Source organism: Mesorhizobium sp. M1334, assembly GCF_040317995.1.
In the GTDB taxonomy this organism is placed as follows: Bacteria; Pseudomonadota; Alphaproteobacteria; order Rhizobiales; family Rhizobiaceae; genus Mesorhizobium.
In genome coordinates, this window is the sequence record NZ_JAMYLM010000002.1 from 172,437 (window position 1) to 283,542 (window position 111,106).

Below are 111,106 nucleotides of genomic sequence, written 5' to 3' on the forward strand. Positions count from 1 at the left end.
GCCAAATCAGGATTGTGCGCCCAACGTTCACTTGATGTTTACCGTCACCTCCTCATATACAGCATGGTTAACGGGCTTGCCGCACGGCATTGTCGGTTGGGTGATTCGGACGGGACAAGATGGCACGCATTCTGCTGGCGGAAGACGACGACGACATGCGCCGGTTCCTCGTCAAGGCGCTGGAGCGCGCCGGTTATCAGGTCAGCGATTTCGACAATGGCGCCAGTGCCTATGAGCGGCTGCGCGAGGAGCCTTTTTCGCTGCTTTTGACCGACATCGTCATGCCCGAGATGGATGGCATCGAGCTCGCCCGCCGCGCCACCGAGATCGATCCTGACCTCAAGGTGATGTTCATCACCGGCTTCGCCGCCGTCGCCCTGAACCCTGATTCCAAGGCGCCGAAAGACGCCAAGGTGCTATCGAAGCCGTTCCACCTGCGCGACCTCGTCAACGAAGTCGAAAAGATGCTGCAGGCCGCCTGACGCGCTTTTTGTCGCGTCTTGACCGACGCCGCAAGCCAGCCATTCTTTCCCCTTTCCCGCTATTGACGTGCAGAACCAAAAATGGTGTATGCGCGGCTTCGGATGGGCGTGTAGCTCAGCGGGAGAGCACTGCATTGACATTGCAGGGGTCACAGGTTCAATCCCTGTCACGCCCACCATCCAGACAATCCCTCAATTGGCCGCCGGTATTCTCATCGGCTGTCGTTCTCGGCCTCATCCAATCCTGATGCCGAGCTCGCCAATTCAGCCTCAGGCCGCGCCGAGGCGGAGATCACCGGTCTCGACGTGCTGGAGAAACCACGTATAGGTCTGTTCCAATCCGCTGCGCAGCGAGTAGCGCGGGCGCCAGCCGGTGGCGAACAGGCGCGATACGTCCATCAGCTTGCGCGGCGTGCCGTCCGGCTTCGTCGCATCGAATGTTATTGCGGCATCGGCGCCGGCAACCGACACGATGGTGCGGGCAAGGTCGGCAATGGTGATGTCTTCCCCCGAGCCGACATTGATGTGGCTGTCGCCAGAATAATTCTTCAGCAACCAGACCAGCGCGTCGGCGGCGTCGTCGACATGCAGGAATTCACGCATCGGCGTGCCTGACCCCCACACCTCCAGGCTCTTGCGGCCGGCGCGCTTGGCCTCGTGCGCCTTGCGCATCAGAGCGGGCACGACATGGCTGGAATTGAGGTCGAAATTGTCGCCCGGACCGTAGAGATTGGTCGGCATCGCCGAGATGTAGTCGACGCCGTGCTGGCGCCGATAGGCCTGACACAGTTTCAGCCCGGCGATCTTGGCGATCGCATACCATTCGTTGGTGGGCTCGAGCGGCCCGGTCAGCAAGGCGTCCTCGGAGATCGGCTGCGCCGCGAATTTGGGATAGATGCAGGATGAACCGAGAAACATCAGCTTCTGCACCTCGTTGCGGAAGGCGCTGTCGATGACATTGTTCTGCATGACGAGATTGTCCTGCAGAAAATCGACCGGAAGCCTGTTGTTGGCCAGGATACCGCCAACCTTGGCCGCCGCCATCACCACTGCATCCGGCTTGCAGTCGGCCATCCAGCGCCGCACGCAGGCCTGGTCGAGAAGATCGAGGTCGGCGCGCGAGGCGGTCAGGATCTCGCAATCCTCGTCGGCCAATCGGCGCAGGATGGCCGAGCCGACCATGCCGCGATGTCCGGCCACGAAAACACGCTTGCCCTGAAGGTCGAAGGTCATCAGCTTACCCCAATGCAGAACGGCAGCTATGCCAGTTGGCCGGCGGAGCGCCGGATCGGCTTCTCTGTTGCCGGACGCATACCGCATACAGATTTGCCCAGACAAGGCAAATCGCAAAGCCACCCGATGCAACCTTTGGATCGGACGCTGTAGCGCTCGCGATCAGACGCCCGCTACCGCGCAGAGGCTTGTCATTCTGGCAATGGCAAGCTCGGGGTCGGCCAGCAACCCTGCCTGGTCGGCAAGGCGAAAGACATCGGAATAGTGGCGGATGCCGCGCGCCGATTGCATGCCGCCGATCATCGAAAAATGCTCCTGGTGGCCGTTCAGCCATGCCATGAAGACGATGCCGGCCTTGTAATATTCGGTCGGCGCCTCGAAGATTTTGCGCGACAGCGGCACTGTCGGCGCCATCAGCGTGTCATAGCCGGCGCGGTCGCCGTCGGCCAGCTTTGCCAGCGCTGCATTGGCGACCGGCGCGATCGCATCGAAAATGCCGAGCAGCGCGTGCGAATGTCTGTCGCCGTCGCCGGCGATCAGCTCGGGGTAATTGAAGTCGTCGCCGGTGAACATCACCACGCCCTCGGGCAGCCGGTCCCTGAGCGCGATCTCCTTGCCGGCATCGAGCATCGATATCTTTATGCCCTCGACGGTGCCGGCGTGACGTTCGATGATCGCGATCACCGTCTCGAGCGCAGTTTCGAAATCGCTGCTGCCCCAATAGCCTTTCAGCGCCGGGTCGAACATGTCGCCCAGCCAGTGCAGGATGACCTTGCCGGATGCCTGGGACAGGATGCGGTCGTAGACGCTGGCATAATCGTCGGGGCCTTTGGCGATCGCCGCAAGCGGGCGGCTGGCCATCATGATCACCTTGCCGCCAAGCCCTTCGATGAACCCGAACTGCTCCTCGTAGGCCGCGATGACATCGTCGAGCGTGCTCGCCGCCCCCGCCGTCAGATGGTCGGTGCCTGCGCCTGACGCGAGAGCGGCGCCCTCGACGCTCCGCGCCTCGGCGATCGAGCGGCGGATCAATTCCCTGGCATTTACCCAGTCGAAGCCCATGCCGCGCTGCGCGGTATCCATCGCTTCGGCGACACGGAAGCCGAGCCGCCAGAGGTGATGGCGAAACGCCATCGTCTTGTCCCAGTCGACCGCCGGCCTCGACCATGGATTGGTCATGGCGAAAGGATCGGCGACGACGTGGGCCGCGGCGTAGGCGATACGCGAGAACCGCGCGCCGGCCACAGGCTGCACCGGCTGGCCGATAAGCCGGTAGAGGATGCGGCCGCCGCCTTCCCCGGGCAAGGTGATGTCCATGGCTTTCTCCTTCCCAGCGCCTATTAAGTGGAACGTTCCAATAAATCAAGAGACTTTGCCGCCCTGCCTCGCGCAACTCAAATTGCTGCATCGCAGCAGGTGAAAGCCGTGCTTACCGGACGATTGTGCCCACTGAGCCGCATTTTTCTCGGGTTCGCAAAAACACGATTGACTCAAATGCCTCGCAGAGATTAGATCGTTCCAATAAAAATCGCATAAGAAACCTCCGGGAGGACAGATCTGGATGGCCAGCCGGGCCAAGGCAACGATACTCGACATCGCCCGTGAGGCGGGCGTGTCCAAATCGACGGTATCGCTGGTGTTGCAAGGCAGCCGGCTGATCCGGCCTGAGACCGCGCTCAAGGTGCGCAAGGCGATCGAGGATGTCGGCTATGTCTACAACCGCGGCGCCGCCAATCTGCGCAAGGCCCATTCCAACGTCATCGGCATGGTCATCAACGATCTTACCAATCCGTTTTTCGCCGAGATGGCGGTCGGCATGGAGCGCGTCTTCCAGTCGGCCGGGATCGTGCCTTTCATCGCCAACACGGCGGAGAGCCCGGTGCGCCAGGAAGAGGTTCTGAAATCGCTGATGGAGCAGGGTGTCGCCGGGCTCGTCGTGTCGCCGGCGCGCGGCACCACGCCGGGCGCGTTCCGCCGCCTTGAGACCGCAGGCGTTCCGGTCGTTTTCGTCATGCGCCGCCTCCCCGAAAGCCGCATCCCGGTGATCACGCCCGACAATCATCGCGGCGCCTATCTTGCCACCGCCCATCTGATCGGCAAGGGCCACTGCCGGCTGGCCTTCTTCGGCGGCTCGTCCGACCTTGTCGTCTACCACGAGCGGCTGGGCGGCTTTCGCGCGGCCTGTGAAGCGCTCGGCATCGCACCAGCCGACAGGCTGGTCTTTGAGGGCGAAACCAGCCGCAAGGGCGGCATAGCCTGCCTGGAAACCGCGCTCGCCATGGCCGCGCCGCCGACCGCGGCCCTTTGCTTCAACGATGCGGTCGCCTTCGGCGTCTTGCTGGCGCTGCGCAAGCGCGGCCTGGAACCCGGCGCGGACTTTGCCGTCGTCGGCTTCGACGACGTCGCCGAGGCCGAGCACTACATGCCGGCGCTGACCAGCGTCGCGGTGAACACCGCCGGCCTCGGCGAGCGCGCCGCCCATGTCGTGCTGAAGATGATCCAATCGCGCACCACGCGCGCCGAGGATCATATCGGCGCCGTCAACCTCGTGGTCAGGGAAAGCTGCGGCCCCGATCGCAAGGAGCATGGCTGCGCAGGAATGGGAGACGCGGCATGACCGTCAGTTGGGGGCTGATCGGCGCCAGCACGATCGCAAGACAGTTCATGATCGGCGCCATCCGCGCGCGGCCGGACGGCGAGATCGCCGCAGTGATGAGCTCCAGCCCGGAGCGCGCCGCCACCTACGCTCGGGAAAACCGCATTCCGGCGGCGGTCTCGACGCTTGATGAATTGCTCGGCTCCGACATCGACGCCGTCTACATCTCGACCACCAACGAATTGCATCTCGAACAGGCACTCGCCGCCATTGAGGCGGGAAAGCATGTGCTTTGCGAAAAGCCGCTGGCGCTGACCAGCGCCGACGCCCGCAAGATGGTCGCGGCGGCCAGGGCCGCCGGCGTCGTGCTCGGCACCAATCACCATCTGCGCAATGCGGGCTCGCATCGGGCGATGCGCGAAGCGATCGCTGCCGGCCGCATCGGCAGACCGATCGCCGCGCGCGTCTTCCACTCCGTCTATCTGCCGGAAAACCTGCAGGGCTGGCGCATCACCAGGCCGGACGCCGGCGGCGGCGTGGTGCTCGACATCACCGTCCACGATGCCGACACGCTGCGCTTCGTGCTCGGCGACGATCCCGTCGAGATCTCGGCGTTCACGCAATCGGCCGGCATGGCCGCCTGCGGGCTGGAAGACGGCGCCATGTGCCTCTGGCGCTTCGCATCGGGCGTCATCGCCCAGTCGCATGAGGGCTTCACCACCAGATTCGCCGGCACCGGCTTCGAGGTGCATGGCAGCGAAGGCTCGCTGATCGCCAGGGATGTGATGACGCAGAAGCCGGTCGGCTCGGTGTTGCTGCGCACGGCACAGGGCGAGGAGGAATTGAGCTTCGACCGCGAAGATCTCTATGCCCGTTCGCTGCGCCAATTCCACGCGGCGATCCGTGGCGAGGGCCAGCCTTCCGCCACCGGCGAAGACGGCGTCTGGTCGCTGACATCAGCCGAAGCGGCATTGCAATCGGCCAGGTCCGGCAAGGCCGTTGCCATCGACCCGAAGCTCGGGAGTGCTGGATGAGCAAGCTCGTGTCCGCGGCTGAGGCTGCCGGCCTGATCAGGGATGGCGTGGTCGTTTCCGTGTCGTCGTCGAGCGGCCTCGGCTGCCCGGATGCGGTGCTTGCCGCGATCGGCGAGCGCTTCGACGCCGAAGGCCATCCCAAGGACATCACGACGCTGCACCCGATCGCCGCCGGTGACATGTACGGCATCAAGGGCATCGATCACTTAGCCAAGCCCGGCCTGTTGAAGCGCACTTTGTGCGGTTCCTATCCTTCCGGGCCGTCATCTTCCGAACCACCGCAGATCTGGAAGATGATCGGCGACAATTCGGTCGCTGCTTACAACGTGCCGTCCGGCATCCTGTTCGACATGCATCGCGAAGCCGCCGCCAAGCGTCCCGGCGTGCTGACCAAGGTCGGGCTCGACACCTTCGCCGACCCGCGCCACCAGGGCTGCGCCATGAATGCTGCCGCCAGCGAGCCGATCGTTTCGGTGCAGCAGTTCGATGGCGAGGAGTGGCTCTATTTCCGCGCGATCGTGCCGCAGGTCGCGGTCATTCGCGCCACCACCGCCGACGAGCGCGGCAACCTCACCTATGAGCATGAAGGTGCCTATCTCGGCGGCCTCGAACAGGCGCTGGCCGCCCGCAACAATGGCGGTATCGTCATCGCGCAGGTCAAGCGCGTCGTCGAGAACGGCACGCTGAAGCCACACGATGTGCGCGTGCCCGGCGTGCTGGTCGATCATATTGTCGTGGCGCCCGACCAGTTGCAGACGACGCTGACGCCCTACGATCCGGCCATCTCCGGCGAGATTTTCCGGCCGCTGTCGAGCTTTCGCAACGCCGAGATGAACGTCCAGAAGGTCATCGCCCGCCGCGTCGCCATGGAGCTTGCCGACGGCATGGCGGTCAATATCGGCTTCGGCATCTCGGCCAATGTGCCGCGTATCCTGATCGAGGAAGGCCAGCACGGCAAGGTCACCTGGGTCATCGAACAGGGGGCGGTCGGCGGCGTGCCGCTGCTCGACTTCAAGTTCGGCTGCTCGTCCAATGCCGACGCCTTCATGCCCTCTCCGCACCAGTTCATCTATTTCCAGGCCGGTGGCTTTGACGCCTCGCTGCTGTCCTTCCTGCAGATCGACCGCCACGGCTCTGTCAACGTCTCGAAGCTTTCGGCGCGGCCCCACGTCACCGCCGGCGCCGGCGGCTTCGTCGACATCACCGCGCGAGCGAAGAAGATCGTCTTTTCCGGTTTCTTCAACGCCGGTGCCAAGCTGTCGCTTGCTGATGGCGGCATCCGCATCGACCAGGAGGGCAAGGTCAAGAAAGTCGTCGGCGAAGTCGAGCATATCTCCTTCTCGGGCAAGCGTGCCGTCGCGCAGGGGCAGGACATCACCTATGTCACCGAGCGCTGCGTGATGAAGCTGACGCCGGCGGGGCTGATGGTGACGGAGCTGGCGCCGGGCATCGACCTCGAGCGCGATGTGCTGGCGCAGGCCGAGATCCCGCTCGCCGTCGCCAACGACCTGAAAATCACACCGGATGCGCTCTACCGGGACCGGCCGATCGGCCTGTCGCTCAATGGCGGCGCCTCGCTTGGAGGCGCCCATGGCTGAGCGCCTCGTCACCTTTGAAACCGACGGCGCCATCGGCACAATCACGCTGCGCCGGCCGGAGAAATTCAACGCCCTCGACATCCCGATGCTGCGAGCGTTGGAAGCAGCACTCGACGAAGCCGAGGCGGCGGACGGCATCCGCGTCGTGCTGATCTGCGGCGAAGGCAAGGGCTTTTGCGCCGGCGGCGACGTCGAGGCATGGGCAGAAATGAGCGCCGCCGATTTCCAGGTGCAATGGGTGCGCTACGGCCACCGCGTCTTTGATCGGCTGGCGCGGCTGCGGCAGCCGACGATCGCCGTGCTTGCCGGCCATGCGCTGGGCGGCGGGCTGGAACTGGCGGCGGCTGCAGACTTCCGCGTGGCGGAAACACAGGTGAAGCTGGGGTTCCCCGAAACCTCGATCGGCGTCGTTCCCGGCTGGTCCGGCACCCAGCGCGCCGTGCGCCGCTTCGGCGCGCAGGCAGTGCGGCGGATGGCGCTCGGCGGCGAAGTGTTTCTGGCTACCGAGGCTCTTGCTCTGGGGATTGTCGACCGGGTGGTCGAGACCGGTAAGGCGTTCGCCGAAGCCAAGGCCTGGGCCGGCAAGATCGCCGAGCGCGGCCCGCTCGCGACCGAAGCCGCCAAGCTGATGATTGCCATCGCGGAGGGCGAAGAGAGTGCTGCCGCGACCGAAGCGCTGGCCAGCGGCTTCATCGCGCTGACAAGCGATCTCAGGACCGGCGTCGAGGCTTTCAGCGCCAAGCAGAAACCGGCGTTCTCAAGATCTTAGGAACCTGAAACTCACATGAACGCACCTCTCAACATCGCCATGCCCGCCGAGGCAGCCGCAGCGCCGAAAAGCTACCGGCTGCTGATCGGCGGCAAGTTCGTCGATGCCCAGGACGGCCGCACGCTGGAGCGCCGCAGCCCCGGCCACGGCTTCACCGTCTCGCGCTATGCACAGGCCGGCGCGGCGGACGTCGAGACGGCGGTACAGGTTGCCCACAAGGCCTTCGAGACCGGCCCCTGGCCGCGCATGAAGGCCGCCGAACGCGCCGCGATCCTGCTCAAGGCTGCTGACCTGATCGAGGCGCGGCTGGACGAGATTGCCCGGCTCGACGTGCTGGAATCCGGCAAGCCGATTGCCCAAGCGCGCGGCGAGATCGGCGGCGCCGTCGACATCTGGCGCTATGCCGCGGCACTTGCCCGCACGCTTCACGGCGAAAGCTACGCCAATCTCGGCGACGCCATGCTCGGCGTCGTGCTGCGCGAACCGATCGGCGTCGTCTCCATCATCACGCCGTGGAATTTCCCGTTCCTTATCGTCAGCCAGAAACTGCCCTTCGCGCTCGCCGCCGGCTGCACGGCGGTGATCAAGCCGAGCGAGATGACCTCGGCCTCGACTTTCGTGCTCGGCGAGATCCTGATGCAGGCCGGCCTGCCGGATGGCGTCGTCAACATCCTTGCCGGTCTGGGCGCCGATGTCGGCGCACCGATGGTCAGCCACCCGCTGGTCGAGATGGTGTCGTTCACCGGCTCCACCCGGGTCGGTAGGATGACCATGGCCTCTGCTGCCAACTCGCTGAAGAAAGTCTCGATGGAACTCGGCGGCAAGAACGGCCAGCTTGTCTTTCCCGATGCCGACCTCGAAGCCGCTGCTGACGCGGCGGTATTCGGCGGCTTCTTCAACGCCGGCGAATGCTGCAATGCCGGCAGCCGGCTAATCGTCCATGAGGCGATCGCCGACGACTTCCTCGGCGCCGTCAAAGCACTTACTGCCAAGATGGTTGTCGGCGACCCGCTCGACGACCGCACCAAGGTCGGCGCGATGATCTCCGCCGACCATGTGGCCAAGGTCACCGGCTACGTGACGGCAGCGGAAAACGACGGTTGCCGGATCTATTGCGGCGGCAAGCAGCGTGCTTCAAGCGCCGGCCAGTACCTTGATCCGACAATCGTTCGCGACGTCACCGAAGACATGGCCATTGCGCGCGAGGAAGTGTTCGGGCCGGTGCTCTCGGTGCTGACTTTTGAATCGATTGAAAGGGCGTTGCGCATCGCCAACAACACGCCCTATGGTCTGTCGGCCGGCGTGTGGAGCGCCAGCATCGATACCTGCATGTCGGTGGCGCGGAATGTGCGTTCGGGAACCGTTTGGGTGAACACGTTCATGGAAGGTTATCCCGAACTGCCTTTCGGCGGCTACAAGCAGTCCGGTCTGGGACGCGAACTCGGCAAGCGCGCCGTCGAGGATTATACCGAGGAAAAGACAATCCAGTTTCATCGCGGCCAGCGCACCGGATGGTGGGTCGGCTGAGTTGGGAAGAACCCGGTGGCCATCCGCCGGTCGTTGTAAGTTCAACAAGGGAGGAAGTACATGTTGCGCAAACTGCTTATCGGGACGGCTCTCGCAGCGGGCGTTGCGTTCGCGGCCCATGCCGAGGACGTCAAGGAAGTCCAGATGCTGCATTGGTGGACGTCGGGCGGCGAAGCTGCCGCTCTGAACGTGCTCAAGCAGGATCTGGCCAAGGAAGGCTTTGCCTGGAAGGACGTGCCGGTGGCCGGCGGTGGCGGCGACGCCGCCATGACCGCGCTGAAGGCGATGGTGGCGGCCGGCAACTACCCGACCGCCTCGCAGATGCTTGGCTATACCGTGCTCGACTACGCCGCGGCCGGCGTCATGGGCGACCTGACCGAGACGGCGATAAAGGAAGGCTGGGACAAGTCCGTTCCCGCCGCCCTGCAGAAATTCTCCGTCTATGACGGCAAGTGGGTCGCGGCTCCGGTCAACGTCCACTCGGTCAACTGGCTGTGGATCAACAAGGCGGTGATGGACAAGATCGGCGGGACCGAGCCCAAGACCTTCGACGACTTCATCGCGCTGCTCGACAAAGCCAAGGCGGCGGGCGTCATCCCGCTCGCGCTGGGCGGCCAGAACTGGCAGGAAGCGACCATGTTCGACTCGGTCGTGCTGTCGACCGGCGGACCTGAGTTCTACAAGAAGGCCTTCAACGACCTCGACGAGGAATCCCTGAAGTCCGACACGATGAAGAAGTCGTTCGACAATCTCGCCAAGCTCGTCACCTATGTCGACCCGAACTTCTCGGGCCGCGACTGGAACCTCGCCACCGCCATGGTCATCAAGGGCGACGCCTTGGTACAGGTGATGGGCGACTGGGCCAAGGGCGAATTCAACGCCGCCAAGAAGGTCCCGGGCACCGACTTTCTCTGCTATCGCTTCCCGGGCACCGACGGCAGCGTGATCTACAACTCCGACATGTTCGGCATGTTCAAGGTTCCGGAAGACCGCAAGGCCGCCCAGATCGCTCTGGCCACCGCAACTCTGTCGAAGAGCTTCCAGTCGGCCTTCAACGTGGTCAAGGGCTCGGTCCCGGCCCGCACCGACGTGCCGGACACCGACTTCGACGCATGCGGCAAGAAGGGCATGGCCGATTTGAAGGCCGCCAACGAAGGCGGCACCCTGTTCGGCTCGCTGGCGCAAGGCTACGGCGCCCCTCCGGCGGTTGCCAACGCCTACAAGGATGTCGTCTCGAAGTTCGTCCACGGCCAGATCAAGACCTCGGACGAGGCGGTGACCCAACTGGTCAGCGCGATCGAAGACGCCAAGTAAGCACCCGCCCATGTGAACGATCTCCCCGGCGCAAGCCGGGGAGATCCCCTGCGGAGGGGTTTTGCGGTTGCGCTGACCGGCACGCTTCGTGCCGCAGAGGCCGCGACGACAGAATTCCGGACCCGCGATACGGAATGGATCGATGAGCATAGTTGCTGAAACCAGTATCACGCTGACGCCGGAGCACGACGCCCGTCCGGGCGCTTCGGTGCGCTCGCGCCTGCAGGATGCGCTGCCGAAGCTCGTGCTGGCGCCGAGCTTCGCCGCCACCATCGTCTTCGTCTACGGCTTCATCCTGTGGACGATCTATCTGTCCTTCACCAATTCCAAGACCTTTCCCTCCTATGCGATCACCGGGCCACGCGCCTATCAGCGGCTGTGGCGCTGGACTTTCGAAAGCGATCCGCCGTCCTCCTGGTACACCTCGATCACCAATATGGGGATTTTTGGCTTCCTCTATATTTCCATCTGCCTGGCGCTCGGGCTGTTCCTGGCGATCCTGCTTGACCAGAAGATCCGCGGCGAAGGCATGTTGCGGCCGATCTATCTCTACCCGATGGCACTGTCCTTCATCGTCACCGGCGTTGCCTGGAAATGGTTTCTCGACCCCGGCCTCGGCCTCGAGCAGACGCTGCACCAATGGGGCTGGACGAGCTTCCATTTCGACTGGATCAAGAACAAGGACTTCGTCATCTACACTGTGGTCATCGCCGGTGTCTGGCAGGCGTCAGGCTTCATCATGGCGATGTTCCTGGCCGGCCTGCGCGGCATCGACGGCGAGATCCTGAAGGCGGCGCAGATCGACGGCGCCACCACCTTCCAGCTCTACCGTCGCATCGTCATCCCGCTGCTGCGGCCGATCTTCCTGTCCGCCTTGATCGTCCTCGCGCATCTCGCCATCAAGTCCTACGATCTGGTCGTCGCGCTGACCAGCGGCGGGCCGGGCGGCTCGGCCTGGCTGCCGTCGAACTTCATGTATGAGTACACCTTCAAGCGCAACGAAATGGCCGTCGGCTCGGCCAGCGCCGTGATCATGCTGATGACTATCACCGCGATCATCGTTCCCTATCTCTATTCCGAGCTTCGGGAGAAGCCGCGATGAGCGCCATAGCCACTCCTGCTCGCCAGAGCACTGGCGGTATCAGCGCCAGGACGGTCAACCGTATCGTCATCTACGGGCTGCTGGCGCTGTTTGCGCTGTTCTATCTGATGCCGCTGCTCGTCATGCTGGTGACCTCGTTCAAGACCATGGACGAGATCCAGAACGGCAACATGCTGGCGCTGCCGCAGGCGCCGACCTTCGCACCCTGGATAAGGGCATGGAGCGAAGTCTGCTCGGGTCTCACCTGCGTCGGCATGAAGGGTTATTTCTGGAACTCGATCAAGATGGTGGTTCCGGCGGTCATCATCTCGACCCTGCTCGGCGCGCTCAACGGCTATGTGCTGACGAAGTGGCGCTTTCGCGGGGCGACGCTGGTGTTCGGGCTGATGCTGTTTGCCTGCTTCATCCCGTTCCAGTCCGTGCTCTTGCCGATGGCAACGATCCTCGGCAGCCTCGGCCGGTTCGGCGTCAAGCTGCAGAACGCGACCGGCTTCACCTTCGGCTTCGGCAATCCAACCGTGAACCTGGTGTTCGTTCACGTCGTCTACGGCATCGGCTTCACCACCCTGTTCTTCCGCAATTATTACGAAGCGTTTCCGAACGAGCTGGTGAAGGCGGCGCAGATCGACGGCGCCAGCTTCTTCCAGATCTTCCGGCGCATCATGCTTCCCAACTCGCTGCCGATCATCGTGGTGACGGTGATCTACCAGTTCACCAACATCTGGAACGACTTCCTCTTCGCCTCCGCTTATGCCGGCTCAGGCGACGTGATGCCGATGACGGTGGCGCTGAACAACGTCGTCAACACCTCGACCGGCGTCGTCGAATACAACGTCAATATGGCGGCGGCGATGATCGCCGCGCTGCCGACGCTCCTCGTCTATGTGCTCGCTGGCCGCTATTTCGTGCGCGGCCTTATGGCCGGCGCCGTCAAAGGATAATCGCATGGCTTTTCTGGAAATTGACGGGCTGAAGAAGCGGTTCGGAGCGGTCGAGATCCTGAAAGGCATCGACCTCGACCTGGAAAAGGGCGGCTTCCTCGTGCTGGTCGGGCCTTCCGGTTGCGGCAAGTCCACGCTGCTCAACACCATTGCCGGCCTGGAAACCATCACCGAAGGCGAAATCCGCGTCGACGGACGCACGATCAACGATCTCCACCCCTCCAAGCGCGACATCGCCATGGTGTTCCAGAGCTACGCGCTCTATCCGAACATGACGGTGGCCGGGAATATTGCCTTCGGCATGGAGATGCGCGGCGTGCCGGCCGATGAGCGCCAGAAAGCGATCGACAAGGTGGCAAAGGTCCTGCAGATCGGCCATTTGCTGAAGCGCAAGCCAAGCCAGCTTTCCGGCGGCCAGCGCCAGCGGGTCGCCATGGGTCGGGCGCTGGTGCGCGATCCAAAGCTGTTCCTGTTCGACGAGCCTTTGTCCAATCTCGACGCCAAGCTGCGCGTCGACATGCGCATCGAGATCAAGCGCCTGCACGCCACCACCGGCACCACCATCGTCTACGTCACGCACGACCAGATCGAGGCGATGACGCTGGCCACCAAGATCGCGGTGATGCGCGACGGCGAGGTGCAGCAGTTCGGCACACCTGCTGAAATCTATAACAATCCGGTCAACCTGTTTGTTGCCGACTTCATGGGCTCGCCGGCGATGAACCTGATCCCGGCGACGATCGGCAGCAACGGATCCGGCTTCTCCGTCGTCATGGAGCGCGAGGCGCGCCAGCCGATCTCGCTGCCGCTGGCCAATGCGCCGGCCGGCCTGTCGGCATTCCACGGAAAACCAATCATCTTCGGCGTCCGCCCGGAAGCACTGACCGATCCCGAAGGCGCCGAACGCAACGCCTCGAACATCGCCCGCGCCGACTGTCACATCGAGGTCATCGAGCCGGCCGGCTCGGATACGTTCGCGGTTACCAATCTCGGCGGCAAGGCGGTGGTGGCGCGGCTGCGCGCCGATGCCAACATCCAGCCCGGCACGGTCACGCCGCTCGCCTTCAACCTGACCAAGGCGGTGTTCTTCGATCCGGCGACCGAGAAACGCATCGTCTGACGGCCATGACAAATCCAGACATCGTCATCATCGGCTCCGGCATCGGCGGCGCCACGATCGCCTCCGGCCTTGCCGGCAGTGGCGCCTCGATCCTGATGCTGGAACGCGGCGAAGCCCTGCCGGCAACCCCGCACGCACGCGACACCCGCGCAATCTTCGTCGATGGCCACTATAGGCCGAAGGAGATGTGGCTCGAGGCCGGCGGAGCGCCTTTCAACCCGGGCAATTACTACTATGTCGGCGGCAATTCGAAATTCTACGGCGCGGTGCTGATCCGCTACCGCAGGGAAGACTTTTCGGAGATGGAGCACTATGGCGGCATCTCGCCGGCCTGGCCGTTTTCCTACGAGGAATTCGAACCCTGGTATTCCAGGGCCGAGCAGCTGTACCGCGTGCGCGGTGCACTCGGCGAAGACCCGACCGAGCCGTTCCACTCGATGCCCTACCCTTTCGGGCCGGTGCCGGACGAGCCGCCGATCGCGCGTGCCCGCGCCGAGCTCAGGAGCCTGGGCCTGCACCCGGCATCGCTGCCGCTCGGCGTCGACCTCGAAGCCTGGCTGAAAGACGGCAGCACGCCGTGGGACGCTTTTCCCAACACCGGCGTCGGCAAGGTCGACGCCCAAACGGGGCCGCTGACCGCCGCCCTTGCCGACCAGAACATCAAGCTCGAGACCGGCGCCCACGTCGAACATCTCGAGGCATCGCCGGATGCGAGGACAATCGCCGCCGTCCATTATCGACAGAACGGTACGCTGAAGAAAGTCGCGCCGAAGTTGGTCATCCTATCGGCCGGCGCAGTCAATTCCGCCGCCATCTTGCTGCGCTCGCCCACCCCTCAGGGCAGAGGCGGTGGCAAAGGCCTGGCCAACCGCTCCGACCAGGTCGGCCGCAACTTCATGAACCACAATTCGAGCGCCATGCTGGCGATCGATCCACGCCGCCGGAACAAATCCGTCTACCAGAAGACGCTGATGCTGAACGATTATTATCTGTCCGACGGCAGGGGCGGCAAGCCGCTCGGCAATGTCCAGCTCCTCGGCAAGATCGACGGCAATATCCTCAAGGCCAATGTCAGGCGCGCGCCCAAATTCGCGCTCGATTTCATGGCCGGCCACGCCGTCGACTGGTATCTGATGTGTGAAGACCTGCCCGATCCCGAGAGCCGCATCATGGTCGACGGCAAGGACATCGTCATGCAGTGGCGGCGCTCCAACATGCAGTCGCTCGACGGACTGACCAAGGTGATGCGCGAGAATTTCCGCGCCTGCGGCTATCCGATCGTCCTGTCGCGGCCGTTTGACAAGCGCACGCCCTCGCATCAGTGCGGCACGGTGAAGATGGGCAACGATCCAGCGACCTCGCCGCTGGATCCGTTCTGCCGCTCCTTCGACCACAGCAATTTGTTTGTCGTCGATGCCGGCTTCCTGCCGAATTCGGCCGCCGTCAATCCGGCGCTGTCGATCGCCGCACAGGCGCTGCGCGTCGCCGACCACATCCGCAAGACGGAGCTTGCAACATGAGCCGCCCGGCAGCCATCGTCACCGGCGGCGCGCGCGGCATCGGCCTTGCTTGCGCCGAGGCGCTGGCCGATGCAGGCTTCGACATCCTCGTTGCCGACCTTGCCGGCGAAGCCGCCGACGAACTCGCCGCCGACATCACCGGGCGCGGCGCGAAATTTGCCTATGCCAGCAGCGACATCGCCGACCTCGACGGCCATGCAGCGCTGATCGATGTCGCGACAAGCGCCTTCGGCCGCATCGACTGCCTGGTCAACAATGCTGGCATCGGCACTGTCCTGCGCGGCGATCTGCTCGAGCTCAAGCCGGAAAATTTCGACCGGGTGCTCGGCATCAATCTGCGCGGCACGGTGTTCCTCAGCCAGGCCGTCGCCAAAGCGATGCTAGGCCTGCCGGGCGATGGTGCGAGATCGATCATCACCGTCACCTCGGTCAGTGCCGCTATGGCCTCGCCGGAACGTTGCGACTACTGCATTTCCAAGGCCGGGCTTTCGATGTGGGTGAAGAACCTGGCGCTGCGGCTTGCCACCGAAAACATCGCCGTGTTCGAGGTGCGGCCGGGCATCATCCGCACCGAGATGACCGCGGGTGTCACCGCCAAATATGACGCGCTGATCGAGAGCGGGCTGGTGCCGGCGATGCGCTGGGGCGAGGGCCAGGATATCGGTGCCGCCGTGGCGGCGCTCGCCGGCGGCAAGCTCGGCTTTTCGACCGGCTCGGTCATCAATGTCGACGGCGCGCTGTCGGTGCCGAGGCTATGAACAGGTGATGCCATGACCGACTTCATAATCGTCGGCGCCGGCCCGGCCGGCTGCGTACTCGCCAACCGGCTGAGCGAAGATCCGTCGCATCAGGTGCTGCTGCTCGAAGCCGGCGGCAAGGACTGGCATCCGCTGATCCACATGCCGGCCGGTTTTGCCAAGATGACCAAGGGCATCGCCGCCTGGGGCTGGTCGACTGTGCCGCAAAAGCACATGAACGACCGCGTCTTCCGATACACGCAGGCCAAGGTGATCGGTGGCGGCTCGTCGATCAACGCCCAGATCTACACGCGCGGCAATGCCCGCGACTACGACGCCTGGGAGAAGGAAGAAGGTCTTGCCGGCTGGGGCTATCGCGACGTGCTGCCCTATTTCAAACGCGCCGAGAACAATCAACGTTATGCCAACGATTTTCACGGCGACCAGGGCCCGCTCGGCGTGTCGAACCCGATCGCGCCGCTGCCGATCTGCGAGGCCTATTTCCGCGCCGGGCAGGAGATGGGCATCCCCTTCAATCCCGACTTCAACGGCGCCAGCCAGGAGGGCGTCGGCTATTACCAATTGACGCAGAAGGACGCCAAGCGCTCCTCCGCCTCGGTCGCCTATCTCAGGCCGATCCGCGAGCGCAAGAATCTTACCATCAGGACCGGCGTTCTGGTGACGCGCATCGTCGTCGACAAGGGCCGCGCCATCGGCGTCGAAATCGTCGACAGGCCGGGCGGCCAGCCAGCGATCCTGCGCGCCGAACGCGAGGTGATCGTCTCGTCCGGCGCAATCGGCTCGCCGAAGCTTTTGATGCAGTCGGGCATCGGCCCTGCCGACCATTTGAAGGCGGCCGGCGTGACGCCTGTGCACGACCTGCCAGGTGTCGGCTCCAATCTGCAGGATCATCTCGACCTGTTCGTCATCGCCGAATGCACCGGCGAGCACACTTACGACAACTACGCCAAGCTGCACTGGATGGCGTGGGCCGGCCTTCAGTACCTGCTCCTGAAGAAGGGCCCGGTGGCCTCCAGCCTGTTCGAGACCGGCGGCTTCTGGTACGCCGATCCGACCGCCGCCTCTCCCGATATCCAGCTGCATCTCGGCCTCGGCTCCGGCATCGAGGCCGGCGTCGAGAAGCTGAACAATCCGGGCGTGACACTGAACTCGGCCTTCCTGCGCCCGCGCTCGCGCGGCACGGTGCGGCTGAACAGTGCCGACCCGGCTGACCGCCCGCTGATCGATCCGAACTATTGGTCCGATCCCTATGACCGCGACATGTCGATCAAGGGGCTGAGGCTGGCGCGCGAGATCATGCGGCAGAAGGCGCTGGCCCCCTATGTGCTGCGCGAGGTACTGCCGGGACCCGACCTGCAGAGCGGCGACGAGCTGTTCGACTACGCCTGCCGCAGTTCCAAGACCGACCACCACCCGGTCGGCACCTGCCGCATGGGTTACGATGCGATGAGCGTGGTGACGCCGGAGCTCAGGTTACGTGGCATCGATGGCCTGCGTGTCTGCGACGCCTCGGTGATGCCGCTCATCCCCTCCTCGAACACTAATGCCCCGACGGTCATGGTTGGTGAAAAGGGCGCCGATCTGATCCTTGGCCGCGAGCCGCTGCCGCCGGCGGTGTTTTCCACCAACCGAGCGGCATGAGGGACAAGGAATGATCCGGCACTGTGTTTTCGTCAGAGTCCGCAACGATGTCGCTAACGCCGAGCGGGCGGCGATCCATGCCGATCTCGAAGCGTTGCGGTCGATGATCGACGGCATGGGCAAGGTCGAATTCGGCGCCAACACCAGCCCCGAACCCTTCGCCCGCGGCTTCACATACGGCTTCACCATCGACTTTCGCGATGCCGCCGCACGCGATGCCTATCTCGAGCATGAAGCGCATCAGCGAGCCGGCGCAAGACTGGTCGCGGCGCTCGAAGGCGGCACGGACGGCCTGATGGTGTTCGACCTGGAGATCGCGTGACTATCCCATTCTCAGCGCAACCACGCCGGCAACGATGCTGAGCACCGCGGCACCCCGCCATGCCGTCATCTTCTCGCCGAGAGCGAACACCGAGATCATCATGGCGAACAGGATCGATGTTTCGCGCAGCGACGCCACCGAGGCGATCGGCGCCTTGGTCATCGCCCACATCACGATCCAGTAGGCGCCGCCGCTGAGCACGCCGGTATAGATTCCTGCCTTCCAGTCGCGGGCCAGCACCGGCAGCGCCTGTGGGCCGCGAAAGACGACGCAAAGCACCAGCGCCCACAGCGCATCGCAGACGAACAACCAGGCCGCATAGCTCGATGCGGTGGCGGCCAGCCGCGCGCCGCTGCCGTCCGACAGCGTATAGCTGGCGATGAAGATGGATGTGCCCAACGCGAAACCGACAGCGCGCAGGTTCAATTTCTCCAGATGCGCGCCGCCGCGAAACGACAGCACCAGCGTGCCCGCCGACAACAAGAGAATGCCGAGAATGGCGAGCGGCGCCGGCATCTCGGCAACCACCACAACGCCCCCCAAAGCGGCCAGCAAGGGCGCGGTGCCGCGCGCCAGCGGATAGGTCTGGGCGAAATCGCCGGCCTTGTAGGCGCCGATCAGGAACGTCCTGTAGCCCATGTGGAAGACAACCGAGGCGAGGATGTATGGCCACACTTCCGGCTTCGGCACCTCGACGAAGGGCAACGTCACCAGTGCGGCGGCGCCCATGCCGAGCGTCATCAGCGTTATCGACAGGAAACGGTCGAGATGGACCTTGACCAGCGCATTCCAGATCGCATGCATGGAAGCGGCGGCGAGCACCGCGAAAAAGACAAACAGGCTCATCGGCGGTTCATCCGCCGCCCGTCCCTATGGCGATAGGCGTCTCCAGGTCGATATCGACCCAGAGCGGAAAATGATCGGAGGCGACTTGGCCGATATCGGCGCTGACCGATCGCACGCGCCCGGCAAACATGCCGCCGACGAAGCAATGGTCGAGCCGGCGCTTTGCGATCCTGCCGTCGATGGTCTTCACATGGGTGTGGAAGTCCGACGTCGGTTCGCGGGCGACGGCGGCGGCGTCGACAAAACCGTCGAGATAGGCGGCACCGCGATGATAGGGCGCGCTGCCGACGATGCGGCGGTACTCGGCGCTACCCGGCTCCATATTGAAGTCGCCCAACCAGATCGCCGCTACGGGGTTTTCTGGCTCCTGTTCGCCATTGCTCCAGTTGCGCGCCGGCTCGTCGTCGGCGCCGCTCCATGGGCCGCCCTCGGACCGCGCGCGGCGATGCTCGGCCAGCAAATAGTCGATCTGCTCCAGCCGCTCCTCGGCCGCGATATGCGCCAGATGCAGCGAAAAGAACCGCACCGGGCCGGCAGGGGTGCGGATCATGCATTCAAGTGCGGCGTTGCGGGTGTTGAGCGGCCGCAGCGTGCGCCTGAGCGGCAGCGTGTGCAGCCGCGACCAGACAATCGGCAGCTTAGACAGAACTATGGTGCCGAATTGCCGCCGCCGGTTGACGATGCGGCCGTCACGCCGCTGGCTGGCATCCATGTCGAAGGCCGGGCCGTAGACCCAATGGTAGTCGGGCAGCAATCGCGAAAGAAGTTCCGGCTGGTCGTCCTCGTTGCTGCGTAACCAGTGCCGCTCGACTTCCTGCAAGGCGATGACGTCGGCGCCGGCGACGACCTTGGCGCAACGCGCCAGATCGTAGCGGCCATCGCCGCCGAAGCCGTACTGGATGTTATAGCTGACCAGCTTCATTGCTTATCCGGCTCAGTTTCCTGCTGGCAGTAGCCGTTCGGTGGATTGGTTGCAATGTGCAGCCGAACGGAGGGAGCTTGGGCCAGATGCTAAGTCGTCAGTGGCTGGAACCGCCCGGGCGGGGATGCAGCCAGTTCCGACCAGTCGATCTCTTCCTCGAGGCGGTGGTAGGCCTCGTCGCCGATCGTTCCGTCGATGCGCAGGCGCTCCAGTGCATCGCGCTGGCTTTTGATGGCATAAAGACGCAACCTGTCATACTCGGTCGCCGCCTGGGCATCCTCCGGGTTCTCGGCGATGGCGCGCTGGGCGGCATATTGCTCGCGCACCGCCCCCGCGGCGCTCGACGTCTTGCCGCTGAGCACGTCGAGCGCAGCCTGCATGATGGCGACGCGCGCCCGCGCCACCTCCCGGTCGACCGTCTGGTCGGGCTTGAGATTGAGCACACTCAGCAACGGCTTCAGGCTGACGCCTTGCAGCACCAGCGTGCCGAGCACGACCGTGAAAGCGGCGAGCACGATCGGATCACGGCCCGGAAAGTCGGCCGGCAAGGCGAAGGCTGCCGCAAGCGTCACCAGGCCGCGCATGCCGCACCAGCCGATAAGCACGCCGCCGCGAAATGTCGGCGCGTCCTTCCGCCTGTCCTCGTCGCCCAGACGTGCCAGCGCTCTGAGGATCGCGCCGCAGCCCAGCACCCAGACGAGCCGCGATACGATGACAATGGCCAGCACCGCCAGGGCAAAGACGAACGCCTCGCTTTGTCCTTGCTCGGCAAGTCGACCGACAATCGATCGCGCTTGCAGGCCCATCAGGACGAAGGCCAGGACGTTGAGCACGAACACCGCCGTCTCCCAGACCGAGTAGGAGCTGACACGATTCCTTGCCGGCATGCGGCGCGGCGATGTACGGGCGATCGTCATGGCATAGACGACGATCGTGATGATGGCGGACAGCCCTATCCTGTCGGCCAGGATCCAGACGCCAAAGGTTGAGGCGAATTGCACCACGGTGCCGCTCGCCGGATCGTCGATACGGCCGAGTATGGCGAGAGACAACCGGCCTAGCACATAGCCTGCGGCAAGGCTGCCGACCGTCGACAGCAGGATCATTGGTATGGCACTGCTCAATAGGATGGAGCCGGCGGCTGCGGAAACCGACATTCGGTAGATCAGCAGTGCCGTCGCGTCATTGAGAAGGCTCTCGCCTTCCAGGATGGCGGTGATGCGGTGCGGTACCTTGAACTGCCCGAGCACGGCCGCCGCTGCCACCGCATCGGGCGGCGCCACAATCGCGCCAAGCGCTATGGCGGCGGCGACGGGCAGGCCTGCCATCGTCCAGCCCACCAGAGCGACCGCCACCGTGGTGAAGATGACGGCGCCAAGCGCCAGCAGGATGAGCGAAACCTTGTAGCGGTTGAGATCGCGCAGCGACGTGTCGTAGGCCGCGTCGAGCAGAACCGGCGCGATGAACAGAGCGAGCGCCAGCTCCGGGTCGATCTCGATGGTCGGGGCAAACGGCAGGAAGGCGATGCCAGCGCCGGCCAGCGCCAACAATGAAGGATAGGGAATCTGCAGACGCCGCGACAGCGCGGTCAGGACGACCGCGATGAGAAGCAGGACAAGGGTGAGTTCAAAAAGCGCCATGCCTTATCGTAGCGGTGAAGCCGGGCGATTGGCACTGCAAAAACGGCAACGGCTTTGGCTGCTCGTGAATGGTGAATGGCTGCGTGCAGAGGAATTTCGGCGCGTAAAGCGCTTGCTCACCATTCACTATTCCCTCTTCCTCTAATGCAGCACCAGCATGTCGCCCGACGAGAACGAAATCTCGGCCTTTTCGCCGACGGCTGGCGGCGGCGTGGCCGGGCTGTTGAACGTGTCGAGCGAGACCGTGCTGCCGCCGATACCGACGCGCACCCGGATGACCGAGCCGAGGAAATGCACCTCGGCGATTTCGCCCGAAAGGCTGGAGTCGCGGCCGGGGTGGCGGCCGAGCGAAATCGCTTCCGGACGCAGTGCCAACGACAGCGTGTCGCCGGGTTTCGAGCCGTTGAGCTTGCCCTTGAGCGAAACCTCTTGCGAATTGACGCGCACCTTGCCCGAAGCCGCGTCGGTGACCGTGCCTTCAAGCACGTTCAGCGTGCCGACGAAATTGGCAACGAATTTGGTTGCCGGCCGGTTGTAGATCTCGAACGGCGTGCCTACTTGCTCGGCCTTGCCGCCATACATGACGGCAATGCGGTCGGAGATCGACAGCGCCTCTTCTTGGTCGTGGGTGACGAAGATGGTGGTGATGCCGAGCTTCTTCTGGATCGAGCGGATTTCCTCGCGCAGCGACACGCGCACCTTCGCGTCGAGCGCCGATAGCGGCTCATCGAGCAGCAACAGCTTCGGCTTCGGCGCAATTGCCCGCGCCAGCGCGATGCGCTGCTGCTGGCCGCCGGAAAGCTGGTAGGGATAGCGGTCGCCCATCTGCGGCAGCTTGATGATATCGAGCATTTCGGCAATGCGCCTGTCGGCATCGGCCTTTGGCATGCCGGCGACCTTCAGCCCGAAGCCGATATTCTGCGCCACGGTGAGGTTCGGAAACAGCGCATAGGCCTGGAACACCATGCCGACATTGCGCTGATTGGGCTTCAGCCGGGTGATGTCCTTGCCGGCCACGACGATCTTGCCGGCGGACGGCTCTTCGAAACCAGCGACCATGCGCAGCACCGTCGTCTTGCCGCAGCCCGATGGCCCAAGGAAAGAGACGAATTCGCCCGGCTCGACGTCGAGGTTGAAATCCTGCACCACGGTGATGGGGCCGAAGGATTTTCGCACATGCTGGATTGAGAGGAATGGCTCGGCCATGGCTTTCTTCTTTCGGGTCAGTTCGGCCGGTTCGCCGATCGCGGCGCGAAACGCGACAGGATCTGGATCAGCGACATGCAGCCCCAGGTGATGGCGAAGGCGATGATGGCAAGCGCCGCCGGCTCGTAGGCCCGGTTGGCGCCGACGTTCTGCAGATAGGGTCCGAAGGCAGGCCGGTTGAGCAGGCTGGCCATGGTGAATTCGCCTATCACGATGGCGAAGGTCAGGAAGGCGCCCGACAGCACCGCGATCAGCACATTGGGCAGGATGACCCGGGTGATGATCGTGCCCCAGCCGGCGCCGAGAATCTGCGCCGCCTCGGTCAGTGTCCGCACGTCGATCGTGCGAAGTCCGGTGTCGACGGCGCGATACATATAGGGCAGCGCCAGCGTCGCATACCCGATGACCAGCAAGGCATTGGCTCCTGTCTCGCTGCCCAGGAACGGCAGCGGTGAGTTCGACCCGTACATTCTAATGTAGCCGAAGACGATGACGATGGCGGGAATGACCAGCGGCAGCAGCGTGATGAACTCGACGACGGGCCTGAGCTGCGGCATCCGCAGACGGATCCAATAAGCGGTAGGCACCACGATCAGCACGCCGAGAATGATGGTGAAAACAGCAGCGAGTACGGAATAGCCGAAGGTCGCCTGGAAACGGGGGTCGCCAAACACGACTTTGTACGCATCGAAGGAATAGGCGCCGCGCCGCATGCGCATGGAAAATTCCACGGTCGCGATAAGCGGAATGAAGAAGTAGGCAGCGCCCAGCGCGAAGACGACCCAGGCCCAGAAACGTCCGCTCTTCATTTAAGCCACCTTTCCGAGCGCGTCCGGAACCAGATGTAGAAGACATTGGCAAGCCCGGTGATGACGATCATACCGAAGGCAATGGCATAGCCGAGATGGGCATTGTGCAGCACGTCCCCGCGGATCTGCGCGTAGAGCAGGATAGGGACGATGTTAAGCGAGGAGCCGGTCAGAGCGTAAGCGGTGGCGATGGCACCGAAGGCGTTGGCGAACAAGAGGATGACGGTGCCGAGGAAGCTTGGCCAGATCACCGGAATGACGACCATACGCCAGAACTGCGCCTGGGTCGCGCCAAGCGTTGCCGCCGCTTCGCCCCATTCCTTCTTCAGCCCGTCGATCGCTGGCACGATGATCACCACCATCAGCGGGATCTGGAAATAGACATAGGTCAGTGTCAGGCCCCAGAACGACAGAATGTTGAAACCATGGGCATAAATGTTGAAGCCGACCAATACGTTGAGCAGCACCGTGGCGAGCCCGAGCCGGCCGAGCGTCGCGAGAAAGGCGAAGGCCAGCGGCACGCCGGCAAAATTGGAGGCCACGCCGGAGAATGTCAGTGTCGCCGAGCGTATCCACTCCGGCAGCCCGCCGCGCACGATGGCGATGGCAATGGCAAGCCCCGCGAAAGCACCGATCAGCGACGAGGCGAGGCTGACCTTGATTGAGATCCAGTAGGCGGCAACGATCGACGGCTGCGCCAAGGCCGCTATGTTCTCGAAAGTGAATTCGCCGGCATCGTTCCGGAATGCGCCCAGCATCAGATAGAGCGTGGGCAGGATCAGGAACATGATGGCGAAGATGAAGAAAGGCGCAACGCCAAGCCATTGTGTCGGCAGCCTCATGCTGCGGGCGTCGGCAGGAGGCGCGGTCTTCCCGGCAACAGCGTGATCGGACAACGAGATATCGGTCATGCGCCGGCTACCGTCCTGGAGGTATGCCGGGCGGCGATCTAAGCCGCCCGGCTGATCTCAAGTCTTACTTGACGTTGGCGCCGACGACGGCATCCCAGTTCTTGGTGATGGCTTCCTTGGCCTTGCCCTGCTCGTCGAGTGTCGGGAACACCGCGGCTGCATAGGACTCGGCCGGCGGCAGCTTGGCCATCACGTCAGCCGGGAGCTTGCCATTCTTGGCGAGGTCGTTGAAGCGGATCGGGTGACAATAGCCCTTCAGCCAGCCGATCTGGCCTTCGTCGGAATAGAGATATTCCAGCCATAGCTTGGCAGCATTCGGGTGTGGCGCATAGGCGCTGATCGCCTGAACATAGACGCCGGCGACGACACCGGTCTTCGGCACGACGACGTCGACCGGCGGATTGCCCTTCAGCGTATCGCGGCCGGCAAGCGCGTTATAATCCCAGGTCACCAGGATTGGCGTCTGGCCTTGGGCAAGCGTCGCGGGCTTGCCGATGACCGGCACGAAATTGCCGGCGGCGTTGAGCTTCTTGAAGAAGTCGAGACCAGCCGTGCCGGCGGCTTCGCCGGCGGCCGCACCGCTGGAAAGGCCGGCGGCATAGACGGCCTGGATGGCCTGGTTCGAAGCACGCGGGTCACCGGCGAGCGCCACGGTATTGGCAAATTCCGGCTTCAGCAGGTCGGCCCAGTCGGCCGGCGCTTCCTTGACCAGGTCCTTGTTCACCAGAAACGAAAGCACGCCGTAGTAGTCGCCGGTCCAAAAGCCTTCGGCATCCTTGGCGCTGTCCGGGATCGAGTCCCAGGTTGATACTTTATAAGCCTGGATCAGGCCATCCTTCTTTGCGGTCGGGCCGAAGGACAGGCCGACGTCGATAACGTCGGGCGCCTGCGGGCCCTTGTTGTCCTTGTTGGCCTTGATCGCCTCGACCTCGTCGCCGGAGCCGGCATCGGGGTTGAGTTCGTTGATGGTGATTTCCGGGTACTTCGCCTTGAAGCCGTCGATGACGGCGCCATAGCCGCACCAGTCATGCGGCAGCGCGATGGTCGTGAGCTGGCCTTCAGCCTTGGCTGCGGCGACCAGTTCATCCATGGACTGGGCCGACGAGATGGCAGAGGTCGCCATCAGGGCGACGGCCGTAAGGGAAAGCAGTTTTCCCGTGAATTTGAACATGTGTTCTCTCCGTTGAACTGACGCCGTTGGACGCCTGCGATGCGGTATCGTTTTCGTGTGACAGCCAGATGAAAGCTCTGTGAAAGCGATGCCCTGCAGTACGAAAAAGTAAACTCTTTTTAACCGGCTGTAGCAATCGCTACGCGGCTATTTTTCCGGCTAACTAGTTTCGGCCTTGCCGTTCATCCTTTCCCCCTTTCTTCGCCTCTTTTCCAAAGTGGATTTCCAATGCGGAAGTTGTCTCAGACGGCGCCGGCGATGGCGTTTTCGAGCAGCGTCAGCGCCGCCTTCTTGGTCAGCTTGACCGGGTTGCCGCCGGCGGTCGGGTCGACCACCGCCATGTCGGCGATCAGGCCCTTGCGCTTCTTGTCCATGTCGAGCCCCTTGATCAGGCCGGGCAGCGCATGCGGCACCTTGAGCTCTTTGCGCAGCTTGATGATCGCCTTCGCAAAACCGTCGAAGCCGCCCTTAATGCCGCAATAGGCGGCAAGCCGGGCTATGCGCGGCTCAATCGCCTCGCGGTTGAAGGCCAGCACATAAGGCATGAACACGGCGTTGGTCATGCCGTGGTGGGTGTCGTAGAGCGCGCCGATCGGATGCGACAGCGAATGAATCGCGCCAAGCCCTTTCTGGAAGGCGGCGGCCCCCATGGCGGCCGCGCTCATCATGTTGGCGCGGGCGACTAGATCCTTGCCGTTGGCATAGGCTTTCGGCAGGTTTTCGAAGACCAGCCTGATGCCTTCCACCGCGATGCCGTCGGCCATCGGGTGATAGCCCGGCGCACAGTAGGCTTCGAGGCAATGGGCAAGCGCATCCATGCCGGTGCCGGCGGTGATGAAGCCGGGCATGCCCACCGACAGCTCCGGATCGGCAATGACGATCGCCGGCAAGAGTTTCGGATGGAAGATGACCTTTTTGGTGTGGGTCGCCTCATTGGTGATGACGCCGGCGCGACCGACCTCCGAGCCGGTGCCGGCGGTGGTCGGCACCGCGATGATCGGCGCGATCGCATCGGCATCGGCGCGCGTCCACCAGTCGCCGACATCCTCGAAATCCCAGACCGGGCGTGTCTGCCCGGCCTGGAAGGCGATCAGCTTGCCGAGGTCGAGCGCCGAGCCGCCGCCAAAGGCGATGACGCCGTCATGCTTGCCCTGCTTGAACACGGCGATGCCGGCGGTCAGGTTGGAATCGACCGGGTTCGGCTTGACCTCGGAAAACACGCCATGCGGCACCTTGGCATCGTCCAGTATTTTCAGCGTCGAAGCCACCACCGGCAGTTTGGCCAGTCCCGGGTCGGTAACGAACAGCGGCCGCTTGATGCCGGTCGCCGCCAGCACCTCCGGCAGCTCCTTGATGCGTCCGGCGCCGAAGCGGACGGTCGTCGGGTAATTCCATTTGGAAACGAGTTTTGTCATTTTTGTCTTTCGAAAAGTCAGATGGCTTCGCGCAGATGGTATGATTTCGGCCTGGTCAGATTGTCGTAGCCGATGGCCGACAGTGCCGCGCCCTTGCCGGTGTCCTTGACGCCGGTCCAGACCAGCGCCGGGTCAAGATAGTCGCAGCGGTTCATGAACACGGTGCCGGTCTCGACGCGGTCGCCGATCGCCGCCGCGTGGTCGGTGTCGCGCGTCCAGATCGAAGCCGTCAGCCCATAGGGGCTGTCGTTCATCAGCGCGATCGCCTCCTCGTCGTTGCGCACCTTCATGATGCCGACGATCGGGCCAAAGCTTTCCTCGCGCATGACGCTCATCTGGTGGTTGACCTGGGTCAGGACTTCCGGCGCCAGATAGGGCGAACCTTGCCTGTCGTTGGCCACCTTCATATTGATGTGCGCCCTGGCGCCCTTGCGCAACGCCTCGGCTTTCTGCTCGCGGATCAGGTCGGCGAAGCGCGCCTGCGCCATCGGTCCCATGGTGGTCGCCTGGTCGAGCGGATTGCCGACGACGTAGTTGCTGGTCTCGGCAATGAAGCCCTCGACGAATTCATCGTAGACCTTCTCGTGAACATAGACGCGTTCGATGCCGCAGCAGCACTGGCCGGAATTGTAGAAGGCGCCGTCGACCAGATTGGCAACGGCATGGTCCATCTTGGCGTCCGGCAGCACATAGGCCGGATCCTTGCCGCCGAGTTCGAGGCCGAGCGTCATGAAGGTGCCCGCGGCCGCCGTTTCGATGGCGCGGCCGCCGGCGACCGAGCCGGTGAAGTTGACATGGTCGATCTTGCCGGAGCCGAGCAGCCTTTCGGTCTGCGCGTGGTTCATGACAAGGTTCTGGAACAGGCCCTTGGGCAGGCCTGCTGTGTCGAACGCCTGCTGAAAACGTTCGCCGACCAACAATGTCTGCGCCGCGTGCTTGAGGATGACGGCGCTGCCCGCCATCAGCGCCGGGACGATGGTGTTGATGGCGGTGAGATAGGGATAGTTCCATGGCGCGATCACCATGACCACGCCGAGTGGCACCTTCTTCACATAACGGCGAAAGCCGTCCTTCGGGTTGGAGGCCATGACCGGCTTCAAGGCCGCCTCGGCGATCTCGACCATGTAGCTAACGCGTTCCCTGACGCCGCCGAACTCGCCGCCATAGCGCACCGGCCTGCCCATCTGCCAGGCGATCTCCGGCACGATCTCGCCGGTCATGGCGACCAGCGCTTCAAGCATGGCAAGCATGTATTTGCCGCGCTCGACGACTGGCGTCTGCGCCCACTTCTCCTGCGCCGCCTTGGCGCGCTCAACTGCGGCACCGATCGCCTGGTCCGTCGCCAGAGGCCGTTCGGCATAGATCGAACCGTCGACAGGGGATTTTATCTTGACCGTTTCGGTCATGCCTTGGGTCCTCGCATTCTACAATAATTATCGTTGGTCACGCCGCCCTCATCCGCCTGCCGGCACCTTTCCGCCTATAGTGACGGAGAAGGGACAAGCTCCAGCGCTGGCGACCCCCTCTCCCCGTTCTTCACGAGAGGGTAAAGGTGAGGGGCGGGCGGCGCCGACATTGCCAGCCATTCAATACCGCTCGAAACCCCTGTGCAGTTCCCAGTCCGTAATCCGGCGGTCGTACTCGAACTGTTCCCAGTGTGCCGTGTGGATGTAATGCTCCAGCACATCATCGCCGAGCGCGTGCCTCAGCATCTTCGATTCCGCCAGCGTTGCGGTGGCGTCGCGCAGTGTCTTTGGAATTTCAGGCAGCTGCGAGGCCTGGTAGGCGTCGCCGACGAAGGGCTTCTGCAGTTCAAGCTTTTCATCGATGCCGGCAAGCCCGGCCGCGATCAGTGCCGCGAAGGCGAGATAAGGATTGAGGTCGGCGCCGCCGATGCGGCATTCCATGCGGATGCCCTTGGTGCCCTCGCCGCAAAGACGGAAGCCGGCGGTGCGGTTGTCCTCGCTCCACATGATCTTGGTCGGCGCAAAGGTGCCGGCCTGGAAGCGCTTGTAGGAATTGATGTAGGGCGCCAGGAACCAGGTGAATTCCTTGGCATATTTGAGCTGGCCGGCCGCCCATTGCTGGCCGAGTGTCGACAGCGTCCACTCGGCATTTTTGTCGTAGAATAATGGCGTCTTGCCGTCGGCGCTCCACAGCGAATTATGGACGTGGCTGGAATTGCCGGCGAGCCCGTAATTGTACTTGGCCATGAACGAGATCGCCTTGCCTTCGGACTCGGCGATTTCCTTGGCGCCGTTCTTCAGGATGACGTGGCGGTCGGCCATGTCGAGCGCCTCGGCGTAGCGGACATTGATCTCTTCCTGGCCTGGCCCCCACTCGCCCTTCGAATTCTCGATCGGGATGCCGGCCGCCTCCATCTCGTTGCGCAGCCGGCGCATGACGCCTTCTTCCTTGGTGGTGATGCCGATCTGGTAGTCGCCGATGTAGGGTGATGCCGTCTCGAGGCCCTGCCAGTGCTTCTTGCGGGCGGAATCATAGGTTTCGCTGAACAGATAGAATTCGAGCTCGGATGCGAAATAGCCGATATAGCCACGTTCCTGCAGCCGCTTGACCTGCTTCTTCAGCATAGCGCGCGGCGAATGCGCCAGGTCGTCATGGGTATGGTGGTCGAGCACGTCGCAGATCACCAGCGCTGTCTTCTCCAGCCAGGGGATCCGCCGCAGCGTCGCAAGGTCCGGCTTCATGACGAAATCGCCATAGCCCTTCGACCAGCTCGCCGCCTTGTAGCCGGGCACCGGTTCCATATCGATGTCGGCAGCCAGCAGGTAGTTGCAGCCATGCGTCTCGTCATGCGCGGAATCGACGAAATACCGGGCCAGGAACCGCTTTCCCGCAAGCCGTCCCTGCATGTCGACGATGCAGGCCAGCACGGTGTCGACCTCTCCGCTGGAGACCGCTTGCTTCAACTGATCGAAGGAGAAATTTCCGGCCATTCCTTTGGCACTCCAGCGCTTGTCGTTTCGGGCCTGTAAAAAAGACCACTTTGAAGATGTGGGAAGCTATGGCCGGTAAAGCGCCGGCCATAGCTGGAGGACTTGCCTCAGTGGCCGGTTTCGCCGACGGCCTGTTCCGCAGCCTTGATCGCTGCCTGGCGCGCCGCGATGATGTCGCCTAGCGGCGGGCCCTGGAAGCGGTTGCGCTCGAAGGCAAACCAGACGATCGCCGTCAGGATGAAGAAGCCGACGGTGATGTAGAGCGCCCAGTCGTTCGGCGGCTGGATGCCGATGACGAAGATCAGGAGCATCGACAGGATCGAAAGCACGCCGAACAGCATGAAAATGGCGCGCCCCATATTCCACGGCCCCATCTTGTCCCATTTCGGCGTTCCCCAGGCCAGCATGCCGAGCACGATCGGCACGGTGAAGGAGAGGAACAGGAAGATGACGGTGCACGATACGACGATGGTGTAGGCCGAGGTGCCTGCGACTGAAACCAGCGTCGAGCCCCAGACGAACAGGACGGACAGGATCGACGCCGTCCAGATCGCCGCCACCGGCGTGCGGTAGGTCGGGCTGACCTTGGCCAGTGCCGAGGAACCCGGCAGGCCGCCGTCCCGCGAGAAGGCGAAGATCATACGCGAAGCGGAGGTGACGGTGGCGAGGCCGCAAAGCAGCTGTGCCAGGAAGACGACGAGGTAGACGAACTCCTTGACGCCCGGGCTGACGCGCTGGTCGAAGGCCCAGAAGAACACGTTCCAGCCCTGCTTGGCCGCATCGTCCATGTTCGGGATCATCAGCACGAAGGCTGCGAGGAACAGATAACCGAAGACGGCCGACCAGATCACCGACATGACCATGGCGCGCGGCACGGAGCTCGCCGCCTTGATGGTCTCCTCGGAAGTATGCGCCGACGCATCGTAGCCGGTGATCGTATAGATCGGCAGCAGCAGGCCAAGCGCGAACACCCAGGCATTGGATACCGACGGCCACACACCGGCGCCGGCATCGCCGGAATAATTGTGGAAGGTGAACAGCCGGCTGAAATCCCAGGTTTCGGCCGAGATCAGGCAGACGACGGCGATGAGGATCGAGCCGAAGAAGATCAGATAGCCCGAGAAGTCGGTCAGCTTGGCCGTCAGCTTGATGCCGAGGTGGTTGATCAGTGCCTGGGCGCCCGTGATGATGACCAGGAAGATCATCTGGTTGGTCAGCGTACCCTCGATGCCGAGCGCCGGTCCGAAGGCGCCGAGGAAAAACGTCCAGGTGCCGACATTGATGGCGCCGAGCACGGTGATCAGCCCGAGCAGGTTGAGCCAGGCCGTCACCCAGCCGGTGCCGCGATTGCCGAGGATCGAGCCCCAATGATAGAGGCCGCCGGCGGTCGGATAGGCCGAGCTGATCTGCGACATCGCTACAGCGAAGGTCAGCGAAACGAAACAGCCGACCAGCCAGCCAATGCCGATGCCGATGCCGCCGGAGCCGGAGGTTGCCTGCGCCAGCGAGTTGATGCCGCCGGACAGGATGCAGATGATCGAAAAGGAGACCGCGAAATTTGAAAAGCGACTGAGGCGCCGCTCCAGTTCCTGGGCATAGCCCATATTGTGGAGGACCTTTACGTCCTCCGCCTTGTCAACTTCAGTGTAGCCCGATGCTGCCATTTTTAGTCCCCTTTTGGTTTCTTAGCTGGCCGATTGAACTGACTTTCCGACTGCGCTTGGTCTGGAGGCCTTGGCCGCCTCGGGCTCCAGATTGAGAAAAATACTCGCGAGCAGATCCGCCCATTTCCGCTGCCCGGCTGCGCCGGCGATCTCGTCGTTGCGGACTTCGATCATCGCGCAAGGCAGACCGCGGGAGCGCGCATGGCGCTCCAGCGTGAAATAGACCCGGTCGGCCGGCGAATAGGGTTCGTTGACGCCGACGGTGACGCCGGCAAGCTGCTGTAGCGCCGCGATCAGCGGCGCCGCCAGCCGGCGGTCCTCGTCATGGATGATGCCGATGTGCCACGGCCGGCTTTTGCCTTTGTAGAGCGGCGTGAAGGAATGGATCGAGACCAGCCTGGTCTCCCGCCCGGACGCCAGGCGCTCGTCGATGATCGTTGCGATCCGCTCGTGAAACGGTCGCCAAGCCAGCGCGATGCGCGCCTCCCGCTGGTCGGCCGAAAGTCCCTGGTTGGCCGGGACCACGGTTTTTTCGCTGGCGCTGACCGTCACTATCAGGTCCGGCGCGTCGAGCGGCCGGTTGCAGTCGATAACGAGCCGCGAGATGCAGGTCTCGACCAGCGTCGCATCCAGTGCCTCGGCCATGCGGCGCGCCACCGGCAAGGCGCCGGGATCCCAGGCGATGTGGCGGGAAAGATCCTCGGCGGCAAGGCCGAGCGTTCCGAATTCCGGTGGCAGGAAGTTTGAGGCGTGGTCGCAGGTCAGCACGAAAGGGCTCGATCCGCCAGGGTTCGTCACCCTTACGGTTTCAGGCGATGCAAGGCTGGCGGGCCGTGCTGTCTCCATTGTCTGCTGTCCCCGGGGAGCGCTGTATCGTATGTTACGTATTTTGCCTCATTGCGTCCCTGCGGATGATTTCATACAGTTTGGCCGGCTTTGTCAAACGCGATTTCGATAATGCGGTAACGGCACGGCCAGGGTGGGGAAAAACATGGTTTCCAGCATTGCCGAACTGATCTCCGACCGCATCGGCGCCATGCCGGCCGGCGAGCGGCGCGCTGCACAAACACTGATCGCCAGCTATCCGCTAATCGGGCTGAAGACGGTCGCCGAATTCTCGGCTGCCGCCGGCGTGTCGTCGCCGACGATCCTGCGTTTCGTCGCCCGGCTCGGCTTCCAGAACTATCCGGAATTCCAGTCGACGCTGCAAGACGAGCTGGCGGCGCAATTGCAGTCGCCGGCCTCGCGCGCGCTCAATCCGCCATCGCAGGGCGCCAGCGCCGTCTCGCCGATGCTGGAGGCAACGCTCGACAATATGCGCGAGACATTCCGGCATCTCTCGGACAAGCAGCTTGCCGACATCGTCGCCAAGCTGGCCGACCGGCGCGGCAAGACATTCCTGATCGGCGGCCGCTTCACCGATCCGCTGGCGCGCTATATGGCGGCCCACCTTGCTATCATCAAACCCAACGTCTTCCATCTCGCCGGCCAGGAAAGCGTCTGGCGCGACCGGCTGATCGACATGGGCAAGCGCGACGTGCTGGTGATCTTCGACATCCGGCGCTATCAGGACAGCCTCGTCCGCTTTGCCGAGACCGCCAACCAGCGCGGCGTGCAGATCGTGCTGTTTACCGACCAGTGGCTGTCGCCGATCGCCCGCTTTGCCCGCCATGTCATCGCCGGGCGCACCGCCGTGCCTTCGGCCTGGGACTCATCCGCCGCCCTTTTCGTCGTTGCCGAAGCGCTGATCGGCGCCGTCACAAGGCAGCTCGAGGCCGACGGCGCCAAACGCATCCGCGAGCTGGAAAGCCTGCGGTAGCGCAGGCTTTTGGAAAGCACGCTCCTGGCCGTGCCTAGTCAACCAAAAAACTGACCATCTGCAGGATCAGGATCAGCAACAAAACGCCAAAGGCAGACGCCAAAACAGCTGCCAGCAGGACGATGCGTTGTTTCTTACCCACAGTTCCCCCGGGGAAGCATAGCTCCCGTCCACGACGACGAATGTCAGTCCTGCCCTATCGCTCAACCACCGTCCCACGTCATCAAGACCCGCCTGCGGCTTGGCGGAGGAGTAATGACGACTTGCTTCACGCGCGAAATGAACCGCTGGGGCCAAGGTGCTCGCTTAGAGGGACGGCTGCATCATTCATCCGACCCATGTCACGGCCGAATGACCGCCTTGCCGTTCGGGCTTAACCATTTCAGCCGCAAACCGTGCCATCGCCGCAGTCCGGATACTTTTGGCGTGGCAAGGATAATCGTAGTTCGGCTAGCCTTGTCGATGCGAAGCCGCTCCTTGAACCATCAGTCAAACAGCGGTGAACTGCGCGGAGGAAATCGATGAGCTATCTGGACGAGCTGTTCTCAGTCGCCGGCAAGACGGCGCTGGTCACCGGCGCCGCGACCGGCATCGGGCGCATGGCGGCGACCGCTCTGGTCAAGGCCGGCGCCACCGTGATGATCGCCTCGCGCAAGGGCGAGGATTGCGTCGGGGTAGCCGGCGAGTTGAACGGCCTTGGCGCGCCCGGCAGGGCGGAAGGTTTTGCCGGCGACGTCTCCAGCGAGGCCGGCATTGCGGCGCTTGTGGCCGAGGTCAGGGCGCGGACCGAGCGGCTGCATATCCTGGTCAACAATGCCGGCATCTCCTGGGGGGCGCCGCTGGAAAGCTTTCCCTACCATGCCTGGGCCAAGGTGTTCGGCGTCAATGTGACCGCGGTCTTCCACCTGACGCGCGAGTTGCTGCCACTGCTCGAGGCCGCCGCCAGCGATGCCGACCCGGCCCGGGTGATCAACCTCGGATCGGTGATGGGCACGCAGCCTTTGGCCGAAGATGCCTACTCCTACTCGGCCTCGAAGGCCGCGGTTCACCACCTGACGCGCATCCTGGCGATCGAATTCGCCGCCCGCCGCATCACCGTCAACGCCTTTGCGCCTGGCCCTTTCCGGAGCCGGATGACGGCCTTCGCCACCGGCACCGAAGACCAGGCAAGACATGTCGGCAATCATGTTCCGATCGGCCGCATCGGCGCACCGGATGACATTGCCGGCGCAACGCTCTATTTGTGCAGCCGTGCCGGCAGCTATGTCACCGGCGCCATCCTGTCGATCGATGGCGGGCAGTCGGTGCAACACGGGCTGACATTATTCAAGGAATGAGACGCACGCCATCCGGCGAGTGAAATGCCGGGGGTGAAGATGGAGGACATCAGCGTGGAACCGATCAGTCTCGATGTGCTTCTGGCCAACGTCGGCAAGGAGGTCGGCGTGTCGCCATGGCGGGTCGTCACCCAGCGCATGATCGACCAGTTCGCCGATGCCACCGACGACCATCAGTTCATCCATTGCGATCCGGAACGCGCCAGCCGCGAAACGCCGTTCGGCGGCACCATCGCGCATGGCTTCCTGTCGCTTTCGCTGTTGTCGGCGATGACCTTCGAAACCATGCCGCCGCTGGAAAACAGCAAGATGGGCGTCAATCATGGCTTCGATTCGCTGCGCTTCCTGGCGCCGGTGAAGACCGGCTCGCGCATCCGCACCCGTTTCGTGCTGGCTGACGTCAAGGTCAGGCCGTCCGGCTGGGTGCAGACGGCGCACGACGTGACGATCGAGATCGAGGGCTCGAAAAAACCGGCGCTGACCGCGCGCTGGCTGACGCTGACGCTGATCGAACGCCAACCGGAAGCGGTTTGAGGCATCCAACGCCCGGGGACCTAAATCTGTTTGGCTTCGGCCGCGACATACTTCATATGGCGGCTGACCTGCAGCGCAATGTAGACGACCAGTGAGCAACCGATTGGAAACACGATCTCGTTGAGGCCGGTTGCGATCGCCTGTGGCAATGCGAGAGCAGCGTCATTTGCCGCGGCCGTCTCGATGGTCAGCACCGTGATGCCGCCGCCGAATACCGCGCCTATCAGGGCGCCTGCCAGCGCGAAATGGAGCGGACGGGGTTCTTCCTTCGATGCCAGCGACGCCAGTATCCAGCCGAGCAGCCCGTATTCGATCGCCCGCAGCACACCCAGGGTCGTGAGCGACAGGATGGCCGGCTTTGCCGCCGCGTCCAGCGCGCTGACCATAACCTTTTGCGTCCCTTTGGCGATGCCCATCGCCAGTGGCGCTGAAATCGCGCTGATCAAGCCGCCGAGCGAGGCTCGCACCTTGGTGAGTGCCGTGCCGAGGCTGACGCCGGCGCAGACGAAGAACGACCAGGTCACGCCTTGCGCCAGTTCGATCAGAACCTGCGTCGTCGCGGGGTAGGCACCTGCCGCAAATCTGACGGTCAGAATGAGAGCTTCCATGGCGAAGCCGAGCGCGATCGCCAGCCATGCGACCATGACGACGCGCCTGAGCGCCATCCTGGCGCGATGGGAAAGCGGGTCCACGTCCGGCACGCCGGACGAAAGCTCAGTTCCGGTCATAACGGCCTCCCGAAACGAAATTCTTGCAGAGCCGCGAATTAGTCTTGGTCTGTAACAGTCCGATGTTGCCGGCCTTATTGCCGGGTTACATGGGCAGTCAAGCTTCTGCTTCGTGCCACCCTTGCCCGACGCCGTACAGCGTATATATGCTGCATCCAGCCATCAGTCATAAGGCAGTAGAAAGTTGCAGCTAAGCGTCCAGGAGCGCCGCGAAAAACAAAAGGCCGAACTGCGTTCCGAACTTGTCGACGCCGCGCACAAGCTTGTCCAGGAAGAAGGCTATGACGGCCTCACCATCCGCAAGCTCGCAGAGCGCGTTGGCTATGCGCCGATGTCGGTCTATTCCTATTTCGCCGACAAGCAGGACATCCTGTTCGCGCTGGCCGAGGATGCCTTCGAGACCTTGGCCAGGCGCATCGCAAATCATACGGCCGACGACCCGATCGAGGCGCTCAAGGCGGTGCTTGTCGAATACGCCGCCTTTGGGCTGGAAAATCCCAACGAATACCGCACCGTCTTCATGACCGAAAAAGTCAGGCCGCCAGCCGGAAAGACCTTCGCCGAAATGGAGAGCGGCAACCCGGCGATGAAAGTGCTGATCGCGAGGGTCGAAGCCTGCGTTGCCGCCGGCAGGCTCAAAGGCGATCCACGCGCCATCGCCACCATGCTGTGGGCGGTCGGCCACGGCGCCATCTCGTTGCTGATCACCTTCCCGTTCTACCCGTTCGGCGACCAGACGACGTTCATCACACGGATCGGCGACATCATGCTCGAAGCCATCGCCGCGCACGAGATTGCGCCGCTGACGCCGTCGGTCAACTGCTGAAGAGCGACGCTCCTCCCGATCTGCAGGATCTTCTCCGAACGATCTGCGCTGCGGCGCCGAGCGTTCGGCAATTCTCCGTACGCGTATGATTTTGCTTGAACACCGGGAGTCCAGAGCGTATCTGTACGCAGTTCCGTACATGTACGAGAAATTCAATAGCTGAACCGGAGACCGACGATGAAGAAGGCAATCCTCATGCTCGCCGCCCTGCTGGCGCTCTCTGGCGCCGCATTTGCCGGCAGCAGTCAGCCAGCCAAGCAAGAAGCGGCCTGCATCGACACCAAGGCCGATGTGAAGCTCGATTGCGCGCCGACCGGATCGCTTGAAAACGCCGATGCCCCGACACACAAGGGCGGCAGCAAGGGCCCGAGGCTCGGCATCGGCATCGACCCGTGGATCGTGCCAAGCAGCTTCTGAGCCGGCCCGGCGACAATACGCGGTGATGAACCGAAAGGGCGGCAGGAATTTCCGGCCGCCGATCTTGTCTGCTTCAGCCCTGCTTTATCGCGGCGTGCAGATCACTTCTTACGCTTCTGTCCCGCCACGTTCTTACGCTTGCCGGGTCTGGCCGGTGCGCCGGGAATGGCCGTTCCGGTGATCGACACCGGATCGCTGGCCGGGAATGTATCCTCGAGGCCTTCCTCGAGTTCCTCTTCGATATCCGTCCCAGTGCGCTGCTCGTCTTCAAAAGAGCGCACGGCCGGCGTCTTGACCGGCGACTTCGGCGCGGAGTTCGGCGGCATTTGCATTCTCCCTCGGCTCGCTGTCGCAGAACGGTCAGGCGCGGCGAACATGCCTATGCTGCCGCGTCGCGCGCTGCCTCGGACAGAAAAGTAAAGACATAATCGGAAAAGGAACGCCAGCATTCGACGCGGAACGCGTCGGCCGCCGTGCGCAACAGCACAATTTCGACCTTGCCGAGAATGCTACGCGACGCCGCCCCGACCGGAAAGGCGTCGAGCGACAGATCCTGCGGGCAGCCGGCATTGATCGTCGCCGCGGCAGCCGGACCGATAACCGATATGGCGACGTTGCGGTGCGAGATGCCGACCGCCGAACGCAGTACGGAAATGCTGGCGCAGTCGGCGAGCGGATCTTTTCCGTTCTCGTCGATGACCAGCCATTCGTCCGGCCCGAGCCACAAGGCCGTGCGTCCGGCCTTTGCCGCCGAGGTCTTCGGCCTTTGCGGCAGGACGACACCGAGCGCTTTCGAAAGTGCCGCAATCGAGCCTTCCGGCGCGCGCAGCGATATGCGCTCGGCCGGCGGCAGCACGGCAAGTATAACGCCGGCGGCGGAAAGCGACTGGCCGGCGAGAGCCGGACGGCGTTCGACTGAGGGTCCGGCGGTGGTGGTTTTCACGGCGGCCTTAGCCATTGAGGCGCTCCCCCTTCTCGTCGAAGAACACCATGCCGGTGACCTCCACCTCGATCACCCCGTTCGGCATCGGCACATAGAGCGTCTCGCCCGTGCGATCGCGGCCGCCGGCAACCAGCCCCAGCGCGATCGAGCGGCCGCAATTTTGCGACCAGTAGCTCGACGTGACATGGCCAATCATCTTCATCGGGATTGCCTGCTTCGGGTCCGCGACGATCTGCGCGCCCTCCTCCAGCACCACCTTGGGATCCCTGGTCTTCAGGCCGACAAGCTGCTTGCGGCCCTTGGCGACCAGATCCGGCCGCGCCATGCCGCGAATGCCGACGAAGTCGGTCTTCTTCTTGCCAACCGCCCAGTCGAGCCCGGCGTCGTTCGGCGTCACCGTGCCGTCGGTATCCTGGCCGACGATGATGTAGCCCTTTTCGGCGCGCAGCACATGCATAGACTCTGTGCCATAGGCACAGGCGCCATGCTTCTGGCCCTGGGCCCACAACGCTTCCCAGACCGCTTCGCCGTAGTCGGCCGGCACGTTGACCTCGAAGCCGCGCTCACCGCTGAACGACATGCGAAACAGCCTGGTCGGCACGCCGCAAATCCGGCCTTCGCGCACCGACATATGCGGCAGCGCCTCATCCGACATGTCGATGCCCTCGACCAGCGGCGCAATGATGTCGCGAGACTTCGGTCCCTGCACGGCAATCACCGCCCATTGCTCGGTAATCGAGGTCAGCCAGACGTTGAGATGCGGGAACTCGGTCTGGAGATAGTCTTCCATATGGTTCATGACCCGCGGCGCGCCGCCGGTCGTCGTTGTCACATGGAAACGGTCGGGTGCAAGCCTGCCGACGACACCGTCGTCATAGATGAAGCCGTCCTCGCGCAGCATGATGCCGTAACGGCAGCGGCCGGGCTCGAGCTTCTCCCATGGATTGGTGTAGAGCAGTTCCATGAATTTGGCCGCATCCGGCCCGACCACCTCGATCTTGCCTAGCGTCGAGGCGTCGAACAGGCCGGCCGTCTTGCGCACCGTGACACATTCGCGGTCGACGGCGGCATGTATGTCCTCGCCCGGCTTCGGGAAATACCAGGCGCGCTTCCACTGACCGACATCCTCGAATACAGCGCCCTGGCGCTCGGCCCAGGGATGGATCGCCGTCTTGCGGGTCGGGTCGAACAGGGGACCCCGCGCGTGCCCGACGATCGAGCCGAATGTCACCGGCGTATACGGCGCGCGGAACGTCGTCAGCCCGACCTGCGGGATCGGCTTGCCCAACGTCTCGGCGGCAATCGCCAGGCCGTGCATGTTGGAGGTCTTGCCCTGGTCGGTCGCCATGCCATTGGTGGTGAAGCGCTTGACGTGCTCGATCGAGCGCATGCCCTCATGCACTGCCTGGCGGATGTCCTTGGCGGTGACGTCGTTCTGGAAGTCGACGAACGCCTTCACCGTCGTGTCGGCGCCGGCACCGGGTGCTGCACCCAGCATGCCGCGCGACCAGCTTTCGCCGGCGTCGACCTTCGGCTTGGTGCCCTTGGCCGGCTTGCCGCCGGCATCTTTGGCCGCCTTGGCGCCGGCGGCGTAAGCTTCGTCGATGGTGGCCGACAGCCCGTCGGTGCCGTTGCAGGCGCCGACCGAGACGCAGTCCTGCGCATAAATTCCGGGCACAAAGCGCTTGGTCTCGTCGTTGAAGGCGACCTTGCCGCGTGATTGCGAGAACAGGTGCACCGACGGCGTCCAGCCGGCCGACATCAGGATCGCGTCCACCGGAATGGTGCGCTCGCCGCCGCCGTTCTTCGGCTGCACGGTCATCGACGACACCCGCAATTTGCCGCCGGCCCGGATCACCGCGCGACCGAAATTGACCTCGATGCCGAGCGCCCTCGCCTCGTCGATCACCGGCCCGGTCGGGTTGTCGCGCAGATCGACGATCGCCGCCACGTTGATGCCGGCCTTTTTCAGGTCGATCGCCGCCGCGTAGGCGGAATCGTTCGCCGTATAGACGCCGACATTCCTGCCGACGGCGACGCCGTAATGGTTGAGATAGGTGCGCGCCGCCGACGCCAGCATGATGCCGGGGCGGTCGTTGTCGGCAAACACCATGTGGCGCTCGATGGCGCCGGTCGCCAGCACCACGCGTTTGGCGCGAACCTGCCACAGCCGCTCGCGCGGCACGTCGCGGCCGGGGTTCTGCAGATGGTCGCTGACGCGCTCGACCAGCCCGACGAAATTCTGCGCGTAATAGCCGAACGCCGTGGTGCGCGGCAGCACGCGCACATTGTCCATCGACTTCAACTTGGCGACGGCGGACTGCGCCCAGGCAAAACCATCCTGGCCATCGATCCTGGCGCCGCTCTCGAAATGAAGGCTGCCGCCGAATTCCGCCTGCTCGTCGGCAAGGATGACAAGCGCCCCGGTTTCAGCCGCGGCCAATGCCGCGGCGATACCCGCGGCACCGCCGCCCAGCACCAGCACATCGCAGTGGGCGAAGCGCGCCGAATAATGGTCGGGGTCCGGCTGGTCGGGAGCGACGCCAAGGCCGGCGGCGGCCCTAATCTTTGGTTCGTAGAGGTTTTTCCACGCAGTCTTCGGCCACATGAACGTCTTGTAGTAGAAGCCGGCCGAAAGCATCGGCGAGGCAATACTGCTGACCGCGCCGATGTCGAAGGCGAGCGACGGCCAGCGGTTCTGTGACTGCGCGGTCAGCCCGTCATAGAGCTCCTGCACCGTAGCTCGGACGTTCGGCGTCTTGCGTGCCGCGTCGCGTTTGATCTCGACCAGCGCGTTCGGCTCTTCGGCGCCGGCCGACAGAAAGCCGCGCGGCCGGTGGTACTTGAACGACCGGCCGACAAGATGGACGCCATTGGCAAGCAGCGCCGAGGCCAGCGTGTCGCCCTCGATACCGGTATAGGGACGGCCATCGAAGCTGAAGCCAGCTATCTTTGCCTGTTTGAGCCGTCCGGCGCCGGCAATGCGGAATGTCGCGCTCATTTGGTGCCTCCCGGCAGCTTTACGGGCTTCGGCTCGCCGGCCTTGTAGGTCATCAGGAACCTGTCGCTGACGGTGTCGCGCACGGCGTTGAAGAACCGCGCGCAGCCGTGCATGTGCCGCCAGCGCTCATAGATGATGCCCTTGGGATTTGAGCGGATGAAGAAGAACTTTTCGAAATCGTCGTCGCTCTCGCCGGCGATGTTTGGGGAACGCGCAATATGCGCCTCGCCGGCGTTGCGGAATTCGAGCTCCGGACGCTCTTCCTCGCAATAGGGGCAGCGGATGAGAAGCATGGTTGGTCCTACAATTCGCCGTGGCCGACGCGGGCGCCGGCCGGTTGGTCGCAAAGCCTCTGGCCCAAGGTCACGAAGGGCGCGACCAGCCGGATGCGCTCCTCGATGCTTGCCGCAGGGCTGAAGAGGTCGCGGTTGGCCATGTTGCCGATCGTCAGCAGGACCGGATCGACCGTGACGATGACGACGCGCGGCTCGAACGGCTCGTCGTTGTCCAGATCCGCCGGCCGGCCTTCAAGAAACGAGACGACCCTTTGTCCGCCGCTCCAGACGCAGGCCAGAATGCCGTCGTCGACCGAAAACGGCCATTCGGTCTCGTTTTCGGCGCGGCTGATCGGCTGCGTGCGCACCTCGTCCGGCGACGGAAAATGGAACAGGCCTTGCTCGCCGGCGAGCATCAGCGGCATGGCGACGGCCATCTCGGTCATCATCAGTGCGCCACCGCTGCCGCCGCCGCCTCGTCGATGAGGCGGCCGGTGCGGAAGCGCTCGATGGTGAAGGGCGCGTTGATCGGGTGCGGATCGTCCCTGGCGATGGTATGGGCAAAGACATGGCCCGAACCCGGCGTCGCCTTGAAACCGCCCGTGCCCCAGCCGCAATTGACATAGAGGCCGGGCACCGGCGTCTTGGCCAGGATCGGCGAACGGTCCGGCGTCACGTCGACGATGCCGCCCCATGAGCGCAGCATCTTCATCCGGGTGAAGATCGGGAACATCTCGCAGATCGCATCGAGCGTATGTTGCAAAATGTGCAGCCCGCCGGTCTGCGAATAGGAGACATACTGGTCGGTGCCGGCGCCGATTACCAGTTCGCCCTTGTCGGATTGCGAGATATAGGCATGCACCGTGTTCGACATCACCACACAAGGCACCACCGGCTTGACCGGCTCCGACACCAGCGCCTGCAGCGGATAGCTTTCCAGCGGCATACGCACGCCGGCCATGTTCATGATCACCGAGGAGTGGCCGGCGGCGACCACGCCGACCTTGCTGGCGCCGATGAAGCCGTGCGTCGTCTCGACGCCTGTGACCGCACCGTTCGGCGCCCGCTTGACGCCGGTGACCTCGCAATTCTGGATGATGTGGACGCCGCGCGCCGAGGCGCCGCGCGCATAGCCCCAGGCGACCGCATCGTGACGCGCCGTGCCGCCACGGCGCTGCAGGGAGGCGCCCATCACCGGATAGCGCGCATTGCGTGAAATGTTGAGCGGCGGGCAGAATTCCTTGGCCTGCTCCGGCGTCAGCCATTCATTGTCGATGCCGTTCAGCCGGTTGGCATGGACGTGGCGCTTCAGCACCTGGATGTCGTGGACGTTATGGGCGAGCATCATGACGCCGCGCGGCGAATACATGACGTTGTAGTTGAGCTCCTGGCTGAGCCCGTCCCACAGCTTCAGCGCGTGATCGTAGATTCCGGCGCTCTCGTCGTAGAGATAGTTCGAGCGGATAATGGTGGTGTTGCGGCCGGTATTGCCGCCGCCGAGCCAGCCTTTTTCCAATACCGCGACGTTGGTGATGCCGTGCACGGTGGCGAGATAATAGGCGGTGGCCAGGCCGTGGCCGCCGGCGCCGACGATGATGACGTCGTACTCCTTCTTCGGCTCCGGCGAGGACCACTGTTCCTCCCAACCCTTGTGGCCGCGCATGGCCTCGCGGGCGATGGCGAATACCGAGTATTTCTTCAACGTCGCAGGCCTCGCAAATGACGGCCGGGCAGATCAGCCAACCCCGGCGCGCGAGCTTGTATCACTAGCGAAACGGCGCTGCCAGCCTTGCACTGTTTGCGACGGGGCTTGCCGTTTTGCGCCATGGTGGAGAAGAGGCATGCGGGCAGGTTGATGCAATTGCCTTCGAGCGCTATCCGTTGACTGACGATCGGAGGATTATGGCGGTGGGTAACGTCTGGTGGAATCTGACATTGCGCTTCCTGCTGGAGCTCGCCGCTTTGCTCGGCCTCGGCATGGCGGGCTGGAGCCTCTCAGCGGGCATGTGGCGTTGGATCCTTGCCGTGGCATTGCCGTTCGGCGCCGCCGCGCTCTGGGGAATCTTCGCGGTGCCGAACGATCCGAGCCGCTCGGGGCGGGCGCCGGTTCCGGTGCCGGGCGGTTTGCGGCTGGTGCTCGAACTCGTCATCCTGTTCGGCGGCGCTGCCGGATTCCACCTGGCCGGTTGCACGACAGCCGGCATAGCCGTCGCACTGCTGATCGCCGTCAGCTACGCATTTTCGCTCGATCGGCTCGGCTGGCTGCTTAGGCAATAGTCCAGGCCGACACGACCTCGCAGGTATCGGGTGGCTCGCGCCGCCTCGATTTGCGACCAAGCATCCCGATTGCCGGCAAGGGCCGGCGCGAAAAGGATGCAGGAAAATGCTCACACTTGCCAACAAAGTTGCCCTCGTCACAGGCGCCAGTTCCGAGATCGGCCGCGCCACGGCCAAGCTGTTTGCGGAGGAAGGCGCCAAGGTGGTCGTCGCTGCCCGCCGCAAGGCGGAGCTTGACGCGCTGGTTGCCGAAATCGAAGACGCCGACGGCACCGCCATCGCCCTTGCCGGCGATGTCCGCGACGAAGCCTACGCGAAGGCCCTGGTCGACCTCGCGGTCGAGAAATTCGGCGGGCTGGACATCGCCTTCAACAATGCCGGTTCGGTCGGCAAGACCGGGCCGGTTTCGGAGCTGTCGCTGGAGGGCTGGCGCGAGACGCTCGACACCAACCTGACCAGCGCCTTTCTCGGCGCAAAATATCAGGTGCCGGCGATGGTCGACCGCGGCGGCGGATCGCTGATCTTCACCTCCACCTTTGTCGGCCACACGGTCGGCATGCCCGGCATGACCAGCTATGCCGCGAGCAAGGCCGGACTGATCGGATTGACGCAGGTGCTGGCCGCCGAATATGGCGCCAAAGGCGTGCGGGTCAACGCGCTGCTGCCGGGCGGCACCGACACGCCTTCGGCAACGTTCAAGACCCCTGAATCGCGAGCCTTCGTTGAAAACCTGCATGCCTTGAAGCGCGTCGCCGAGCCTGACGAGATCGCCCGCTCGGCGCTCTATCTGGCTTCCGATGCATCGAGCTTCACCACCGGCGCGGCCCTGTTCGCCGACGGCGGCGTCTCGATCACCCGCACGTGAAGCGTTTCGCGGTCGGTGAGGCCCGCCAGCCGCAATGCCTGAAAACCGGTCTTGCTTTTCCCGGCGATTTGACGATTCCGTCTTCTCCTCGAAGATGGGTTGGAAACATGCTGCTGATCAGGACCTATATCGCCGCAAGCGCAATCGAAGGCGTCGGCGTGTTCGCCGCCGAGCCGATCCGGAAAGGGGCGCAGATCTGGCGGCTCGATCCGGACTTCGACCGGCTGATCCAGGTGGAAAGATACGAGACGGCGCCGCCGCACCTCAAGGAATTGCTCGACAGATATGCCTATCCCAGTCCGGACCGGCCGGGCTTCATGGTCTATGAGGTCGACAATGGCCGCTTCATGAACCACGCCGACAAACCGAACACCGACTTTTCGCAATATGGCGGGGCCACTGCGACCCGCGACATCGCCGCCGGCGAGGAGATAACCTGCGACTACGGCGAGTTCTTCGAGGGTTTCGAGCAGCTCCACCTGGCCACGGCGTAGCGTCGCCTATCTGGCCCAAGGCGAATTTTGTTCTTGCTTTGTGCCGGCAGCTATGCTAGTAAACTCGGTATGGTGCTGATTCAGACCAACGACCCGCCGCTGAGGCGGGTTTTTCGTTTCGGGGTCGGCACCACCTCTCAATCGGCAGTGGACAGAGCGCCTTGATTCTGCTATCAGCCGCCCCAATTCGTGGTGTAACGCGCCGCGGAGGCTTGTGGCTATGGCCGCTTGCCTGTTGATTTCAAACCCGAAAGACAGGATTGCCCGTGCAGGTACTCGTCCGCGACAACAATGTTGATCAGGCGCTTCGCGCGCTCAAGAAAAAGATGCAGCGCGAAGGCATCTTCCGCGAAATGAAGATGCGCGGACATTACGAGAAGCCCTCCGAGAAGCGCGCCCGTGAAAAGGCGGAAGCCGTGCGCCGTGCCCGCAAGCTGGCCCGCAAGCGTGCCCAGCGCGAAGGCCTGCTGCCGATGACGCCGCGTCCGGTCGCGGCCGGTGCTGCCGGTGCCGGTGCCCCGCGTCCGCCGCGGTTCTGACGCCAATTTTTCGTCCTTTTCCAAGGATATCCAGGGTGGCGCGATGCGGAATCGCCGCCACCTTTTTTGTTGTGATGTAGACCCGGTCCGAAAGGACCGGTTGGGAGAGATGCCGGTTCGGAGGGGGAACGGACCAGACGGCGCAGTAAGGACAGGGCAGACATGGACGCAATTACCGTAGAGCGCAGAACCGCGTGGCGCGGCCTCGCCCTGACGGCAGCCCTGCTTTCCGGGATGGCGCTTGCCAGCTGCCAGAGCGTTCCGACCGGCGAGTTCAACAACATCGACAAGGCGCAAGCCTCGAGCGAGAACATCTCCTCGCTATCGGCGGTGATCCAGCGCAACCCCCAGGATCCGGAAGCCTACAATGTGCGCGGCTCGGCCTATGGCCGCGGCGGCCAGTACCAGGCGGCGCTGAAGGACTTCAACACCGCCATCCAGCTCAATCCGAATTTTTACCAGGCCTATTCGAATCGCGCGCTCATCCAGCGCTTCCTCGGCGACCAGGCGAGCGCGCTTGCCGACTACAACCGCTCGATCCAGATCAATCCCAACTATGACGCCGCCTATATCGGCCGCGGCAATCTCTACCGCAGGGCGGGCCGGGTGCAGGAAGCCTTCAACGATTTCCAGAAGGCCATCCAGCTCGACACGACCGACGCGCGCGCCTATCACAATCGCGGCCTGATCTACCAGAGCCAGGGCCAGCACGCCTTTGCCATCGAGGATTTCTCGACTGCCATTTCGTTGGCGCCGGACGCCTCCGAGCCCTACAACGGGCGCGGCCTCTCCTACCTGGCCATGAACGACGAGGACAATGCATTCGCCGACTTCAACATGGCCATCAAGCTCGACGGCAAGAATGCCGAGGCCTGGTCCAACCAGGCGTTGATCTACGAGCGGCGCGGCGACAAGGTCAGGGCCGCGAAATCCTACCGCGAGGCCGTGCACCTCAATCCGACCTACCAGCCGGCCAAGGACGGCCTGGCCCGCACCAGCACCGGCTGAGCGGCCGGTTAATCGGGCGGCCCTTTCCGCGCCCCGACAACCCTGCGTTTACCCTTGCGTTGCTGGCGCCAAGTTTTCGGCGGAACGCTCGGCGTGCTCAGCCGTTTGTACAAGGCAATTTCGAAAGGACCCTGCCATGATCAAGAAACTCGCTTGTGCCGCCGCTCTCGCGACGACCGTCGTTGCCGCTCCCGCCAGCGCCAGCAAGCTCCAGCTCGGCGTGCTCGACTGCACCATCGACGGCGGCACGGCCTATCTCGTCACCTCCAACAAGGGTGTTTCCTGTGTCTTTCGTCCACATCGTGGCGGCCCCTCCGAAGTCTATACCGGGGTGATTTCCAAGCTCGGCGTCGATGTCGGCCGGACGCATCAGGGCCAGCTGGTATGGGCGGTTCTGGCGGCGACCCGCAACCACGATGAAGGCGACCTTGCCGGCAGCTACTATGGCGTGAACGCCGAGGCCAGCGTGGTCACCGGTGGCGGCGCCAATCTCCTGGTCGGCGGCCTCGACAGCGCCTTTTCGCTGCAGCCGCTCAGTGTCCAGGCACAGACCGGCGTCAACCTGGCGGTCGCCGTCACCTCGCTGGATCTGATCCACTCGTTGAAATAGCGGCGTAGCATGGCTCCCGAGCGGCGGGGAGCGTAGGTGTCGGCCTGCGAATAGCTGCCGAAGGCTCATAGTTTCCGGCAGGCCCACTCCGCGGAGAATGGGCCGCCCTGATGTTCAAAGTTGCGGCGCTCGAAGATCACGGCATGGCAACTGTGTTCATGCCGTTATCGTGACCGAAGATTGCGGCGATCCAATATTGCTTGTCTTCGGTCTGGCCAGAATCTCAACGCTTCGTGATCGTCCCCCATCGCACAATTTGAAATCCGCCACGCCAACGGCGATCAAAGCCGCTTGATCTCAACTGCGGTTGAGGTTCTAGAAGTCCTCCCATACTGCGGCATGTACTCATTTGGACGTGAAGAACGCTCCAATACTTTAGACCAGCGTCTAAGAAAGCCTGGGGGGCCGGATGACCAAGACAAGCACAAACAGGGTCGACTGGCGCGCGCTGTGGGCGAGCGGCGATCTGGCGCGCTTCTGCTTCATCAGCCTCGGCATCCTGCTGCACGCCACCAACGAAACGATGGTGGCAACGGTCATGCCGGCCATGGTCGGCGAGCTCGCCGGCGTGCAACTGGTGGGCTGGTCGCTGGCGATCTACGAGCTCGGCGCCATCGTTGCCGGTGCGGCCGCCGGACGGCTGGTGAGCTATGTCGCACTGCGCACCAACATGATGGTCGCCGCGATGCTCTATGCCGGCGGCGCGCTGGTTTGCGCCGCCGCGCCTTTGATGCCGCTGTTCCTCTGCGGCCGCCTGATCGAGGGGCTCGGTGGCGGCGCGCTGGTGTCGCTGGCCTTCGTCTCGGTCGAGCGGCTGTTTGCCCGCGCGATCTGGCCGCAGCTTTTCGGCGTCATGTCGGCGGTCTGGGGTGTCGCCGCCTTCAGCGGGCCGGTGCTCGGCGCGGTCATGACCGAATTGCTGTCCTGGCGCTGGGCCTTCGGCGTCTTCACCCTCGGCGGCACGGCCATGGCGCTGGCAAGCTTCCTCGTGCTCGATACACCTGAAGCAACAAGGCCGCAGGCGACCGGCGGCTCGGCGCCGCCCTTCCCCTTGGCGGCTCTTGGCTGCCTCGCCGTCAGCGTCGTGCTGATAGCCACCGCCGGCGTCGACATCGCCCTGCTGCGCTCGTCGCTGCTGCTCAGCCTCGGCCTGATCGGCCTGGCGCTGTTTATCTATATCGACGCACTGAAGCCGCGCTCGCGCCTGTTCCCGTCGCGGCTGTTCTCATGGCGCTCGCCGGTCGGCGCGGGCATGACCATGGTCGCGGCGTTCTCGGTGGCGACCTGCTCCTTTACCGTCTACGGACCGCTGCTGCTGACCAGCCTGCACGGCATCCCGATCCTGACCACCGGCTACATCATCGCCGGCGAATCGATCGCCTGGTCGATCCTGTCGATCCTCGTCGCCAATGCGCCGCCGGAACGCGAGCGGCTGATCATTGTCGGCGGTGCGCTGATGATCGCCACGGGCGTTGCCGGTTTCGCCTATACTGTGCCGGCGGGCTCGATCCCGCTGATCCTGCTTTGTGCCTTGTTGCAAGGCGGCGGCTTCGGCATCGCCTGGCCGTTCGTCACGCGCGTAATCGTGGCATCGGCGCGGGAGGGCGAGCAGACGATCGCCTCGGCCGCCGTGCCGACCATGCAGCGCATCGGCTATGCCGTGGGTGCGGCATTGACCGGCATCGTAGCCTACGCCAGCGGCTTTTCAGAGGGCCTGAACCGCGAGGCCGCGGCAAACGTCGCTGCCTGGCTGTTCCTGGCGTTTATCCCGCTCGGGATCCTGGGATGCCTTGCCGCCTTGCGGATTTCGGGGGCGCCGCCAGCGAAGCTGCCGATCTCCCCCCTCGCAGGGGAGATTGACTAGACGACGACCGTCTTCAGCCGCTCGGCGATCAGTGCCGCGAGCCGCGTCGCCACCTCATCCTTGCTCATCTCTGGCCATTCCTCGACGCCGGCCTTTGAGACGATCCGTACCTTGTTGCGGTCGCCGCCCATCACGCCCGGAGCACCATCTTCATGCGAGACATCATTGGCGACGATAAGATCGGCCCCCTTTTTTGCAAGCTTGGCCTCGGCGTTCCTGACCAGATCCTGCGTCTCCGCAGCGAAACCGACCACCAGCATCGGCCGCTTTTTGTGATGCCCGACACCGGCAAGAATATCGGGATTTTCCACCATCCGCAGCGCCGGCGGCCCCTCGCCCGCCACCTTCTTGATCTTTTCCCCGGCCGAACTTTGAGTGCGCCAGTCGGCGACAGCCGCGACGAACACTGCCGCGTCGGCCGGCAGCAGCTGCTCGACCGCGTCCTTCATCTCGACGGCCGTTTCGACGTGCAGCGTGGCGACGCCGGCCGGATCGGCAATGCCGACCGGACCGGAGACGAGACGCACATCGGCGCCGAGCCTGGCTAGCGCCGCCGCAATGGCGTGGCCCTGCTTGCCCGACGACCGGTTGGCGATGTAGCGGACCGGGTCGATCGGCTCATGCGTCGGCCCGGAGGTGACAATGATCTTCCTGCCTGCCAGCGGCTTTGGCCGGCCGTCGAGCAGCGCCTCGATCGCGGCGACGATCTCCAGCGGCTCGGCCATGCGGCCCTCGCCCACCTCGTTGCTCTCGGCCATCTCGCCCTTCGCCGGGCCGACGAATGCGACGCCGTCCTTGCTCAGCGCCGCACGGTTGCGGCGGACCGCCGGATGCGCCCACATTTTCGGGTTCATCGCCGGCGCCATCAAAACTCGCTTGTCGGTGGCGATGAGCACGGTCGAGGCAAGGTCGTTGGCATGGCCATTGGCGAGCTTTGCCATCAGGTCGGCGGTGGCCGGCGCCACGACCACAAGGTCGGCCTCGCGCGACAGCCTGATATGGCCGATATCGTGCTCGTCCTGCCGGTCGAACAGTTCGGTGAAAACATGGTCGGCGGACAGCGCCCCGGCCGACAGCGTGGTGACGAATTCCTGCGCCGCGGCGGTCATCACCACCCGCACTGCCGCACCGCGCTCGCGCAGCCGACGGATCAGGTCGAGCGCCTTGTAGGCAGCAATGCCTCCGCCGATGATGAGCAGGATGCGCTTGCTGGAGAGGGTCATGCCCGAGGCCAGTTCTTGTCCAATGTCATGCCGGCTTCAGCGCCGATTCGATGTCGGTATGGATGAAATCGTCACCCTTGAAAAGTAGCGGCAGGTTTCGGGTCTTGGCCAGGGCATAGGCGAAACAGTCGCCCATGTTGAGGTCAGCACGATGGCGGGATCCGCGACCGTACCGAGAGTAGGCAAGTCGTGCGACCTCGAGCTGAGCCAGATCAAAAGGAACGACCGTCAGTTCGAGGCGATCGATGAGCACCTGAAGTTCGGCGGGGTTGATGCCACCGCCGGACCGGTTCGCCACACAATGTGCCTCCAGAAGTGTTGCAGTGCTTATCAGTACAGCAGATGAGGTGCCGAAAACATCGACGAATGCAGCCGCATCCGGCTCTGCGCCGATGATTGCGATTAACGCAGACGTATCAACTGCAACGGTCACAGAAGTCCCTCATCCCACATGTGATCAGTAAGCGCCTTGAGGTCAATGGGGTGTTCTGATTTCCGTCCGAGCGCCAAGATCTCGTCACGTGACGCTTTCAGCCGCCACTCCCCGTTCTGGAGCTTGCTCTCGGGGATCGTCACTTTGCGCAAGGCATCCCGCGCTTCCTGCTCCATCGAAACGCCGCGCGCGGCAGCGCGTTCGCGCAGCACCTGCTTCACTTCGTCATCAAGATTACGGATTGTGATAGTGCTCATAGCGTAGCTGCTCGCCGTTAACATAAGCGACAAGCGGCGTGATTGCAATGACAGCACTGCTGTCATTGCAATCAGAGCAGCTTCCAGGCGATATACACCAGCGTCAGCGCGATCACCCACAGCGCCAGCCGGCCGGAGCGGGTGTGGCGCGCCTCGGCTTTGCCGATCGCGTCCGCCGTCCCCTCGTCGAAGCGCAGGCCGTTTTCGGCCATCAGGTCGATCTCACGCGACAGCCGCTCGGTACGGGCTGCGAGGTCCGGCGCCTGACGGGCCAGCGCCAGCAGCGCGTTGGCGCCGTCGCGCGCATCGGCCAGCAGCGCGCGCGGGCCGAGATTGCGCGCAATCCAGCGGCTGACCACCGGCTCCGACGTCTTCCACATGTTGAAGGCCGGATCGAGTGTGCGGGCGACGCCTTCGACAACGACCATGGTCTTCTGCAGCAGCACCAGTTCGGATCGCGTCGCCATGTCGAACAGGTCGGTCACCTCGAACAGCAGCGTCAACAGCTTGGCCATCGAGATGGTCTCGGCCGGCTGGCCGTGGATGGGTTCGCCGATCGCCCGGATCGCCTGGGCGAAAGCTGCGACGTTGTGCTGGCGCGGCACGTAGCCGGCCTCGAAATGCACTTCGGCGACGCGCTGGTAATCGCGCGTGATGAAGCCGTAGAGGATTTCGGCGAGGAACCGGCGCTCCTTCCTGCCGAGCCGGCCGGCAATGCCGAGATCGACGGCGACGATGGTGCCGTCGGCTTCTATAAACAGGTTGCCCGGGTGCATGTCGGCATGGAAGAAACCGTCGCGCAGCGTATGGCGCAGAAACGACTGAACGAGGTTGGCGGCAATCGCCTTCAGGTCGTGGCCGGCGGCGGCTAGGCCGGCAATATCGTTCATCTTGATGCCGTCGACCCATTCCATGGTCAGCACGTCACGACCGGTGCGCTCCCAGTCGACCGACGGCACACGGAAGCCGGGATCGTCCTTGGTATTCTCGCCGAGCTCCGAAAAAGCCGCCGCCTCCAGCCTCAGGTCCATTTCGATTTTGGTCGTCTGGGCCAGTGTCTCGGTCACCTCGACGGGCCGCAGCCGGCGCGACGACGGGATGTATTTTTCCTGCAGCCGGGCGGCGAGAAAATAGCTCTCGAGATCGCGAAAGAAGCGGCGGCGCACGCCCGGCCGGATGACCTTCACCGCCACCCGGGTAACGACGCCGTTCTGCAGGATTTCGGCGGTATGGACCTGGGCGATCGAGGCGGCGGCGACGGCCTCGCCAAAACTGACATAGAGCTCGTCGACCCTGCGTCCGAGCGAGGCCTCTATCGCGGCGACAGCCTCGGCCTTCGGAAACGTCTGCATCTTGTCCTGCAGCATGGCAAGATCAAGCGCGATATCGTTTCCGACGACATCCGGCCGTGTCGCCAGGAACTGGCCGAGCTTGACGTAAGACGGGCCGAGCCGCACGACCGCCTTGGCCAGCCTGTCGCCACGCTCATAGGCAAGCGCGCGACGGCGGGTGAACAGCCGGGCCATGCGCCAGCCGAATTTCGGCAAGCCGAAGAGCTCGTCACCGGGCAAAGCCGCGATGACACCCTCGCGGACCAGCACCCAGCCGGCCCGCACGAGCCTGAAACCAGCGCCGATGCTGCTCATGGCTGGCTTTGCCCCGCCGATTTCCTAGACCGGCGAAGAGCACATTGAGTACGAAAGATACGGGCCAGCTTCAAAGCTTCCAGCCCGAGTGGAGCGCGGCGATGCCGCCGGAGTAGTTGCGGAATGAGACGCGCTCGAAGCCCGCGCGCGAAATCATCGTCGCGAAATTCTGCTGATTGGGAAATTTGCGGATCGATTCGACCAGATAGGAATATGGCTCGCCATCGCCGGTCACCATCTTGCCGATCCGCGGGATGGCGTTGAACGACCATGCTTCGTAGACCTTGTCGAGCAGCGGCATCTCGACCTCGGAGAATTCAAGGCAGAGAAAGCGCCCGCCGGGCTTCAGCACGCGATAGGCTTCGGCAAGCGCCACATCGATGCGGGGCACGTTGCGGATGCCGAAAGCGATGGTGTAGGCGTCGAAAGTAGCATCGGCAAAAGGCAGTTCCTCGGCATTGGCTTCGACGAAATCGGTATTTGCCGACAGGCCCTTTTTCTCGGCCCGGTCGCGGCCGACGGCGAGCATCGAGCCGTTGATATCGAGAACCGTTGCATGAGCGTGCTTGCCGCTCGCCTCGACGATGCGGAAGGCGACATCGCCGGTGCCGCCGGCAACGTCGAGAACGCTCCAGCCCGGCCGCTTCGGTGGATTGAGCCAGGCAACCATGGCGTCCTTCCACAACCGATGCAACCCGGCCGACATCAGGTCGTTCATCAGGTCGTAGCGGTTCGCCACCTTGTGGAAAACATCATTGACCAGGGACTGCTTGTCGCCTGGTCCTACCCGCTTGAAACCATAGGAGGTTTCCATGCCGCCCGCAGCAGTGGTTCTTTCAACCGACATCGTTTTGATCCGCCATAAAATCGGCGGGACCATAGCCGATCGATGGTGCGGGCGCTATTGTTTAAGGCGCGGTGTTCGGCCGCGCTTCGAAGCAGGTTCCGGAAAAGTGTCACACGGTTCCGACAGGAACTTGCGTCATAAGAAAAAAGCCTGACGGGATAATTGAATGCCTTTGAAAGCAGAACTGCACTGCCACATCGAAGGGGCAGCGGCGCCTGAACTCGTCCTCCGCCAGGCTGAGAAATACGGCAAGGATGCCTCGCCCTACATCCAGGACGGCTCCTTCGTCTGGCACGACTTCACCTCTTTCCTCGCCGCGTACGACTTCTCGTCGGACCTGTTCCGCACTGAAGAAGACTATGCGCGGCTGGCCGATCACTATCTGACCAGCCTCGCCCGCGACGGCGCCATCTATTCCGAGGTTTTCACCTCGCCCGACCATGCAAGCAAGGCCGGGCTGTCGCCGAAGGCCTATACCGACGCGCTCGGCGAAGGCATGGCCCGCGCCAAGGCGAAGACCGGCATCGAAGGCCGCATGATCGTCACCGGCGTGCGCAATTTCGGTGTCGAATCGATCGAACGGGCGGCACGTTTCGCCGCCCGCTGTGGGCATCCGCTGGTCACCGGTTTCGGCGTCGCCGGCGACGAGCGTATAGGCGACCTGGAAGATTATGTCAGGGCCTTCGAGATCGCCCGCGAGGCCGGCCTCGGCATCACCGTGCATGCCGGCGAATTGATGGGCTGGGAGAGCGTCGAGGCGGCACTCGACCACATCCGCCCGTCTCGCATCGGCCATGGCGTGCGCGCCATCGAGAACCCCGATCTTGTGCGGCGCATCGCCGACGAAGGCGTCGTGCTCGAATGCTGCCCCGGCTCCAACATCGCGCTGAAAATCTTTGACAGTTTCGCCGACCATCCCTTTCCCGCCTTGAAGGCGGCGGGCTGCAAGGTGACGCTCAACTCCGATGACCCGCCCTATTTTTGGACCTCGCTGAAACGCGAATACGACATCGCCGCCGAGCATTTTGCGATGGACGACAAGGCGCTCACCGCCGTCACCAGGACGGCCATCGAGGCAGCCTTCGTCGACAGGAAGACCAGGGCGGTGCTGCTCGGCAGGCTCGGCGCCAAGGGCAGGTGAATGGTGAATGGCTCACCCGGCGCTTCGGTCCGTCAACCGCGAGCTTTGCCGCGCAACCAAGGACTCGCAAACCAGTTCACTATTCACTATTCACCATTGACCATTCACTTGCGCAGTTGGAGAACACCATGAAGGGCGTCACCGTCGTCGACCATCCGCTGGTCCAGCACAAGCTGACCATCATGCGCAAGAAAGAGACCTCGACGGCCGGCTTCCGGCGGCTGCTGCGCGAGATCTCGCTGCTGCTCGGCTACGAGGTCACCCGCAACCTGGAACTGACGACGACGACGATCGAGACGCCGATCGAGACGATGGAGGCGCCGACGCTGGAGGGCAAGAAACTGGTCTTCGCCTCGGTGTTGCGCGCCGGCAACGGCTTGCTCGAAGGCCTGCTCGATCTGGTGCCGGCGGCGCGTGTCGCCCATATCGGCCTCTACCGCGACCATGAGACGCTGGAGGCGGTCGAGTATTTCTTCAAGGCGCCGGGCGACCTCGCCGACCGGCTGGTGATCGTCGTCGACCCGATGCTGGCGACCGCCAATTCGGCGATCGCGGCCATCGACAAGCTGAAAGGCCGCGGTGCCACCAACATCCGCTTCCTCTGCCTGTTGGCGGCACCAGAGGGCCTTGAGCGGTTCACCCACGCGCATCCCGATGTTCCCGTCTTCACCGCCTCGATCGACCGCCAGATCAACGAGAAGGGCTACATCATGCCCGGCCTTGGCGATGCCGGCGACCGCATGTACGGCACCAAATAGATCCGTTTACCGACTGTTTACGCAAACGGCTGGTTTCCGCATTCGTTAAAGCGGCAAACACCATGTCGGACTAAGGATCGGCAACCACAAAGGCCGGTCCATGCTGCGCAAGCTTCTCATCCTTGGCGTGTTTGCCGGAACGTCGGCATCGCTGCCGATCGTATATCAGTCCAATTCACAGGTGATCGAGCGGCTGTTGAAATCCGCCATCGGAGCTAGGCAGGCCGACACCCAAACCGACCTGAATCTCGCCGCCGTTCGGGACAGGCCGGCGACGCCGCAGCCGCTCGGCCGCAAGGTCGTCGTCACCGCGGACGCGCGCGGGCATTTCATGTCGGTCTTCAAGTTGAACGGCCGACAGATCGACGGCATGATCGATACCGGCGCGACGCTCGTCGCCATCAACAGTTCGACCGCGCGCAGGATCGGCATCTCGCTCAATCCGACGGACTTCAGCCATCAGGTCAACACCGCCAACGGTGCGATCAAGGCTGCCGTGGTGACGATTGATCGCCTGCAGATCGGCAGGATCACCGTCGAGGGCGTCGAGGCCGTCGTGCTCGACGACAGGGCGCTGCACACCAACCTGATCGGCATGAGCTTTCTGCAGCGGCTCGAAAAATACCAGGTCGAAGACGGCACGCTGCTGCTGGTTCAGTAGGCAGTGATCCCGAACCGCAGGTCCACGCCAGCAAAAGGGGACCGGTCGTCGGACAAGATCATGGTCCAAGAAAGATAGAGCCCACTCGATACCATCGGAATGGGCTCTATCCGCGCGGCAGGATCCGCCGGATGACGGTTTTCTCCGTGGCCGGTTTGGAAGGGCCGATCATATAGGCCGAAAGCACGGTGGCCGCGGCCGCTTCGGCATCCCCGGTATTGCGGGCATGGACTAGCGCCAGCGCTTCGCCGGCCCGCACTTCGGAGCCGACCGGCAACAGCCTGGTGATGCCGACGGCGTGATCGATCCTGTCGTCGGGCCGCGTCCGCCCGCCGCCAAGCCCGACCACGGCAAGCCCGATCTCGCGCGTCGCGATGCCGGAGACAAAGCCGTTCGCGCTCGCCTTGACCGCGAATTCCGTTGCCGCTTTCGGCAGATATTTTTCCGGATTGTCGACAAAGTCGGCGGGACCACCCAGTGCCGCCACCATGCGCGCGAAGATGGAAGCGGCGCGGCCGCCGGCCAACGTCTCGGCGGCGCGGCGCAGGCCGTCCTGGTTGGACGACACCAGGCCTGCCGATTGCAGCATCTCGGCGGCCAGCGCCAGCGTCAAGTCCTCCAGCCGGCGGTCGCGAAAGCGGCCGGTGAGAAAATCGACGGCGTTGCGCACCTCGACCGCATTGCCGGCGGCGGAGGCCAGCGGCTCGTTCATGCCGGTGACCAGCGCCGATGCCTTCAGGCCGGCGCCATTGGCGACCTCGACCAGGCTGTTGGCCAGCGCGGTCGCGTCGCGCGATTTCTCCATGAAGGCGCCGTTGCCGACCTTGACGTCTAGCACCAGCGAACCAAGGCCGGCCGCCAGCTTCTTCGACAGGATCGAGGCGGTGATCAGCGGCACCGATTCGACCGTTCCCGTCACATCGCGGATCGCGTAGAGCCTGGCGTCGGCGGGTGCGAGGTCTGCGGTCTGGCCGATGATGGCGCAGCCGGTTTCGAGCACGGTCTTGCGGAAGCGCGCAACATCCGGCTGGCTGACATAGCCGGGGATCGCATCCATCTTGTCCAGCGTGCCGCCGGTATGGCCCAGACCCCTGCCGGAAATCATCGGCACATAGGCGCCGCAGGCAGCGACGATCGGTGCCAGCATCAAGGAGACATTGTCGCCGACGCCGCCCGTCGAATGCTTGTCGGTGACCGGGCCGGGCAGATCCGACCAGTCGAGCACATCGCCGGAATCGCGCATCGCCATAGTCAGCGCCACCGCCTCGTCGCGGCTCATCCCGTTGAAGAATACCGCCATGGCGAGGGCGCCGACCTGTGCGTCGGTAACGGTGCCGGCGGTCAGGCCCTCGATGAAGAACGCGATCTCGTCAGCCGACAGCTTCTGCCCGTCGCGCTTGCGGCGGATGATTTCCTGGGGAAGCATCAGGCGTCGACCCTGTGCTCCGGAAGCCCGTCTTGAAAAACACGCTGCAGGATGGTCGCCAGCCGCGCACCGCCGACCGGCGCCATGTCCTTGGTCTCCTGGTGCGACAGCTCGGCTCCGGTCATGCCGGCGGCAAGGTTGGTCACGACCGAACAGGCGGCGACGCGCAGCCCCAGGAAGCGCGCGAGAATGACCTCCGGCACCGTCGACATGCCGACCGCGTTGGCGCCCATGACGCGCGCCATGCGGATCTCGGCGGGCGTCTCGAAGCATGGGCCGGAGAACCACATATAGACGCCCTTGTGCAGCATGGTACCGGTGGCCTTCGCCGCCCGCTCGATGGCGGAGCGGAGATCGGCGTCATAGGCTTCGGTCAGGCCGACGAAACGGCGGTCGCTCGGTTCGCCGATCAGCGGGTTGGACCCCGAGAAATTGATGTGGTCGGTGATCAGCATCACCGAGCCCGGACCCATCCCGGGATCGACCGAACCGGCGGCGTTGGTGAGGATCAGCCGGGAGATGCCGAGGCCGGCGAGCACTTCCAGCGCCGGCCGCATCGCCGCTGCGTTGCCGTGCTCGTAATAGTGTGCGCGGCCGGACAGCATCAGCACCGGCGTGCCGGCAAAGAGCCCCGCCACCACCTCGCCGGCATGGCCGCTGACGCCGCTTCGGGGAAACCCCGGCAAGTCGGCGTAGGAGATGCGCACCGCATCCTCGACCTGGTCGACGAGCCCGCCAAGCCCTGACCCCAGCACCAAGGCGGTGGTCGGCGCCAGCCCATCCAGCCTTTCGACGAGGTGATCGAGCGCTTCCTTCATTTCAGCACATCGCCTTCAAACCCGTATGGCAACAACTCGCCCATGGTCACGGTCTCGACCACGCCGCTGTCATCGCAGAGATAGAACTTCGTTTCCGGCCGGCAGAATTCGGCCAGCCGCTGCCGGCAGCCGCCGCAGGGCGAGCATTTTGCCACGCGTTCGGCGATCACGGCGATTTCCGTGATCTTGCCGCCGCCGCCCATGACGTAGTGGCCGAGCGCGGTGGTTTCGGCGCACCAGCCCTCTGGATAGGACGCGATCTCGACATTGGCGCCGGTGAAGACACGGCCGTCCTCGGTGCGCAACGCCGCGCCGACCGGAAATTTCGAATAGGGCGCATAGGCCTTGGCCATGGCGGCTTTCGCCGCTTCGAACAGATCATGAGCCATGATAGATCAGCGTTCCTTGACATAAGGCACGCCGCCGGCGCGCGGCGGGATTGCCTTGCCGATGAAGCCGGCAAGCAGGATGACGGTCAGCACATAGGGCAGCGCCTGCATGAATTGCACTGGCACCTTGCCGATCAGCGGCAGCGGCGTGCCTTGCAGGCGGATCGACGCGGCGTCGAGGAAGCCGAACAGCAGGCAGGCGAACATGGCGTTGACCGGTTTCCATTTGGCGAAGATCAGCGCGGCCAGCGCGATGTAGCCCTTGCCGGCGGTCATGTCCTTTACGAAGCCGCCATTCTGCACCATCGACAGATAGGCGCCGGCAATGCCGGTGAGCACGCCGGTGCAAATCAGCGCCCGGTAGCGCAGCCAGGCGACGGAGATGCCGGCGGTGTCGACCGCGGCCGGGTTCTCGCCGACAGCGCGCAGGCGGAGCCCAAAGCGGGTGCGAAACAGCACCCACCAGGTGAACGGCACGGCCAGGAAGGCGAGATAGACCAGCACGGAGTGGCCGGAGATGAGTTCCGAATAGATCGGCCCGAGAATCGGAACGCCCCTGAGCGCATCCGCGCCCGGCCAGATGATTGCTTCGAAGCGCTCGCCGGCAGCCAGCGCCGGTGTGCGCCCGCCTTGCTGGAACCAGGCCTGGCCGAGCATGATCGTCGATCCGGCGGCAATGAAATTGATCGCGACGCCGGAAACGATCTGGTTGCCGCGATGGGTGATCGAGGCAAAGCCGTGGATCAGCGCGAAGGCAACCGAGATGAGGATGGCCATGCCGAGGCCGAGATAGGCCGAGTGGAAGACCGAGGCGGCGGCCGCACCGGCGAAGGCGCCGACAAGCATCTTGCCCTCGAGCCCGATGTCGAAGACGCCGGCCCGCTCCGAATAGAGGCCGGCGAGGCAGGCGAGCAGCAAGGGGACCGAAAGGCGGATGGTCGAGTCCAGGACCTGTACGATGGCGTTGAAGAAATCCATTCAGGCGCCCTTCCCTTTGACCGCTTCCATGCCGACCGATTTCGGGCTGAGCGAGGCGAACAACGCCTGGACATAGGGCCGGAACATATGCTCGAGCGCGCCGGCGAACAGGATCACGAGGCCCTGGATGATGACGATCATGTCGCGGCTGATCGCCGGCATCTCGAAGGCGAGCTCGGCGCCGCCCTGGTAGAGCATGCCGAACAGGATCGCCGCCAGCACGATGCCGACCGGGTGAAGGCGACCCATCAGCGCCACCGCGATGCCGACGAAACCGGCGCCCGAAACGAATTCGAGCGCGACATTGTGCTGATCGCCCATCGTCGGGTTGAGCGCCATCATGCCGGCCAGCGCGCCCGAGATCATCATCGCAATGATGATGATGCGTGTCTCCGAAATCCCGGCATAACGCGCCGCTTTCGGGCTGTGGCCATAGGTGCGCATCTCGTAGCCGAGCTTCGTGCGCCAGATCAGCACCCACACCAGAAAGGCCATGGCCAGCGCCAGCAGGGAACTGACGTTGAATGGCGCCGAACGGATTTTGGTGCCGAACAATTCGATGACCCAGTTGAGCTTCGGCAATTGCGCGCCTTCGAGGAAGGTGCGCGTCTGCGGCGCCATCGAGCCGGGCGGCTTCAGCATCCCCACCAGCGCATAGACCATGACGCTGGCGGCGATGAAGTTGAACATGATGGTGGTTATGACGATGTGCGAGCCGCGCTTGGCCTGCAGATAGGCCGGGATCAGCGCCCACAGCGCGCCCATCGCCGCGGCGGCGATAATGGCGATCGGGAAGGTCAGCCACCAGGGCAGCACGCTGTCGAAGGCCAGGCAAACGATGCCGATACCGAGACCGGCGATATAGCCCTGGCCCTCGCCACCGATGTTGAACAGGCCGCAATGCGCCGCAACCGCCACCGAAAGCCCGCTGAAGATGAAGGTGGTGGCATAGAAAAGTGTAAACGCGATGCCTTGGCCGCGACCGAAGGCGCCCTCGACCAAGATGACGGCCGCGCGCAACGGGTTCTCACCGACCAATATGACGACGAAGCCGGCAACGACGAAGGCGACGAACAGATTGATCAGCGGGATCAGCACGTAGTCGGCCCAGGCCGGTAGCTTGGCATAGGGAGTGCTCATTCCGCCGCCTCGCGCTGCTCGACGCCGGCCATCAGCAGGCCGAGCTCGCCCTCGGTCGCGTCGGGGCCGCGTTCGCCGACGATGCGGCCGGCAAACATCACCAGGATGCGGTCGGACAGCGAGCGGATCTCGTCGAGTTCGACCGAAACCACCAGCACCGCCTTGCCCTGGTCGCGCATGGCGATGAGGCGCTTGTGGATGAATTCAATGGCGCCGACATCGACGCCGCGCGTCGGCTGGCCGACGATCAACACGCCGGGATCTTGTTCCATTTCCCGCGCCAGCACGATCTTCTGCTGGTTGCCGCCGGAGAAATTGGCGGTCTTGAGGCGGCAGTCCGCCGGGCGGATGTCATATTTGACGATCTTGTCCCGGGCATCGTCACGGATGGCGTCGATGTCGAGAAACGGCCCCTTCAGATAGCGCTCATCGTCCTGGTAGCCGAGGATCGAATTCTCGTTCTCCTCGAAGGCCAGCACCAGCCCGACGTGATGGCGGTCCTCCGGCACATGGGCAAGGCCGCGCTCGCGCAGCTCGCCAGGGTCGGCGGCGCCGGTGAGGTCGATCGGCTTGCCGTCGAGCATGACCGAGCCCGAAACGGCATGCCTGATGCCGGAAATCGCCTCGAGCAATTCGGACTGCCCGTTGCCGGCGACGCCCGCAATGCCGACGATCTCGCCGGCATGGACGTCGAAGGAGACGTCGTCGACCATGGTGACGCCGCGGGAATCCTTGACCGTCAGGTTCTTGACCGCGAGCTTGACGCCGCCGGCCTTGGCCTCGCCCTTCTCGACGCGCAGCAGCACGCGCCGGCCGACCATCAGCTCCGCCAGTTCCTCGACCGTGGTCTTCCTGGTTTCGCGTGTCGCCACCATCGTGCCCTGGCGCATCACCGAAACGGTGTCGGTGATCGCCATGATCTCGCGCAGCTTGTGGGTGATCAGCACGATCGTCTTGCCCTGCTCCTTCAGCTGCCTGAGGATGCGGAACAGATGGTCGGCCTCGGCCGGCGTCAGCACGCCCGTTGGCTCGTCGAGGATCAGGATTTCGGCGCCGCGATAGAGCGCCTTGAGGATTTCGACGCGTTGCTGCAGGCCGACCGGCAACTCCTCGATGATGGCGTCAGGATCGACTTCGAGCCCGTATTCGCGCTCGAGCCGCTCCAGCTCGGAACGCGCCTTGGCGATGCTCTTCTTCAGCAGTGCATCGCTTTCGGCGCCGAGAATGACGTTTTCCAGGACCGAGAAATTGTCGACCAGCATGAAATGCTGATGCACCATGCCGATGCCGAGCGCGATCGCATCATTCGGTGTCTTGATCGATGCCGGCTGGCCGCCGACACGGATTTCGCCGGAATCGGCCTGGTAGAAACCATAGAGGATCGACATCAGCGTCGACTTGCCGGCGCCGTTCTCACCGACGATGCCATGGATGGTGCCGCGCATAATCTCCAGATTGATGTCGCGGTTGGCGCGCACGGCGCCAAAGCTCTTGTCGATGCCGATCAGCTCGATTGCGGCTTGCGCCATGCAGCCTGTTCCCACTGTTTTTTACCGCTTGGTCAAACGCCTAGCATGACGCCCAGTCTGTGCCAATTGGGTCTATGCCAATTGCCCGGAGCAGGGTTCACTCTCGACAAATCCCGCCATGCTTGTCAATTTCCAACGTGGCCGCAGCCTGCACAATCGCCTGATCGAGGATTTGAGATGACCATGCCCGCCGACATGCCCGACCACCGGCTGACGACGCTGGAAATCCGCGCCGCCGAGCAGGAGAAGACCATCGAGGAATTGTCAGGCCAGATCGCCGAGCAGTGGAAGGTGATCGAGCGCATGCAGCGCAAGCTCGATGCGCTGGCCGAGCGCTTCCTGGCGCTGGAGGAACAGGCCGCACCCGACGTGCCGGTGACCAAGCCGCCGCACTGGTGAGCGGCTGACAATGCAAAACCGCCGGGCTTTCACCCGGCGGCTCGTCAGTCTGCAATGTCGATCAATCAATACGGGCAGGCATTGTCCGACATGTAGTCGTGCACCTTGATGGTGCCTGCGATGATGTCGGCCTTGGCCTTTTCGACCGCTGCCTTCATCGCGTCGTCGACAAGCGCCTTGTTGTTGTCGTCCATGGCGTAGTCGACGCCGCCTTCCTTGAGGCCGAGATCGTTGACGCCGGCCGTGAACTTGCCGTTCTTGGCATCCATGAAGGTGTTGTAGACGGCAACGTCGACGCGCTTGACCATGGAGGTCAACACCTTGCCGGGCTGCAGGCCGTTCTGGTTGGAATCGACGCCGATGCCGAGCTTGCCGGCGTCGGCCGCTGCCTGCAGCACGCCGACACCGGTGCCGCCTGCCGCCGCGTAGATTACGTCGGCGCCTTGGTCGATCTGCGTCTTGGCGATCTCGCCGCCCTTGGCCGGATCGTTCCAGGCTGCCGGCGTATCGCCGGTCATGTTCTGGATGACGTCGGTGGCGCCGGCCGCCTTGGCGCCGCCGACATAGCCGCAGCCGAACCTGCGGATCAGCGGAATATCCATGCCGCCGACGAAGCCGACCTTCTTGGTCTTGGAAGCCATCGCCGCCATCACGCCGACGAGGTACGAGCCTTCCTGCTCCTTATAGACCAGGGAGCGGACATTGGGCTTGTCGACGACCATGTCGATGATGGCGAATTTGGTGTCGGGGAACTCGGTGGCGATCTTGTCAAGCGCGTCGGCCCAGGAGAAGCCAGCCATGACGATCGGATTGCGGCCGTCCTCGGCGAAGCGGCGCAGCGCCTGCTCGCGCTGGGTGGCATTGCTGACCTCGAATTCCACATAGGGGATGCCGGTCTCGGTCTTGAACTTTTCGGCGCCGTTGAAGGACGCTTCGTTGAACGACTTGTCGAACTTGCCGCCGAGATCATAGAGGATCGCGGGTTGAATGTCCGCGGCGAAGGCCGGGAGAACCATTGCAGCTGCGGCCATAAGGCCTAGAACGATACGTTTCATGTGATCCACACCCCTGTCGGTTATTTGTCCATTATGCACCGCATGCCGGCCCGGTTCTCCGGCAGGCATGCGACGTCAGGCAGGAGTGTCTTCCTCCCGCTTCGGGTCAATCTGGCACGGCCCGAAACAAAATTCACGTGGAATTTTGACCCTTTGGAAAAGCATGGCGCCGCATCGCGGCGCCCCAGCATATTCCTTGCGTCAGGGGCATAAATCAGGCGGAGACGGCGGCCGGAATGGCGCAGGAGACGCCGGTTCCCTGCAGGCCGCAATAGCCGTAGGGGTTCTTCGCCAGATATTGCTGGTGGTCTTCCTCGGCGAAGTAGAATTCCGGCGCCGGTGCGATCTCGGTGGTGATCTTGCCGCGTCCGGCACCGCGCAGGGAAGCCTCATAGGCATCGCGCGAGGCGAGCGCCGCCTGGTACTGCGCGTCGTTGAACGTATAGATCGCCGAGCGGTAGGTGGTGCCGACATCATTGCCCTGGCGCATGCCTTGCGTCGGGTCGTGGCTTTCCCAGAACAGCTTCAAAAGCTCGGCATAGGACACGATCTTGGGATCGTAGACGACGAGCACGACTTCGGCATGGCCAGTGAGCCCGGTGCAGGTTTCCTGATAGGTCGGGTTGGGCGTGACGCCGCCGGCATAACCGGCCGCCGTGACCCAAACGCCCTCGACCTGCCAGAACAGGCGCTCGGCGCCCCAGAAGCAACCCAGCCCGAACATCGCCGTTTCCATCCCTTCGGGATAAGGACCCTTGAGCGGCCTGTTCGAGACAAAGTGCTTCGATGCGGTCGGGATCGGCCGGTCGCGGCCGGGCAGCGCCTCGGAGGGCTTCGGCAGGTTGAGCTTCTTGTTCAGCATGTCGCTGAGAAACATAGTGCGGTTTCCTTTTCTTCTTGGTTGAGCCTTCCCCGGCACGGGAACACCGGGTCAGGCTGGAAATGTCAGGTCGCGGCGAACCGCCCGCTGGGGCGCTGCCGCCTGTAGCCGATGGCGTAAAGAATGAACGCCAGCACCGCGAACACGGCGAAGCCGGGCTGGCTGAGCACCCAGGCGATGGCGCCGTCCCACAGCAGCGGATTGACCTTGTCGCGGACGAAGCTTTCGAAGGCGCTGCGCGTATCCGGCGAGACCGCGAGCCAGCTGGAATTAAGCGGTGTCATCACCAGCGCCGAAGCCGCCACCGACCGGGTCGCATCGAGCACGGCCATGATGACCGAAACCGAAAGCGCGATCATTGCGGCAAGACGGAAGATAAAGCGGAACATCCGGACCCTTCCTCCCCAGGAGCTTATCAGAATGTCGTGTGGACTGTTAAATAGGATCTGCGTGCTTTATCCGCAATCGCGACACGCGAAGTTGAACCTACGCCGCCGGTTTGCGCCGGAGCCGGTGACGCGCCGGACGGCGAAGACGCCGCCGATCGCGTCGACAAACTCGCCGGCTGTCCACATCGGGTCAGCCGCTGCCGCATCGGCAAACGGTGCGCCGGTGGCTGGACGGAGCCTCCCTATCCGGCAAAGCGAATAGACTATCGTTATGTCTTGGCATTCGGCACCGGATCGACTAGATGAGCCCCGCGCCTGTTGTTTTGACGGCTCAGGTGCGGGGAAAGGGTATCCGCTGGTCGACGGCGCCCACGGCCGGAATTCCGGTCCGGAATCCCAAAGGAGATGCATCTCCCCAACCCGCGCGGCGAAACCGGCCGCGTCGAAAATGCTAAAGACGGAGAGGTGGCCGAGTGGTTGAAGGCGCACGCCTGGAAAGTGTGTTTACGGGAAACCGTAACGCGGGTTCGAATCCCGCTCTCTCCGCCAGATACCCACTTAAGCGTCTGTTATTGTTTCGCTTTGTTAGTTGCGGCCTTTCCGTTCCTAACGTCCGCAAACGATGAAGCTCGGCCACCATGCCGCCGCCCCTTTGTTGACTTTGCTTGGGAATCGGAGTGTCCGGAAAAAACCGCAGGGCAGCCCCCAGGATTCGCGTCTGCGGACCTCCGCCGGCGCCTACAGGCAATCTAACCCAACGCCCCCCAAGCGGCGCCGGCCACTTTCAGCCCCTTCGTTCGAAAGTTGGCTTCCAGTCGCGATTGCGCGCCCGCTGATGGCCTTCGTAGTCAGGAATGCATGCGAAGAAGGTCGGTCACGGCCGGCAGCCTTGCAATTTGAGCAGACAAAGAGCCAGACCAAGTCGTCATGCATCGAGCCGTGGTCATGGCCGAGCCTGTCAATCAGCGCCTGGATGTCAAGTTTCGTCGATTTGCAGCACATCGGGTGCGCACCATTGACATAGATGGTGTCGCGGGCGGACAGAGTGTCGGCGAGGGTCTTTCGAGTCATGGCGATTCTCCGTTGAAGGGGCTCGCCGCAACGGGAGGATTATATTCCTTAATGCTGATCCCCTGCATTGTCTCGTGCGGAATGGGCTCTCCGGCATTAGACAGGGATATCCGGAGTTCGCCGTCTCGGGTGGTGGCTTCGACCTTAATGGGCATGCCCGCGGCACAAAGTTACCGGTTCGAATCCTGTCGGGTGCAGCATTGCCGCGGTTCGCTTGCCGACAACTATTCCTGCTGGAATTGACAGGGCCAATCTTCAGGCCTCGTCAAGCCAGAAGGCAACTCGGTCCGGGCGTCTCCGCAAGCCATGTTGAGCTGCCACTGGGACAGACCCACCGAATTGAAAAGGTCGAGGCCCTCGATACGGGTCAAAAACAAAAAAGCGCGGTCAAAGTCTATCGGCGCGGTGAACGTCGCTCCTCGGAAGTCCGCCCGCGCGAGATTGGCAAACGAAAAGCGGCTGCCGCTGATATCGGCGTCATGGAAGTGCGCACGCCCCAATTCCGCCTTTGTGAAATCAACATTGGTCAGATTGGCGTCCTGGAAATTCGAGCGCTGCATTTCCGCGCTCGCAAACACAGCGCCCTGCGCGTCCATACGGCTGAAGTCGGTCCTGTAGCCCTCGATTCTGTCGAACCGGGCGCCTTTGGCGGTCGAGTCGGCCAAGGAAGCACGCACAAGAGTTGCCTTCTCAAGATTTGCCGCACGGAGATTGGTGTTCCTGAGGTCGGTCGAAGTGAAATCAACACCGAACAGGTTCGCCCCGCTCAGGTCCTGTCCATCTAGGATGAGAAGCTTCTTGTCACACTCTTGCCAATTGACGCCAGGCGTCGCGGCTGCGTCGCAATTTTGAGCGGCAGCCGCGTTCTGCGAAGCAAACACAGTGCAAACCGCTAGAACCAAGCCGGATGTGCCGTAAGCTCTGGTTCGCCTCAAAGTCATTGTTGCTGGACCTCTGCTACTCGCCGACACTCACCCTTACCACATCTGCTGACACTCGAGCCACGGTGACCACATGGCTGTGCTCGCGGCGCAGTGGGTCAAGCCTGGTGTGAAGCTCCGCGTCAAACACCTTCGCGGCGAATTCTAGGCGGCCAGCTTACATTAGCCAGAGTGAACAGAACGTGATTACGGGCCAGGCCTTCACACCTTCGCCTTGCATCAGCCCGCCCACCTAGCATGCCCCGCCATCGCGAACGGCCCAGCACGGGCGAAAGACAAGCTCCTTCCTGGCGCTGCGCCGCGTGCAGTCGGAACAAATGGGATCGACGCCGGTTAACAATCGAAGGGACCGCAAACGAAGCGGTATGATGATGATGGATATTTTTAGCTTCGAACTGGCCAATGCCAGGCTGCGCGTTAAACGGGCCGAGCGCTCGCTGAAGCGTGCGAATGAACTGTTGTTGAACGATGGCTGTGTCGCCGTCAATCTCGCGTTGTGCGACCGCATACGGTCTGAGCAAAAACGCGTGATTGAGGCCCGGGAACGCATGACGAAGATCGATCGGAAGAATTGACCCATGATGCTCGCGACCCTCCACCTTGAAACTGCGAGATACGGCGACGAATATCGCGTCGCAAGGCTCGCGCTGCTGAGGCAGCAAATGATACGGCACATCAAGCGCACAGACGCCTCGGCGCAGAAAGTCGAACAATCGCTGGCAAGATTTGCCGAAGCAAACACGCTCGGGGACCGGCTCGCGCAACAGTAGGTCCGCGCGCTCTACCGTCGTTTGACGACGACCCCGTCATGCTGCGTCGCCAACAACAAGGCTGCATCAACGTCGCACCTGCGCTCGCTGGGCGTCGCGCCCCAAAAGCACAAGGCAGTCGTTTCGGCGAAGATCCAAGAAGTGTCGATATTTTCACCTTCCTAGGGACGCAGGCACAACGCCAAAATGAAGGCCGCGATAAGCAGCATGGCAGGCAGAGGGGCGCGCGAAGGCTACTGAGCGGCTTTCATCTCGCCGCACTCTTGCCTCAGATCAGCCTACAACCAATCGGCCCGCGCTTCACCAGAAGCACGGGCATTGATAGGCTCGGCACTATCGCCGCCCCGTCTACCGCGGGACCGCTGGTATTCCCGAGACTGAGCGCTCTGTTTCGGCGGAGAAAACCACGAAGGCAAAGATCAGCACGGCGACAGCGACAATCATCGAGCCGGTGGCGACGATCGGCTCGAGCGCCGGATTTCCCTGCAGCATCAGGTAAAGCGCCGGCAGCATCACCACCAGGCCGAGATTGTAGACACCGTAGTGGATCATCGCCGTCCTGCGGGCAGCCTTCGCCGGGTTCAGCGCATAATAGCCGCCGAATATTGCACTGGTGACCCACCCCAGCAGGTTGATGTGCGCGTGAGCCGGAAACGCGCCGTGATCGCCTGAAATTGCCATCTGCAGGCCAGCTGCAATTCCCAGAATAAGAAAGACGATGGCTGTCTTGAAAAAAAGCTCCGAAACCTTAGGCATGTCATTCCCCCAAACCCGTTTTGCCGCCGCATCATGCTCTGGTTCCGGCGATCTTGCCAAGGGGACCGTCGGGCCTGCGGCACCATTTGCCGCCGGCCTGACGGCCCGTCGGCAGCCGGCCGCCGGGCCTGGCCGGTTGCGAGTCCAGCCGGCAAAAAATATGCGCTCACCCTAATTTAATTGCAATATCACCCGCCAGGCTTCCATGTCGTTCTCACTAAGGAAGTCCTGCACAATCGTGGTGCCATACGCGCCAAAGGCCTGCCCGTCAGTGTTCCAGCAAGGCCTCGCCGAACTTCTCCCACAGCTGCGCGCAATCTGTAGCTCTGAGGCTGGGGGTTCCGAGTGGGCCATATCTGATGACGGCGGCGTGAACATCATAGCCAACGATAGGTGCATTGGCGACAAAGTGGATAGCCTCGCCCAATCGGCGAGAGCCAATTGGCGCATCGGTTTTGTTGGTGATGTCGAAGACACCACGAATATCCGCTTCCTGGTTCCTGGCTGCCAAAGCAGCCGCCATTTCCCTTTCGTGCATCATCGAAATCTCTCCGATCGGTCTAAGTCTAAGAACCGCGGCTTGTGCCGGTCCGGCAGCTGACAACCGGCAAATCGAAGTGCCTTTTGCAGCATCTCGATTGGCTCTTGCTGCGAGCCACTCCGCCCGCTGCCGCGGCAAGCCGATAAGGCAACTGCCAGCGAAATCCGCAGGCACGTCCACGGTCGCATCAAACACGGCCCACGTGCCAGTCGGTTCCTGAACGGGCAAAAACCTCATAACAGCGCCTGCTAATATACTATGCCGACTGTGAGGACGAGACTTTTTCCTGCATCCACTAAACGAATGAGAGATGGTGTCGAAGTGCCGGGCGACGCTCGTCGAAAACAATCGTCTGCGACATCGCCAGGATCGGAGATGGGCCTGAGCCGGCCGCATTTTGGGAGTCGCCGCAAGGGACAAGCACAAGACGCAGCACACAAACGCGGCCAAATGTTCATCCAGAATCGCGATTTCGTTGCGGATAGATGGTCTCGCCGCGCTTCAGCATCGCCACGAACGCCGCGATCTTCTTCTTGCGCCCGGCTTCGGTCTTCATGTTGTGGATGCGGAAGGCGAGCGCGAAGCGGTTTTGCCCGCTGAGCTTTGCCAGCATCTCTTTCGCCCTGGGCTCGGCGTCTATTGCCGCCTGGAGGTCGTCGGGGATCTTCATCTCCTTGCCGCTCTTGTAGGCGCGCGCCCAGCGGCCGTCGGCCTTGGCCGCATCGACCTGCCTCAGCCCGTGCTCGGTCATCCGGCCCTCCTCGATCAGCCGGGCGACATTGTCGACATTGATCTGGCTCCAGGTGCTCTTCTTGCCGCGCGGGGTGTAGCGCTGCAGATAGCTTTTGCCGTCGAACGCCTTGCGCACCGCGTCGATCCAGCCCCAGCACAACGCCACGTCGATGGCTTGCTTCGGCGTGATCGACGGCAGCCCCGAATCGAGCTTATGGATCTTGATCCAGACTTCGTCCTCGCTGTCGTGATGCTCGCCAAGCCAGGCATGGAAGCTTTCGGCATCCTTGAACTCGCGCACCTTGGCGGGGTCGACCTTCACGGGCGCCATCAGCCGATCCGCCGGTGACCCAGGCGCGTAACGACGCCGAACCGCGCCCTCATATCAGCTCCAAGTCCGATATCCGCAGGCCTGTTGATTCCCGCCGGCACGCATTCAGCCCGCACGATTGCTCGTGCCGAGGACATGGGATTTCCGGCGGCAGCATGACGCCGTCGAATGTCTGCATGAACATCGCCGCCGCAAAGAACGCGTCTCTTCGGTGGCGTCGCTGTGCCAGCCGAGCCGCTTGCCGGACTCGATCTCGTAGACAATGACCGGGGACTGGGTGGTGCCGTGCCCGCCGTAAACCGCGAAAGCGCCGGCCCATTTGACCGACGGATCGTCCACTGCCCAAACCGGCGAACGTTCGAGCCTGTCAGATGCGACGACTGCTGTCATGGCTTCGTTCCTCTCAGCGAATTGCGAACACGAATCTAGATGACTTTTCTAGTCTGCGTCAGCAAAACTGGCTGGCAACCATTCCCTCGCCCACTGCGCGTGACGATTTGTCGGACCGCGATCCGACCTATTCTACTCTCGGGCCGGATCACTGGGCCGATTCCCCAATGCAACCAAGCCTTTACCCTTTAGCCACTTTTGAGTTGCCCCTGCGTTGCGTTCGTGGTCCGGTACAACCAGGGCGCTCAATGCGGCATTCGGCAACGGTCGCCTCACCGACCGTCAAGGCAACACACCGTCGAGCCAACACAGGAGATAGCAATGGGCATTTTCGACAGTATCAAAGGTGCGATTTTCGGAAACGCGGTTGCGGCCGAAGCGCCGCCGGCGCAACCGTCTCCCGCGCCTGCTTCGAGCACGGCCACCCAGCCGACGGCGCCTACCCGATCCGCCCCGGCTGCAACCCCGGCTCCGGCCGCGCCAGCCGCGCCGTCCTCTGCCCCGGACATCGCTGCCATTCTCGACAAGGCCGTGGCCGCGAAGGGGCAGAAGCTCAACTGGAAGAATTCGATCGTCGACCTGATGAAGGCTCTGAATATCGACAGCAGCGTCGGCGCCCGCAAGGAGCTTGCCCACGAGCTGAACTACACCGGCGATATGAACGACACTGTAACGATGAATCTGTGGCTGCACGACGCACTGATGAAAAAGCTGGCCGAGAATGGCGGCAAGCTTCCGAGCGATCTGGCCGCCTAGCGTCACAGATAAGCAATTCCAACAAAACGTGTGAACGGTTTTCCGTCCGGAATTGCGTCAAACAAAAAGACAGACCGGCTCGGCGTTTCCGTGAAACGACGAACCGTCCTGGTCCTGCCCGCACCGTGGTTCTTGCTGCGCCAACTTCGGCCGCAACCGAGCATACCACGATGCCAAGCGTCAGACCGCCAGGTAAATAAAATTGAGACCCGTCCCGACCGTCAGAATCGGTGTTTGGCGAGGTGGCATGCCACAAAAAGCGCTGCCGCCTCGCGCCCGGATTGCGTCCCGCAAAACCGACGATTTCGGTCGCTGCCCACGCGCTGGTAGGACCACCATTTTGCTGGCGAAACGCGACGTTCGGCGTATCATTCTCCCCGGAGAGAGTTCATGGTGGGAGGAAGCCAATGAACGTGGTGCAGAGGGTGACTGTCGCCGACTTGACGGCCCAAGAGCTTGTTTCATCTGCGCTTTCACGGTTCGGTGCCGGCGACACCATATCGACGAGGGCGATGCTGGACATCGTTCGCAGGACGGCCCCGGCCTGCGGCAACAGTGACGACGATCTGGTCGAGCTTATCGTCATGACGGCCGTTGGTAGGACCATGGGCGTCGTGTTCGACCATCGGTCCCAATAAAACAATCCGGAACGAATACCAGGCTGCGCCCAGGAGCAGTGGCGGGCGGTTGGCAGCGCCGCCAAAGAGGCCAGCCTATTTGTGCGCGAAGGCCGGCCTGACGCCAAGCCCCTGCTTTGAGCAAAACCGCCGCGCATGCCGGGTCATGCCCGAGGGCAGGGGACTGGGCGACACGCTCGAAGGAACTCGCTGAAATCTTGCCCGTTATGCTCTCGTCGAGATGAGGAGAGCTGCCATGGCCGACGACAAAACCAACACCGACAGTCGCGACCGCTCACGAGTGGCGGGCGGCGAAGACTACGAGGTACGTCACTTCGCCGAGGAAGCGGGCATCACCCCGGATCAGGCACGCACGCTGATCAAGCGTCACGGCACCGACCGCAAGGTGCTGAACGAAATCGCCGAAAGCATAAGAGCGTCGTAATGGCTGACAAGAAAACCGCAATGGCCGACCGCAAGACGCGTGATCCGGACGAAAAGGAGGCTCTGCGTCTGGCCGAAACCACCGACGTTTCGCCGAAGCAGGCGAAGGATCTGATGCGCAAGCACGGCAAGGACAGCCCGAAGGTCGAGAAGGAAGCCAAGAACTTCAAGGCCGAGGGCTGAGCCGCCGAGCCGGTTGGACGCGGCACAGGGTTGTGGCCGCAATCCTGCAGCTTATCGGTTTTCTAACAAATTCGGCCTATCCCTTCCGCTATCGCGGCTCAGGGATGCCATATGCGCGGGATATCTGGTGAGGCGAAGCCGTCGATAGGCGATATACGGCATGTGAGGTTGGTATTTTGCCTGCTGGCGGCGGTCGTGATAGCGGCGGCGCTCCTCGCCTTTGCCACGTCCCTCCTGCAGGATCCTGATAGCTGGTGGCACATCAAGGTCGGCATGGATATGCTGGCAAGCCGCACATTCCCCACCGTCGACGTCTACTCCTACACTTTTGCCGGCCAGCCATGGATCGCTAAGGAATGGCTTAGTCAGCTTCTCCTTGCAATTGCCTTTGAAGCCGGCGGCTGGAACGGCGTGGTGCTGCTGGCGACTGCAGTAATCGCGCTCACGATCTTCTTGACGTCGTGGTATCTCAGCGCGTGGTTGAAGCCGACGCTGGCGATAGGACTGACGCTGGTTCTCGCGCTCTTGATCGGGCCAATCTATGTCGCCCGACCGCACATCTTTACCTTGCCCATCATCGTCGTCTGGACCGCCGGTCTTTTCCAGGCCGCACGCAACGAGAAAGCGCCGCCTTTGTGGCTGCTGACGCTGCTTTGCCTGTGGGCCAATCTCCATGCCACCTTCACCTTCGGTTTCGTCATCGCCGCCTTCGCCGGCCTCGATCTCGTCATGCGCACGCGCTTGTCGAACCCCCGGCTGCTGGCCAAGTGGATCGCTTTCGGGCTGCTTTGCCCGCTGGTCAGCCTGCTCAATCCCTATGGCGTCAAGGCCATACTCGCCACGTTCACGGTGGCCTATGGCAATGAGGCGGTGCCTTACATTGCGGAGTGGCAACCCTTCGACGCTTCGCGGCACACGCTCCAGGAGGTGGCCCTGCTGGTGGCGTTTTTCGGGCTGCTCGTGTCGAGATTGCGCATTGGCTGGGCCAAGGCGCTGTTCCTTGTCTTCACGCTGCACGCCTATCTCACCCACATACGGTTCATGTACTTGTTCTTTCTTCTTGTCCCGGTGGTCCTTGCCGTTGAGGCGGCGCAACAATATCCAGCGCTTTCAGCCGAGAAATGGGCGGCGGAAAAGCGCGACGGACTTGAACAATTTTTCGCACGGCAATTTTCCAGGATTTGCGCTGGACTTGCCGTGTTGCTGGTTTTGGCGGTTGCCGCCTTCACGACCTATCCGGTCGCGCCGAGCCAGAAGACCTCGGCGAGGGACGCACTAGCCTTCGCCCAAACCCATAATCTGTCGGGCAATCTGCTGAACTCCTACGATTTTGGCGGTACGCTGATCTTCCATGGCATCAGGACGTTTATCGACGGCCGCGCGGATCAGCTCTTCCTGAATGGCTTTACGGAAACGGATGAGCAGACTGGGCACAGCCGGGGCAAGCCGATCCTGAAAGCCCAACTCGAGAAATATACGATAGGCTGGGCATTGTTGACCGCCGACGACAGCCGCATTCCGTTCTTCGACGAACTGGGCTGGAAGCGGGCCTATGCGGACGATTACGCGGTGATCTACACCCGCGCGGACTGAGCCCCGGCAGCTTCGCGCGCCGGTGTGCACCTCCCTCCTGAAGCTGTGGCCAGCGCCGAGGCGGCGAAATCCTTATGGGATTTTGATTTCTTTGCTCCGCGTCCCGTCTCGACCCTTTATGGCACTTTGATCCATATTCGCCGAAGCGATGTTTCCGGCCGCCGATATGATGCGGCGACCGGTTTTGGTAGTTTGTTAAAGTAAACAACAAATACAACATAAGGAAAATGCGCGGTGGACATAGTTGTTGTCGCGATTGGAATCACGTTCTTTGCTCTATGCTTCGGCTACATCAAAGCCTGCGACAAGCTGTAAGTTTAGGGGATCGCAACATGCTTTTCGACTATATCCTCGGCGGCGCCGTGACCTTGTTTCTTCTCGCCTACCTGACATACGCCCTCGTTCGCCCGGAACGCTTCTGATCTCCGCTGGCAAGGAGCCAACCCCATGACAATCAACGGATGGCTGCAGATCCTCGTCTATTGCGGGATCGTCGCTCTGCTGGCCAAGCCGCTCGGCGGCTACATGTATCGCGTTTTCAGCGGCGAGCGCACATTCCTGTCGTCAATTCTGGCCCCCCTCGAGCGCAGGCTCTACCGCATATCAGGGACCAGCGAGCGCGAGGAGCAGCACTGGACCTCCTATGCGGCGGCCCTGCTGTTCTTTAACCTGGCCGGCTTCCTGGTGCTCTATTCGCTGCAACGGCTGCAAGGCGGCCTTCCCTACAATCCGGCCGGCATGACCGCCGTCGAACCTGAGCTGGCCTTCAACACCGCCGCCAGCTTCATGACCAACACCAACTGGCAGAACTACGGCGGCGAAAGCACGATGTCCTATCTCGTGCAGATGGCCGGCTTGACCGTGCAGAATTTTCTGTCGGCGGCGACCGGCATCGCCATTGCGGTCGCACTGATCCGCGGCTTTGCCCGGGCCTCAGGCAAATCGATCGGCAATTTCTGGGTCGATATGACCCGCTGCACGCTCTATCTGCTTTTGCCGTTCTGCATCGTCCTGACTCTGGTCTATGTCTATCTCGGCATGCCGCAGACGCTCGCTGCCTACGTCAACGCGACGACGCTCGAAGGCGCGCAACAGACTATAGCGGTCGGGCCGGTCGCTTCCCAAGTTGCCATCAAAATGCTTGGCACCAATGGCGGCGGCTTCTTCAACGCCAATGCAGCGCATCCCTTCGAAAATCCCGACGCGATCTCCAACCTGCTCCAGATGGTGACGATCTTCGCCCTCGGCGCGGCGTTGACCAATGTCTTCGGCCGCATGGTCGACAACCAGCGCCAAGGCTGGGCAATTCTATCGGCGATGGGCGTGCTGTTCATCGCCGGCGTTGCCGTTTGCTACTGGGCGGAAGCCGCTGGCAATCCGCTCGTCCATGCGCTGGGCATCGATGGCGGCAATATGGAGGGCAAGGAGAGCCGTTTCGGCATCGCTCTGTCGGCGCTGTTTGCCGTCATCACCACCGCCGCTTCCTGCGGCGCGGTCAACGCCATGCATGACAGCTTCACCGCACTCGGCGGCATGATCCCGATCATCAACATGCAGCTCGGCGAGGTCATTGTCGGCGGCGTCGGCGCCGGCTTCTACGGTATCCTGATGTTCATCGTCATTGCCGTTTTCGTCGCCGGGCTGATGGTCGGACGCACGCCCGAATATCTCGGCAAGAAGATCGAGGCCAAGGAGGTCAAGATGGCTATGCTGGCCGTGCTCTGCCTGCCGCTTGCAATGCTGATCTTCACCGCTATCGCGGTGGTGCTGCCGACCGGCGTTGCTTCCATCGCCAATGCCGGCCCGCACGGCTTCTCCGAGGTTCTCTATGCCTACACCTCGGCCGCGGCGAACAATGGCTCCGCCTTTGGCGGCCTCAGCGGCAACACGCCCTGGTACAACGTAACGCTCGGCATCGGCATGCTGATGGGCCGGTTCCTGGTCATTATTCCGGCGTTGGCGATTGCTGGCTCGCTGGTTGCGAAGAAGACCGTCCCTGCCTCCGCCGGCACCTTCCCGACCGACGGTCCTCTGTTCGTCGGGCTGCTGGCCGGTGTCATCCTGATCGTCGGTGGCCTGACCTTCTTTCCGGCCCTGGCGGTCGGACCGATCGTCGAGCACCTGGCGATAATTCACGGTCAGACATTCTGAAACGGCCATGCCCTGGTTCAAGATCATACCTCGGAAGGTCCGGCATCGCCCCGAGCCGGAGGGGGAGAAAACGCCCCCTCCTTTCCCGACGCTGTCCACATTCCTCGCTATTGCGGCAGCCTTGATCATGATCTGGCTGCTGGCTTACGGGCCGCCGCACCTTCGTTCGGCACAGGATCGACCGGTCAACAAAATCGACACTGGAGCTACCAAATGAGCCCGTCGAAATCCGCGAGCATCATGGATACCCGCATTCTGTGGCCCGCTATCGGCGGTTCCTTCAGAAAACTGAACCCGCGCACCTTGATGCGAAACCCGGTGATGTTTGTCGTCGCCGTCGTCTCGGCGCTCACCACCGTGCTGTTCGTCAAGGATCTCGCTACCAGCGGCGGCGATCCTGGCTTCACGCTGCAGATCATCATTTGGCTGTGGTTCACCGTGCTCTTCGCCAATTTCGCCGAAGCGGTGGCCGAAGGCCGCGGCAAGGCGCAGGCAGACTCGCTGCGCCGGGCGCGAACCGAGACGCAGGCCAAGCTGTTGAACGATGGCCACCGCAGCAAGTTCAAACTGGTGCCCGGCACCAGCCTGAAGGTCGGCGACATCGTGCTTGTCGAAGCCGGCGACATCATCCCCTCGGACGGCGAGGTGGTCGAAGGCGTGGCGTCGGTCAACGAGGCGGCCATCACCGGCGAATCCGCACCGGTCATCCGCGAATCCGGCGGCGACCGTTCGGCGGTGACCGGCGGCACGCAGGTCTTGTCCGACTGGATCCGCGTGCGCATCACCGCGGCTGCCGGCCATACGTTCCTCGACCGCATGATCTCGTTGGTCGAGGGCGCCGAGCGCCAGAAGACACCCAACGAGATCGCGCTCAATATCCTGCTCGTCGGCATGACGCTGATCTTCGTGCTGGCCACGGCGACGATCCCGAGCTTCGCCTCGTATTCGGGCGGTCATATCTCGGTGACGGTGCTGGTCGCCCTGTTCGTTACCCTGATCCCGACCACAATTGGCGCCCTGCTGTCGGCGATCGGCATTGCCGGCATGGACCGCCTGGTGCGCTTCAACGTGCTGGCCATGTCGGGCCGCGCCGTCGAGGCGGCCGGCGATGTCGACACGCTGCTGCTCGACAAGACCGGAACCATCACGCTGGGCAACCGCCAGGCGACGGCATTCCGTCCGGTCAAGGGCATCACCGAACAGGAATTGGCCGACGCGGCCCAGCTTGCCTCGCTTGCCGACGAAACGCCGGAAGGCCGCTCGATCGTCGTCCTGGCGAAGGAAAAATACGCCATCCGCGCCCGCGACATGGCAAGCCTGCACGCGACGTTCGTGCCCTTCACCGCGCAAACCCGCATGAGCGGCGTCGATCTGGAAGCCTCCTCGGTCCGCAAGGGCGCAGTCGATGCGGTACTTGCCCACGTCAACCTCTCGACAGTTGCCACAGGCCGTACGCGCAGCGACACCGTCCGCGACCTTCAGGCGATCGCCGACGAGATCGCCAAATCGGGTGGCACTCCACTCGCGGTCGAGCGCGACGGGCGCCTCCTCGGCGTCGTCCATCTGAAGGACATCGTCAAGGGCGGCATCGCAGAACGCTTTGCCGAATTGCGCCGCATGGGCATCCGCACGGTGATGATCACCGGCGATAATCCGATGACCGCGGCGGCGATCGCGGCGGAAGCCGGCGTCGACGACTTCCTTGCCCAGGCGACGCCCGAGGACAAGTTGAAGCTGATCCGCGACGAGCAGGCCAAAGGCAAACTGGTCGCGATGTGCGGCGATGGCACCAACGATGCGCCGGCCCTTGCGCAGGCCGATGTCGGCGTTGCCATGAACACCGGCACGGTCGCGGCGCGCGAGGCCGGCAACATGGTCGATCTCGACAGCGATCCGACCAAGCTGATCGAGATCGTCGAAATCGGCAAGGCGCTGCTGATGACGCGTGGTTCGCTGACCACCTTCTCCATCGCCAACGACGTTGCCAAGTATTTTGCCATCATCCCGGCAATATTCGCCGTCTTCTACATCGCCCCGGGCCAGACCGCCGGGCCGCTGCAAGCGCTCAACGTCATGCATCTGGCGACGCCGCAGAGCGCTATCCTCTCGGCCATCATCTTCAACGCGCTGATCATCATCGCGCTGATCCCGCTGTCGCTGAGGGGTGTCAAATACCGCGCGGTCGGCGCCGGTGCGCTGCTCAGCCGCAATCTCATTGTCTATGGCCTCGGCGGCGTCGTAGTGCCCTTCGTCGGCATCAAGATGATCGACATGGCCATCACCGCTCTCGGTCTCGCATAAGGAACCATGTCGATGCTCAATCAAATCAGACCCGCGATCGTCATGATCGTCTTCTTCACGATCCTGACGGGTTTGGTCTATCCGATCGGCATGACCGGCATTGCGCAGGCGCTGTTTTCGCGCCAGGCCAATGGCAGCCTGATCGAGAAGGACGGCAAGCTCGTCGGTTCCGAGCTGATCGGCCAGGCTTTCACCAGCGACCGCTACTTCCATGGCCGTCTCTCGGCTGCCGGCGACGGCTACAATGCCGCCGCCTCGGGCGGCTCGAATCTCGGCCCGACCAATCCCAAGCTGATCGACCGCATCAAGGTTGACGCCGAAAGGCTGAGGACGGAAAACCCGAACCAGCCGGTACCGATAGATCTGGTCACCACGTCCGGCAGCGGCCTCGATCCGGATATCAGCCCCGACGCGGCCTATTTTCAGGTCGCCAGGGTGGCCAAGGCCAGGGGCGTCGATGAATCCAGGATCAAATCGCTTGTCGACAGCCATGTCGAGGATCGCGAATTGGGATTCATCGGCGAGCCGGTAGTCAATGTGCTGGCCCTCAACCTTGCGCTGGACGATGCGATGAAACGGTAAAGGAACCGGCGCCGGGATCGACACCGAAGCCGGCGCCGTTCATGATTGACCCTTATGCCAGACGACAGCCGCACCGCCGAAACCAGGCCCTCTCCCGACGCGCTGCTCGAGCATGCCGAGCGGGAGGAGCGCGGTCGCCTGAGGATATTTCTCGGCGCCGCTCCCGGTGTCGGCAAGACCTACGAGATGCTGATGTCGGGCCGCGCCAGGCTGGCCGACGGGGTCGACGTGGTGATCGGCGTCGTCGAGACGCACGGCCGCAAGGAAACCCAGACGCTGGTCGAAGGCTACGAGGTCGTTCCTCGCCTTGAGATCGATTACAAGGGGCGGATCCTCGAGGAGATGGATCTCGACGCCATCCTCGCCCGGCACCCGGCGCTGGTTCTGGTCGACGAACTTGCCCATACCAACGCGCCGGGCAGCCGTCACCCCAAGCGCTACCTCGACGTCCAGGAAATCCTGACGCACGGCATCGATGTCTACACGACGCTGAATATCCAGCACGTCGAGAGCCTGAACGATGTCGTGACGCAGATCACCCGCGTCAGGGTGCGGGAAACTGTCCCCGACTCCATAATCGACCAGGCCGACGATATCGAGATCATCGACCTGACCCCCGACGATCTGATCAAGCGGCTTGAGGAAGGCAAGGTCTACATCCCCAGCACCGCCCAGCGCGCCATCGAGAACTATTTCTCGCCGGGCAATCTGACGGCGCTCCGCGAATTGGCGCTCCGCCGCACTGCCCAGCGGGTCGACGAGCAGTTGCTGACCCATATGCAGGCCCACGCGATACCCGGGCCGTGGGCGGCGGGGGAAAGGGTTCTCGTCTGCGTCGATGCGCGTCCGGGCGGGGCGGCCCGTGTACGTTATGCGCGAAGGTTGGCCGATCGGCTCCGCGCCCCTTGGACGGCGCTTCATGTCGATACCCCTCGTTCAGCTGCCATGCCTGAGGAGGACAAGGATCGGCTGGCAACGCAGCTGCGCCTTGCCGAGCAGCTCGGTGCCGAGGTGACGACCATTCCGGGTCAGAACGTCGCGCAAGACATCGTTCGGCATGCGACGGCGAACAACTTCACCCATATCGTGATCGGCAGGCCGACCCGATCGCGCTGGCGGGAATTGATCGAAGGCTCGCTCACTTACGATCTCATCCGCAATGCCGGCGACATCAGCGTCCATGTCATTTCGGGAAACGAACGCAACGCCGAGGCGATGTCGAGGACCGTCAAGGCGGCGGACGAGCAGTGGCAGTTCGAGATCTGGCCCTATCTCAGGGCCACGGCCTATGTTGTTGGCTCGCTCGCCTTCGCCGTCCTTCTCGACCAGTTTCTCGACGTCCGCAACCTGGCGGTCATCTTTCTCATTGGGGTCCTGACGTCGGCTGTGACCGGCGGTCTCTGGCCGGCTTTGTATGCCTGCCTCATCAGCGCCATTGCCTTCAACTATTTCTTCCTGGAACCACGCTACACGCTGACGATCGAGGATCCGGAGAGCATCGTTGCGCTGGCTGTCTTCCTGGTTGTTGCGGTCATTGCCAGCAATCTAACAGCGCGCGTGCAGCGTCAGGCGGTCGCTGCGCGCTCGCGGGCACGCGCCACGGAAGATATTTATCTCTTCTCAAAGAAGCTCGCCGGTGCTGGCACGCTCGACGACGTTCTCTGGGCGACTGCCTTCCAGATCGCCTCGATGCTGAAGCTGCGCGTGGTGCTGCTTCTGCCGGAGGACGGCACAATTGCGGTCAAAGCCGGCTACCCACCCGACGACACGCTGGCCGAGGCCGACATTGCAGCAGCCCGCTGGGCCTGGGAGCATAACCGCGCCGCCGGGCGCGGCGCCGACACCCTGCCCGGAGCAAAGCGCCTCTATCTGCCCTTGCGGACCGGACGCACGGCGGTGGGCGTCGTCGGCCTCGACAACGATAAGCAAGGTCCGCTGCTGACACCCGAGCAGCAGCGTCTGCTCGATGCGCTTGCCGACCAGGCGGCGGTCGCCATCGAGCGCATCCAGCTCGTCGCCGACGTTGACCGGGCCAAGCTTGCGGCCGAGGCAGACCGTCTGCGCTCGGCCTTGCTCACCTCCATTTCCCACGATTTGAAAACGCCGCTTGCCGCCATCATGGGCGCGGCCGGAACACTCAGGGACTTCGAGGCCGCGCTTCCCGAGCAGGACCGGACGGAACTGCTGTCGACCGTGCTCGATGAGGCGGAGAGGCTTAACCGCTTTATTGCCAATCTGCTCGATATGACCAAGATCGAATCCGGCACGATGGAGCCGAACTACGCCTTTCACTATCTCGGCGACATTGTCGGCTCAGCTCTGCATCGGGCCCGCAAAATCGTCCGCGAGCATAAGACCGAGATCGACATTCCATCGGATCTGCCGATGTTGCGGGTCGACCCCGTTCTGTTCGAACAGGTGCTGTTCAACCTCCTCGACAATGCTGCAAAATATGCGCCACCAGGTTCGACGATCCGCCTGCAGGCCTGGGCCGATAACGGCTTCATCATCCTGCAGATCATGGACGAGGGACCAGGCATTCCGCCAGCGGACCTGAAGCGCGTTTTCGACACTTTCTACCGTGTGCGGAAGGGTGACCAGGTGCGTGCCGGCACCGGGCTCGGCCTGTCGATTTGCCGCGGCTTCATCGAAGCGATGGGCGGGACGCTCTCGGCGGCAAACAGGTCCGACCGCCCGGGGGCGGTTTTCACGATCAAGATGCAACTGGTGCCGGCGGAACTGCCCAATCTCGGCGAACCCGAGGCGGGCCATCAAAATACGGACGATCTGCCATGACGAGCCTGGACGTCAGGATATTGGTGGTCGACGACGAACCGCCGATCCGGAAACTGCTTCGCGTCGGGCTTGGCAGCCAAGGCTATGCGATCAGCGAGGCGCCGAACGCCAGGGCGGCGATTGAACTCATCGAGACGGAAAAGCCAGACCTTGTGCTGCTCGATCTCGGCCTGCCCGGCATGAGCGGGCATGAGCTGCTCCGCAAATGGCGGGATGATGGCCTGGACATTCCCGTGGTTATTCTTTCCAGCCGCACTGATGAGGCCGGCATCGTCTCGGCCCTCGAACTCGGCGCCGACGATTATGTCACCAAGCCATTCGGTATGAACGAGCTTGTCGCACGCATCCGCGTCGCGCTTCGCCACAAGTTCCAGCAGCAGGGTGAGAGACCGGTGTTCCAGACCGGCGACCTCTCCGTCGATCTGGTGAAGCGCATCGTCAAGGTCGAGGACAAGGAGATAAAGCTCTCGCCGAAGGAATATGACATCCTCCGCATCCTCGTACAACATGCCGGCAAGGTTCTCACCCACCAATTCCTGCTGAAGCAGGTCTGGGGCGATTCCACCGACGTTCAATATCTCAGAGTCTACGTCCGGCAGATCAGGCAAAAGATCGAAAAAACGCCCGACCAGCCCCGCTATATCACCACCGAGACCGGCGTCGGATACCGGCTGCGCGAAGTCGATTGACGCGACGAGCATCCGAAGCCGAAATGCCTCTTCCAATCCGCTTCAAGTCAGCGGCGGCCATGGTGTCGCCGGACAAAAGCCCTATATTAAGGAAAGATCGGTTTTGTGCGGGAATGAATGGATGTCACGGCTTCGTCTATTGACGTTTTTAGGGTCGGCAATGCTGACTTCGGCGATGCTGTCGGGCGTAAATCCTGCTGCATCGGCACAGGTCGTCAGTCCCGCCGACCGCAACGTGTTGATCCAGCAGGACCAGTTGCAGATGTTGGAGAACAGGCTGCGGCGGCAGCAATACCAGCAGCAGCAACAGCAGTACCGTGCCCAGGATCGCCAAATCCCAACACCGGAGCGGCAGGAGGTGCCGCAGATGAGGCCAACTTGCCAGTTGCTGCCGTCGGGGAGCGGCTTTGTCAGCACCTGCCGCTGACGACGGCCCTTTCATTTATTTAGCCGACTTATATATTGTGGAAACCGCTCCGCTTGCGGCCCATTGAAAGCGGCCGACTTTGCAACGCTGCCCTTGCCGTTTGGGCACCGCCTCGACTGGATTATCGAATGGCAGCCAGCAAGAAGAAGGTCGTACGCAAGGCAAGGAAGGGCGCCCGGATTCGCCAGGTCGCGGCGATTCCGTTTCGGCTGAACGAGCATGGCGACGTCGAGGTGATGCTGGTTACATCGCGAACGACAAGGCGCTTTATTGTGCCGAAGGGCTGGCCGATGAAGGGCAAGAGCGGCCGCAAGGCGGCCACCATCGAAGCACAGGAAGAAGCCGGCGTTCTCGGCAAGACACTGAAACAGCCGGCCGGCACCTATTGCTACTGGAAGCGGCTGGCGAACCGCTTCGTCCGTGTCGACGTCGTGGTCTATTTGCTGGAGGTAACCGAGGAACTTGCCGACTGGGAAGAATCCAAGAGGCGTCAGCGTGCGTGGCTGGCGCCGGCCGACGCGGCGGTGCTCATCGACGAGCCGGATCTCTCGACGCTGGTGAGGAACGTCAGGATTCCCGGGCTAGAGTATAATTCCAAAAAAAAGAATCCGGCTTTCGGAAAAGATCACGCTCAATAAAAGATCGAGGCTATCCCGATTGGATCGAGATGGAATTGGCCCCGGCGCCTGCCGCCCTCACACTTGAACCGAAATCTTACTTGCCGCCGTCGCCCTTGGGCAAAGACCGCACCGGCATGCCGGTATAGGCCCACAGCCATTCGCGCGGCAGCGGCCCCTTGTTGCGATCGCTTTCCTGCGACTGTTCCCACGCATGTGCGAGGATGCCGACCGAGCGCGACAGCACGAAAAGGCCGCGCGTCAGCGGCGGCGGGAAGCCGAGCTCGCCGTAGATGACGGCCGTGGCGCCGTCGATATTGAGCGGGATTTTTTTGCCCTTGCGCCGCGCAACCTCGGCCTCGATCGCCTCGGCAATGTCGGCGAAGCGCCCGCTGACGATGCCGCGCGCGGCAAAGTCGCGGGTTAACTCGATGAGGCGGGGCGCCCGCGGGTCGACCGGATGGAAACGATGGCCGAGCCCGGGCACATAGCCGTTTTCCCCGGCAAGGAAACGATCGAGCCGCGCCGACACGGCGTCCGCAAGCGGCATGCCGGCGTCCAGTTCGGCAGCGATGTCTCCGTAGAAGGAAAGCGCCTGTTCGCCGGCGCCGCCATGCACATCGCCAAGCACGTTGACGGCTGATGCCATGGCGCTGTTGATGCCGACGCCGCAGGTGATCGCCATACGGGCGATGGCGATCGACGGCGCCTGCGGCCCATGGTCGACGGCAGCACCCAGCGCGATGCCAAGCAGCGCCGCCTGCTCCTCGCCTGGCAGTTCGCCGCGCAGCATCAGCCAGATCATTGCCGGAAAGCTGACGCGGCCGATCAGATCCTGGATTTCATAGCCGCGCAGCCGGATGACGCCGGGGCGCATCTCGATGATGCCGGTCTGCCACCATTCCTCGCCGCGTGCGCGACCAGTCTTGTTTTGCGTTCCGCTCATGCCTTCGCTCTTTTCCTGGCACGCGGCGGCAGGCCGGCAAAAACCTCGCCCATATGCTCGCCGAGCCCCGGCGGCGGCCTGCTCGGCAAAGGTGCCTGGCCATCGACCATGAAGCCGCCGCGCACCACGGTCAGCGGCTGGTCCATCCCGGACACAGCCGGGAAGCGCGCCGTCATGCCGCGCTCGATCACCTGTCGCTCCTGCAGTATCTGCGGGATTGTCAGCACCCGGCCTGCCGGCACGCCGGCGCGATTGAACGTCTCCTCCCAGGCGGCGGCCGAGCCGCTCGCCAAGGCATCCTCGATCAGCGCTTTCAATGCAATGCGGTTCTGCTTGCGGGTTTCTCGCTCGGCAAAGCGAACATCCGACGCCAGCTCCGGCCGACCGATCAACCGGCACAGTGTGACGAACTGCTCCTGCTTATTGGCTGCGATGTTGAGCAAGCCGTCGCCGGTGCGAAACGCGCCAGAGGGTGCGGCCGTCATATTTTCATTGCCCATCGGCTGCGGCTCGACATCCGCCGTCAGATAGTTCGACACCGGCCAGCCGAGCGCAGAAAGCGTGCATTCGAGCATCGAGACGTCGAGGAACGCGCCCTCGCCTGTCGTCTTCTGTTTGACCAGCGCGGCGGTAATGGCGAACGCCCCGACCAGCCCGCCAAGCGTATCGGCGACGGGATAACCGACACGCAGCGGCGCCGTTTCCGGTGTACCGGTGATGCTCATAATGCCGGAAAGACCCTGGATGATCTGGTCATAGGCTGGATTGTCGCGCATCGGCCCGGTCTGGCCGAAGCCCGATATCGCACAATAGACAAGGCTTGGCCGGACTTCTTTCAGCCTGGCATGGCCAAGCCCCAGCCGGTCCATGACGCCGGGGCGGAAATTCTCGACCAGCGCGTCGGCCGAAGCGACCAGATCGAGGAAGCGTTCGCGGTCGGCCTCCTGCTTGAGATCGAGCGCCACCGAGCGTTTGCCGGCATTCTGCGCCAGGAACGAAGCGCCCATGCCCGCCCGGTTGAGCTCCGGAGAGGCGCCGAGCTGGCGCGCCAGATCGCCGCCTTGCGGCGTCTCAACCTTGATGACGTCGGCCCCGAGCAATGCCAGCTGGTAGGCGCAATAGGGGCCGGCCAACACATTGGTCAGGTCAAGGATGCGGATGCCGGAAAGCAGGTCTGTCATGACGTCACGAACAGCTCAGGCATCGCCCGGCACGTGCTCCGGTCCCCGCATGCGTCTGTGCTCGATGTAGGCCCAGATATGCGGTCCAACCAGCCCGATGAAGGCCAGCGTCAGCAACGTCAGCGACAGCGGATGCTTGTAGAACACCGTCCAATCGCCGTTCGAGATGGTCATCGCGCGGCGGAACTGCGTTTCGGCAAGGGGCCCGAGAATCATGCCGATGATAACCGGCGCGGTCGGAAAATCGAAACGCCGCATCAGGAAACCGGCGGCACCGAGCAGATAGAGGATGACGAGGTCGATCGGCGATTGCGAGATGCCGTAGGTGCCGACTGTGGCGAACACCAGGATGCCGGCATAGAGCTGCGGCGCCGGGATCTTCAGCAATCGCACCCAAAGCCCGATCAGCGGCAGGTTAAGGACGACGAGGATGACGTTGGCGATGAACAGGCTGGCGATCAGCCCCCACACCAGGTCGGCCTGCGTCGTCAGCAGCAGCGGCCCCGGATTGATACCGTAGCTCTGGAATGCCGACAGCATGATTGCGGCCGTCGCCGATGTCGGCAGGCCGAGCGTCAGCATCGGCACCAGCACGCCGGCCGCGGATGCATTGTTGGCCGCTTCCGGTCCGGCAACGCCCTCGATGGCACCGACGGTGCCGAACTCGTCCTTGTGTCTGGAGAGTTTCTTCTCGATGGCATAGGAGAGGAAGGTCGGGATTTCGGCACCGCCGGCCGGCATGGCGCCGATCGGGAAGCCGATCAGGGAGCCGCGCAGCCATGGCCTCCACGAGCGCGACCATTCAGCCGCGGTCATGTAAAGCGACCCTTTCAACGGCACGATCTCGTCCTTGCCGGCATAGCGGCGCGAGGCCATGTAAAGCGTCTCGCCAACGGCGAACAGGCCAACGGCGACGACGATGACGTCGACGCCGTCGAGCAATTCGCTCATGCCGAAGGTGAAGCGCGGCTGCCCCGTCTGCAGGTCGACGCCTATCATGCCGACGACGAAGCCGGCGAACAGGCTGGTCAGGCCGCGTACCGACGACGAGCCGAGCACCGCCGAAACCGTGATGAAGGCCAGCACCATCAGCGAGAAATATTCGGCCGGGCCGAAGGCCAGCGCAAATTTGACGACGATCGGCGCCAGAAAGGCAACGCCGATCGTGCCCAGCGTGCCGGCGACGAAGGAACCAATCGCCGAGGTCGCCAGGGCCGCACCGCCACGGCCGGAGCGGGCCATCCTGTTGCCCTCGAGCGCGGTGACGATGGTGGCGCTTTCGCCAGGCGTGTTGAGCAGGATCGATGTCGTCGAGCCGCCATACATGGCGCCGTAATAGATACCGGCAAACAGGATGAAGGATGCCTCCGGCGCCACCTGATAGGTGATCGGCAACAGCAGCGCTATGGTCAGTGCCGGTCCGAGGCCGGGCAGCACGCCGATCGCAGTCCCAAGCGTGGTGCCGACCAGGCACCATATGAGATTGATCGGCGAGAAGGCGACCGAAAATCCGTGCGCGAGATGGCCGAGCGTTTCCATGGCGTCAGCCCCTCAGCATGGTGACGAGCGAATCGACGATCGCGTTCAGCTGGTTTTCGATGAAGCCGGCGCCGATATTGACGCCGAGCGCCCTGGCAAAGCCGAAATAGGCGGCCAGCGCCAGGATCAGCCCGAGCAGCACGTCACGCACCGGACGCCGGCTGCCGAAACCGTGGCAGATGAGAACGAACATGATGACAGATGCCGCGGTAAAGCCGAGCGGCTGGATCAGCACGAGGTTGGCGATCAGTCCGAGGGCGACGATGCCCATCGCCTTCCAGTCGGTCGGCGTCGCCTTTTCGTCCTCCGGCTGCCAGCCGCCCCGCAAGGCGGCAATGATGAGCAGCAGCGACAGGATCACCATGCCGGTCATGGTGATGTAGGGAAAGACGGTCGGACCGACCTTGGAATAGAGCGGCGACACCGGGATTGCCAGCGTCTGCCAGGCAACCGCACCCGCACAGGCGAGGAGCCCGACGCCGATCAGCAGTTCGGGCACTGCAAGGCGCGGCGGCGCCGGCTGGTCGCTGGTGCTCATCATCGTCCTCCCAATGTCGGTCCCTTGGGGCCGGTTCTCCTTGGACCGGTCTCACCCGGCCGATCTCGGCGCAGTTTCACCTCCGGCGCCGCGTATGTCCATGCGGCTGGCGAAAGTCGGCAAGGGTTGGCGTAGGCTGCCACCCCTTGCCGAGAGCATCACGCTAGACCGAGGTCCTTGAGGATCGTCCCGATGCGGGCCGTGTCTTCTGCGACGAATTTCGCATAATCGTCACCGGTGAGCAGGATCTGCGTCCAGTTGCGGTTCTTGCATTCGGTGGCCCAGGCGTCGCTCTTGGCCATGGTCTCGATCAGCTTGATCATTGCTGCTTTGTCGGCGTCCGAGACGCCGGGCGGTGCGAAGACGCCACGCCAGTTGAACAGCTCGACATCGATGCCGGCTTCCTTCATCGTCGGCGCATCGATCCCCTCCTGGCGTTTGTCCGCGGAGATGGCCAGCAGCCGCAGCGCACCCGCCTTGACCTGTTCGGCGAACTCGCCATAGCCGGAGATGCCGGCCGCGACCTGGTTGCCGAGCAGCGCCGAAAGCGCCTCGCCGCCGCCGGCGAACGGCACATAGGAAAGATTGGTGGCCGGAACACCAACGGTCTTGGCGATGAGGCCGAACAATATATGGTCCGAGCCGCCGGCCGAACCGCCAGCAACCGGAACCTGCGTCGGGTCAGCCTTGAGAGCAGCGACAAAGTCCGCGGCCGTCTTGAACGGGGAGGCGGCCGGCACCACAAGCGCCTCGAACTCGCCGGTGAGGCGGGCGATCGGCGTGACCTCGGTAAGGTTGTTGGCCGCCTTGTTGGCGATGATGGCGCCTACCATGACCATGCCGGCCACCATCAGCGCATCGCCCTTGCCCTTCCATTGGTTGACGAATTGCGGCAGGCCGACAGTACCGCCGGCGCCGCCGACATTGGTGATCTGCGAGCCGGAAATCAGTTTTTCGCTGCGCAGCACCTGGTCCATGGCGCGCGCCGTCTGGTCCCAGCCGCCGCCCGGCGCCGCCGGCACGAAAATCTGCAGCTGCGGCGCGTCCTGCGCGAAGGCGGGGACAAAATGCGATGCCGCGAGTCCGGCAGCACCTGCTGCCGCGGTGCTCATCAAGAATCGGCGTCTGTTCAGCATGGGATTCCTCCAAATCGCGACACCTCCTCCGGTGCCTGCCAGAAACGTGGCCTGATTTCAGACCCGCTCGATAAAATTCATGCAGAGTTTGCGTCCTCCTGTCAAAGACAGAACACGCTGCATGCGGCACAATCGGCCTGTGCGGTCTTCAGGCAGGCGAACTCGACGCCGGACGACGTGGCAGGCAGAGGCCAGACGGTGTCCGTCAGGGCTGCCGCTCCAGCAGGATGGTCGGCTTGCCTTGGTAGACGGTTCGCAGCACTTCGCCATAACCACATTTTGCCGCGACGTTCAGCGATCCGGTGTTTTCCGGATCGATGATGCAGACGGTCTTCGCGGCGCCGAACGTCTCGTCGCCCCAGGCAAGCACCCGTGCGACGACTTCGCTGGCCAACCCGTGGCCATGCACGCCCGAAACCAGAGCCCAGCCGGTCTCCGGAATGCCCTCGATCGACGGCGTCATGTCGCGTTTCAGATCGTGAAAGCCGGCCTCGCCGATGAAGCGGCCGGTCGCCTTTTCCTCGATCGCCCAAAAGCCGTAGCCCAGAAGCGACCACAGGCCGGCGTGTCGTAGGAAGCGCATCCAGCTTTCCTCCCGCGTGCGCGGCTTCCCGCCGATAAAGCGGGTGACGACGGGATCGGCCCACATAGCGACATAGGCGTCGAAATCGTCAAGCCGGTGCGGCCGCAGGACCGTGCGCGAGGTCTCAAGCACTGGGGCGACAATTGTATGCGGACTGGCCATGGTCATGTCTCGGTTGTGTTGCCGGTGCCTAATGCAGGTCTTCCTTCCAAAAGAGGGACAGCGACACGCACGAGACGGGAAATCCAAATCCGTTGTGAAAAACAAGAGCCAAGGCTGTGTAGATCATCTTCCAGGCTGATGTGAATCCTGCCAGGCGGTGTTAGTTTTTCTCCGGTATTGGTTCAGGCGCGTTGGGTTTCGGCGCTGCCGTCCGACAGAGGGAATCCAGCATGGACACCACCGACCTTGTGCTTGCCATCTTCCATCATCTGCTGGTGTTTTCGTTGGCAGGCATCATCGGCGCCGAATTCGTCCTGATCCGCAGCGACTTGTCCGCCGCGACGCTGAAGCGGCTCGTCGGCATCGACCGCCACTACGGCATCATTGCCATGCTGATCATCGTCGTTGGCATCGGCCGCGTCGTCTATGGTCTGAAAGGCTGGGAATTCTACGTCTACAATTGGGTGTTCTGGGCAAAGATGGCCGCTTTCGCCATTGTCGGCCTGTTGTCGATTATCCCGACCATCCGTTTCCTGTCCTGGAACAGGCAGGCGAGCGTCAGTCCCGGCTTCCAGGTTCCTGCGGTGGAGCTAGCGTCCGTTCGCACCTATGTCCGCACCGAAGCATCGATCTTCCTATTGATCCCGGTGTTCGCGGCGGCGATGGCGCGCGGCTACGGCTACTAGAACAGGTTGGAGGAAGGGTATCGCACGGCCCAACCTTCCCACCCGTTTGCGCAGAGAAACGTGCCGTTGGCCGTTTGAGCGCGATTGTCATTTGTCGGGTTGCGCTAGTTATTGCTCCATCTACAGTCGTTTTGGAGGAACCCGCGCAGCGGTTGGCAATCATATCCTGGAGGAAACACGATGCGAAAACTCATCGCCGCGCTGGCTGTCGCTGCGGCCGCCATGCTTTATCCGTCGGCGGCTGGCGCGCAGACCTACCCCGAACGCACCATCACCATTGTCGTGCCGTTTTCGGCCGGTGGCCCGACCGACACCGTCGCGCGTCTTGTCGCGGAAGCTATGTCGAAAGACCTCGGCCAGCAGGTCATCGTCGAGAATGTCGGCGGCGCCGGCGGCACGCTCGGCGCCGGCCGCGTCGCAAATGCCGAGCCTGACGGCTACACGCTGCTCCTCCATCACATCGGCATGGCTACAAGTGCTACGCTCTATAGAAAGCTCGCCTACGACACGCTGAACGGCTTCGAATATGTCGGCCTCGTCACCGAGGTGCCGATGACCATCGTCGGCCGCAAGGATCTCGAGCCGACCGATCTGAAGGGGCTGGTCGACTATGCCAAGGCCAACAAGGACAGCATCACCGTCGCCAATGCCGGGATCGGTGCCGCCTCGCATCTGTGCGGCATGCTGTTCATGAGCGCCATCGGCACGCCGCTGGTCACCGTACCCTACAAGGGCACCGGCCCGGCCATGACCGATCTTCTCGGCGGCCAGGTCGATATCATGTGCGACCAAACCACCAATACCACCAAGCAGATCCAGGGCGGCACTATCAAAGCCTATGCCGTAACCTCGCCACAACGCCTCGATGTGCTGCCGGACGTGCCGACGACGATAGAAGCCGGCCTTCCCCAGGTGCAGGTCGGCATCTGGCACGGCATCTATGCCCCCAAGGGCACACCGGCCGAGATCACCGAACGCCTTTCGAAATCGCTGCAGGTTGCGCTGAAGGACCAGAATGTCGTCGCCCGATTTGCCGAACTCGGCACCAAGCCGTCGCCGGAGGCCGATGCCACGCCGGCCGCGCTCAAAGCCAAGCTGGAAAGTGAGATCGCGCGCTGGAAGCCGATCATCGAAGCGGCCGGCCAGTACGCCGACTAAAGGTTCTAACGGGGCGCCATCAGCGCCCCGTTTTTTTACACCGGCATCGGCACGCCCATGAGGCGAGCCGGGAGGACGCAATGAAACCTTTCGCAATCGACAGGACCAACGGCATATGCGCCGCGCTGTTGGTCTTTATTGGCGCCTTTTTCGCGCTGCAGTCGCTGGGCCTCGAAATCGGCACCGCCTTTCGCATGGGGCCGGGCTATTTCCCGCTCGTGCTGGCGATCGTGCTGATCCTGCTTGGCGCCGCCATCCTTGTCCAAGCGGTGCGTTTCGAGAGCGAGCCGATCGGTTACATTGCGTGGCGCGGCATGCTGTTTATCCTGCCTGCTCCGATCTTCTTCGGCCTGACGGTGCGCGGCCTCGGCTTCATCCCGTCGATCTTCCTGACGGCGCTGATCGCATCGTTCGGTAGCGGCCGCATGAGGCCGCTGACCGCACTCGTACTGTCGGCCGGCCTGACGCTGTTCGCATTCGTCGTCTTCAGCTACGCACTCGGCCTGCCGTTCCGGCGTTTCGGCCCGTGGTTGCCACTGTCGTTGTGAGGAGATGAAATGGAACTCCTCAACAACCTCGCACTCGGCTTTTCGACAGCCACATCTTTGGCAAACCTCGGCTTCTGCCTGATCGGCGTCCTTCTCGGCACGCTGATTGGCGTCCTGCCCGGCATCGGTGCCACCGCAACCATCGCCATGCTGTTGCCGATCACCTTCCAGATCGGCGACCCGGTTTCCTCTCTCATCATGCTCGCCGGTATCTATTACGGCGCGCAGTATGGCGGCTCGACCACCGCCATTCTCATCAACATGCCCGGCGAATCCTCGTCGGCCGTCACCGCAATCGACGGCTATCAGATGGCCAGGAACGGCCGCGCCGGAGCAGCCCTGGCGACCGCGGCGATAGGCTCGTTCTTTGCCGGCACGGTGTCGACCTTCCTCGTCGCCATCTTTGCCCCACCGCTGACGGCGATAGCGCTGAGATTCGGCGCGGCCGAGTATTTTTCGCTGATGATCGTCGGCCTGGTCTCGTCCGTCGCGCTCGCCCACGGCTCGGTCGTCAAGGCGCTGGCTATGGTCGTGCTCGGCCTGCTGCTGGGACTTGTCGGCACCGATATCTACACCGGTACGCCCCGCTTCACACTCGGTATCCGCGAATATGCCGACGGGCTGAATTTCGTCGCGGTGGCGGTCGGCGTCTTCGGCGTCGCCGAGATATTGCGCAACCTCGAAAACGAGCATGAGCGTTCCGTGCTGATCCGAAGGATCTCCGGCCTTATGCCGAGTAAAGAAGATTTTCGGCGCATGGCGGCTCCCATCGTGCGCGGAACGATCATCGGTTCGGCGCTCGGCATCCTGCCCGGAGGCGGCGCGATCCTTGCCGCCTTTGCGTCCTACACCGTCGAAAAGCGCGTCTCGAAAAACCCGGGGGAATTCGGCAAGGGCGCCATCGAAGGCGTCGCCGGACCGGAATCGGCCAACAATGCCGGTGCCCAAACCTCCTTCATCCCAATGCTGACGCTCGGTATTCCGGCCAACCCGGTAATGGCGCTGATGATCGGCGCGATGATCATCCAGGGCATCGTGCCCGGCCCCAATGTCGCCATCGAACAGCCCGCGCTGTTTTGGGGGATCATCACCTCGATGTGGATCGGCAATCTGATGTTGATTGTCTTGAACCTGCCGCTGATCGGGCTCTGGGTGAAACTCCTTACCATCCCCTACTACGTGCTCTTCCCGATCATCATGGCGTTCTGCTCGATCGGCGTTTACAGCGTCAACACCAATGTCTACGACCTCTATGCCGTCGCCTTCTTCGGCTTGCTTGGCTACCTCCTGACCAAGCTGCGCTGCGAACCTGCGCCGCTGCTGCTCGGCTTCGTGCTCGGCCCGCTGCTTGAGGAAAACCTGCGCCGCGCCATGATCCTCTCGCGCGGCGACCCAAGCACCTTCGTGACGCGGCCGATCAGCGCCAGCCTGCTCCTCATCGCGCTCGCCGTGCTCGTCATCGTCTTTCTCCCCGCGGTCAAGAAGAAGCGCGAAGAGGTGTTCGTCGAGGAGAGTTCCTGAACATGGATGTCGCCGCATAACAGGAACTTTAGATTCAGCTTAGCTGGCAGTGGTTGCCGCTGCTTGGTCCTGAGCTGCTTCCACTGGCCCGAGCGGCGCGATCTCGACGAGTGGTGCAGGCACGCTGGTCGTCTTTTCCTTGGCCTTGCAGATATCGGCGATGACGCAGGCCGGGCAATCCGGCTTGCGCGCCTTGCAGACATAGCGGCCGTGCAGGATCAGCCAATGATGCGCATGCCGGATATATTCATCCGGAATGATCTTCAGGAAACCTTGCTCTACCTGTTCCGGCGTCTTGCCCGGCGCCAGGCCGAGCCTGTTACCGATGCGGAAGATGTGCGTGTCGACTGCCATCGTGTGCTGGCCGAAGGCGACGTTGAGCACGACATTGGCGGTCTTGCGGCCGACACCCGGCAGCTCGACCAGTTGATCGCGATCCTCAGGCACCTCGCCGCTATGGTCACGGATCAGCGCCTCGGACAGCGCGATGACGTTCTTGGCCTTGTTGCGCCATAGCCCGATGGTGCGGATATGGTCGCCGAGCTTGGCCTCGCCCAGCGCCAGCATCTTTTGCGGCGTGTCGGCAATTTTGAACAGCGCCCGCGTCGCCTTGTTGACGCCGGCGTCCGTTGCCTGAGCCGAAAGCACCACTGCCACCAGCAGCGTGAAGGGGTTGATATGTTCGAGTTCGCCTCTCGGCTCCGGCCGCTGAACGGAAAAACGGCGAAAAATCTCATGCACCTCGGCCGGGCTGTAAAGCGCGCGCGATCTCGCCGACCGCGGACGCGGCTTGGCGTTCGAGCCATCACGGCGGCCGGGCAGCAGGTCTTTTTTGAGCGCGGAAGAGTTTTTGGGCTTGGGGCTTGTCATTGCCTTCCTATAATATTCCCCAATGAGCGACACAAACGCCTCATTTCAGGCCGACGAGCCATTCTTCCAGGCGCTGCTGACACCGCACCGGTCGCTAGGCAAGACCGGCTTTGCCATCCTGATGGGCGCACTGCTGTTCGGGTGGCTGGTGACCGGAGCGTTTTTTCTGTCGCGCGGCGCCTGGCCGGTGTTCGGCTTCTTCGGCCTCGACGTGATCGCCGTGTATATCGCCTTCCGTGCCAATTATCGCGCCGCCCGGGCTCGCGAGGAGGTGTCGGTGTCGCGCACCAGCCTCGATATCCGCAAGACTGCCCCGTCGGGCAAATCGGAATCACACCGCTTCAATCCGTTCTGGGCACGCTTTTCGATCGCCCGCCACGCCGAGATCGGCATCACCAGAATGGCGGTCGAGGCGCAAGGAAAAACCGTCTCGATCGGCGCCTTTCTCAACCCCGACGACCGCGAGAGTTTTGCCACCGCATTTTCGCGCGCTCTGGCGACCGCCAAGGCGCGCTGAGCCAGCGTTTCAGAACCGATAGCGCAACAGCCTGCCGATCTTGCGCAATGCTGGAATGTATTTCCAAAGGCGAACAAACAGTTTCGCGAGCCAGCGCATGCGAGCGGCATGTTCCGGCTTATAGGCAGGGATGTCCTCGATGAACCGCAGCTTCGGAACGGCTCGCTCCAATTCATGCGGGTTCTCAATGCTCCAATGGACCTCGGCGCCGGTGGCGCGGAAGGAGGAATTGAGGCGAATGATCTTCAGGCCCAGGCGACTATAGGCATCGAAAACCAGTTCGCCGCTCGAAAGATGTCCCACCAAACGAGAAAACAGTTGCTGCCCCTCCTCGGCGGCCAGGTAGGGAGTCAGGCCTTCCGCCACGACTATGGCCGGGCGATCCCGAGGTACTTCGTTCAGCCATCCAGGTTCGGTGAGCGACGAAGCGATCAGGTGGTAGCGATCCCGCACGGGATAGAGCCTGCGCCTGAGGTCGATGACTTCGGGATAGTCGACATCGAACCAGTCCACGCCGGCTGGCGGGTCGATACGGAATATGCGCGTGTCGAGCCCACACCCCAGATGCAGCACGATGGCGTCAGGATTTCGGGCGAGAAAGTCCTGAACGCAGACGTCCAGCGTCTTTGCCCTGATTGCTAGACCGATGCCGAGATTGTTGTCGACCTTGAGCCGTGAGAAATCATAATCGATGTTGCGCACCGCCTCGTCGGCAAAGTAGTCCCGGAGCAGCGAATTGGGCAGCCGGCTCTCCAGCGCCTTGCCGTACAGTGTCAAAAGCAAAGTCTCCTTTGCCCCGGTCAGGTTTACTTTTTCACCAGCCACGACCGTCCTCCCCATTCAAAGCCGACTCTATCTGGGTACATGCTGCGGGAAAGCAAGTTTCGGGTGGTGATCCGCGCGGCGAAGGACGATATTCGCACGCAAGGAGATACTGCCATGAACGCCCAAATGCCTCTCAAAACGACAGCAATCCTTCAGAAAGACATCACGCCTGAAGGCGGTGACTACGAAATCGTCCGTCGTGCCATCGAAAAGATCAGCCTCGACTATCGCGACCAGCCTTCGCTGGAAGTGCTGGCCGAGGAGGTCGGCGAGACGCCGACCGGGCTGCAGAAGCTGTTCACCCGCTGGGCCGGCCTGTCGCCCAAGGCTTTTCTGCAGGCCGTTACCCTCGATCATGCGCGCAAGCTGCTCGATGCCGGCATGCCGCTGCTTGAAACCTCGTTCGAGCTCGGCATGTCCGGTCCAGGCCGGCTGCATGATCTGTTCGTCACCCACGAAGCGATGTCGCCGGGCGATTACAAGACGCGCGGCGCCGGGCTCACCATCCGCTACGGCTACCATATCTCGCCTTTCGGCATCGCCCTGATCATGGTGACCGACCGCGGCCTCGCCGGCCTCGCCTTCAACGATCCGGGCGGCGAACGTGCGGCCTTTGCCGACATGTCCAGCCGCTGGCCGAACGCTAGCTATGTCGAGGACATTGCTGCAACGGCGCCCTATGCCGCGCGTATTTTCGATCCGACGCTGTGGCGCGCCGACCAGCCGCTCCGCGTCGTCATGATCGGCACCGACTTCCAGGTCCGCGTCTGGGAAGCCTTGCTGCGTATTCCGATGGGCCAGGCCTGCACCTATTCCTCGATCGCCGCGCGCATCGGCGCACCGAGCGCCAGCCGGGCTGTCGGTGCCGCGGTCGGTGCCAATCCGATGTCCTTTGTCGTGCCGTGCCACCGGGCTCTCGGCAAGTCCGGTGCGCTCACCGGCTACCATTGGGGCCTGACCCGCAAACGCGCCATCCTCGGCTGGGAGGCGGGACAGGTCTCTTCGTGAATAGCCAAAGAATGGAACGATAGGAGCGATGCAAGGACCGCCGGGGTGACAAGCAGCGATCTTACGGAGTAGCTTCCCGCGCAATTAGAGTGACATGCGCTAGCGGGAGGCACTTCTTGATCGTCGTCATCGGCTCCATTAATCTCGACCTCATCGCCAGTGTCGACCGCTTGCCCGGTCCCGGCGAGACCGTGCGCGGCTCCGGTTTCGCCACTGCCCCCGGCGGCAAAGGCGCCAACCAGGCGCTGGCCGCCGCCCGCGCCGGCGCCAAGGTGCGCATGGTCGGCGCCGTCGGCAAGGACAGCTTCGCCAGCGACGCTCTGGCGCTGCTGCGTGACGGCAAGATCGACCTGTCCGGCGTTGGCGAGACCTTTGCCTCGACCGGTACCGCGTTGATCATGGTCGGCGCCGACGGCGAGAACGTGATCGCCGTTGTGCCGGGCGCCAACGATTCGGTCGTGCCGGGTGATCTTTCCAAGGCTTTCCTGAAAAACGGCGATGTCGTGCTGTTGCAGTTGGAAGTCCCGCTGCAAACGGTCGAGACGGCGCTTGACGCGGCAAGGACGGCCGGCGCGGTCACCGTGCTCAACACCGCCCCTTTCCATAGCGACGCCGCCGGCTTCCTCGGCAAGGCCGACTATCTCGTCGCCAACGAAACCGAGTTCGACCTCTATGGCGAGGCGCTGTCATTGAGTGGCCGCGACCGCCCGGCACGGATGCGCGACTATGCCGCGAGAACCGGCCGCACCATCGTCGTCACGCTTGGCCCGGACGGCGTTCTGGCGGCAACGCCGGACGATCTCCTGATGGTTCCGGCGCTCAAGATCACCCCGCTCGACACGGTCGGCGCCGGCGACACGTTCTGCGGCTATTTTGCAGCCGGGCTGGCAGCCGGCCTGCCGCTCGACCAGGCGCTTGCCCGCGCTGCCGCAGCCGGTTCGCTGGCCTGCCTGAAAGCCGGTGCACAGCCGGCCATCCCGCTGGCCAGGGACGTCGATGCCGCCTTGCAGAATCCGCAGGCTAAAGCGGGATGACAGCCGCGCGCCCGACAACGAAGCATGCGGTGCCGCCCGCCGGCGACATCTGCCGCCTGTCCGCCGTGGAACTGGCCAACAGGACCAGGCGCCGGCAACTTTTGGTACGCGAAGTGGTCGCGGCATTCCTCGACAGGATCGAGGCGGTGAACCCGCTGGTCAACGCTATCGTTTCATTGCGTGAGCATGCCGACATCCTGCGCGAGGCCGACAGCGCTGACGCCCATCTGGCGCGAGGAGGAGATACCGGATCGCTGTTCGGCCTGCCGATCGCGATTAAGGATCTTGCGCTGACAAAAGGCCTGAGAACCACCTTCGGCTCGCCGATCTTCGTCGATTTCGTGCCTGAGGAAGACGATTTCTTCGTCGAGCGCGTCCGCAAGGCCGGCGCGATCATCATCGGCAAGACCAACGTTCCCGAATTCGGGCTCGGCTCCAACACCTACAACACCGTGTTCGGACAGACGCTCAACGCATTCGACCCGGCGCTGACCGCCGGCGGCTCGAGCGGCGGTGCGGCGGTCGCGCTGGCGCTCGACATGGTTCCCGTTGCCGATGGCAGCGATTTTGGCGGCTCGTTGCGCAATCCCGCTGCCTACAACAATGTCTATGGGTTCCGCCCGTCGCAGGGATTGGTGCCGGCTGGCCCTGACCTTGATGTGTTTCATGCGCAAATGGGCGTCGAAGGGCCGATGGGGCGTAACGTGCGCGACATGGCGCTGCTGCTCGACGTGCAGGCCGGCTATCATCCTCGCGCGCCGCTGTCGCATGATAAGCCAGGCTCGTTTCTCCAAGGGGTGGAAACGCCGGCGGCCGGCGGGCGTATCGCCTGGCTCGGCGATCTCGACGGTCATCTGCCGGTTGAAGCAGGCATTCTACAGCTTTGCGAGGCAGCACTCGGCCGGTTCGCGGATGTGTCCTTCGAGGCCGAGCCGCTGATGCCGGAATTCGACTTCGAAGCGCTGTGGCAGGCCTTTGTAACGCTTCGGCAGGCGAGCAGCGGTTGTGCGCTCAAGGTGCACTACGATGATCCCTTGAAACGCAGTCTGCTGAAGCCGGAGGCCGTGTGGGAGGTGGAACATGCGCTTCGCCTCACCGCGCCGCAAATCCATGCCGCAACTGTGAGGCGCTCGTCCTGGCATCGAATGCTGCTGTCGCTCTTCGAGCGTTTCGACCTGATTGCGCTGCCAGCCGCACAGGTCTTTCCCTTCGACGTCGCCACCCTCTGGCCAAGGGAAGTGGCCGGGCGTGCCATGGACAGCTATCACCGCTGGATGCAGGTCTCAGCGCTCGCCACGCTGGGCGGCTGCCCGGCGATCAATGTGCCGGCGGGCTTCGACTCCAGGGGCAGGCCAATGGGCATGCAATTGATCGGGCGGCCGCGCGGTGACCCCTCCGTGCTGAGGGCGGCTGCCGCCTATGAGGCAACGCTGCCATGGCAGGCCGGCGCCTGCTGAAATCAGCTCCGCATTGTCGGCGCCTCGCCGACTTGCACGCAACTCATCGCCATGCATTGATCGCGACAGCACGCCGCACGAGCGGCATTCTGCGGAGGGAAAAATGTCGCTGGAACTCTACGCCACCTATGTCGTCGCCTGCATCGTCATCGTCCTGGTGCCGGGCCCGACGGTGACGCTGATCATCGCCAACAGCATACGCCACGGCTCGCGCGCCGGGCTCGCCAATGTCGCCGGCACCCAGGCCGGGCTGGCCATCATGATTGCCATTGTCGGCATCGGATTGACTTCGCTGATCGCCGGCATGGGACATTGGTTCGAGTGGGTCAGGCTGATTGGCGCTGCCTACCTGATCTGGATGGGCGTGCAGATGTTCCGCTCGAAAGGCAAGCTGAACGCCGATGGATCGGCAAAAAAACCGCGCGGTGGCTTTTTCCTGCAAGGCCTGCTGGTAGCAATCAGCAATCCAAAGACGCTGGTGTTCTTTGGCGCCTTCTTTCCGCAGTTCATCGCGCCTGAAGGCAATTACGCGTTACAGATCGGCGTCATGGGTCTCACCGCCATGATCTTCGCCGCAGTGTCGGATTCGACCTACGCGCTGGCCGCCGGCCGCGCCGGGCGCCTGCTGTCGGCCGGCGGCGTCAAGCTGCTGTCGCGGATCAGCGGCAGCTTCCTGGTCGGCGGCGGCCTGTGGCTGGCATTTTCCAAGGCGAAGTAACGGCACCTTTCCCTTCTCCCCTTGTGGAGAAGGTGGCCGAGCGAAGCTCGGTTGGATGAGGGGTGTTCCAGCCTGGCAATGACGGCACTCCGCCCAACCCATCAAGGGGGGATGAAAGACGGCCCTTAAAGCCGCCCCAGCCTTTCCAGCAACAGCTCGAAAAACGCATCGTGGTCGATGTCACGCATCACCATGGCGTTCTTCGGCCGCTTGGTCACGCCCCACCAGTCGATCACGGTCATGCCCATGGTAAGTTCTGATGCGGTTTCCACAGTGACATTGCAGTTGCGGCCCTTGAACAGCTTCGGCTTCAACAGGTAGGCGATGACGCAAGGATCGTGTAGCGGGCCGCCGTCGGTGCCGTATTTTTCCTCGTCGAAACGTTCGAAGAATTCCAGCATGTCCGCGGTGGCCGTGCCGACCCGGGTGCCGAGCTTGCGGAAGGCCTTCGTGCGCTTGGCGGTGGTCAGCGCCTTGTGGGTGACGTCCAGCGGCATCATGACGATCGGAATGCCGGATTTGAACACGACATCGGCGGCGTGCGGGTCGACATAGATGTTGAATTCGGCGGTCGGCGTGACATTGCCGCCCTCGAAGAAGCCGCCGCCCATCAGCACGATCTCCTTGATGCGCGGTGCGATCTTGGGCTCGCGGATCAGCGCCAGCGCAACATTGGTGAGCGGCCCGAGCGCGCACAGCGTGATCGTGCCGCTCTCCTCCCTCATCAGCGTCTCGACGATGAAATCGACCGCATACTCGTCCTGCAGCTTCATCTTTGGTTCGGGCAGTTGCGGTCCGTTGAGGCCGGTCTTGCCATGCACTTCCTCGGCGGTGACGAGTTCGCGCGCCAGTGGCCGGATGGCGCCTGCATAGATCTTGACGTCCGTCCGGCCGGCCAGTTCGCAGATCTTGCGGGCGTTTTTTTCGGTAAGTTTCAGCGGCACGTTGCCGGCCACCGCGGTGATGCCGACGATCTCCAGCTCGGTGCTGCCGAGCGCCAGCAATATGGCGACGGCATCGTCCTGGCCGGGGTCAGTGTCGATGATGATCCTGCGGGATTGGGGCATTTCAATTCCTTGTTTTGGCAAGTCTTTTTGGGCGGGACGTGTGACGGCTTGAAGTCTGCCGGGCGGCGGACCATATCAAGACCATCGGGAAAAATGCCATCCGGGTTTTTCCACTTTATGTCGCTCTTGAGAGGACACTGTAACATGAGCCGAATGACGCCTTTTTCCAGCCCGCTTCTCCTCGGTTTCGATTCCATGGAAAAGACGCTGGAGCGCTTGGCAAAGTCCGGTGACAGCTATCCTCCCTACAACATCGAGCGCCTCAGCGGTGCCGACGGCAAAACCGAAAGGCTGCGTATCACGCTCGCCGTCGCCGGTTTCGCGGAAAGCGATCTCGATGTCACAACGGAGGAGAACCAGTTGGTCGTGCGCGGCCGTCAGAACGACGACACCGAGCGCGAATTTCTCCACCGCGGCATCGCCGCGCGCCAGTTCCAGCGCTGTTTCGTGCTGGCCGACGGCATGCGGGTGATTGCGGCGGAATTGAAGAACGGCCTTCTGTCGATCGATCTCGATCGGCCGGAGTCCGAACGGCTGGTACGAAAAATAAACATATCGGTGAAAGACTGATTTTTGCCGATAGCTCTCATGCGGGATGGCCTTGAGCGGCGTCTCGCGGCAAGGAGGCTTGAAATGACCAGAACTAACGAAAATATCATCATGACCAGCGGCGAGTTCGCCCATCTCGGCGAAGGTTCGGTAGCCTATCTCAGGAAAGTGTCGAGCGACGATCTGCGCGGCCGTTTCCCGGGCCTCGGCGAAATCGCGCCGGGTCTGGAACTGTGGGCCCTGTTTGCCGCCAATGGCCAGCCGATCCTGCTTTCGGACGCTCGCGACCGGGCACTGGCTGGCGCGCTGGAAAACGATCTGACCCCGGTCGCTATCCACTAACGTCGTTATCCACTGACAACGGCGCCATCAACTGACACATATGGCGCAGCGATCTGGTTGGAAACGGACAGGGCCGCACACGGCGGCCCTTCAAGGGATTTAATCAAAACCTCAGGCGGCGTGCGAGGCCTGCGTGTCCGACAGCAGCGCGTGGATGGCCACGGCGTCGCGCGTGCCCCTGATCTTGGCAACCGTGTCGGCATCGCGCAGCACCCGCGCGATGCGCGACAGCGCCTTGAGATGGTCGGCGCCGGCACCTTCGGGAGCCAAAAGCAGAAACACCAGGTCGACCGGCTGATCATCGAGGGCCTCGAAGTCCACCGGTGTCTCCAGCCGGGCAAAGACACCGGCGATCCGCTTCACCCCAGCCAGCTTGCCGTGCGGAATAGCGATGCCGTTGCCGACGCCGGTCGAGCCGAGCCGCTCGCGTTGCAGGATGGTGTCGAACACCTCTCGCTCCGGAATGCCGGAAATCGCCGCCGCCCGTTCGGACAGCAATTGCAGCAGCTGCTTTTTGGAGTTCGCCTTCAACGCCGGCATGATTGCCGGAACGCTGACGAGATCGCTCAGATCCATGCTTGAAATCCCTTGTTCGCCTGCCGTCGCCAGTCCCCACGCTCGCGTGCGGCTGGTTTTTACCCCTGCGCGACCTTGGCCGTGGACGGGTCGATCCAGCCGATATTCCCGTCCGGCCGGCGATAGACGATATTGAGATGGTCGTTTCCGGCATTGCGGAAGACCAGGACCGGGCTGTCCTTGGTGTCGAGTTCGATCACCGCCGACGCCACCGACATGGTCCGCAGCGTCATGGTCGATTCGGCGACGATGGCCGGCGCGAAATTCTCCGGTATGTCCTCCTCGTCGTCGGCAAGCGGCGCCATCACCGTATAGGCGACGTCGGTGAGCTCGCCGTTGCTATTGCCTGAATTGTGCGACTTCAGCCGGCGTTTGTAGCGCCTGAGGCGCGTTTCCAGACGGTCTGCCGCGGTATCGAAGGCAAGCGTTGGATCCTGGGCATCGCCGGTCGCCTGCAGCGAAGCACCGGAGTCCAGCCGGATCATGCAATCGGCCGTGTAGCGCGACCCCGATTTGACGACTACGATTTGCCCTGAAAAGCCCCGATCGAAATATTTCCCGATCACTTCCCCGACACGGTCGTTGATGCGCGTACGGAACGCATCGCCGATATCCATGTGTTTTCCCGATATGCGCAGTGTCATCTGAAAACTGACCTTCCTTGCTCAGGCTTCAAACTATCCCGAGTTTATACTCGTGGTCCGCGCGCACAAGCTTTTGCGGCGTCACTTGCGCCGATTTTAGATCCGAACTTTCCGGTTGATCACAAGCCGCCTTCTTGGCCGTCCCGTGGCCTACGTCGTGACGGACCATCTCTCGTGCGGGCATCGGCGAACTCAAATCCACTCGCTAGCCCGTCTCATGCGGGCGGGCTTCTAGCCACTTCGTTGCCGCTTGTCAATGAACTGCGAAAGCTGTGGAAATTCCGTCGGAGCTCAACGACCGGCGCTGGCCAAAGCGCGTTTTTCGCGCCGTCGCTGCACCGAAGAGGGTATGTTCATGCCTTCCCGGTATTTGGCCACCGTGCGTCTGGCAATGTCGACCCCGCTTTCCCGCAGCATGTCGACGATGGCATCGTCGGAAAGCACATCGACGGCTTTCTCCTCGTCGATCAGCTGCTTTATGCGGTCGCGCACCGCTTCCGACGAATGCGCATCGCCGCCACCTGACGAAGCGATCGAGGCGGTGAAGAAATAGCGCAGTTCGAACACACCGCGCGGCGTCAGCATGTATTTGTTTGCCGTGACCCGGCTGACCGTTGATTCGTGCATGCCGATGGCGTCCGCCACCGTGCGCAGGTTGAGCGGCTTCAGGTGCCGCACGCCGTGGACGAGAAAAGCGTCCTGCTGGCGCACGATCTCAGAGGCCACCTTGAGAATGGTCTTCGCCCGCTGGTCGAGGCTGCGCGTGAGCCAGTTGGCGTTCTGCAGGCATTCGGCGAGGAAATCCTTTTCCGCCTGGTTTTTCGCATGTGGCGTGACCTGGGCGAAATAGATGTGATCGACCAGCACGCGCGGCAGTGTCTCGGCATTGAGCTCGACCGTCCAGCTGCCGTCATTGGCTGCGCGCACCTCGACGTCGGCCACGATTGCGTCGCTGGCACCGCGCGAAAACGCCATTCCTGGCCGCGGGTCGAGAGCCCGGATCTCGGCCAGCATGTCGAGCAGATCCTCCTCGTCGACACCGCAAATCCGCTTCAGAGTCTGGAAATCGCGCCGTGCCAGGAGTTCGAGATTGGCGATCAGCGCCTTCATCGCCGGATCGAGCCGGTCGCGCACGGCAAGCTGCAGCAACAGGCATTCGGCGAGGTCGCGGGCGAAGATGCCGGCGGGCTCGAATGTCTGGCAGACCGCCAGGACCCTTGCTACCGCCGTAGCGTTCGTGCCGAGGCGGGCCGCGATCTCGGCCATGTCGGCACGCATGTAGCCGGCCTCGTCGAGACCGTCGGCAAGCTCGCTGGCGATCATGCGCGCCGCCGGATCGGCAAAGGCGAGCGCTACCTGCTCGCCGACATGGTCGCGCAGCGTGATGGCAGCCGCCGCCATGTCCGCGACGTCGAAGCCGTCGGAGGAAGAGGTGGAACCGTTGCCGGACGCCGATTTCCATTGCGCCGTCAGGTCGGGCCCGAGCCGCTCGCTCGTACCAGGATCATCGGGAAACAGGTTTTCCAGCGATGTATCGAGCTTTTCCGAGATCGCCTCGGCGCTCCACGCCGTCTCCGCTTCGAACCAGTCGCCGTCGGCAGCCGGTTCCGGTGCAGCGTCGCCCTTCTGCGCCTGGTCGCTGGCGGCGTCCTCCTGCGGTTCGGCACGTTCCAGCAGTGGATTGCGTTCGATCTCGTCGTCGATGAAGCGTTCCAGCTCTAGGTGGGTGAACTGCAGCAGGCGGATCGACTGCATCAGCTGCGGCGTCATCACCAGCGACTGCGACTGTCGTAGCTGTAGTTTTGCCGCCAACGCCATGGTTCGGTTTCAAACGCCCCGTCTACGCACCCGCACTGCTGGAAGGAATTTTCCAGGCCAGCATAGAAACTGGCCCGGCTTTTGCTTGTCAAGGCGAGGAGCGATAAAACTCGCCTGCCAGCGCGTTTTCAGGCAGAAAATTGAAGAAAAAGCTGCTGGACTACGCCGGAAATCCCGTTCGAACCGGAATTTTGCATTTAGAGCGTAAATCCCTCGCCGAGATAAAGCCGCCGCACATCGGCATTTGCGACTATCTCGTCGGCCCGGCCATGGGTCAGCACCTGACCGGCATGGATGATGTAGGCGCGGTCGATCAGGCCAAGTGTCTCGCGGACATTGTGGTCGGTGATCAGCACGCCGATGCCACGTGCCGTCAAGTGGCGCACGAGCTGCTGGATGTCGGCGACGGCGATCGGATCGATGCCGGCGAACGGTTCGTCGAGCAGCATGTAGGCAGGGCGGGTTGCCAACGCACGGGCAATTTCGAGGCGTCGCCGCTCACCACCGGAGAGCGACAGCGACGGAGCCTTGCGCAGATGGCTGATGTGGAATTCCTCGAGCAATTCGTCGAGCAGCCGCTCACGCTCCTTGCGGCTCTTTTCGACCACTTCGAGCACGGCCCGGATGTTTTGCTCGACATTCAGGCCGCGAAAAATCGACGCTTCCTGCGGCAGGTAGCCGATGCCGAGACGGGCGCGGCGATACATCGGCATCGACGTGACGTCGAAACCGTCGATTTCGATGGTGCCTTCATCGACCGGCACTAGGCCGGTCACCATGTAGAAACAGGTCGTCTTGCCGGCGCCGTTGGGGCCGAGCAGCCCAACCGCCTCGCCCGCGCGCACGCCCAGCGTCACGCCGCTGACGACTTTGCGGCCCTTGTAGCTTTTGGTCAATCCTTTGGCGATCAAGGTTCCCTTGAACTTTGCCGCTTCGACGGTGACCCTGGCCGGTGCCGCAAGTTTGCTGGCGGCGCGCCCTGGAAGACGCGCCAGCAGCGACGATATGCCGGTCATCAGGGTTTCGCTGCTCCAGACTTCGCCGGCGGCGTGATCGACATCATGACGCGGCCGCCGCAAGCGTCGACCTGGGCAAGGCCGCTCTTCATCTGCACGGTAAGCTTGCAGCCGACAAGCACGTTGTCGCCTTGCGAGAGCACGACCTTGCTGCCGGAAAGCACCAGCACTTCGGTCTTCATGTCGAAGGTGCCCCGGTCGCCGGTGGCAACCTGATCGTCCGATTTGATGTAGACCTTATCGTCGACCTCGAGATGGTCGATGTTGGCGGATCCGGTCATTGCCGCGGCACCCGCGGGCTGGGCGCCTTTGGCGGCGCCTGCATCCCTGACGTAATAGACCGTCATTTTGCCGGCCTTGAGCACGGTCGGACCCTGGACGACGTTGACGTTGCCGGTGAAGACGGCGACGCTTTCCGCCTGGCGCACCTCGAGCTTGTCGCTTTCGATCTGGATGGGCTTGTCGCCCGACAGCCTGAGGCCGGACATTTGGCTGGTGGCACTGGATTGCGCCAGCGACGGCGCCGTCCCGAAGGTCAGCCCCAAGGGCAACCCAAGCGTTAACGCCGAGATCGCGGCGAGGCGCCGTGCCGAACTACTGAACCGCATTGGTCTCTCCGCTCTTTGCCTCTGCCGCCTTCAAACTGGCGGGATCGATGTCGACGCGCACCTTGTTCTCGAAAATCAGGACCTTGCCATTGTCCTGGACCGACATCGAATCCGCCCTGATCCGCGACCCGCCGCGGCTGACATCGACGGGTTCGCTTGTCTTCATAGTGCCTTCGGCCATGTCGAGATAGACTGATTTGAATTTTGCCACCACGCCATCCGTGGTCGACACGGTCACGTCGCTGGTCAGGCTGAATGTGTTGCCGTCGCGATCGTAGGTGCCGTGCGCAGCACCGATGGCGGCGGTGTTGTCGGCCGCAATCGGCAGCTTGGCCTTGATACCTTCCAGATCGATGATGCCCTGTTTGCTGACATCCTGTATGGCGCGCAGGGCTGTCATCGAATAGGGCAGGTTCTGCTTGGTGAAGCCGTTGAGCTTGGGATTGGCCATCACCAGCTTGCCATCGGCAAAGGCGCCGCCGTCGGCCTGCACCTCGATTGCAGCGGGTGCCATGAGATAGGAATAGACCGGAAACGCGACCGCGATCACGGCAGCGACCAGCGGTACGGCCAGCTTGAGGATCCGGACCCGGCGCGAATGACGCTGCGCAATGTCAAACGCGTCGACCCGCGCCCGGCCTGCGGCCTTGGGAGCCAACTCCGTCTCGGTGTTGGTCGGTTCGATTGGTCCCGCTAACATGACTGCTTCTTCTAAACCCCTGCCCGCCAGGCCGCCCTATAGGTGGGATGCCGGCGCCCTCAAGCAAGCACAAGCCGAGGAAAACCGCAAAAATGTGACAGCCGCCCCTGTACAACGAAAATGGCCCCAGCGCAGCCTGTACCTCATACCAGATATAGGCGCACAGTGTTAGAGCCTGTGGAACGCGACAGGTTGAGGCTTGCCGCGAATGCCTAAGGCCTTTGTCGCAAGGCCGTCAGGAAACGGTAGCCGGGCGCGAATGGTTGCTTTAAAAGCATCTGCTCCCACCGACTACGAGGCTGACCATGGCATTGAGAGCCGACGACCTGATCGACCGCCGCCGCTTGCGCCGCAAGCTGACATTCTGGCGTATCGCGGCGATTATCGTCGCCGCAGCCGGGCTGATCGCCTTTTCGGCGTGGATATATGGTGACGACTTCACCAGCGCGGCAGTCGACCACATCGCCAAGGTCAAGATCGAAGGTACCATCACCGAAGACGAAGAACTGATCAAGCGGCTGGAGGCCATCCGTCAGTCGCCGCGCGTCAAGGCTGTGATCCTGTCGATCGATTCACCCGGCGGCACCACCGTCGGTGGCGAATCGATCTATGAGGCAGTGCGCAAGCTCGCCGCCGACAAGCCGGTGGTGGCCGAGGTCGGCACGCTCGCGGCTTCGGCGGGCTACATGATCGCCACTGCGGCCGACCATATTGTTGCACGCAAATCCTCGATCGTCGGCTCGATCGGCGTGCTGATCCAGTACCCGGACGTCAGCGGCCTCATGGACAAGCTCGGCGTCAAGCTGGAGGAGGTGAAATCCTCGCCCTTGAAGGCCTCGCCTTCTCCCTTCAAGCCGACCAATGACGATGAGCGCGCCATGGTCCGCAAGCTCATCCTCGACAGCTACGACTGGTTCGTCGGCATCGTCGCCGAGCGCCGCAACATGACCAAACCGGAGGCGCTCGCGCTCGCTGACGGGTCGATCTTCACCGGCCGGCAGGCGGTCACCAACAGATTGATCGACGCGGTGGGCGGCGAAGCCGAAGCGATCGACTGGCTTGCAGGCAAGGGTGTCGATGCCAAGCTCAAGGTGGTGGAATGGAAGGACACGGAGAAACGCGGTGGTTTCCTGTTCTCCAAGGCGATGGCGCAGACCGTCGGCGCTGCGCTTGGCCTGCCCGGCCATGGCGGCGACGTCCTTCACGAAATTGGAGTGGACCGCTTGTTTCTTGACGGTCTCGTTTCCGTCTGGCACCCTTGAGGAACCGCTTGGGACGAGTGAAAAACCAAATAAAATCATTCTGATAATTTCGGCGGCACTGCTTTCACGGGGAGCCTTTTCATGATCAAATCCGAACTTGTTCAGATCATCGCCACGCGTAATCCGCATCTTTTCCTGCGCGACGTCGAAAACATTGTCAGCGCTATCTTCGATGAAATCACCGACGCGCTTGCCGAGGGCAACCGGGTCGAGTTGCGCGGCTTCGGCGCGTTTTCGGTGAAAAACCGCCCTGCCCGCACCGGCCGCAACCCGCGCACCGGCGAATCCGTGGAGGTTGAGGAGAAATGGGTACCGTTCTTCAAGACCGGCAAGGAATTGCGTGAAAGGCTGAACGGAGGCAAATAGGCGCGGCACGCGCCACCGCTCCTGCCTTTTCTTCCGAACGGAAAAACATGTTCAATCGCTTCATTCTCATCGTGGTTTTCGTGCCGCTGGCCGTCATCCTGATTGCGCTGGCCGTCGCGAACCGCGAACCGGTAGCCTTCACACTCGATCCGTTCAATCCCGGCAATCCGGCGCTGACGCTGACCGTGCCGCTCTTCATTTTCCTGTTCCTGGCGCTGGCTATCGGCATGATCGTCGGCAGCCTGGCGACCTGGATCAAGCAGGGCCGCTACCGCAAGCTGGCGCGCCAGCGCGGCGCCGAGGCCGAGAACCTGCGCCAGGCGGTCAGCCGCGCGCCCACCGCGTCGCAGAGCCCAGTCTTGCCGAAGCCGACGAACTGAGCCGCGGCTCGGGCCTGAGGCACAACCGGCCTAGTTCTCCACGGAGCCTTTCATGCTGACCATTTCCGCCGCCGAGGTCGACCGCGCGCTGACCTTTTCCGGGCTGGTCGAGACGTTACGCGCCGCCTTTCGCGATGGCGCCGTGCAGCCGGTCAGGCACCATCACACTGTCGAGCGGCCCGATGGCGCCGCCTCGACGCTGCTTTTGATGCCGGCCTGGACCGACTTCAACGCAGCCGGCACCTCGGCCGATGGCCATATCGGCGTCAAGATCGTCACCGTGTCGCCTGACAACAATGCCGTCGGCAAGCCCGCGGTGATGGGGCTTTACCTCTTGCTCGACGGCGCCACAGGCGAGCCTCAGGCCTTGATCGATGGCCAGAGGCTGACACAGTGGCGCACGGCCTGTGCCTCGGCGCTGGCTGCCTCCTATCTGGCCCGCGAGGATGCATCACGGCTGCTGGTGGTCGGCGCCGGCGCGCTGTCGCCGTTTCTCGCCAAGGCACATTCGGCGGTGCGACCAATCAAGACCATCCGTATCTGGAACCGAACGCCTGCCAATGCCGAAAAAGTTGCGGCAAATTTGCGCACCGAAGGTTTTGCGGCGGAAGCCGCCAGCAATCTCGACGCCGAACTTGGCCAGGCCGACATCGTGTCGTCGGCGACCATCACGACCGCGCCGCTGATCAGGGGCGCCCTCCTGCGGCCGGGAACCCATGTCGACCTGGTTGGTGGCTTCACGCCCGACATGCGCGAAAGCGACGACGATGCGATTGCACGCGCCCGCGTCTATGTCGACACCCGCGCCGGCGCCACCAAGGAAGCCGGCGACATCGTCCAGCCGCTGGCCTCCGGTGTGCTGAAGCCGGAAGCGATCATCGCCGACCTGCATGAACTGACGCGCGACGAGAAGAAGGGCCGCCAGAGCCCCGGTGAGATCACGCTGTTCAAATCAGTCGGCGCGGCCCTCGAGGACCTCGCCGCCGGCATCGCCGTCTACAAAGCGCTTAAGCGGCAGTAGGGCAGTAGGGAGCCGCACCAATGGTGCGGCTTCGTGCCAATCATGCTTTCCTATTCACCTACTGCCCTACTCTCCTATTCTTGCAGCCAGTAGACGCGCAGCCGGTGATTGTCGGGATCGAGCGCGACGAAGGTACGACCGAAATCCATGTCGGTCGGCGTCTGCAATATCTTCAGGCCGCGCCCGGCCCAATCGGCATGGGTGGCGTCGACCGCATCGGACGTGTCCAGTGCAAAGACGATCTCGGCGCCGCCGCCCGCTGCCGCGGCAGCCGGCTCCACGGTGTGACGCGACCAGAGGCCGAGCTTGAAGCAGTTGTCGAGCACGAACAGCACGAAGGTCGGCGAGGTCTCGACCGGTTGCCGCCCAAGCAGCGCGCTATAGAAGGCGCCGCTTTGCTCAGGCTTGTCGACATAGAGGATGACGAAATTGGGCGGTGTCATGAATTGCTCTCCAGATGGTTTCGACTGGAGGAGCATAGCGTATGCCACTGCCAGATTCTGGCAGCAGTCTCAACTGAGCAGCAGCCTTAGCTTGGCGTGTCGAGCGTCGCCCGCCATTCTTTGAGCAGCACCTGACGGCGGCGCGGATAGCGCATCTCGGTGGCGTTGAGGCCGGATATCCGATCGGCGCGAAAG

At 63.1% G+C, this 111,106-nt stretch carries 117 protein-coding genes and 2 tRNA genes (1 of these 119 running past the window's edge); 62 read left to right on the plus strand and 57 right to left on the minus strand.

What is annotated here, in order from left to right; translation table 11 throughout:
- Positions 1–119: 119 nt before the first annotated feature.
- Positions 120–482 carry a cell cycle two-component system response regulator CpdR gene (gene cpdR / locus NKH17_RS04205; protein ID WP_006199474.1) on the plus strand — a complete coding sequence of 121 codons (363 nt, stop codon included), beginning with the start codon at positions 120–122 and terminating at the stop codon, positions 480–482.
- Between the two features lie 104 nt (positions 483–586).
- Positions 587–661: transfer RNA gene (locus NKH17_RS04210), tRNA-Val, on the plus strand.
- A 91-nt stretch (positions 662–752) separates the two neighbouring features.
- Here the strand turns inward: NKH17_RS04210 and fcl are convergent.
- On the minus strand, positions 753–1,715 hold the full coding sequence (gene fcl / locus NKH17_RS04215) for a GDP-L-fucose synthase (RefSeq protein WP_352897095.1): 963 nt from the start codon (positions 1,713–1,715) through the stop codon (positions 753–755).
- A gap of 162 nt (positions 1,716–1,877) precedes the next feature.
- On the minus strand, positions 1,878–3,032 hold the full coding sequence (locus NKH17_RS04220) for a dihydrodipicolinate synthase family protein (protein WP_352478197.1): 1,155 nt from the start codon (positions 3,030–3,032) through the stop codon (positions 1,878–1,880).
- Between the two features lie 244 nt (positions 3,033–3,276).
- On the opposite strand from NKH17_RS04220, the gene NKH17_RS04225 reads away from it, so the two are divergent.
- From NKH17_RS04225 to NKH17_RS04285, 13 genes are all read left to right on the plus strand, one after another.
- Positions 3,277–4,332, plus strand: a complete 1,056-nt coding sequence (locus tag NKH17_RS04225; RefSeq protein WP_352478195.1) for a LacI family DNA-binding transcriptional regulator — start codon at positions 3,277–3,279, stop codon at positions 4,330–4,332.
- Positions 4,329–5,345: a Gfo/Idh/MocA family protein gene (locus tag NKH17_RS04230; protein WP_352478193.1), complete on the plus strand. Its 1,017-nt coding sequence runs from the start codon at positions 4,329–4,331 to the stop codon at positions 5,343–5,345. Before NKH17_RS04225 ends, NKH17_RS04230 begins: the two co-directional genes overlap by 4 nt.
- Positions 5,342–6,943, plus strand: a complete 1,602-nt coding sequence (locus NKH17_RS04235; protein ID WP_352799927.1) for an acyl CoA:acetate/3-ketoacid CoA transferase — start codon at positions 5,342–5,344, stop codon at positions 6,941–6,943. The genes NKH17_RS04230 and NKH17_RS04235 overlap by 4 nt, the downstream gene beginning before the upstream one ends.
- Positions 6,936–7,712, plus strand: coding sequence for an enoyl-CoA hydratase/isomerase family protein (locus NKH17_RS04240; protein ID WP_352478190.1), 777 nt, complete (start codon positions 6,936–6,938; stop codon positions 7,710–7,712). The genes NKH17_RS04235 and NKH17_RS04240 overlap by 8 nt, the downstream gene beginning before the upstream one ends.
- Before the next feature lie 15 nt (positions 7,713–7,727).
- Entirely contained in the window at positions 7,728–9,239 is a 1,512-nt protein-coding gene (locus NKH17_RS04245; protein ID WP_352478188.1) for an aldehyde dehydrogenase family protein, read from the plus strand.
- A gap of 60 nt (positions 9,240–9,299) precedes the next feature.
- Complete coding sequence (locus NKH17_RS04250; protein WP_254816907.1) at positions 9,300–10,553, plus strand: ABC transporter substrate-binding protein; 1,254 nt, start codon at positions 9,300–9,302, stop codon at positions 10,551–10,553.
- Positions 10,554–10,695: 142 nt separating this feature from the next.
- Entirely contained in the window at positions 10,696–11,655 is a 960-nt protein-coding gene (locus NKH17_RS04255) for a carbohydrate ABC transporter permease (RefSeq protein WP_254816906.1), read from the plus strand.
- Positions 11,652–12,596 (plus strand): carbohydrate ABC transporter permease, encoded by a 945-nt coding sequence (locus NKH17_RS04260; RefSeq protein WP_352478185.1) that lies wholly within the window; start codon positions 11,652–11,654, stop codon positions 12,594–12,596. The genes NKH17_RS04255 and NKH17_RS04260 overlap by 4 nt, the downstream gene beginning before the upstream one ends.
- Before the next feature lie 4 nt (positions 12,597–12,600).
- On the plus strand, positions 12,601–13,716 hold the full coding sequence (locus tag NKH17_RS04265; RefSeq protein ID WP_352478183.1) for an ABC transporter ATP-binding protein: 1,116 nt from the start codon (positions 12,601–12,603) through the stop codon (positions 13,714–13,716).
- Between the two features lie 5 nt (positions 13,717–13,721).
- On the plus strand, positions 13,722–15,236 hold the full coding sequence (locus NKH17_RS04270) for a GMC oxidoreductase (protein WP_352799920.1): 1,515 nt from the start codon (positions 13,722–13,724) through the stop codon (positions 15,234–15,236).
- On the plus strand, positions 15,233–15,994 hold the full coding sequence (locus NKH17_RS04275; RefSeq protein WP_352802131.1) for a 3-ketoacyl-ACP reductase: 762 nt from the start codon (positions 15,233–15,235) through the stop codon (positions 15,992–15,994). Before NKH17_RS04270 ends, NKH17_RS04275 begins: the two co-directional genes overlap by 4 nt.
- 12 nt (positions 15,995–16,006) lie before the next feature.
- A complete protein-coding gene (locus tag NKH17_RS04280) occupies positions 16,007–17,635 on the plus strand; it encodes a GMC family oxidoreductase (RefSeq protein ID WP_352802132.1) in 1,629 nt (542 codons plus the stop codon).
- Positions 17,636–17,645: 10 nt separating this feature from the next.
- Positions 17,646–17,957 (plus strand): Dabb family protein, encoded by a 312-nt coding sequence (locus NKH17_RS04285; protein WP_352802134.1) that lies wholly within the window; start codon positions 17,646–17,648, stop codon positions 17,955–17,957.
- Here the strand turns inward: NKH17_RS04285 and NKH17_RS04290 are convergent, their stop codons facing one another.
- The 12 genes from NKH17_RS04290 to NKH17_RS04345 form a co-directional block, all read right to left on the minus strand.
- Positions 17,958–18,803 carry an EamA family transporter gene (locus NKH17_RS04290; protein ID WP_023675361.1) on the minus strand — a complete coding sequence of 282 codons (846 nt, stop codon included), beginning with the start codon at positions 18,801–18,803 and terminating at the stop codon, positions 17,958–17,960. It lies immediately after the preceding gene.
- A 7-nt stretch (positions 18,804–18,810) separates the two neighbouring features.
- Positions 18,811–19,725, minus strand: a complete 915-nt coding sequence (locus NKH17_RS04295) for an endonuclease/exonuclease/phosphatase family protein (RefSeq protein ID WP_352802136.1) — start codon at positions 19,723–19,725, stop codon at positions 18,811–18,813.
- An 89-nt stretch (positions 19,726–19,814) separates the two neighbouring features.
- Positions 19,815–21,365, minus strand: coding sequence for a cation:proton antiporter (locus NKH17_RS04300; RefSeq protein ID WP_352802138.1), 1,551 nt, complete (start codon positions 21,363–21,365; stop codon positions 19,815–19,817).
- Positions 21,366–21,506: 141 nt separating this feature from the next.
- On the minus strand, positions 21,507–22,571 hold the full coding sequence (locus NKH17_RS04305; RefSeq protein ID WP_352799902.1) for an ABC transporter ATP-binding protein: 1,065 nt from the start codon (positions 22,569–22,571) through the stop codon (positions 21,507–21,509).
- Positions 22,572–22,588: 17 nt separating this feature from the next.
- Positions 22,589–23,380, minus strand: a complete 792-nt coding sequence (locus NKH17_RS04310; RefSeq protein ID WP_352478173.1) for an ABC transporter permease — start codon at positions 23,378–23,380, stop codon at positions 22,589–22,591.
- Positions 23,377–24,291, minus strand: coding sequence for an ABC transporter permease (locus NKH17_RS04315; protein WP_023675356.1), 915 nt, complete (start codon positions 24,289–24,291; stop codon positions 23,377–23,379). The genes NKH17_RS04310 and NKH17_RS04315 overlap by 4 nt, the downstream gene beginning before the upstream one ends.
- A gap of 64 nt (positions 24,292–24,355) precedes the next feature.
- Complete coding sequence (locus NKH17_RS04320) at positions 24,356–25,462, minus strand: ABC transporter substrate-binding protein (RefSeq protein ID WP_254816895.1); 1,107 nt, start codon at positions 25,460–25,462, stop codon at positions 24,356–24,358.
- Positions 25,463–25,704: 242 nt separating this feature from the next.
- Entirely contained in the window at positions 25,705–26,877 is a 1,173-nt protein-coding gene (locus NKH17_RS04325; RefSeq protein WP_352478171.1) for an iron-containing alcohol dehydrogenase, read from the minus strand.
- A gap of 17 nt (positions 26,878–26,894) precedes the next feature.
- A complete protein-coding gene (locus tag NKH17_RS04330) occupies positions 26,895–28,283 on the minus strand; it encodes an aldehyde dehydrogenase family protein (RefSeq protein ID WP_352802143.1) in 1,389 nt (462 codons plus the stop codon).
- Positions 28,284–28,463: 180 nt separating this feature from the next.
- Entirely contained in the window at positions 28,464–29,834 is a 1,371-nt protein-coding gene (locus NKH17_RS04335; RefSeq protein WP_352897105.1) for a glutamine synthetase family protein, read from the minus strand.
- A gap of 107 nt (positions 29,835–29,941) precedes the next feature.
- Complete coding sequence (locus NKH17_RS04340; protein WP_254816891.1) at positions 29,942–31,498, minus strand: amino acid permease; 1,557 nt, start codon at positions 31,496–31,498, stop codon at positions 29,942–29,944.
- A gap of 21 nt (positions 31,499–31,519) precedes the next feature.
- A complete protein-coding gene (locus tag NKH17_RS04345; protein ID WP_352896952.1) occupies positions 31,520–32,344 on the minus strand; it encodes an N-formylglutamate amidohydrolase in 825 nt (274 codons plus the stop codon).
- Between the two features lie 145 nt (positions 32,345–32,489).
- Between NKH17_RS04345 and NKH17_RS04350 the strand changes: the two genes are divergently transcribed.
- From NKH17_RS04350 to NKH17_RS04360, 3 genes are all read left to right on the plus strand, one after another.
- On the plus strand, positions 32,490–33,317 hold the full coding sequence (locus NKH17_RS04350; RefSeq protein WP_352897108.1) for a MurR/RpiR family transcriptional regulator: 828 nt from the start codon (positions 32,490–32,492) through the stop codon (positions 33,315–33,317).
- 521 nt (positions 33,318–33,838) lie between these two features.
- Positions 33,839–34,654, plus strand: a complete 816-nt coding sequence (locus tag NKH17_RS04355; RefSeq protein WP_352897110.1) for an SDR family oxidoreductase — start codon at positions 33,839–33,841, stop codon at positions 34,652–34,654.
- Between the two features lie 39 nt (positions 34,655–34,693).
- On the plus strand, positions 34,694–35,188 hold the full coding sequence (locus NKH17_RS04360; protein WP_031211357.1) for a MaoC family dehydratase: 495 nt from the start codon (positions 34,694–34,696) through the stop codon (positions 35,186–35,188).
- Between the two features lie 20 nt (positions 35,189–35,208).
- On the opposite strand, the gene NKH17_RS04365 is transcribed toward NKH17_RS04360, so the two are convergent.
- Positions 35,209–35,916, minus strand: coding sequence for a hypothetical protein (locus NKH17_RS04365; protein WP_352896954.1), 708 nt, complete (start codon positions 35,914–35,916; stop codon positions 35,209–35,211).
- Positions 35,917–36,100: 184 nt separating this feature from the next.
- On the opposite strand from NKH17_RS04365, the gene NKH17_RS04370 reads away from it, so the two are divergent.
- Positions 36,101–36,742: a TetR/AcrR family transcriptional regulator gene (locus NKH17_RS04370; protein ID WP_352897112.1), complete on the plus strand. Its 642-nt coding sequence runs from the start codon at positions 36,101–36,103 to the stop codon at positions 36,740–36,742.
- A 195-nt stretch (positions 36,743–36,937) separates the two neighbouring features.
- Positions 36,938–37,159 (plus strand): DUF680 domain-containing protein, encoded by a 222-nt coding sequence (locus tag NKH17_RS04375; protein WP_352897114.1) that lies wholly within the window; start codon positions 36,938–36,940, stop codon positions 37,157–37,159.
- A gap of 101 nt (positions 37,160–37,260) precedes the next feature.
- On the opposite strand, the gene NKH17_RS04380 is transcribed toward NKH17_RS04375, so the two are convergent.
- Genes NKH17_RS04380 through NKH17_RS04405 form a run of 6 tightly spaced genes read right to left on the minus strand, consistent with a single transcriptional unit; the run spans position 37,261 to position 43,080 of the window.
- Complete coding sequence (locus tag NKH17_RS04380) at positions 37,261–37,485, minus strand: hypothetical protein (protein WP_352506379.1); 225 nt, start codon at positions 37,483–37,485, stop codon at positions 37,261–37,263.
- Positions 37,486–37,538: 53 nt separating this feature from the next.
- The gene (locus NKH17_RS04385) at positions 37,539–38,117 is read right to left on the minus strand and encodes a sarcosine oxidase subunit gamma (RefSeq protein ID WP_352897116.1); all 579 of its coding nucleotides are present in this window, start codon (positions 38,115–38,117) and stop codon (positions 37,539–37,541) included.
- Positions 38,110–41,103, minus strand: a complete 2,994-nt coding sequence (locus tag NKH17_RS04390; protein WP_352897118.1) for a sarcosine oxidase subunit alpha — start codon at positions 41,101–41,103, stop codon at positions 38,110–38,112. The genes NKH17_RS04385 and NKH17_RS04390 overlap by 8 nt, the downstream gene beginning before the upstream one ends.
- Complete coding sequence (locus tag NKH17_RS04395) at positions 41,100–41,396, minus strand: sarcosine oxidase subunit delta (RefSeq protein WP_352897120.1); 297 nt, start codon at positions 41,394–41,396, stop codon at positions 41,100–41,102. Before NKH17_RS04395 ends, NKH17_RS04390 begins: the two co-directional genes overlap by 4 nt.
- A gap of 8 nt (positions 41,397–41,404) precedes the next feature.
- Complete coding sequence (locus tag NKH17_RS04400) at positions 41,405–41,827, minus strand: hypothetical protein (RefSeq protein WP_352799876.1); 423 nt, start codon at positions 41,825–41,827, stop codon at positions 41,405–41,407.
- On the minus strand, positions 41,827–43,080 hold the full coding sequence (locus NKH17_RS04405) for a sarcosine oxidase subunit beta (protein WP_352897121.1): 1,254 nt from the start codon (positions 43,078–43,080) through the stop codon (positions 41,827–41,829). Before NKH17_RS04405 ends, NKH17_RS04400 begins: the two co-directional genes overlap by 1 nt.
- Positions 43,081–43,280: 200 nt before the next feature.
- Between NKH17_RS04405 and NKH17_RS04410 the strand changes: the two genes are divergently transcribed.
- The 7 genes from NKH17_RS04410 (at position 43,281) to NKH17_RS04440 (ending at position 49,035) form a co-directional block, all read left to right on the plus strand.
- The gene (locus NKH17_RS04410; protein WP_352478142.1) at positions 43,281–43,655 is read left to right on the plus strand and encodes a YrdB family protein; all 375 of its coding nucleotides are present in this window, start codon (positions 43,281–43,283) and stop codon (positions 43,653–43,655) included.
- Between the two features lie 106 nt (positions 43,656–43,761).
- Entirely contained in the window at positions 43,762–44,520 is a 759-nt protein-coding gene (locus NKH17_RS04415; RefSeq protein ID WP_352970214.1) for an SDR family oxidoreductase, read from the plus strand.
- Positions 44,521–44,627: 107 nt separating this feature from the next.
- Complete coding sequence (locus tag NKH17_RS04420) at positions 44,628–45,014, plus strand: SET domain-containing protein (protein ID WP_352478139.1); 387 nt, start codon at positions 44,628–44,630, stop codon at positions 45,012–45,014.
- Positions 45,015–45,280: 266 nt separating this feature from the next.
- Positions 45,281–45,553, plus strand: a complete 273-nt coding sequence (rpsU, locus tag NKH17_RS04425) for a 30S ribosomal protein S21 (protein ID WP_023675331.1) — start codon at positions 45,281–45,283, stop codon at positions 45,551–45,553.
- 162 nt (positions 45,554–45,715) lie between these two features.
- Entirely contained in the window at positions 45,716–46,561 is an 846-nt protein-coding gene (locus NKH17_RS04430; protein WP_352478138.1) for a tetratricopeptide repeat protein, read from the plus strand.
- A gap of 136 nt (positions 46,562–46,697) precedes the next feature.
- Entirely contained in the window at positions 46,698–47,171 is a 474-nt protein-coding gene (locus tag NKH17_RS04435; protein ID WP_254816875.1) for a DUF992 domain-containing protein, read from the plus strand.
- Positions 47,172–47,580: 409 nt separating this feature from the next.
- Positions 47,581–49,035 (plus strand): MFS transporter, encoded by a 1,455-nt coding sequence (locus tag NKH17_RS04440; RefSeq protein ID WP_352970217.1) that lies wholly within the window; start codon positions 47,581–47,583, stop codon positions 49,033–49,035.
- Here the strand turns inward: NKH17_RS04440 and coaBC are convergent.
- The 5 genes from coaBC to ubiE all read right to left on the minus strand — a co-directional run bounded on the left by coaBC (position 49,032) and on the right by ubiE (position 53,441).
- Complete coding sequence (coaBC, locus tag NKH17_RS04445; protein WP_352478134.1) at positions 49,032–50,258, minus strand: bifunctional phosphopantothenoylcysteine decarboxylase/phosphopantothenate--cysteine ligase CoaBC; 1,227 nt, start codon at positions 50,256–50,258, stop codon at positions 49,032–49,034. The two genes, NKH17_RS04440 and coaBC, sit on opposite strands and share 4 nt — an antisense overlap.
- Before the next feature lie 25 nt (positions 50,259–50,283).
- Positions 50,284–50,691 (minus strand): type II toxin-antitoxin system VapC family toxin, encoded by a 408-nt coding sequence (locus NKH17_RS04450; protein ID WP_352478132.1) that lies wholly within the window; start codon positions 50,689–50,691, stop codon positions 50,284–50,286.
- A complete protein-coding gene (locus NKH17_RS04455; RefSeq protein WP_254816871.1) occupies positions 50,688–50,948 on the minus strand; it encodes a FitA-like ribbon-helix-helix domain-containing protein in 261 nt (86 codons plus the stop codon). Before NKH17_RS04455 ends, NKH17_RS04450 begins: the two co-directional genes overlap by 4 nt.
- A gap of 71 nt (positions 50,949–51,019) precedes the next feature.
- Entirely contained in the window at positions 51,020–52,594 is a 1,575-nt protein-coding gene (gene ubiB / locus NKH17_RS04460) for a 2-polyprenylphenol 6-hydroxylase (RefSeq protein WP_352970220.1), read from the minus strand.
- 70 nt (positions 52,595–52,664) lie between these two features.
- Positions 52,665–53,441: a bifunctional demethylmenaquinone methyltransferase/2-methoxy-6-polyprenyl-1,4-benzoquinol methylase UbiE gene (gene ubiE, locus NKH17_RS04465; RefSeq protein WP_352478128.1), complete on the minus strand. Its 777-nt coding sequence runs from the start codon at positions 53,439–53,441 to the stop codon at positions 52,665–52,667.
- A gap of 166 nt (positions 53,442–53,607) precedes the next feature.
- Between ubiE and NKH17_RS04470 the strand changes: the two genes are divergently transcribed.
- The 3 genes from NKH17_RS04470 to NKH17_RS04480 all read left to right on the plus strand — a co-directional run bounded on the left by NKH17_RS04470 (position 53,608) and on the right by NKH17_RS04480 (position 56,001).
- Positions 53,608–54,582: an adenosine deaminase gene (locus tag NKH17_RS04470; protein WP_352478126.1), complete on the plus strand. Its 975-nt coding sequence runs from the start codon at positions 53,608–53,610 to the stop codon at positions 54,580–54,582.
- A 128-nt stretch (positions 54,583–54,710) separates the two neighbouring features.
- Positions 54,711–55,340, plus strand: coding sequence for a uracil phosphoribosyltransferase (upp, locus tag NKH17_RS04475; RefSeq protein WP_352478124.1), 630 nt, complete (start codon positions 54,711–54,713; stop codon positions 55,338–55,340).
- A 100-nt stretch (positions 55,341–55,440) separates the two neighbouring features.
- Positions 55,441–56,001 (plus strand): TIGR02281 family clan AA aspartic protease, encoded by a 561-nt coding sequence (locus NKH17_RS04480; RefSeq protein ID WP_352802158.1) that lies wholly within the window; start codon positions 55,441–55,443, stop codon positions 55,999–56,001.
- 106 nt (positions 56,002–56,107) lie between these two features.
- Here NKH17_RS04480 and deoA read toward each other — a convergent pair whose 3' ends face one another.
- The 6 genes from deoA to NKH17_RS04510 are packed head-to-tail and all read right to left on the minus strand — an operon-like array spanning position 56,108 to position 62,281.
- Positions 56,108–57,427, minus strand: a complete 1,320-nt coding sequence (gene deoA, locus NKH17_RS04485; protein ID WP_352897127.1) for a thymidine phosphorylase — start codon at positions 57,425–57,427, stop codon at positions 56,108–56,110.
- Positions 57,427–58,245, minus strand: a complete 819-nt coding sequence (locus tag NKH17_RS04490; RefSeq protein WP_254816864.1) for a purine-nucleoside phosphorylase — start codon at positions 58,243–58,245, stop codon at positions 57,427–57,429. Before NKH17_RS04490 ends, deoA begins: the two co-directional genes overlap by 1 nt.
- Positions 58,242–58,634 (minus strand): cytidine deaminase, encoded by a 393-nt coding sequence (gene cdd / locus NKH17_RS04495; protein ID WP_023675315.1) that lies wholly within the window; start codon positions 58,632–58,634, stop codon positions 58,242–58,244. The genes NKH17_RS04490 and cdd overlap by 4 nt, the downstream gene beginning before the upstream one ends.
- A 6-nt stretch (positions 58,635–58,640) precedes the next feature.
- The gene (locus NKH17_RS04500) at positions 58,641–59,612 is read right to left on the minus strand and encodes an ABC transporter permease (protein WP_352509889.1); all 972 of its coding nucleotides are present in this window, start codon (positions 59,610–59,612) and stop codon (positions 58,641–58,643) included.
- Positions 59,613–60,752, minus strand: coding sequence for an ABC transporter permease (locus tag NKH17_RS04505; RefSeq protein WP_352897130.1), 1,140 nt, complete (start codon positions 60,750–60,752; stop codon positions 59,613–59,615).
- Positions 60,749–62,281 carry an ABC transporter ATP-binding protein gene (locus tag NKH17_RS04510; RefSeq protein ID WP_352478115.1) on the minus strand — a complete coding sequence of 511 codons (1,533 nt, stop codon included), beginning with the start codon at positions 62,279–62,281 and terminating at the stop codon, positions 60,749–60,751. The genes NKH17_RS04505 and NKH17_RS04510 overlap by 4 nt, the downstream gene beginning before the upstream one ends.
- Positions 62,282–62,458: 177 nt before the next feature.
- Here NKH17_RS04510 and NKH17_RS04515 point away from each other — a divergent pair, with 177 nt between their 5' ends.
- Entirely contained in the window at positions 62,459–62,680 is a 222-nt protein-coding gene (locus tag NKH17_RS04515; protein ID WP_254817071.1) for a SlyX family protein, read from the plus strand.
- A gap of 65 nt (positions 62,681–62,745) precedes the next feature.
- On the opposite strand, the gene NKH17_RS04520 is transcribed toward NKH17_RS04515, so the two are convergent.
- The 3 genes from NKH17_RS04520 to NKH17_RS04530 all read right to left on the minus strand — a co-directional run bounded on the left by NKH17_RS04520 (position 62,746) and on the right by NKH17_RS04530 (position 65,004).
- On the minus strand, positions 62,746–63,735 hold the full coding sequence (locus NKH17_RS04520) for a BMP family lipoprotein (RefSeq protein ID WP_254816859.1): 990 nt from the start codon (positions 63,733–63,735) through the stop codon (positions 62,746–62,748).
- Positions 63,736–63,949: 214 nt separating this feature from the next.
- The gene (msrA, locus tag NKH17_RS04525) at positions 63,950–64,612 is read right to left on the minus strand and encodes a peptide-methionine (S)-S-oxide reductase MsrA (RefSeq protein WP_352478110.1); all 663 of its coding nucleotides are present in this window, start codon (positions 64,610–64,612) and stop codon (positions 63,950–63,952) included.
- 68 nt (positions 64,613–64,680) lie between these two features.
- Positions 64,681–65,004, minus strand: coding sequence for a hypothetical protein (locus NKH17_RS04530; RefSeq protein WP_352799857.1), 324 nt, complete (start codon positions 65,002–65,004; stop codon positions 64,681–64,683).
- Between the two features lie 459 nt (positions 65,005–65,463).
- Here NKH17_RS04530 and NKH17_RS04535 point away from each other — a divergent pair.
- Positions 65,464–65,553 (plus strand) — tRNA-Ser (locus tag NKH17_RS04535).
- Between the two features lie 746 nt (positions 65,554–66,299).
- Here the strand turns inward: NKH17_RS04535 and NKH17_RS04540 are convergent.
- Positions 66,300–67,016 carry a pentapeptide repeat-containing protein gene (locus tag NKH17_RS04540; protein ID WP_352970228.1) on the minus strand — a complete coding sequence of 239 codons (717 nt, stop codon included), beginning with the start codon at positions 67,014–67,016 and terminating at the stop codon, positions 66,300–66,302.
- A 365-nt stretch (positions 67,017–67,381) separates the two neighbouring features.
- On the opposite strand from NKH17_RS04540, the gene NKH17_RS04545 reads away from it, so the two are divergent.
- Both NKH17_RS04545 and NKH17_RS04550 read left to right on the plus strand, forming a co-directional pair.
- Positions 67,382–67,591 carry a hypothetical protein gene (locus NKH17_RS04545; RefSeq protein ID WP_352970231.1) on the plus strand — a complete coding sequence of 70 codons (210 nt, stop codon included), beginning with the start codon at positions 67,382–67,384 and terminating at the stop codon, positions 67,589–67,591.
- Between the two features lie 3 nt (positions 67,592–67,594).
- Entirely contained in the window at positions 67,595–67,786 is a 192-nt protein-coding gene (locus NKH17_RS04550) for a hypothetical protein (RefSeq protein ID WP_352799853.1), read from the plus strand.
- 348 nt (positions 67,787–68,134) lie between these two features.
- Here the strand turns inward: NKH17_RS04550 and NKH17_RS04555 are convergent, their stop codons facing one another.
- The 4 genes from NKH17_RS04555 to NKH17_RS04570 form a co-directional block, all read right to left on the minus strand.
- Positions 68,135–68,542, minus strand: a complete 408-nt coding sequence (locus tag NKH17_RS04555; protein ID WP_254816852.1) for a heme-copper oxidase family protein — start codon at positions 68,540–68,542, stop codon at positions 68,135–68,137.
- Positions 68,543–68,810: 268 nt separating this feature from the next.
- A complete protein-coding gene (locus NKH17_RS04560; protein WP_254816851.1) occupies positions 68,811–69,083 on the minus strand; it encodes a hypothetical protein in 273 nt (90 codons plus the stop codon).
- A 454-nt stretch (positions 69,084–69,537) separates the two neighbouring features.
- Positions 69,538–70,146, minus strand: coding sequence for a YdeI/OmpD-associated family protein (locus NKH17_RS04565; RefSeq protein ID WP_352799852.1), 609 nt, complete (start codon positions 70,144–70,146; stop codon positions 69,538–69,540).
- Positions 70,147–70,251: 105 nt separating this feature from the next.
- Positions 70,252–70,536, minus strand: coding sequence for a hypothetical protein (locus NKH17_RS04570; protein ID WP_352897486.1), 285 nt, complete (start codon positions 70,534–70,536; stop codon positions 70,252–70,254).
- Between the two features lie 321 nt (positions 70,537–70,857).
- Here NKH17_RS04570 and NKH17_RS04575 point away from each other — a divergent pair, with 321 nt between their 5' ends.
- The 13 genes from NKH17_RS04575 to NKH17_RS04635 all read left to right on the plus strand — a co-directional run bounded on the left by NKH17_RS04575 (position 70,858) and on the right by NKH17_RS04635 (position 83,713).
- The gene (locus NKH17_RS04575; protein WP_352799848.1) at positions 70,858–71,292 is read left to right on the plus strand and encodes a DUF3597 domain-containing protein; all 435 of its coding nucleotides are present in this window, start codon (positions 70,858–70,860) and stop codon (positions 71,290–71,292) included.
- 407 nt (positions 71,293–71,699) lie between these two features.
- Positions 71,700–71,930 carry a hypothetical protein gene (locus tag NKH17_RS04580; RefSeq protein WP_254816847.1) on the plus strand — a complete coding sequence of 77 codons (231 nt, stop codon included), beginning with the start codon at positions 71,700–71,702 and terminating at the stop codon, positions 71,928–71,930.
- 235 nt (positions 71,931–72,165) lie between these two features.
- A complete protein-coding gene (locus NKH17_RS04585) occupies positions 72,166–72,354 on the plus strand; it encodes a DUF3606 domain-containing protein (RefSeq protein WP_254816846.1) in 189 nt (62 codons plus the stop codon).
- Positions 72,354–72,536: a hypothetical protein gene (locus tag NKH17_RS04590; RefSeq protein WP_254816845.1), complete on the plus strand. Its 183-nt coding sequence runs from the start codon at positions 72,354–72,356 to the stop codon at positions 72,534–72,536. Before NKH17_RS04585 ends, NKH17_RS04590 begins: the two co-directional genes overlap by 1 nt.
- 111 nt (positions 72,537–72,647) lie before the next feature.
- Complete coding sequence (locus NKH17_RS04595; RefSeq protein WP_352897488.1) at positions 72,648–74,129, plus strand: hypothetical protein; 1,482 nt, start codon at positions 72,648–72,650, stop codon at positions 74,127–74,129.
- A gap of 332 nt (positions 74,130–74,461) precedes the next feature.
- The gene (locus tag NKH17_RS04600) at positions 74,462–74,551 is read left to right on the plus strand and encodes a K(+)-transporting ATPase subunit F (protein WP_023675300.1); all 90 of its coding nucleotides are present in this window, start codon (positions 74,462–74,464) and stop codon (positions 74,549–74,551) included.
- Positions 74,552–74,576: 25 nt separating this feature from the next.
- Positions 74,577–76,280, plus strand: a complete 1,704-nt coding sequence (gene kdpA, locus NKH17_RS04605) for a potassium-transporting ATPase subunit KdpA (RefSeq protein WP_352897490.1) — start codon at positions 74,577–74,579, stop codon at positions 76,278–76,280.
- A 213-nt stretch (positions 76,281–76,493) separates the two neighbouring features.
- Entirely contained in the window at positions 76,494–78,581 is a 2,088-nt protein-coding gene (gene kdpB / locus NKH17_RS04610; RefSeq protein ID WP_352897492.1) for a potassium-transporting ATPase subunit KdpB, read from the plus strand.
- 12 nt (positions 78,582–78,593) lie between these two features.
- The gene (gene kdpC / locus NKH17_RS04615) at positions 78,594–79,163 is read left to right on the plus strand and encodes a potassium-transporting ATPase subunit KdpC (protein ID WP_352897494.1); all 570 of its coding nucleotides are present in this window, start codon (positions 78,594–78,596) and stop codon (positions 79,161–79,163) included.
- A 54-nt stretch (positions 79,164–79,217) separates the two neighbouring features.
- On the plus strand, positions 79,218–81,959 hold the full coding sequence (locus NKH17_RS04620) for a DUF4118 domain-containing protein (RefSeq protein WP_352897496.1): 2,742 nt from the start codon (positions 79,218–79,220) through the stop codon (positions 81,957–81,959).
- Positions 81,956–82,648, plus strand: coding sequence for a response regulator transcription factor (locus NKH17_RS04625; RefSeq protein ID WP_254816839.1), 693 nt, complete (start codon positions 81,956–81,958; stop codon positions 82,646–82,648). The genes NKH17_RS04620 and NKH17_RS04625 overlap by 4 nt, the downstream gene beginning before the upstream one ends.
- Positions 82,649–82,808: 160 nt before the next feature.
- On the plus strand, positions 82,809–83,075 hold the full coding sequence (locus NKH17_RS04630) for a hypothetical protein (RefSeq protein ID WP_352687974.1): 267 nt from the start codon (positions 82,809–82,811) through the stop codon (positions 83,073–83,075).
- Between the two features lie 128 nt (positions 83,076–83,203).
- Positions 83,204–83,713, plus strand: coding sequence for an NUDIX hydrolase (locus NKH17_RS04635; protein WP_352897498.1), 510 nt, complete (start codon positions 83,204–83,206; stop codon positions 83,711–83,713).
- A 76-nt stretch (positions 83,714–83,789) separates the two neighbouring features.
- On the opposite strand, the gene NKH17_RS04640 is transcribed toward NKH17_RS04635, so the two are convergent.
- The 6 genes from NKH17_RS04640 to NKH17_RS04665 all read right to left on the minus strand — a co-directional run bounded on the left by NKH17_RS04640 (position 83,790) and on the right by NKH17_RS04665 (position 89,777).
- Positions 83,790–84,638: a citryl-CoA lyase gene (locus tag NKH17_RS04640; protein ID WP_352897500.1), complete on the minus strand. Its 849-nt coding sequence runs from the start codon at positions 84,636–84,638 to the stop codon at positions 83,790–83,792.
- Complete coding sequence (locus NKH17_RS04645) at positions 84,635–85,819, minus strand: CaiB/BaiF CoA transferase family protein (protein ID WP_352897502.1); 1,185 nt, start codon at positions 85,817–85,819, stop codon at positions 84,635–84,637. Before NKH17_RS04645 ends, NKH17_RS04640 begins: the two co-directional genes overlap by 4 nt.
- Positions 85,820–85,834: 15 nt before the next feature.
- Positions 85,835–87,358 carry a tripartite tricarboxylate transporter permease gene (locus NKH17_RS04650; protein WP_352476420.1) on the minus strand — a complete coding sequence of 508 codons (1,524 nt, stop codon included), beginning with the start codon at positions 87,356–87,358 and terminating at the stop codon, positions 85,835–85,837.
- 4 nt (positions 87,359–87,362) lie between these two features.
- The gene (locus NKH17_RS04655; RefSeq protein WP_254816833.1) at positions 87,363–87,896 is read right to left on the minus strand and encodes a tripartite tricarboxylate transporter TctB family protein; all 534 of its coding nucleotides are present in this window, start codon (positions 87,894–87,896) and stop codon (positions 87,363–87,365) included.
- Between the two features lie 158 nt (positions 87,897–88,054).
- On the minus strand, positions 88,055–89,032 hold the full coding sequence (locus NKH17_RS04660) for a Bug family tripartite tricarboxylate transporter substrate binding protein (RefSeq protein ID WP_352649569.1): 978 nt from the start codon (positions 89,030–89,032) through the stop codon (positions 88,055–88,057).
- Positions 89,033–89,237: 205 nt separating this feature from the next.
- Entirely contained in the window at positions 89,238–89,777 is a 540-nt protein-coding gene (locus NKH17_RS04665) for a GNAT family N-acetyltransferase (RefSeq protein ID WP_352897505.1), read from the minus strand.
- Positions 89,778–90,007: 230 nt separating this feature from the next.
- On the opposite strand from NKH17_RS04665, the gene NKH17_RS04670 reads away from it, so the two are divergent.
- The 4 genes from NKH17_RS04670 to NKH17_RS04685 all read left to right on the plus strand — a co-directional run bounded on the left by NKH17_RS04670 (position 90,008) and on the right by NKH17_RS04685 (position 93,690).
- A complete protein-coding gene (locus NKH17_RS04670) occupies positions 90,008–90,463 on the plus strand; it encodes a DUF2214 family protein (RefSeq protein WP_352476417.1) in 456 nt (151 codons plus the stop codon).
- Between the two features lie 180 nt (positions 90,464–90,643).
- The gene (locus NKH17_RS04675; protein WP_254816829.1) at positions 90,644–91,621 is read left to right on the plus strand and encodes a tripartite tricarboxylate transporter substrate-binding protein; all 978 of its coding nucleotides are present in this window, start codon (positions 90,644–90,646) and stop codon (positions 91,619–91,621) included.
- A gap of 80 nt (positions 91,622–91,701) precedes the next feature.
- Positions 91,702–92,169, plus strand: coding sequence for a tripartite tricarboxylate transporter TctB family protein (locus NKH17_RS04680; protein WP_352476416.1), 468 nt, complete (start codon positions 91,702–91,704; stop codon positions 92,167–92,169).
- Positions 92,170–92,178: 9 nt separating this feature from the next.
- On the plus strand, positions 92,179–93,690 hold the full coding sequence (locus tag NKH17_RS04685) for a tripartite tricarboxylate transporter permease (protein ID WP_352897508.1): 1,512 nt from the start codon (positions 92,179–92,181) through the stop codon (positions 93,688–93,690).
- Positions 93,691–93,729: 39 nt separating this feature from the next.
- On the opposite strand, the gene nth is transcribed toward NKH17_RS04685, so the two are convergent.
- The gene (gene nth, locus NKH17_RS04690; RefSeq protein ID WP_352897509.1) at positions 93,730–94,560 is read right to left on the minus strand and encodes an endonuclease III; all 831 of its coding nucleotides are present in this window, start codon (positions 94,558–94,560) and stop codon (positions 93,730–93,732) included.
- Positions 94,561–94,582: 22 nt separating this feature from the next.
- On the opposite strand from nth, the gene NKH17_RS04695 reads away from it, so the two are divergent.
- Positions 94,583–95,077 carry a DUF2244 domain-containing protein gene (locus NKH17_RS04695; protein ID WP_254816825.1) on the plus strand — a complete coding sequence of 165 codons (495 nt, stop codon included), beginning with the start codon at positions 94,583–94,585 and terminating at the stop codon, positions 95,075–95,077.
- A gap of 9 nt (positions 95,078–95,086) precedes the next feature.
- Here the strand turns inward: NKH17_RS04695 and NKH17_RS04700 are convergent, their stop codons facing one another.
- Positions 95,087–95,902: a class I SAM-dependent methyltransferase gene (locus NKH17_RS04700; protein WP_352897511.1), complete on the minus strand. Its 816-nt coding sequence runs from the start codon at positions 95,900–95,902 to the stop codon at positions 95,087–95,089.
- Between the two features lie 114 nt (positions 95,903–96,016).
- Between NKH17_RS04700 and NKH17_RS04705 the strand changes: the two genes are divergently transcribed.
- The 4 genes from NKH17_RS04705 (at position 96,017) to NKH17_RS04720 (ending at position 100,119) form a co-directional block, all read left to right on the plus strand.
- Positions 96,017–96,910 (plus strand): methylated-DNA--[protein]-cysteine S-methyltransferase, encoded by an 894-nt coding sequence (locus NKH17_RS04705; RefSeq protein WP_352897513.1) that lies wholly within the window; start codon positions 96,017–96,019, stop codon positions 96,908–96,910.
- A 116-nt stretch (positions 96,911–97,026) separates the two neighbouring features.
- Entirely contained in the window at positions 97,027–97,944 is a 918-nt protein-coding gene (locus tag NKH17_RS04710) for a ribokinase (RefSeq protein WP_352897515.1), read from the plus strand.
- Positions 97,941–99,401: an amidase gene (locus NKH17_RS04715; protein WP_352897516.1), complete on the plus strand. Its 1,461-nt coding sequence runs from the start codon at positions 97,941–97,943 to the stop codon at positions 99,399–99,401. Before NKH17_RS04710 ends, NKH17_RS04715 begins: the two co-directional genes overlap by 4 nt.
- A 103-nt stretch (positions 99,402–99,504) precedes the next feature.
- The gene (locus NKH17_RS04720; RefSeq protein WP_352897518.1) at positions 99,505–100,119 is read left to right on the plus strand and encodes a LysE family translocator; all 615 of its coding nucleotides are present in this window, start codon (positions 99,505–99,507) and stop codon (positions 100,117–100,119) included.
- Between the two features lie 125 nt (positions 100,120–100,244).
- On the opposite strand, the gene NKH17_RS04725 is transcribed toward NKH17_RS04720, so the two are convergent.
- Positions 100,245–101,186, minus strand: a complete 942-nt coding sequence (locus tag NKH17_RS04725; RefSeq protein ID WP_352897519.1) for a nucleoside hydrolase — start codon at positions 101,184–101,186, stop codon at positions 100,245–100,247.
- Between the two features lie 144 nt (positions 101,187–101,330).
- Here NKH17_RS04725 and NKH17_RS04730 point away from each other — a divergent pair, with 144 nt between their 5' ends.
- Complete coding sequence (locus tag NKH17_RS04730) at positions 101,331–101,756, plus strand: Hsp20 family protein (RefSeq protein ID WP_023675270.1); 426 nt, start codon at positions 101,331–101,333, stop codon at positions 101,754–101,756.
- A gap of 63 nt (positions 101,757–101,819) precedes the next feature.
- Positions 101,820–102,077, plus strand: coding sequence for a BQ00720 family protein (locus tag NKH17_RS04735; RefSeq protein ID WP_023675269.1), 258 nt, complete (start codon positions 101,820–101,822; stop codon positions 102,075–102,077).
- Positions 102,078–102,188: 111 nt separating this feature from the next.
- On the opposite strand, the gene ptsN is transcribed toward NKH17_RS04735, so the two are convergent.
- From ptsN to lptC, 6 genes are all read right to left on the minus strand, one after another.
- The gene (gene ptsN / locus NKH17_RS04740; RefSeq protein WP_023675268.1) at positions 102,189–102,653 is read right to left on the minus strand and encodes a PTS IIA-like nitrogen regulatory protein PtsN; all 465 of its coding nucleotides are present in this window, start codon (positions 102,651–102,653) and stop codon (positions 102,189–102,191) included.
- Positions 102,654–102,712: 59 nt separating this feature from the next.
- Complete coding sequence (hpf, locus tag NKH17_RS04745) at positions 102,713–103,297, minus strand: ribosome hibernation-promoting factor, HPF/YfiA family (protein WP_023675267.1); 585 nt, start codon at positions 103,295–103,297, stop codon at positions 102,713–102,715.
- A gap of 291 nt (positions 103,298–103,588) precedes the next feature.
- The gene (rpoN, locus tag NKH17_RS04750; protein ID WP_352476408.1) at positions 103,589–105,115 is read right to left on the minus strand and encodes an RNA polymerase factor sigma-54; all 1,527 of its coding nucleotides are present in this window, start codon (positions 105,113–105,115) and stop codon (positions 103,589–103,591) included.
- Positions 105,116–105,312: 197 nt separating this feature from the next.
- On the minus strand, positions 105,313–106,131 hold the full coding sequence (lptB, locus tag NKH17_RS04755) for an LPS export ABC transporter ATP-binding protein (RefSeq protein ID WP_023718959.1): 819 nt from the start codon (positions 106,129–106,131) through the stop codon (positions 105,313–105,315).
- Positions 106,131–106,739 carry an LptA/OstA family protein gene (locus NKH17_RS04760; RefSeq protein ID WP_254816816.1) on the minus strand — a complete coding sequence of 203 codons (609 nt, stop codon included), beginning with the start codon at positions 106,737–106,739 and terminating at the stop codon, positions 106,131–106,133. Before NKH17_RS04760 ends, lptB begins: the two co-directional genes overlap by 1 nt.
- The gene (gene lptC, locus NKH17_RS04765) at positions 106,726–107,439 is read right to left on the minus strand and encodes an LPS export ABC transporter periplasmic protein LptC (RefSeq protein ID WP_352476407.1); all 714 of its coding nucleotides are present in this window, start codon (positions 107,437–107,439) and stop codon (positions 106,726–106,728) included. The genes NKH17_RS04760 and lptC overlap by 14 nt, the downstream gene beginning before the upstream one ends.
- A 305-nt stretch (positions 107,440–107,744) precedes the next feature.
- Here lptC and sppA point away from each other — a divergent pair, with 305 nt between their 5' ends.
- The 4 genes from sppA (at position 107,745) to lhpI (ending at position 110,468) form a co-directional block, all read left to right on the plus strand.
- Complete coding sequence (sppA, locus tag NKH17_RS04770; RefSeq protein ID WP_352476406.1) at positions 107,745–108,701, plus strand: signal peptide peptidase SppA; 957 nt, start codon at positions 107,745–107,747, stop codon at positions 108,699–108,701.
- 81 nt (positions 108,702–108,782) lie between these two features.
- On the plus strand, positions 108,783–109,067 hold the full coding sequence (locus tag NKH17_RS04775; protein ID WP_023675261.1) for an integration host factor subunit beta: 285 nt from the start codon (positions 108,783–108,785) through the stop codon (positions 109,065–109,067).
- A 47-nt stretch (positions 109,068–109,114) separates the two neighbouring features.
- The gene (locus NKH17_RS04780; protein ID WP_352649557.1) at positions 109,115–109,447 is read left to right on the plus strand and encodes a LapA family protein; all 333 of its coding nucleotides are present in this window, start codon (positions 109,115–109,117) and stop codon (positions 109,445–109,447) included.
- 52 nt (positions 109,448–109,499) lie between these two features.
- Positions 109,500–110,468, plus strand: coding sequence for a bifunctional Delta(1)-pyrroline-2-carboxylate/Delta(1)-piperideine-2-carboxylate reductase (gene lhpI, locus NKH17_RS04785; RefSeq protein ID WP_352476404.1), 969 nt, complete (start codon positions 109,500–109,502; stop codon positions 110,466–110,468).
- A 74-nt stretch (positions 110,469–110,542) separates the two neighbouring features.
- Here the strand turns inward: lhpI and NKH17_RS04790 are convergent, their stop codons facing one another.
- Positions 110,543–110,911: a VOC family protein gene (locus tag NKH17_RS04790; RefSeq protein ID WP_352476403.1), complete on the minus strand. Its 369-nt coding sequence runs from the start codon at positions 110,909–110,911 to the stop codon at positions 110,543–110,545.
- Between the two features lie 86 nt (positions 110,912–110,997).
- A protein-coding gene (locus tag NKH17_RS04795) for a helix-turn-helix transcriptional regulator (protein ID WP_352468341.1) crosses the window boundary here: on the minus strand, positions 110,998–111,106 show its 3' portion. Its footprint extends 575 nt past the window's final position; the window shows 109 of its 684 coding nt (coding positions 576–684); its start codon lies off the right edge, out of view; the stop codon is at positions 110,998–111,000.

Coding starts and splice junctions, on each gene's coding strand:
- cpdR (WP_006199474.1), top strand. CDS start 120: ATGGCACGCATTCTGCTGGCGGAAGACGACGACGACATGCGCCGGTTC.
- fcl (WP_352897095.1), bottom strand. CDS start 1,715: ATGACCTTCGACCTTCAGGGCAAGCGTGTTTTCGTGGCCGGACATCGC.
- NKH17_RS04220 (WP_352478197.1), bottom strand. CDS start 3,032: ATGGACATCACCTTGCCCGGGGAAGGCGGCGGCCGCATCCTCTACCGG.
- NKH17_RS04225 (WP_352478195.1), top strand. CDS start 3,277: ATGGCCAGCCGGGCCAAGGCAACGATACTCGACATCGCCCGTGAGGCG.
- NKH17_RS04230 (WP_352478193.1), top strand. CDS start 4,329: ATGACCGTCAGTTGGGGGCTGATCGGCGCCAGCACGATCGCAAGACAG.
- NKH17_RS04235 (WP_352799927.1), top strand. CDS start 5,342: ATGAGCAAGCTCGTGTCCGCGGCTGAGGCTGCCGGCCTGATCAGGGAT.
- NKH17_RS04240 (WP_352478190.1), top strand. CDS start 6,936: ATGGCTGAGCGCCTCGTCACCTTTGAAACCGACGGCGCCATCGGCACA.
- NKH17_RS04245 (WP_352478188.1), top strand. CDS start 7,728: ATGAACGCACCTCTCAACATCGCCATGCCCGCCGAGGCAGCCGCAGCG.
- NKH17_RS04250 (WP_254816907.1), top strand. CDS start 9,300: ATGTTGCGCAAACTGCTTATCGGGACGGCTCTCGCAGCGGGCGTTGCG.
- NKH17_RS04255 (WP_254816906.1), top strand. CDS start 10,696: ATGAGCATAGTTGCTGAAACCAGTATCACGCTGACGCCGGAGCACGAC.
- NKH17_RS04260 (WP_352478185.1), top strand. CDS start 11,652: ATGAGCGCCATAGCCACTCCTGCTCGCCAGAGCACTGGCGGTATCAGC.
- NKH17_RS04265 (WP_352478183.1), top strand. CDS start 12,601: ATGGCTTTTCTGGAAATTGACGGGCTGAAGAAGCGGTTCGGAGCGGTC.
- NKH17_RS04270 (WP_352799920.1), top strand. CDS start 13,722: ATGACAAATCCAGACATCGTCATCATCGGCTCCGGCATCGGCGGCGCC.
- NKH17_RS04275 (WP_352802131.1), top strand. CDS start 15,233: ATGAGCCGCCCGGCAGCCATCGTCACCGGCGGCGCGCGCGGCATCGGC.
- NKH17_RS04280 (WP_352802132.1), top strand. CDS start 16,007: ATGACCGACTTCATAATCGTCGGCGCCGGCCCGGCCGGCTGCGTACTC.
- NKH17_RS04285 (WP_352802134.1), top strand. CDS start 17,646: ATGATCCGGCACTGTGTTTTCGTCAGAGTCCGCAACGATGTCGCTAAC.
- NKH17_RS04290 (WP_023675361.1), bottom strand. CDS start 18,803: ATGAGCCTGTTTGTCTTTTTCGCGGTGCTCGCCGCCGCTTCCATGCAT.
- NKH17_RS04295 (WP_352802136.1), bottom strand. CDS start 19,725: ATGAAGCTGGTCAGCTATAACATCCAGTACGGCTTCGGCGGCGATGGC.
- NKH17_RS04300 (WP_352802138.1), bottom strand. CDS start 21,365: ATGGCGCTTTTTGAACTCACCCTTGTCCTGCTTCTCATCGCGGTCGTC.
- NKH17_RS04305 (WP_352799902.1), bottom strand. CDS start 22,571: ATGGCCGAGCCATTCCTCTCAATCCAGCATGTGCGAAAATCCTTCGGC.
- NKH17_RS04310 (WP_352478173.1), bottom strand. CDS start 23,380: ATGAAGAGCGGACGTTTCTGGGCCTGGGTCGTCTTCGCGCTGGGCGCT.
- NKH17_RS04315 (WP_023675356.1), bottom strand. CDS start 24,291: ATGACCGATATCTCGTTGTCCGATCACGCTGTTGCCGGGAAGACCGCG.
- NKH17_RS04320 (WP_254816895.1), bottom strand. CDS start 25,462: ATGTTCAAATTCACGGGAAAACTGCTTTCCCTTACGGCCGTCGCCCTG.
- NKH17_RS04325 (WP_352478171.1), bottom strand. CDS start 26,877: ATGACAAAACTCGTTTCCAAATGGAATTACCCGACGACCGTCCGCTTC.
- NKH17_RS04330 (WP_352802143.1), bottom strand. CDS start 28,283: ATGACCGAAACGGTCAAGATAAAATCCCCTGTCGACGGTTCGATCTAT.
- NKH17_RS04335 (WP_352897105.1), bottom strand. CDS start 29,834: ATGGCCGGAAATTTCTCCTTCGATCAGTTGAAGCAAGCGGTCTCCAGC.
- NKH17_RS04340 (WP_254816891.1), bottom strand. CDS start 31,498: ATGGCAGCATCGGGCTACACTGAAGTTGACAAGGCGGAGGACGTAAAG.
- NKH17_RS04345 (WP_352896952.1), bottom strand. CDS start 32,344: ATGGAGACAGCACGGCCCGCCAGCCTTGCATCGCCTGAAACCGTAAGG.
- NKH17_RS04350 (WP_352897108.1), top strand. CDS start 32,490: ATGGTTTCCAGCATTGCCGAACTGATCTCCGACCGCATCGGCGCCATG.
- NKH17_RS04355 (WP_352897110.1), top strand. CDS start 33,839: ATGAGCTATCTGGACGAGCTGTTCTCAGTCGCCGGCAAGACGGCGCTG.
- NKH17_RS04360 (WP_031211357.1), top strand. CDS start 34,694: ATGGAGGACATCAGCGTGGAACCGATCAGTCTCGATGTGCTTCTGGCC.
- NKH17_RS04365 (WP_352896954.1), bottom strand. CDS start 35,916: ATGACCGGAACTGAGCTTTCGTCCGGCGTGCCGGACGTGGACCCGCTT.
- NKH17_RS04375 (WP_352897114.1), top strand. CDS start 36,938: ATGCTCGCCGCCCTGCTGGCGCTCTCTGGCGCCGCATTTGCCGGCAGC.
- NKH17_RS04380 (WP_352506379.1), bottom strand. CDS start 37,485: ATGCCGCCGAACTCCGCGCCGAAGTCGCCGGTCAAGACGCCGGCCGTG.
- NKH17_RS04385 (WP_352897116.1), bottom strand. CDS start 38,117: ATGGCTAAGGCCGCCGTGAAAACCACCACCGCCGGACCCTCAGTCGAA.
- NKH17_RS04390 (WP_352897118.1), bottom strand. CDS start 41,103: ATGAGCGCGACATTCCGCATTGCCGGCGCCGGACGGCTCAAACAGGCA.
- NKH17_RS04395 (WP_352897120.1), bottom strand. CDS start 41,396: ATGCTTCTCATCCGCTGCCCCTATTGCGAGGAAGAGCGTCCGGAGCTC.
- NKH17_RS04400 (WP_352799876.1), bottom strand. CDS start 41,827: ATGATGACCGAGATGGCCGTCGCCATGCCGCTGATGCTCGCCGGCGAG.
- NKH17_RS04410 (WP_352478142.1), top strand. CDS start 43,281: ATGGCGGTGGGTAACGTCTGGTGGAATCTGACATTGCGCTTCCTGCTG.
- NKH17_RS04415 (WP_352970214.1), top strand. CDS start 43,762: ATGCTCACACTTGCCAACAAAGTTGCCCTCGTCACAGGCGCCAGTTCC.
- NKH17_RS04420 (WP_352478139.1), top strand. CDS start 44,628: ATGCTGCTGATCAGGACCTATATCGCCGCAAGCGCAATCGAAGGCGTC.
- NKH17_RS04430 (WP_352478138.1), top strand. CDS start 45,716: ATGGACGCAATTACCGTAGAGCGCAGAACCGCGTGGCGCGGCCTCGCC.
- NKH17_RS04435 (WP_254816875.1), top strand. CDS start 46,698: ATGATCAAGAAACTCGCTTGTGCCGCCGCTCTCGCGACGACCGTCGTT.
- NKH17_RS04440 (WP_352970217.1), top strand. CDS start 47,581: ATGACCAAGACAAGCACAAACAGGGTCGACTGGCGCGCGCTGTGGGCG.
- coaBC (WP_352478134.1), bottom strand. CDS start 50,258: ATGACCCTCTCCAGCAAGCGCATCCTGCTCATCATCGGCGGAGGCATT.
- NKH17_RS04455 (WP_254816871.1), bottom strand. CDS start 50,948: ATGAGCACTATCACAATCCGTAATCTTGATGACGAAGTGAAGCAGGTG.
- ubiB (WP_352970220.1), bottom strand. CDS start 52,594: ATGAGCAGCATCGGCGCTGGTTTCAGGCTCGTGCGGGCCGGCTGGGTG.
- ubiE (WP_352478128.1), bottom strand. CDS start 53,441: ATGTCGGTTGAAAGAACCACTGCTGCGGGCGGCATGGAAACCTCCTAT.
- NKH17_RS04470 (WP_352478126.1), top strand. CDS start 53,608: ATGCCTTTGAAAGCAGAACTGCACTGCCACATCGAAGGGGCAGCGGCG.
- upp (WP_352478124.1), top strand. CDS start 54,711: ATGAAGGGCGTCACCGTCGTCGACCATCCGCTGGTCCAGCACAAGCTG.
- NKH17_RS04480 (WP_352802158.1), top strand. CDS start 55,441: ATGCTGCGCAAGCTTCTCATCCTTGGCGTGTTTGCCGGAACGTCGGCA.
- deoA (WP_352897127.1), bottom strand. CDS start 57,427: ATGCTTCCCCAGGAAATCATCCGCCGCAAGCGCGACGGGCAGAAGCTG.
- NKH17_RS04490 (WP_254816864.1), bottom strand. CDS start 58,245: ATGAAGGAAGCGCTCGATCACCTCGTCGAAAGGCTGGATGGGCTGGCG.
- cdd (WP_023675315.1), bottom strand. CDS start 58,634: ATGGCTCATGATCTGTTCGAAGCGGCGAAAGCCGCCATGGCCAAGGCC.
- NKH17_RS04500 (WP_352509889.1), bottom strand. CDS start 59,612: ATGGATTTCTTCAACGCCATCGTACAGGTCCTGGACTCGACCATCCGC.
- NKH17_RS04505 (WP_352897130.1), bottom strand. CDS start 60,752: ATGAGCACTCCCTATGCCAAGCTACCGGCCTGGGCCGACTACGTGCTG.
- NKH17_RS04510 (WP_352478115.1), bottom strand. CDS start 62,281: ATGGCGCAAGCCGCAATCGAGCTGATCGGCATCGACAAGAGCTTTGGC.
- NKH17_RS04515 (WP_254817071.1), top strand. CDS start 62,459: ATGACCATGCCCGCCGACATGCCCGACCACCGGCTGACGACGCTGGAA.
- NKH17_RS04520 (WP_254816859.1), bottom strand. CDS start 63,735: ATGAAACGTATCGTTCTAGGCCTTATGGCCGCAGCTGCAATGGTTCTC.
- msrA (WP_352478110.1), bottom strand. CDS start 64,612: ATGTTTCTCAGCGACATGCTGAACAAGAAGCTCAACCTGCCGAAGCCC.
- NKH17_RS04530 (WP_352799857.1), bottom strand. CDS start 65,004: ATGTTCCGCTTTATCTTCCGTCTTGCCGCAATGATCGCGCTTTCGGTT.
- NKH17_RS04540 (WP_352970228.1), bottom strand. CDS start 67,016: ATGACTTTGAGGCGAACCAGAGCTTACGGCACATCCGGCTTGGTTCTA.
- NKH17_RS04545 (WP_352970231.1), top strand. CDS start 67,382: ATGATGATGATGGATATTTTTAGCTTCGAACTGGCCAATGCCAGGCTG.
- NKH17_RS04550 (WP_352799853.1), top strand. CDS start 67,595: ATGATGCTCGCGACCCTCCACCTTGAAACTGCGAGATACGGCGACGAA.
- NKH17_RS04555 (WP_254816852.1), bottom strand. CDS start 68,542: ATGCCTAAGGTTTCGGAGCTTTTTTTCAAGACAGCCATCGTCTTTCTT.
- NKH17_RS04560 (WP_254816851.1), bottom strand. CDS start 69,083: ATGATGCACGAAAGGGAAATGGCGGCTGCTTTGGCAGCCAGGAACCAG.
- NKH17_RS04565 (WP_352799852.1), bottom strand. CDS start 70,146: ATGGCGCCCGTGAAGGTCGACCCCGCCAAGGTGCGCGAGTTCAAGGAT.
- NKH17_RS04570 (WP_352897486.1), bottom strand. CDS start 70,536: ATGACAGCAGTCGTCGCATCTGACAGGCTCGAACGTTCGCCGGTTTGG.
- NKH17_RS04575 (WP_352799848.1), top strand. CDS start 70,858: ATGGGCATTTTCGACAGTATCAAAGGTGCGATTTTCGGAAACGCGGTT.
- NKH17_RS04580 (WP_254816847.1), top strand. CDS start 71,700: ATGAACGTGGTGCAGAGGGTGACTGTCGCCGACTTGACGGCCCAAGAG.
- NKH17_RS04585 (WP_254816846.1), top strand. CDS start 72,166: ATGGCCGACGACAAAACCAACACCGACAGTCGCGACCGCTCACGAGTG.
- NKH17_RS04590 (WP_254816845.1), top strand. CDS start 72,354: ATGGCTGACAAGAAAACCGCAATGGCCGACCGCAAGACGCGTGATCCG.
- NKH17_RS04595 (WP_352897488.1), top strand. CDS start 72,648: ATGCGCGGGATATCTGGTGAGGCGAAGCCGTCGATAGGCGATATACGG.
- NKH17_RS04600 (WP_023675300.1), top strand. CDS start 74,462: ATGCTTTTCGACTATATCCTCGGCGGCGCCGTGACCTTGTTTCTTCTC.
- kdpA (WP_352897490.1), top strand. CDS start 74,577: ATGACAATCAACGGATGGCTGCAGATCCTCGTCTATTGCGGGATCGTC.
- kdpB (WP_352897492.1), top strand. CDS start 76,494: ATGAGCCCGTCGAAATCCGCGAGCATCATGGATACCCGCATTCTGTGG.
- kdpC (WP_352897494.1), top strand. CDS start 78,594: ATGCTCAATCAAATCAGACCCGCGATCGTCATGATCGTCTTCTTCACG.
- NKH17_RS04620 (WP_352897496.1), top strand. CDS start 79,218: ATGCCAGACGACAGCCGCACCGCCGAAACCAGGCCCTCTCCCGACGCG.
- NKH17_RS04625 (WP_254816839.1), top strand. CDS start 81,956: ATGACGAGCCTGGACGTCAGGATATTGGTGGTCGACGACGAACCGCCG.
- NKH17_RS04630 (WP_352687974.1), top strand. CDS start 82,809: ATGCTGACTTCGGCGATGCTGTCGGGCGTAAATCCTGCTGCATCGGCA.
- NKH17_RS04635 (WP_352897498.1), top strand. CDS start 83,204: ATGGCAGCCAGCAAGAAGAAGGTCGTACGCAAGGCAAGGAAGGGCGCC.
- NKH17_RS04640 (WP_352897500.1), bottom strand. CDS start 84,638: ATGAGCGGAACGCAAAACAAGACTGGTCGCGCACGCGGCGAGGAATGG.
- NKH17_RS04645 (WP_352897502.1), bottom strand. CDS start 85,819: ATGACAGACCTGCTTTCCGGCATCCGCATCCTTGACCTGACCAATGTG.
- NKH17_RS04650 (WP_352476420.1), bottom strand. CDS start 87,358: ATGGAAACGCTCGGCCATCTCGCGCACGGATTTTCGGTCGCCTTCTCG.
- NKH17_RS04655 (WP_254816833.1), bottom strand. CDS start 87,896: ATGAGCACCAGCGACCAGCCGGCGCCGCCGCGCCTTGCAGTGCCCGAA.
- NKH17_RS04660 (WP_352649569.1), bottom strand. CDS start 89,032: ATGCTGAACAGACGCCGATTCTTGATGAGCACCGCGGCAGCAGGTGCT.
- NKH17_RS04665 (WP_352897505.1), bottom strand. CDS start 89,777: ATGGCCAGTCCGCATACAATTGTCGCCCCAGTGCTTGAGACCTCGCGC.
- NKH17_RS04670 (WP_352476417.1), top strand. CDS start 90,008: ATGGACACCACCGACCTTGTGCTTGCCATCTTCCATCATCTGCTGGTG.
- NKH17_RS04675 (WP_254816829.1), top strand. CDS start 90,644: ATGCGAAAACTCATCGCCGCGCTGGCTGTCGCTGCGGCCGCCATGCTT.
- NKH17_RS04680 (WP_352476416.1), top strand. CDS start 91,702: ATGAAACCTTTCGCAATCGACAGGACCAACGGCATATGCGCCGCGCTG.
- NKH17_RS04685 (WP_352897508.1), top strand. CDS start 92,179: ATGGAACTCCTCAACAACCTCGCACTCGGCTTTTCGACAGCCACATCT.
- nth (WP_352897509.1), bottom strand. CDS start 94,560: ATGACAAGCCCCAAGCCCAAAAACTCTTCCGCGCTCAAAAAAGACCTG.
- NKH17_RS04695 (WP_254816825.1), top strand. CDS start 94,583: ATGAGCGACACAAACGCCTCATTTCAGGCCGACGAGCCATTCTTCCAG.
- NKH17_RS04705 (WP_352897513.1), top strand. CDS start 96,017: ATGAACGCCCAAATGCCTCTCAAAACGACAGCAATCCTTCAGAAAGAC.
- NKH17_RS04715 (WP_352897516.1), top strand. CDS start 97,941: ATGACAGCCGCGCGCCCGACAACGAAGCATGCGGTGCCGCCCGCCGGC.
- NKH17_RS04720 (WP_352897518.1), top strand. CDS start 99,505: ATGTCGCTGGAACTCTACGCCACCTATGTCGTCGCCTGCATCGTCATC.
- NKH17_RS04725 (WP_352897519.1), bottom strand. CDS start 101,186: ATGCCCCAATCCCGCAGGATCATCATCGACACTGACCCCGGCCAGGAC.
- NKH17_RS04730 (WP_023675270.1), top strand. CDS start 101,331: ATGAGCCGAATGACGCCTTTTTCCAGCCCGCTTCTCCTCGGTTTCGAT.
- NKH17_RS04735 (WP_023675269.1), top strand. CDS start 101,820: ATGACCAGAACTAACGAAAATATCATCATGACCAGCGGCGAGTTCGCC.
- ptsN (WP_023675268.1), bottom strand. CDS start 102,653: ATGGATCTGAGCGATCTCGTCAGCGTTCCGGCAATCATGCCGGCGTTG.
- hpf (WP_023675267.1), bottom strand. CDS start 103,297: ATGACACTGCGCATATCGGGAAAACACATGGATATCGGCGATGCGTTC.
- rpoN (WP_352476408.1), bottom strand. CDS start 105,115: ATGGCGTTGGCGGCAAAACTACAGCTACGACAGTCGCAGTCGCTGGTG.
- lptB (WP_023718959.1), bottom strand. CDS start 106,131: ATGACCGGCATATCGTCGCTGCTGGCGCGTCTTCCAGGGCGCGCCGCC.
- NKH17_RS04760 (WP_254816816.1), bottom strand. CDS start 106,739: ATGCGGTTCAGTAGTTCGGCACGGCGCCTCGCCGCGATCTCGGCGTTA.
- lptC (WP_352476407.1), bottom strand. CDS start 107,439: ATGTTAGCGGGACCAATCGAACCGACCAACACCGAGACGGAGTTGGCT.
- sppA (WP_352476406.1), top strand. CDS start 107,745: ATGGCATTGAGAGCCGACGACCTGATCGACCGCCGCCGCTTGCGCCGC.
- NKH17_RS04775 (WP_023675261.1), top strand. CDS start 108,783: ATGATCAAATCCGAACTTGTTCAGATCATCGCCACGCGTAATCCGCAT.
- NKH17_RS04780 (WP_352649557.1), top strand. CDS start 109,115: ATGTTCAATCGCTTCATTCTCATCGTGGTTTTCGTGCCGCTGGCCGTC.
- lhpI (WP_352476404.1), top strand. CDS start 109,500: ATGCTGACCATTTCCGCCGCCGAGGTCGACCGCGCGCTGACCTTTTCC.
- NKH17_RS04790 (WP_352476403.1), bottom strand. CDS start 110,911: ATGACACCGCCCAATTTCGTCATCCTCTATGTCGACAAGCCTGAGCAA.